This is a genomic window from Burkholderia sp. 22088 (assembly GCF_052045915.1).
Classification (GTDB): Bacteria; Pseudomonadota; Gammaproteobacteria; order Burkholderiales; family Burkholderiaceae; genus Burkholderia; species Burkholderia cepacia.
The window spans coordinates 1-112,234 of sequence record NZ_JBQEPY010000020.1; the positions used below are offsets into that span (position 1 = coordinate 1).

The following is a 112,234-nucleotide window of genomic DNA, read 5'->3' on the forward strand; positions in this document are numbered from 1 at the left end:
GCACTTCGCGGCTGATAGTAGATGGCGCACGTCCTAACCGCGCCGCTATCGATCGAATCGACTGGCCGGCGACGACTGCGCGCGAGATTTCCTCGCGTTCGGCAAGCGTCAAGGCCAGCGTTGAACGGTGTCGAGGCGCTGGCTGTATTCCGCCAGTCCTGGCGAGAATCCCCTGAATAGAGGAATGGTAGCGATCGAACAGTTGGGCAATCTGATGAAGCGTGTCACCCTTGCGCCACCGCTCCCACATCAGTGCCTTTTGAGTCTCGGTGTAGTAGATCCTGCGCCGCTGTTTCATTTGCAACACCTCCACTGCTTACGCAGCGTCTAGTGTGTTGCATCGACCGGTTGAATCCACCGTCGCCAACGGCCATCCCCCCGGCCCAAACCGATCCCCCCAACCCACCTACTTCACCGCAACAAGCGGCCCGACAAACGCCTCGAAATGCGGCAGCCAGATCGGGATCGCCTCCTTGACCGCGAACATCCCGTGGCCGTTCTTGCCGAACGGCGGCTCGACGATCATCTGCCCGTGCCCACCCGCCGCCTGAAACGCGGCAAACCACGTCGCCACGACTTCCGGCGCGAAATACTTGTCGTTCTGCACGTAATGCCAGAGCACCGGCACGCGCGTCGTGCTCGCGAAATGCCCGATCGTGTCGGCCATCTGCCGCGGATCGCACGGCATGCCGGGATGCGTCGCGGGATTCCCGCCGCGCCCGCCCGAGAAGTTCACCACCGCGACCACGCCCTGCGGCGCGTAGCTCGCCGCCGCCAGCGACGCGAAGCCGCCCGCCGATTGCCCGACCAGCACGACGCGGCTTCGGTCCACCTGCGGCAACGTCTGCGCATACCGCACGGCCGCGAGCACATCGCGCGCGGCCTGCTGGCCGGCAGCGAGGTAATCGGGATGCCGGCACGACCCCGCATCCTCTTCGTCGACACCGCCCGTCGCACCGTACCCGCGACGGATCGGCACGATGACCGCGAAACCGTGCTGCACGAACGTCCGGATCTGCGGCAACGCGCGGTAGCGTCCCACCTTCGGCCGTGCGCGCGGATCGGGCGGGCTGCCGTGGCTCAGCACGATCAGCGGAAAAGGCCCGGGGCCGTTCGGCATGTAGGTCGTGGCGACGATGTCGCGTGTGCTCCCCCCTTCGTCGACCGGCACCTTGACGACGGTTTCATGCAGATCGGGGGCAATGGCGGTGTCTTCGACCGCCGTCGCCGCGCAGCCGGCGACGGAAGCGATCAACACGCCCGGGATCAGCACCCGGCACAGGGGGATGGCGATCGAGTTTCGGCGAACGACGATGCTCATGGGCAATCTCTCCACGAATCCAGGGATGACGGGCGAGGCTGTGGCGATGCGTACCGCGAAGGCGACAGTGTATCCGTGCGGCGCCGCAACCGGGCCGGCCGCATGCTTACAGCCCGCACCGGCTGCACACCCGGCACCGGCATCCTGATCGTCACCCCGCCATCACCACCGGTAACTGACATCCCCCGTCACCGTCAGCCGCGTGCCGTAGAAGCATCCTCCCGCCGAAAAGCACGACGACACATAAGTCCGGTCGAACAGGTTGTTCACGTGCGCCGCGACGCGCCACCCCTTCCACGCCGGCCGCTCGACACCCAGGTCGTACGACAGCCCGAGATCGAAGAGCACGACGGCCGGCACGTCGAACGTATTGACGTTGTCGCCCGCGCTGCGCCCGACGTAGCGCATGCCGCCGCCCACCCTCAGCCCGCGCAGCCCCGGCCGGTCGACCGCGTAGTCGAGCCACAGCGACGCCAGATGGCGCGGCACCGCCGCCACGCGCTTGCCAACGACGGCCGCGTCCGTATCGGCCTGCACCGTCGTGTCGAGATACGTGTACGCGGCGATCACGTCCAGTTGCTTCCAGACGCGCGACCGCCCTTCCAGCTCGATCCCGCGCGAGCGCACCTCGCCCGTCTGCACGTTGAAGAACGGATGCTCGGGATCGGCGGTCAGCACATTGCGCTGGCGAATGTCGAACGCGGCGATCGACGCGTTTTGCAACCGGTCCGGCGACTGGTAGCGCAGCCCGACCTCGAACTGCTTCGCCTTCGTCGGCGTGAACGGCTGGCCGTCGAAGCGCGTGCCGAGCGCCGGCTCGAACGACGTCGAATAGCTCAGGTACGGCGCGAAACCGCTGTCGAACAGATAAACGGCACCCGCGCGCCCGGTGAACGCACGCGTGCTCTGCCGCACGCTCGCGGAGCGCAGCAGGTCGTCGGTCGTCGTGCGCGACCATTCCTCGCGCCCGCCGAGCGTGAAGACCCAGCGATCCCAGCGCACCTGGTCCTGCAGGTAGACGCCGATCCGGTCGGGTGTCTGGCGCGTCTGCTGCCCGATCGGCGGCGCCGTGAACGGCTGCCCGTAATCGGGCGCACGCGTATCGAGCGGCGGCGCCGCGCCGAACCCCGACCCGACGAGGTTCGCCACCGCATGCTCGTACGACAGCCCGGCCAGCACCGTATGCTCGACCGGCCCCGTCATCACGCGCATCTCCGCCTGGTTGTCGAGCGCGAGATGGTTCACGTGCTCGCGCGACCACGACAGCGAACGGTTCAGCACGCCCGGCGCCAGGTAAGGCGCGACGAAATTGACGGCCGCGCCCGCGAAGTCGACGTCGAGATGCGTATAGCGCACGTTCTGCCGGACTTTCCACGTCGAGTCGAAATGGTGCTCGAACGCGTAGCCGATCATCGCCTGCGTGCGGTCGTACGTGTCGAAGCCGGGCAGCCCAGGATAGAAGCGCGTCGGCATCCGCCGGCCCGCGTCCGGCCACAGCGTGCCGAGGGCCGGCAGCCAGCCCGCGAAGTTGTTGTGCGGATCGCGCTGGAACGAACCCAGCAGCGTGAAACTCGTATCGGCGTTCGGCTGCCACGTCAGCGACGGCGCGACGACGATCCGCTGCTGCCGCGAGTAATCGATCTGCTCGTCCGCGCGGCGCGCGAGGCCGTCGATCCGGTAGCGCCACGTGCCGTCCTGCGTCACGGGCCCGCTGAAATCGAACGCGAGCTGCCCGCGATCGCGGTTGCCGGTCTGCACGGCGAGCAGGTGCTGCGCGTCGCGCGTCGGACGCTTGCTGACCATGTCGACGATGCCGCCGGGGCTCGCCTGCCCGTACAGCACCGACGCCGGGCCGCGCAACACGTCGATGCGTTCGAGCGTCCACGGATCGACGACGCTCGCGGCCCAGTTCACGCCTTTCGGCAGCGGCAGGCCGTCGAGCATCTGCGGATTGATCGCCGCCGCCGCGAACCCGCCGAAGCCGCGCAGGAACACGCTCTCGAGCACGCCGCCGGGGCGCGAGTCCGCGTACGTGCCCGGCGTGTAGCGCAGGCTCTCGCCGACGCTGTGCACGTCCTGCCGGTCCATCTGTTCGCGCGTGACGACCGACAGGCCCTGCGGCACCTCGACGATCGCCGTGTCGGTCTTGGTGCCCGCGCGCGACACGTCGGCCGCGATGCCGTTCACGGGGCCGACGCCCGTCTCGCGCCGCCCGTCGACGACGATCGGCGCGAGCAGCGGCGCATCCGCGGGCTCGCCCGCGTCCGGCGCATCTTGCGCGGCAGCCGAAGCGGCGATCGGCATCGTAGCCGCGCAGGCCAGTACGGCCGCCCAGCCCGGCACGCGCCGCAACGCCGCGCACGGCAACGGAAATCCAGGCCGCGCATCGCGGCCGATGTGTGATCGATTCATGTCGGGTTATCCGGAAAGCGGAGACGGGCGTCGGCGGATACGTCGCGCCCTTGGGTACGGAGACGGGCCGCTCTTGCAACGGCGACCTCGACTGAACAGCGAATGCGAATCATTTACGCCGACGCGGCGCGGGTAAATGCCGGTGGACGCAATCGACGAATGTGCGGCATGCATCGATCGGCCGCAGGTTTATTCGTCTGACGTTAACAAAATGTCACGTTTGAATGTCGTTATCCTGAACGACCAAATGAATGATCGGATGATAGGATAGCGACACCCTCAAGTTTCAAGCGACACACTTAATGTCAAGCCTGCCCCCGGCCACCCGACACTCCCTCGTCGATTCTGCGATCGAGATCCTCAAGTCCAACATCACTTCCGGCATCTGGCGCGTCGGCCAGCGCATTCCGACCGAGCTCGATCTCGCGAAGCAGCTCGAAGTCGGGCGCAACACGGTGCGCGAGGCGGTCCGTACGCTCGCGTATTCCGGCGTGCTCGAAGTGCGCCAGGGCGACGGCACCTATGTGCGCCGCAACGTCGATCCGGCCGAAACGATGCGCAACGTTGATCGTGCCGCGCGCAGCGACCATCTCGAACTGCAATGCATGCTCGAAACGGAATGCGCGCGCTACGCGGCGCGCCGGCGCACCGACGAGGATCTCGTGACGCTGCGCAAGCTGCTGAAGGCGCGCGGCGAGCGCGAAGCGTCGCGCGACGTGAAGAAGTTCGTCGAGCGCGACCGCGCGTTTCACATCGCCGTGGCCGCCGCCTCGCACAATCACGCACTCGAAGCGCTGTATCGCTATTTCTCGGGCTCGATCCTCGCGAACGTGGAAGACATCCTCGTCGAACTCGATGAGGCCGAAATCCCCGAGCCGGACATGCGGGCGCACCAGGCGGTGCTCGACGCGATCGAACAGCGCGACGAGAACAAGGCGGTGCGCGCGACGCTCGCGATCCTCAAGCCGCAGATGACCTGGCTCGAGACGCGCGAGGCGCCCGCCGCCTGACGGGCACCGTACGCCCGGTATGGCCGGTGCGCGCTACGCGGCGACGGCCTCGATCACATCGATCTGCCCGTCCGGCGCGGAGCGGAGCCCCGCGGGCCGCCAGCCGGCGGCGACGAGCAGCGCGTCGTATTCGGCCCGCGTGCGCTCGCGGCCGCTGCCCCAGCACATCATGTGGATGTCGTAGAGCTTCGAGAAATGCGCGACGCCCGGCGCCGGCACGACCCGCTCGATCACGAACACGCGCGCGCCGTCGCGGGCGCTTTCGCGTGCCCGCCTGAGGATCGCCACGCATTCGTCGTCGTTCCAGTCGTGCAGGATCAGCTTCAGCAGGTAGACGTCGGCGGCCGGCACCGCGTCGAACATGTTGCCGCCCGCCTTGCTGCAGCGCGCGCTCACGCCCATCCGCTGCGCCCAGTCGTCCGCGTCGCCGTCGATCACCTCCGGCAGGTCGAACACGACACCGGTCAGCGCGCCGAACCGCCGCAGCAGGCTGCACAGCATGTGCCCCTGGCCGCCGCCGATATCGCACGCGTGCGTGCCCGGCGCGAACGTGACGTCGCGCAGCGCATCGACGACCTGTTCCGACTGCACGGTCGAGAAGCTCGACATCGCGCGCTTGAAATCGCATCGGTAGCGTTCGTGATCCTTCGCATAGTCGAACGCCATCGCGCCGAACTCGCGGACGAAGCCGTTCTGCTGCCCCTCGCGCACCATGTCGGGCAGGTGCGCCCAGATCGCGTAGTGCTCGGGGCCCTCCTGCAACAGCACGAAATCGCGCAACGTACTCGCGGCGTCCGCGTGCAGCAGCGCCCCCGCCGCGGTGGCCCGGAAGCCGCGCCGCGTGTCCTCGTCGAGCAGCCCGAGCGCGGCGAGCGCACGCAGCAGCCGGTACAGCAGCGGTTCGTCGACGTCGAGCGTCGCCGCGAGCGCGGCCGACGAAACCGGTGCATCCGTCGTGACCGCATCGAACACGCCGAGCCGCGTGCCCGCATACAGGATCCGGCTGCGCCACCGCCCGAACAGTGTATCCAGCACCTGTTTTGCCGCATTTTCCATAAAGCACTCCTGAACAGGGTTCGACCGCGCCGGTGCACGATGCACCGGGCGATCGCATCGTCAACGAAGCAGGCGGATCACTGCTCGTGCAGGAATTCCCGGATCGGGTAGCCGACATGGCGCTGCGCATCGAGCGTATAGCCGAGGATGCGGTCGCCGCGCTTGAGTTCCGTGATGTTGTGCACGCTGCCTTTCGGCCCGAGCACGCGCACGTGCCAGTCGTCCTGCGCAATGATGTTGATCGCGCGATTCGCGGCATTCTTCGCCTCGATCAGCAGCAGCGGCCGCGTCTCGACCTTCGCGCGCCCGACCACGACGCGGCGTGCCTTGCCCTGCACGTTGACGGCGAGGATCTCCGCGCCCGATTCAAGCTCGGCGAGGTAGCGGGTGCGGTTGTCCGGCGCGACGACATACGAATGGAGCGCGGCCGCGTTCACGCGGAACGGGCGCGTCGGCATGTACGGCAGCGGGTGCGTCTCGCTGCTGATCAGGATCATGCCGGTCGAATACGAGCCCACGAGGATTCCCTCGTCCTGCTCGAAGCGCGAGCAGGTGTCGACGCATACGCGCTCGCCCGGCCCCAGGTGCGTGAGCCCGACGATCTCGATTTCCTCGAGCTGCAGATCCTCGACCGTGTCGCTGCAGATCGACACGAGCTGCGTAGCCTGCCCGACCTGCGTCGGCGTAAGCAGCACGCCTTCGGGGCCGCGCTGCAGCACGTTCAGCGTCACTTCGGCATCCTCCAGGTCGGCGACGACGGTGATCAGCTCGCCCGCCGCGCGATCGGCGGCCGCCAGCAGGATCTCGAGCGGGATCTTGCTCGGGTCCTGCAGGAATTCGACGAGCAGCCACGGCGTGGACACCGACAGCTCGCACGCGCGCGTGAGCGTCGCCTCGCCCGTCACTTCGATGAACACGCCGAGCTCGACGCCGTCCGGCACCGCGAAATCGACCGGCAGTCCATCCTTCACGAGGACGATCTGCACCTGCTCGAGCAGCGCGGCATCGGCCGGCTGCCGATCGACGACCGCGACCTTGCACGCGCTCGGCGGCAGCCGCCCGGCCTGCTCCGCATCCTTCACGACGAATGCGGACACGCCGACATGCAGCGCTTCCTCGGTGATCTCGTCCGCGAGCTCGCCGATGTTGCGCAGGTCAATCCAGGAAAGCTTCTTCAAGGCCAATCTCCTTCGAAGGGGATAAAGCAGGTTGAATGACAGGGTGAAACTAGCGACTGACGGCAACGGCCGAACGCGACGCGGCGGCCCGCATCCGGCAATCCACCCAGCCGGCGCCCGGCTCGTAGCCGGCCAGCCGGACGCCGGGCGCGACATCGGCGAGCCCGACGGCCGTGCCGCCGTCGGTCCGGAACCGCACCGCGCGGTCGCCGCGCAGCACGACACGCGTGCTCGTGCCGGATGCGCTGCGCGTGTGCAACGCGACGAGCGGCGCGGATTCGATCCGCACGCGGCCGACCACGATCGCGCGCGTGTCGCCCGCCGCGCCGACCGTCAGGATCCGCTCGCCCGAACGCAGCAGCGAAAGCTGGCGCGCGCGGTCGCCGCCGCAGAACACGAACGATTCGGCCGAGCCGGCGTCGATGCCGAACACGAGCGGCCGGCCCGGCGGGTGCGCGGCGCCGGCCGCGACGACGAGCAGCATGCTGGTCGCGCTCGCGCCGGCCAGCACGCACTCTTCGCCGTCGAGCTGCGAACAGCCGTCGATCACCGCATGCAGCCCGACGCCGAGCGGCTCGACGCGCTGCACCTCGAATGCCTTCAGCTTCAGCGGCTCGCGCGAGCGCAGCTCGCCGCACGCGGCCAGCACGCCGCGCAACGCCGCCGCATCGCGCGGTGCGAACGCGATGTCGACCGGCGACTGCGCATGCTTGCGCGCGAGATAGGCCGCGCCGTGCGGATCGGCGAGCGACACGACGATGCGGCACGCGGCGTCGCGGACACCCTCGAGCAGGCGCTCGAGCGGCATCGTGGTCGCGAGCGCGTAGTCGAGCAGGACGAGCGCGTGCCGCGCGATCGCGGCGCGCGCGGCATCGAAATCGGCCGCGCCGTCGATCCTCACGCGAACGCCCGCGAGCGGCGCATGCGCATCGTCGACCAGCGTCGCGACGCCCGCCGTCGAAACGGTCAATAGCGCCGCCGCGCCGGCCGCGCACGTATCGCGACCGGCCTCGCCCACCACGACGCGGCGCGCGCCGGCCCTCGCCGCGTCGGCCGCGACGGCGCCTGCCTGCGCGCCGAGCGCGCGCAGGTCGATCCACGGATAGCGATGCATGGAAACCCTCGATGGTCGAAAAAGACCGGGTACGACGGCCCGGCGCAGCGGATCAGGCGGCCAGGTGCGCGGCGCGGCGCTCGACGCCGTGCACCGCGTCCGACAGGCGGCGGATCAGCGGGGCGGCCTTCGGCGCGGCGAACACGTTGCGGCCGGCCGCGATGCCGAGCGCGCCCGCGTTCATCACCCGCGACGTGAACGCGACGAACTCGTCTTCGGGCAGCTTCGCGCCGCCCGCGACCAGCACCGGCAGCGACGAACCGGCAATGATGTCGGCCATGCTCGCGGCGTCGCCGCTGTACGGCAGCTTGACGATGTCGGCGCCGAGATCCGCCGCGACGTTCGCCGCATGGGCGATCAGTTCGGCCTGCGGACGATCGCCGAGGCCGGGGCCGCGCGGATAGATCATCGCGAGCAGCGGCAGCGACCAGCGCGCGCATTCGGTCGCGATGCGGCTCAGGTCGAGCAGCTGCTGGGATTCCGTTTTCGAGCCGAGATTCACGTGCACGCTGACCGCGTCCGCGCCGCTCGCCAGCGCGTCCTCGACGCTCGCGAACAGCGTCTTCGCGTTCGCGTCCTCCGCGTAGCGCGTGCAACCGTTCAGGTGCACGACGAGCGCGAGATCGCTCAGCACGTCGGGCGCCAGGAAGCGCGCGCGGCCCCGATGCACGACGATCGCGTCGCCGCCGTGCGCGGCGATGTCGCCAACCAGTTGCCGCAACTGCTGCGGATGGGCGATCGGCCCGTCCGCGAGCGAATGATCGAGCGGCACCATCAGACACTTGCCCGACGCGGCACGCACCACCCGCCGCATCCTGAGCGCCTTGCCAGAAACCGATAGAAGAGCGTTCATCCGTGATTCCTCGCCAGAAATGGAAAGGCCGGCCCGTTCGACTTCAGCCTGCCCCCGGGGTGCCCGCTTGCGGGCGGAACTGGAGCGACAACTGAGCAACGCTTGCAGCAAATCTTGCGACGTGTAAGACTTGCATAGACCCAATCATCCTATGATTGGATCATCCTTGCAAGTGCCTTGCGAGCGATCCTGTTTCCCGACCGGGGGACGCATTCGTCGCGGCGTCGCTTCCCCTTTGCAGACAACGGCAGCACATCAACCTGTGAGGTGTCTATGAAGTTCGGCGTGTCCTTCCTGCCCGATACCGGCCCGGCCGACCGCCCGGCGGCCGATTATTACGCCCAGGCGCTGAAGCTCAGCGCGCTGTCCGAGCGGCTCGGCTACACGTACGTGAAGATGACCGAGCACTACCTGAAGCCGTACGGCGGCTACAGTCCGTCGCCGCTGATGTTCCTCGCGGCCGTGGCCGCGCAGACGAAGTCGATCCGCCTGATGACGGGCGGCATCCAGGCGTCGTTCCATCATCCGATCCAGCTCGCGGCCGAAGCCGCGCAGCTCGACGCGATCTCGAACGGGCGGCTCGAGCTGGGCTTCGCGCGCGCCTTCCTGCCGTACGAATTCGATGCGTTCGGCATCGATCTCGACTCGAGCAAGACGCGCTTCCAGCAGACGATCGACGCGACGGTGCGGCTTCTCGCCGAGGAATCGGCCAGCGAGGACACCCCGTTCTTCCGCTACCGCGACGCGCAATCGCTGCCGCGCCCGACGCAGCAGCCGCGCCCGCCGGTGTGGGTCGCGGCGCTGCTCACGCCGTCCAGCTTCGAGTGGATCGGCGAACGCGGCTTCAACCTGCTGATGGCCGCGCCGCCGCGCAAGGCCGCGCTCGCGAAGACACAGGAGATGGTGGCGCTCTATCGCGACACGTTCGAGCGCCATCACGGCCACACCGGCCGCAAGCCGCAGGTCGCGATCAGCATCCCGCTGATGATCGGCACGTCGGACGCGCATGCGCTGGCACTCGCGGAGCCGCGCCTGCGCCATCACTGGCGCAATTTCGCGGAAGCGGCGAAGTCGTGGGAGCAGGTGCAGTCGCCGGCCTACCAGGGCTACAACGAAGCGATGAAGAACAAGATGGGCGGCATGGACACGGCCGACCTCGACGCAACCGCCGTGCTCGGCACGCCCGACACCGTGCGCCAGCGCATTCGCGCGCTCGAGGCCGACCTCGGCCTCGACGCGATCCTGTGGCACATCGACTACGGCGCGCAGCCGTACGAACTGATGAGCAACAACCTGGAGGTGTTCGCCCGCGACGTACTGCCGGGACTATGACGCCATGCCGATTCCTTCCGGATCCACCACGGGCTCGCCCATGACACCGTCCCTGTCACTCGACACGATCGTCGTCGGCGCCGGCATCGGCGGCCTCGCCGCCGCGCTCGCGCTGCGGCGCGCCGGCCATCGGGTCACCGTCCTCGAGCAGAGCCGGGCGTTTCGGGAAGTCGGCGCCGGGCTGCAGGTCGTGCCGAACGCGACGCGCGCGCTGCGTGCGCTCGGCGTGCTCGACCGGCAGCGGCTGGCCGCCGTCGCCCCGATCGCGACGATCCGCCGCCGCTGGCAGGACGGCAGCCTGCTCGGTTCCTTCCCGCTCGGCGACGCTGTCGAAGCCGAGTTCAACGCACCGTACTGGAACGCGCATCGCGCCGACCTGCATGCCGCGCTGCTCGACGCCGTGCGCGACCCGTACACGGCCGGCCCGCCGGTCGCCGTCCTCGGCGGCATCGCGGTGCGCGGCCTCGACGCATACGGGCCGGACGGCGCGACGCTCGTCGATGCGGCGGGCACGCGCTGGCGCGCGGATCTCGTCGTCGCGGCCGACGGCATTCATTCGACGCTGCGCCACGCGCTGCTCGGCGACGACGCGCCGCACTACAGCGGCGACGACGCGTATCGCGCGCTGATCGACGCCGATGCGATCGACCCGCGCTCGCCCGTGTTCGAGATCGTCAGGGAACCGCAGGTGACGATCTGGCTCGGGCCCGGCCGGCACGCGATCCATTACTGGGTGCGCGACCGCCGGCTGCTGAACCTCGTCGTGATCGTGCCGGGCGACGGCAGCACGCGCGAATCGTGGAGCAGCAAGGGCGACCGCGCGACGCTCGAGGCCGAGCTCGCCGGCTGGGATCCGCGCCTCGTCGGGCTGATCCGCTGCGCGTCGGACCTGAGCCGCTGGTCGCTGCACGACCGCCAGCCGCTCGCGCGCTGGGTATGGGACAGCGTGTGCCTGCTCGGCGACGCGTGCCACCCGATGCTGCCGTACCAGTCGCAAGGCGCCGCGCAGGCGCTCGAGGACGCGGTCGTGCTCGGCCGGTGCGTGACCGGGCTCGCGTCGAAGGACGCGCTCGGCGCCGCGCTGGTCGAATACCAGCGCCTGCGGATCGACCGCAGCGCGCGGATCCAGCTTGCATCGGCCGGCAACGGCGGCGTATTCCACCTGCCCGACGGCCCCGAGCAGCAGGCGCGCGACGCCGAGCTCAAGTCGCGCCGCGCCGACTTCAAGTCCTATCACTGGACCTGGGCCGACGCGTACCAGCTTTGACGCCCGCCCCGGTGCCGCGCGGCGCGACCTGCGCGGTACCGGGGCTCCTCGCGACAGGACCGCATCATGACGAACACCGTGGACATTGCGCAGCAACTGAAACAGGCGATGCGCGGCGTGGCCGCCACCGTCACGATCGTGACGACCGGCGGCGACGGCGCCGCCGCCGCACCGTGCGCGCTGACCGCCAGCTCGTTCACGTCGGTCGCGCTCGATCCGCCGACCGTGCTGGTGTGCATCAACCGGCGCGCGAGCATTCACGCGTCGATCACCGGCCGCCGGCGCTTCTGCGTGAACGCGCTGCGAAGCTGCCACGTGCCGCTCGCGCTCGCGTGCAGCACGACGGGCTCCGACGCGCGTTTCGCGCACGACGCATGGCGTACCGACGTGGCGACGGGCCTGCCCTATCTCGAGAACGCGCAGACGTCGTTCTTCTGCGACACGCTCGAACAGGTCGAGATCGGCTCGCATTCGATTCTGGTCGGGCGGGTCACGCGCGTCGCGATGTCCGCCGACGTGAACCCGCTGATGTACGTGAACGGCGCGTTCGCCGCCGTCCGCTCGCTGCCGTCCGATGCCGGCGGCGGGTAACGGGCGCACGTGCCGTTGTTTCGAGCATTCGTTCGCGGGGTTCGCATTAGGCCCGTGTGCTCGAGGAAACACGCCCCCAGCGATGCGTGCGTCACGCGTGATGCGGCACGCAATCGTTGCGTGCGCTGCAGTCACGCTGCGCGCGCACATCACGCACTACCATTGCGCCGCATGCACGCGATGAAACGGAGAAGCCGATGGCACCCGACCTGAACCTGCTGATTTCGCTCGATGCGCTGCTCGAAGAGGGCAGCGTCGTCGGCGCCGCACGCCGCATGAACCTCAGCCCGCCCGCGATGAGCCGTACGCTCGCGCGCATCCGCGAAACGGTCGGCGACCCGATCTTCGTGCAGGCCGGCCGCAAGATGGTGCCGACGCCGCGTGCGCTCGAACTGCGCGGCGTCGTCCGCGAAACCGTGGAGCGCGCATCGCAGTTGCTCGCGCCGTCTGCGGAAATCGATCTCGGCACGCTCGACAAGCAGTTCAACGTGCGTGCGAACGACGTCTTCGTCGGCCTGCACAGCAGCCGGCTGCTGGAGGAGATGGCGCGCGGGATGCCGCGCGCGATGCTGCGCTTCATGCCCGAGGAAGACGACGTCGACGACGACGCATTGCGCAGCGGCCGCATCGACCTCTTCATCAGCGCGTCGCGCCGCCTGGGGCCGGAGATTCGCGTGCAGCCGCTGTTCACGACGACCTTCGTCGGCCTCGCGCGCCACGACCATCCGATCTTCGACGACGACATCACGCCCGAGCGCTTCGCGCGCTGGCCGCATATCGGCGTCTCGCGGCGCGGCAAGTCGGCGGGGCCGATCGACGACGCGCTCGCCGCGCGCGGGCTCGCGCGCCACGTGCTGCTCGTCGTGCCGACGCCGTATGCGGCGATCTTCGCGCTGCAGGCGTCGGACCTGATCCTGCCGCTGCCCGAGCATCTCGCGCGCGGCGCGGTGCGGGCCGGGCTCGGCGTGCGCACGTTCGAACTGCCGGTGCCGCTCGAAACCGTGCTGATCACGCAGGCGTGGCATCCGCGCTTCCAGAGCGACCCCGCGCACCAGTGGTTGCGGCGTGTCGTGCGCGGGCTGTGCACCGGCCAGCCGGCGCTGCGTGCGGCGCATGCATGACGGATGCGTTGCACGCACTCGTCGAGTGCAAAGACGTCACTGTTCGGCATGCATGGCGCGACCGTAGACTGGCTTCGTCCTTTCTCATGGAGCGAGTGCAGTGCATGACGCAGCAGATCAGACGCGCGCCGTCGCGGCGCCGCCCCGCCGCCTGACTCGCGCGGCCGCGGCGCTGATCGCGCGCATCGACATCTTCACGCCGCGCGGCGCGTATGTCGCGCGCTCGGTCATCGCCGCCGCGCTCGCGCTCGGCGTCGCGTACCTGCTCGAACTGGAAACGCCGTATTCGGCCGCGTCGACGGTGCTGCTCGTGATCAATCCCGTCCAGGGCGCGGTGATCGGCAAGGGCGTGTGGCGCGTGGTCGGCACGATCGCGGGGATGGTCGTCGCGTTCGTGCTGATGGGCTGCTTCGCGCAGCAGCCGCTGCTGTTCATCCTCGGCTTCGCGTTCTGGCTCGGCGTCTGCGTCGCGGGCATGACGCTGCTGCGGCACTTCCGCGCGTCGGGCACCGTCGTGGCCGGCTACACGATCGGCCTCGCGACCTACGGCGCGATGCAGCATCCCGAGCTGACCTTCGAACACGTGATCGGGCGCGGCTCGACGGTCGCGATCGGCGTGCTGTGCCTGAGCCTCGTGTCGATGCTGCTCGGCACGCGCGACGTGCACGCGAAACTCGACGCGCTGGTGACGCGCGTCACCGCCGACGTCGCGCGGGTCATCGCCGCGCAGCGCAACGGCCTCGCGGCGGCACCGGCCGACGACAAGCGGCACGCGCTGTTCGCCGGCATCTACGGCATCGACGATCTGCTCGCGCTCGGCAAGGCCGAATCGGAGGATCTCGCGCAACGCGCGGCCGCCGTGCGGCACGGGATGGCCTCGCTGTTCGGCGCGCTCGCGGGCGGCATGCCGCCGCTGCCGGCCGACAGCCCCGGCGCGCGCGCGGTCGCATCGCTTCAGCCGCGTCTCGCGGCCGCGTGGCAGGCCGCCGCCGACGCATTGGGCGACGGCCCCGGCGGCGCGACGCACGCGCGTGCACTGCTCGGCGATGCGCGCGAACGCCTGCGCGACGCACTCGACGGCATCGCGCTCGGCGATCCGCGCGACGATGCGGCGTTGCTGATCGCCGGCGAGCGGCTGATCGAACAGATCGACGACTACCGCGCGGCGCTCGACGGGCTCGTCGAATTGCAGCGCCCGCGCCCGGGCTACCGGCCCGCGCGGGTGCGCTTTCACCGCGACACGGGCGCGGCCCTGCGCAACGGCGTGCGCGCCGCGTGCGCGATCGTGATCTCGGGCGCATTCTGGCTCGCGACCGGCTGGAACCAGGGCGACATGATGCTGCTCGTCGTCGCGCCGTACTGCGCGCTGCTCGCGACCGCAGGCAACCCGGCCGCCGGCGCGCAGGCGTTCATCAAGGGCACGGTGCTCGCCGTGCCGGCCGCGTTCGTGTGCGCGTTCGGCATCCTGCCGCGCATCGAAGGCTTTCCGCTGCTCGTCGTCGCGCTCGCGCTGTTCTGGATGCCCGGCATCTACGCGACGAGCGTGCCGAAGACCGCGCTCGCGGGGCTCGCCTATCTCGTCGCGTTCAACACGCTGACCGGCGCGACCAATCCGTTCCGCCCCGACGTTGCGCTGTTCCTGAACCAGTCGGTCGCGTGGGTGCTCGCCACGTTCCTCACGCTGCTCACGTTCCGGTTGATCCTGCCAGGCAACCTGGCCACCGACGCCACGCGGCTGCGCCGCACGATCCGCGACGACACGCTCGCGCTCGTGGCCGGCCGGCGCGTCACGGCGGCGGGCTGGCAGCAGCGCCAGCAGCACCGCATCGCGCAGCTCGGCGCGCTGCTCGCGGGCCAGCCCGCCGCGATGACGCAGGCGAGCATCGAGGCGCTCGCGGCACTGCACGTCGGCAAGGAGCTGCTGCGGATCCGCCGCGGTGCCGCGCGCGACGGCCTGCCCGACCCCGCGCGGCGATGCGTGCGGGCGGGGCTCGCGGGCCTCGCGCGGCACGCGGCGGCCCCGCCGCGCGCGGCCCGGCATGCACGGCGCGCCGCGCACGCGCTGGCCGGCCTCGCCGCCGCGCAGCCGGGCAACACCGAACTGAAGTGGCTGATGGCCGCGTTCGCCGACGTCTACGTGCTGCTGCACACGTACGCCGCCTATTTCACCGCCGTTCCGGAGCGCGCCCGCGATGCTCAGTGAATTCCCGCTGGCCGGCATCTACCTGCCGCCCTTTTTCGTCTATGCGTGCGCGACCGTGCCGCTCTACCTGGCCGTGCGCGCGCTGCTCGCCCGGCTCGGCGTGCTGCGCCGCGTGTGGCATCCGGCGCTGTTCGAGTTCGCGATTTCGCTCGTGCTGGTCGCCGCGCTGATCCTCTATTTCTAGCCTTCCGTCGGAACGTATCGCGTCATGTCGCTCAAACCCCTCACCCGCTCCCTGCTGACGCTCGCCACCGTGGCCGTGGCGATCGTGCTGGTCGCCGCGCTCTGGCATGCATACGTCCTCGCGCCGTGGACGCGCGACGCGCGTGTCAGCGCGCACGTCGTGCGGATCGCGCCCGAAGTATCGGGCACCGTCGTCGAAGTCGCGGTGGTCGACAACCAGCGCGTCGCGAAAGGCGACGTGCTGTACCGGATCGATCCGCAGCGCTTCGCGCTGGCGGTGGAACAGGCCGAGGCGCAGGTCACCGCGACCGCCGAGTCGATGCGCCAGAAGCGCGACGAAGCGCAGCGGCGCACCGGCCTCGACGATCTCGTGCCGCGGGAGGACATCCAGCGCTCGAGCCGCGCGGTGGCGATCGCGCAGGCCGAGCACCGCAAGGCGCTGGCCGCGCTCGACGTCGCGAAGCTCGACCTCGAACGCACGACGCTGCGCTCGCCGGTCGACGGTTACGTGACGCAGCTGCGCCTGCGTCACGGCGACTACGCGGTCGAAGGCAAGCCCGGCATCTCGGTGCTCGACGCGCACAGCTTCTGGATCACCGGCTATTTCGAGGAAACCAAGCTGCGCCGCGTCGCGACGGGTGCACCCGCGACGATCCGGCTGATGGGCTTCGATCCGCTGCTGAGCGGGCACGTGACGAGCATCGGCCGCGGCATCGCCGACGAAAACGGCACGCTCGACGAACTCGGCCTACCGGCCGTCAACCCGACCTTCAGCTGGGTGCGGCTCGCGCAGCGCATTCCGGTGCGCATCGAGATCGACCGGGTGCCGGCCGGCGTGCTGCTGGCGGCCGGCATGACGTGCAGCGTCGAAGTCGGCGAACACGGGCGCGAGCGCACGCCGCGCGGCCGGCTCGCGTCGTGGCTGCACGCGTGGATGTGACGGAGGCGACGATGCGATGCCCGTTCCCTCCGGTGCGCGCGACGTGCCGCGTGCGCGCCTTCGTCGCGGCCTGCGCGTGCGCGCTCGCCGCATGCACGACGGTCGGCCCCGATTACGTGGCGCCGCAGCCCGCGCATCCGCCCGGCTGGAGCGCGCCGCGCGACACGGTGACGGCCGACCCCGCGCAGTTGCAGGACTGGTGGCGCGCGTTCGGCGATGCGCAGCTCGATGCGCTGGTCGAGCAGGCGATCGCGCACAACCAGGATCTCGCGATCGCGCGCCAGCGCTTGCTGCAGGCGCGCGCCGAACGCGACCAGATCGCGAGCCGCCTCGGCCCGACCGTCACCGCGGGCGGGAACGCCGATGCGCTGCGCTCGTCGCGCGCGCTCGAATGGCCGCCCGGGATCGGCCAGTCGCGCACCTACCGGCTCGGCTTCGATGCGTCGTGGGAACTCGACCTGTTCGGCGGCACGCGACGCGCGGTCGAATCGGCCGATGCGCAGATCGACGCGCTCGACGACGATCGCCACGCGATCCTCGTGAGCCTGCTGGCCGAGCTTGCATCCGATTACGCGGAACTGCGCGCGACCCAGGAGCGGCTGCGGATCGCAACGGACAACGTCGCGAGCCTCGACGCCACGCGGCAGCTGACCGAGCGCTCGAACCGGCGCGGCCTCGGCACGTCGTTCGCGGTCGCGCAGGCGCGTGCCGAACTGCAGCTCGCGCAGGCTGCGGTGCCGCCGCTGCAGCAGGACGTCGCACGGCTCGCCCACGCGATCGGCGTGCTCGTCGGCGGTTTTCCGGAAACGCTGCGCGACTCGCTGAGCGCGCCCGGCGCGACCCTGCCGGTCGCGCCCGCGCTGCCCGTCACGCTGCCGTCGGACGTGATCCGCGAGCGCCCCGACATTCGCGCCGCCGAACGGCGGCTCGCCGCCGCGACCGCGCAGATCGGCGTCGCGCGCGCCGAGCAGTTTCCGCATTTCGCGATTCCGCTGAGCCTCGGCACGACGGCGAGCCTCGTGCAGGACCTGTTCTCGGGCGCGAGCGTCGCATGGTCGGTCGCGCTCGACGGCACGCAGACGCTGTACGACGGCGGCCGCGCGAAAGCCGGCGTCGACGCCGCGCGTGCGGCCGCCGAGGCCGCCCGGCTCGCCTACGAGCAGCGCATCCGCGGCGCGTTTCGCGATGTCGAGGACGCGCTGGTGGCGATCGGCGCCGCGCGCGACCAGCAAGCCATGCTCGCCGCGGCGGTCGACAGCAGCCAGGATGCGCAGTCGCGCGCGACTCGGCTGTATCGCAACGGCCTCGGCGAATACCTGTCGGTGCTCACGGCGCAGCGCGCCACGTACCGCGCCCGCGACGCGCTCGCGCTCAGCCGGCTCGCCCAGGTGCAGGGCGCGATCGCGCTCTACAAGTCGCTCGGCGTCGGCTGGCGCGCCGCGCCGCCGGTCGCGCAGGCCCGCGCGGCGCAAGCGAGCGCGCATTGAATGCCCACGCACGGCCACCCGACGCTTCGGCGTCGCTCATCCAACGGAGAACCCTCGATGTCCGCTCTCAATCCGAATGATTTCGCGCTGCACGACATCCATCTCTTTCCGGTCTGCGTGTTTCGCCCCGAACACGCGACACCGGGCTACGCGCCGCGCTGGGAAGGCGAGATCGACACGCTGATGCGCCACGGCGAGCCGTTCGTGATCGTCTACGTCGAACTCGACACCGACGAGAGCCACGACGACCGCAAGCACCGCGCGGTCTGGCTCAAGCAGAACAAGGTCGCACTGGGCGCCGTCTGCAAGGCGCTCGTCAGCGTCGAACCCGATCCCGACCGGCGCGCGGAAGTGGCCGCGCAGGGCGAGGTCGCCGTCAAGGCATTCGGGATTCCGCATCACGCGGTGGCGTCGTTCGGGCAGGCCGTCTCGCTCGCCGCCCGGCTCACGCGGCAGCATCCGGGCAACGACGCGCTGCAAACCGGACAACAGGCATGACAGGGCCGGCACGCCGGGCCACGTCGCATCCGCCACCGACACGAGGGCCGGCATGCGCTATCCCGCCCTGACGATCACCGGCTCGCACACGCTGGCGTCATGTCCGACGCGGCTCCCCGATCCGGGCGAGATCCTGTTGTGGCGACTGCGCGGCGAATGGCAGCTCGTCACCAGCGAACAAGGCCATCTCTGCCTGTCGAAGACGGAACTGCGGCGTGCCAGGATGCATCCGAACCGCGCGCACGGCCGCCGCTTCGCGATCGGCCGGTCGGCGCTGCGCGCGATCCTGGGGACGCTGGCCGGCCGCGCCGCCGACGAGCTCACCCTGATCGAGCGCGAGGCCGACCATATCGCGATCGCGGGCTGCGACTCGCTGGACGGGCTCGACATCGTGGTCGGCCACGCCGGTATCTGGATCGTGATCGCGATCGCCCGTGGCCCGATCGGGCTGGGCATGGCGCAAGCCGGCACGTACGCCGGCCCGGCATCGCGCGACCAGCTTCGGCTGGACAGCCTCTCGAATGCATGCGGAAGCGGACACGGCGCGACGCTCGCGTCGCTGGCGCCGTTTGTGGGGCCCTTCCGCGAGGTTGATACGCCGCATGCGGGCCGCTGGCGCCTGCTCGACATCCCGCTCCCCGGCCTGGCCTGCGCGGCAACCGTTGCCGCGCGCCAGATGGACAAGATCCATGCGGTAGGCTGGCGCGGCGAACGCAAGGACTGGCTGGCCGACCGCGATCGCTACCTGCGGGCGGCGACGTTGGGCAGCACGGCGGCCTGTGTCGCGGTCGAGTAGACCGGCTTCGAGGCCCCGCCGAATTCACGCGGTGGCGATTCCTGCGTTCGGTATCGGACATGGGAGCCGTCCATGGGAACGCGAGAAGGGAGCCGGTTATGGGAGCCGGCTACCTTGACCCTTGAACCTTTGAAGCGATGCTTTACGCGCGCCGCCGGTAAGTACCCGGCGTGCTCCCCGTCCAGTGCCGGAACGCGCGATGGAACGCGCTCGGATCGTCGAAGCCGATGTCGGCGCCGATCGCCGCGATCGTGTCGGGCGTGTCGGTCAGCCGCTGGATAGCGATGTCGCGCCGCAGTTCGTCCTTGAGCACCTGGAACGTCGTCCCTTCGGCGGCCAGGTGGCGGCTCAACGTGCGCACCGAGCAATGCAGGTGCTCGGCCGCCTGGTCGATCACCGGCAGGTCGGGCAACGCGGCCGACAGGTACTGCCGCACGCGATGGCACACGAGCTGTTCGCTGAACGATTCGAAGATCCAGTCGCCGGGCGCGCGCGCGAGGAACTTGCGCAGGTTGCGCTTGCTCTGCCGGATCGGCGCATCGAGGTAGTCCGCGCTGAAGCGCATCAGCGTGCGCTCGCAGTCGAACGCCACGGAGCCGGTAAAGAAATACAGGTGGTCGACCGCATGGCGCGGCCGCGGGCACGCGAACTCGATCTGCAGCAGCGGGATCTTCTGCCCGATCAGCCAGGAGCACACGCCGTGCACGAGCTTGAGCATCAGCTCCTGGCCGAGCGCGCCGATCGGGCCGATCGCGTCGTTCGGGCGCAGCAGCACCTGCGCGACGAGGCCGTCGCGCTTCGATTCGACGAAAAAATCGTCGAGCAGGATATGGAAGAATTGCCCGAAACGATACTGCGCCGTTTCGAGGTTGCGCGCGTCGAGCAGGCTCAGGCACAGGTACTTCAGCGTGCCGCCGCGCAGCGGGCGCGAGAAGATGCCGGGCATCTCGTCGTCGAGGTCGATCGCGAGCGTGCGGTACAGCGTCGAGAACTGCTCCTCCGTCACGCGCGCATGCGGTTCGCCGAGCAGCTCGATCGGGATGCCGGCCCCGCGCAGGTAGCGCTCGACCACGTCGCGCTGCACGCCCGCGCTCGCGAGGAAGCCGTTGACGAGCGAGATCGGCACCGTCGCGCTCGGCGAAGGCAGCGCCCGCCCGGGCCCGGGCTGGGCGGAAAGTGCATCTGAACCGGTCATCGCGTCCCCGTCGGTCGAACCGCTCGCATTGTACTTGAGCGGCCCGCGCGGAGCCTTCCGGGCCCGGGGCGCGCCGGGCCTTGCGCGGCGCGCCGACGCCATCAGTCGGTGCGGCTGAGTTCCCGGCGCAGGATCTTGCCGACGGTCGACTTCGGCAGGCGGTCAACGAAGCGGATCAGCTTCGGCACCTTGTAGGCCGCGAGGCTCGCGCGGCAATGCGCGACGAGTTGTTCCTCCGAGACGTACGCATCCTGCGCCAGCACGACGAACAGCTTGACGGCCTCACCCGTGCGCGCGTCCGGCACGCCGATGCACGCGCATTCGGCAACGCCCGGCATGGCGGTCGCGACGGCTTCCACCTCGTTCGGGTACACGTTGAAGCCCGACACGATGATCATGTCCTTCTTGCGGTCGACGATCCGCAGGAAACCGGCTTCGTCGAACACGCCGACGTCACCCGTGCGGAAATAGCCGTCGGCCGTGAACGCGGCCGCATTCGCGTCCGGTTTCTGCCAGTAGCCGCTCATCACCTGCGGCCCCTTCACGCAGATTTCGCCGGCTTCGCCGATCGCGACTTCGCGATCCTGGTCGTCGAGCAGCTTCACGTCGGTCGACGGCAGCGGCAGGCCCGTGGTGCCCGTGAACGTGTCGATCGACTGCGGGTTGAACGACACGACCGGCGACGTTTCCGACAGCCCGTAACCCTCGCGGATGAAGTTGCCCGTCACCGCCTTCCAGCGCGACGAGATCACGTCGATCACGGCCGCGCCGCCGCCGGCCGACAGCTTCAGCCGCGACCAGTCGACTTCCGTCAGGCGCGGATGGCCGGCGAGCCCCGCATACAGCGTGTTCACGCCGACGAACACCGTCGGCCGCGCGGCCTTCAGCACGTCGATGAAACCGTCCATGTCGCGCGGGTTCGCGACCAGCCAGTTCTGCGCGCCGATCGCGAAGTAGGACAGGAAGTTCACCGTCAACGCGAAGATGTGATACATCGGGATCGCCGTGACGACGACCTCCTCGCCCGGCTCGCGCGCGGCCGGCACGATCGCGCCGAACTGCGCGATGTTCGCGACGAGGTTGCGGTGCGACAGCGCGGCCCCCTTCGACAGGCCGGTCGTGCCGCCCGTGTACTGCAGCAGCAGCAGGTCCGCGCCGCCGAGCGGCACCGGCTCGAACGCGAGCGATTCGCCGGCGGCGATGGCGTCGGCGAGCGGGATCGAACCGGGCGGCAGCGCGTCGCATGCACCGGCCGGCGCATCGACGACGCCGAGATCGCCGCGCCCGACGCTCAGCACGGTACGCACGCGCGTGCCGCCGACCACCTCGGCGAACGTGCCCATCGACCCGCCGCACACCAGGGCGACTTCGACGCCTGCGTCGTTGAGCTGATGCTCGAGCTCGCGCGCCGTGTAGAGCGGGTTCACGTTGACCTGGATCGCGCCGATCTTCGCGACCGCGACGAACGCGACCGGAAACGCGAGCACGTTGGGCAGCATCACGGCCACGCGATCGCCCTTGCGCACGCCCACGACCTGCTGCAGATAAGCGGCCAGCGCCGTCGACAGGCGGTCGACGTCGGCATAGGTGAGCGTGCGGCCGTACGAATGGAACGCCGGACGATCGGCGAAACGGTGCATCGCGTCGTCCAGCAGCGCGCTTACGGAAGGATGGCGATCGGGATCGATCTCGGCGGGGATCGAGCCATACGACCCGGTCCAGTGTCTCTTCGTCATGTCTCACTCCACGGGGGACGGCGCGCCGGCCGCGCGCCGTTCGCGCGACGGCCTGCACGCCGGAAAAGCGCGGGCCGTCGCCTGACCGGCGACTATCGCCCGCGCGGCGCGCTTTGAAAATGATCCGGGCGGCCGAAAAGATGATCGAAACGGACACGCGGGCGGGCGCGCTTGTCCAGACAACTTCGCCGACCGGCGCAGGAAACCGCTTATTCCCCGGCACGAATTGCAAAGCAGCAAGCGGCATGGCACGGCCGGGCGCCCTTCTTCATAATCGACGCCTGTCATTCCGCTGTCGAAATCATGCAGCCGCTTTCCCTGGCCCCCGCCGACACCTTCTCGTCCGTCCGCTTCCTGCTGACCGACATGGACGAGACCCTGACCCATCACGGCCGCCTGTCCGCCCGCACCTACACGGCGCTCGAACGCCTGCAGGCGGGCGGCATCCGCGTGATCCCGGTGACGGCCGCGCCGGCGGGCTGGTGCGACCAGATGGCGCGCATGTGGCCGGTCGACGGCGTGATTGCCGAGAACGGCGGCCTTTTCATCCGGCGCGGCCCGGACGGGCACGGCGTCGAACGCCGGTACTGGCATGCGGACGATGCGCTCGCCGGCGCGCGCGACGCACTCCGGCGCATCGCGCGGCAGGTCGAGGCCGCCGTTCCCGCCGCCCGCCCCGCCGACGACCAGGATTTCAGGCTGACGTCGCTCGCGTACGCCCGCACCGGCGGCGACCAGGACGACCGAATCCGCGACGCGCTGGTCGAGGCCGGCGCGGACGCGACCATCAACAACCTGTGGATCATCGGGTGGGTCGGCGGGTACGACAAGCTGTCGATGTCGCTGCGCGTGCTGTCGGACACGTTCGGCGTCGATGCGGGCGCCGGCGCGGCGCGCGATTGTGTCGCCTATTCCGGCGACTCCACCAACGATGCGCCGATGTTCGGCTACTTCACGCACACGGCCGGCATGAGCACCGTGGTCGAGTATCTGCGGCAGTTGCCCGCGTTGCCGCGCTGGATCACGCAGGGCCCGGGCGGCAGCGGGTTCGTGGAGTTCGCCGACGCGATCCTGCGCACGCGCGCGGACTAGGGCCTGTTCACGCTAATAACGGGCTTGCGCTGGCCCCCAGAAGGGCCGAGCGCAAGGATTGCGACGAAGCGAATACTCGACGTATTCGCGAGGAGCATGACGCGGCGATCGGCCCTTCTGGGGGCCAGCCCCACGAACGAATTTTTCTAAACAGGGGAACGTGCCTTTCCGCCCACATTGCGGCGTCGTGCGTCGCTTGTTTGGCACGGCCAAACGGCGCTCCTTACTCCTTGCACTGCGAGCGGAAAGGCACGTTCGCAAGCCCGTTATTAGCGTGAACAGGCCCTAGCGGGGCTGAGCGCGCTCGCGCATCGACTGTCGCGTGATCCTGTCGCGTGATCGTCAGGGTGAACCCTGTGGCGCATGGGACCGATCCCGAGCAGAATTGCGTGCCGTAAACGATATCGATTCGGACGCAGGATGTTCCCATGCCGCGCAGTGTGCCCTTGAACCCGACGACCGCCCGCGCAGCCCGCCTGCCGGACCTCGAGCCGGCCCACGCGTTGCGCCAGCAGCGCTTCACGCCGGCCAAGCTGGCCGTGCTGCTCGACGTGGCCGCGCAAGCCGGCATCGACCCGGTCGCGGTGCTCGACGGTACCGGCCTCACGCCGGCCGCCGTCGCGGACCCGTTCACGCTCACGTCGCCGCTGCAGTTCCTCACGGCCGCGCGCAATGCCATCGGCCGCTATGACAGCTCCGATCTCGGCGTGCGCGTCGGCCACCGGCTGCACGTGTCGAGCTACGGGATGTACGGCTACGCGATGCTGTGCTCGGAATCGCTCGCGCACGCGTTCGAATCGGCCGTCAAATATCACCGGCTCGCGAACGGCATGCTCGCGATCCGCTGGGTCGAACAGGGCGATACCGCGTCGTGGCTGTTTCCCGACCGGCACGAAGTCGCGCTGCCCGATCTCGACGAGCCGCTGTACCGTTTCCTGATCGACATGCAGTTCGCGCTGCACGTGACGATCATCAAGGACGTGATGGGTGCGTGGTGCGTGCCGGCGCGCGCGCAGTTCGCACAGCCGCAGCCGGCGCACGCGGCGCTGCTGGGCGATGCGCTCGAATGCCCGATCGCGTTCGACCAGCCGCATCACGTGCTCAGCTATCCGGCCGCGTGGCTCGCGCGCGCGCCGCAGCTCGCGAATCCGATTACCGCCGCGCAGGTGTCGTCGCACTGCGCGAGCCTGCTCGACGAATTGCGCAGCCAGGCCGGCGTCACGCGGCGCGTGTACCAGGAACTCACCCGCACGCCGGGACAATTCCCCGATATCGACGCGATCGCGGCGATCCTCTGCATCACGTCGCGCACGCTGCGCCGCAAGCTCGAAGCCGAAGGCACCTCGTACAGCGAACTGCTGGCGAGCGTGCGCAAGGCGCTCGCGATCGACTATCTCAGCACGACCACGCTCAGCACCGAGGACATCGCATCGACGCTCGGCTTCAGCGATGCGGTGGGTTTCCGCCACGCGTTCAAGCGCTGGACCGGCATGACGCCGAGCGACGTGCGGCGCAACAAGCGCGGCGGCTGAGCGCGAGCAGTGACCGCGCTCAGCGCCCGTCGCCGGTCGCGGGCGCGGCCACCGCCAGCGCGAACTCGAACACCGCCCCCCGCCCGGGCCGGTCGACCAGCCGGATACTGCTGCCGTTGAGCGCCAGCATCCGGTGCACGATCAGCAGCCCGAGCCCGCCGCTCGTCACCGCGCCGCCGCTCATCGGCCGCTGCGGCCGCTGGAACAACCCTTCGCGCCGCGCCGCCGGAATCCCTTCCCCGGTATCGGCCACGGTCACGAGCACGCGGTCGCCGCGCGGCTCCAGCGCGACCTCGACCTCGCCATGCGCAGGCGTATGCCGCAGCGCGTTGTCGAGCAGGTTGGTCAGCACGCGCTCGATCATCCCGAGATCGGCCGACACGACCGGTACCCGCGCCGGAATCCGCGCATGCAGCGCGACGCCGCGCGCCTGCGCGGTCAGCTCGAACTTCTGGAACACGTCCTGCACGAGATCGACGAGCGAGAACGGCTCGCGCTCGGCCTGCACACCGCCCGATTCGAGGCGTGCGAGCTCGAACAGCGCCTGCGCGAGCCGCCCGACCTTCGCGCTCTGTGCGAGTGCGATCGACAGGTAGCGCCGCCGTTCGGTGTCGGCGAGCGTGTCGGCCTTCAGCGACAGCGTTTCCAGGTAGCCGTGCAGCGACGTGAGCGGCGTGCGCAGGTCGTGCGAGATGTTCGTGATCAGCTCGCGCCGCTGCTGGTCCTGATGCGTCAGCGCGCGCCACTGGTCGCCGATCCGGTCGGCCATCTGCGCGAACGCGGATTCGAGCACGACGATGTCGTCGCCGCGCCGGCCCGGCCGCGAGCGCGGCACCGGCGGCTGCGTGTCGGGCGTGCCGTTCGCGTCGAAGCGGCGCATCGCGTCCGTCAGCCGGCGCAGCGGGCGCGTGATGAAGCTGAACGCTGTGAGGCCCGCGAGCAGGCCGAGCAGCGCGACGAGCGCCATCGACCACAGCGTCGTGCGCAGCACGTTGCCGGCGTCCACGCGCGCGGCCAGCCGGTCGTGCGCCTCGCCGAGCAGCACCACGTAGATGTAGCCCGACGGCGGCTGCCCCGCGCGCTGCAGCGGCGCGGCGCTGAAGACCTTGCGTGCGTCGGGGCTGCGCGGGTCGTCGCCGAGGATCGGCAGCGGCTCGCCCGCGATGAAACGCTGCACGGGGGCGAGATCGACGCGGTCGCGCTTCACGTGGCCGGGCGGCGCATCGTCGCCCTTGATGCGCCCCGCGTTGTCGAGCAGATAGACCTCGACGCTCGGGTTCACGCCCATCAGCTGGCCGAACAGCGTGCGCACGGCGTCCGGGCGCAGCCCGTTCGCGTCCATCAGCGGCGCGCTGTGGGTCACGCTGTTGACGATATTGGCGGCCAGGTCACGCGACAGCCCCTGCACGACTTCCTGTTCGCGCATGTCGTTCGCGCGGATCTGCAGCCACGCCGATGCGCCCGAGCACGCGAGCAGCAGCACCGAGAACACGAGCGACAGCCGCTGGGTGAGGGTGAGCTTCATCATCCGTCCCGCTGGCCCGGCGCGGCGAGCTTGTAGCCGCGGCCCCACACGGTGAGGATCCGCACGGGCTCCGCCGGATCGGCCTCGATCTTCGCGCGCAGCCGGTTGATGTGGGTGTTGACCGTGTGTTCGTAGCCTTCGTGCTGGTAGCCCCACACGGCATTGAGCAGGTCCATCCGCGAGAACACCTTGCCCGGGTGCCGCGCGAAGAAATACAGCAGGTCGAATTCGCGCGGCGTGAGGTCGATGCGCGCGCCGTCCACGCTCGCTTCGCGCGCGATCGGATCGATCGCCAGCCCCGCGACGTCGAGCGTACCCGCATCGATCCGCGAATCGCGCGCGAGCGCATCGACGCGGCGCAGCAGCGCCTTCACACGCGCGACGAGTTCGAGCACCGAGAACGGCTTGGCCAGATAGTCGTCGGCGCCGAGCTCGAGGCCGAGGATCCGGTGCACCTCGCTCGAACGCGCGCTCGTGATGATGATCGGCGTGTAGCGCGTCATCGCCCGCGCGCGCCGGCAGATCTCCAGGCCGTCGACGCCCGGCAGCATCAGGTCGAGGATCAGCGCATCCCAGCCGCCCTGCTCGAGCAGGCGCAACCCTTCGGCGCCGTCCGCGCTGTGCACGACCTCGTAGCGCTCGTCGCGCAGGTGCAGGCTGAGCACGTCGGCGATGTCGGCGTCGTCCTCGACGATCAGGATGCGTTTCGGTTGGTCCATGGCGGCGGATGGCGGCACGTCGGTGCCGAGGTCGGGTATCGGTTCGGGCCGGCCCCGGGCCCGGGCCGGCTGGCCGGGTTCCTCGGGGAGCGAATCGCGGCAATGCGCCGCGCTGCCGCCATTGTGCAAAATTTTGCGGGAGGGAGGGATCACATTTCGTTTATCTTTGCATCGTGTCCGCCCCGTGAGCCAATGCCGGCATGGCTTTCCAATCCGGCCCCATGAAACGGAACCTGCGCCGCCCCGTCCGGACGCAAGCTGGACACTCGGGCGCGGATCTGTCGAGCGATGGCGGCGCGCCCCGGATTGCCGATCCGAATCCGCGCTGCACGCCGTGCGAGTGGCGCCTCCGGCATTCAGTGCCGCCGACCGGCACGCGCGGCGCATGGAACGCGCAGCGGGAGGCCGACAGCAAACGCCTAACCCGGACGGCTACGCGTTTGACGCGTACTCCCGGTTGCGACCGTCGACTCATTCAGCAACACCTTCGCTGCCTCCCACGCCCGTGCGGCGGCACGTGGATCTCCGATCGCACGCGCATCCGCTGTCGCGCCGCTCAGCAACATCACATACACGCCGGCCAGCTGATGTGCGCGGCGACGCGGAATGATCTCGGACAGCAATCGCTCCATGATGGCCAACAGGTCATCCCGGTAGCGCACTGCAACGTCGGTCACCTTGGGACAGGTCGCGCCGAACTCGGCCAGCGCACGCTCGAACAGGCAGCCCGCAAACTCGGGGCTGCGAAACCAGACACCGTACCAGTCGAAGATCCCCTTCAGGCGCGCAGTGGCATCCGCCATGGGTTCGAGCTTGGCGGCAATGCTGTCCATGATGAAGGTGTAGCGCTGCTCCAGCACCGCCTTGATCAGATCGTCCTTGCTCGCGAAGTGATGGTAGAGCGTCATGCGAGCCACGTCCGCCTCGGCGATGATCCGGTCGATACCGACCGGATGAAAGCCATGGCGGGAAAACAACTCACCGGCCTTGTCCACCACCTGCTGGCGTTTGCTCGCGCGCATGCATGCTTCTCCTGACTACGGGGCGGCATCTTAGCACCACCGCCAGCACCGATTCTTCAGGTTGCAGGGCAAGCGTTGCAGGCTGCCGGTACGACCACGCCTTGCAGGGCGTCAAACACGTGGCCGCCATGCCCTCTGCTCTCGGCGATCTCAGCAAGGCACCCGGCCGCCGTTCATCATGCACCACCGCTGCGTCTCCTGTTGCGGGGCCGCATACGGTAGTCCGGTTCTCGGATCGATGTGATCGTACTGGCCCATCGGGTGTCGAGCCCGCCACGCGGCCTGCTCGGCATACTGCTGTTCGATCGCGGCATGCTCTCGTGCCAGATCTGCCTTCTGCGCATCGTCCAGTTTCTTCGTCATGGCCACGAGCCGTGCGAACTTCGGATCGCGAACATCCTGCAGGGGCGGAAACGGTGGCGTAGGCGGCATGATGAGCACCGGACCGGTGTATTTCGGTATCGGGAACCGGGACGGCCGGCCGAAGTTCGCCGCCATATCCATCTCCCACATCGCAGCGCCCATTCCAAGCACATGCTCGTAGTCGCGATTGACGACCGCCAGCGTGACCGGCCCCGACGGCGCCGGCAATGGCTGCAGGACAGGCGGAAGCGTCTGTCGAGCCTCGGGATAGATGGTACGGACATACGTGATTGCAGCGACGGAGTACTGCTGGAGGACTGCCTCGTACGCGTCCAGTATCTGCGCTCGACCATAGCCGCCAGGATTCTCGAACATCGGCTTGTAAGCCAGCACCTTCTGGCTATACAACGCATTCGCATTGCGCTGCTCTGCGGCAAGCTGTTGCTGAGGATCCGTCGGCGCAGACGCCGACAGGGGCGCACACCCCGAAAACACGCTGGCGGCCAGCAATAACCCGACTGTCGCGCCAAGAGCCGTCCGGCGTCGACGCGGGCTGCGGGCGATCGCCTGGTTGACCAGGGCGAACAAAACGGGGGGTTTCCTGAATGCGCTTGTCTGCATGGCACGGCGTCCGAAAGGCTTGGTCATCTTTGGCCCGGTGCCGATCGCAACTGCGAACGCGATGCGTCGCAGTACAGATTGAATCGGCACGAAGCCCTCATTGGGGTTGAACATCAATCCAGCGCACATCGCACGACGATGCCCCGATCGACGAGCGACTTCAGCAACCCCGTGTATGTCGGACATGCCCGGGAAGCATTGAGTGCGAGCACGTCGTCGATTTCCGCGCTGTCATTGCGCACGCTTTCGTACTGTCGCGCAGTGGACGGTTGCAGCGAAGCAAACGCGCCGCACACATGCACGAATGCAACAATCTCCTCGAACATTCTCGTATCGATCTCGATGGCGACCATCATGTCGGAGCCATATCCGCATTCCGAATCCACTTTCGCCGCATAGGCCCGCATGTCGTACGCGGGCAACCAGGGCGGATGCAATCCGTCGAGGCTCCGGGCGATTTCATCGATACCGGCTTTCAGCGTCATGGTGAAATCCTGCCTGTACCAGATTCGGCGTCGCCTCCTGCCGGGTAACAGGTGCCTGTCTTTACGGATCGGGAAGCAAGATATGACGAATGTATACTAGTCGATCTACTTTGACTAGAATCCCGAATGTCGAAGCGGAAACAGCCGATGCACGCGCAACGGCCCCCGCTTTATTGCCTTTGAATATATTTTCCGATCCTGATATTCGGGAAGCGGAAGCGCTTCATAAAAACGTTACCCGGCGACGCATTCCCTCTCGCGATGCCGGCAACAGGCAAACACAAACGCACCGTACCTCGTAGCCCGCTTCCACGACCTCTACGGATTTCTCCGCCATGCCGCGCGCCTCCTTTCCGCCTCGTTTCGCCGCATCGTTCGCATCGGGCTGCCTGTATGGCGCCGGCCTGATGCTCGGCCTTGCGCTCACCGTGCCGGCCGCCGCACAAACGACCGTATCCGCGCCACGCGTCGTGTCCGAGTTGAAGGACATCCGCATGAAGCCGCTCGCGAATCTACCCATGGCTGGTAGCGCCAACGATCGCGGAGACTGCTCGCAACTGGTCATCCAGCCGAAATCGGCGGCGGCCAGGCTGGTGGCAGCGCAAGGCTGGGCCGTCATGTCGGACATGCCGCTGGGACCCTACCGCGCAATCAGCTTCGCGGGCCAGATGGAGGCAGCGACCAGCGGCACCTGCAGCATCACGCAAGGCAACGTGGCCGTGTTCGAGAACGGCAGGCTGATCGCGCTGGCCTATGGCAAATCGGCGGAAGATACCGCCATCGGCAGACTGGCCCCGCTCGAGAGCGGCGCCGTGCGCATCTGGGATGGCGACATCGCGCCCTCGCCCGCCGGCGACCTGCACGTCGACCGCGACGGCACGCTGCGCCTGTCCAGGGTGGCCGACGAAGACGCCGTATGCCAAGGCCGCGCGAAGGTGCCCAACGTCTACAACATGCCGATCGACAAGGCCCGCAAGGCACTGATCGCCAACGGGTGGAATCCGGTGCGAGGCGGCGCCAGCGGAGAGCCGCGGCAGTCCGCCCTGGTCAGGCGCGGCATTGTCGAGACCGAGTCCTGCGCGGGCACCGGGCTCGCCTTTTGCGACTTCGGCTACACGGGCCCTGCCGGCAAGTTGACCTTGACCACCGTAGGCGAAGGCGCCCTCCCGTCCGTCACGGACTACGACATCAAGTGCCGCTGATCTCCCATCGCCCGCCGCGCTGCCCGGCCGCGCCCTCCATGAATGCGGAGCGCCTCATGCAACGTCTGCACATGCGAACCTCGGCCAACGTCTTGCGTGCGCTGTCCGCTTGCGCGCTGCTGGTCGGCCTGAACGCGTGCGAGCGCGCCACGCCGTCCGTCCGCCCGATGACAGCACCTGCGTCCGCCGCATCCCGGCCTGCCCCCCATGAGCCGGCGATGGCCGCGGATTTGCCGCTGCAGGCGCTGTTGGGCGTGTTCGGCGGAGTGAAGCCGGCGACCTGGCCAGCGTTCGACAGCGTCACCGGCGTGCACTGGGACGACGCCAGGCCGCTCGTCAATCCGGATTCGAACGCCCGCGAGGCCACGCGCTACCGTGGCGGCAGCCTGCTGCTCGCGGGTTTTGGCGAGGTGGACGTGCCGGACGGCAAGGTCGGCGAGAGCGCCGGCGTCAAAAAAGACAACGAAGGCCACGTCGGCGTCGTACTCAACGGCAATGCGACCGCCGTCCTGTCGATCGTGCTGCGGAAGTTCTACCCGAACGACGACACGCAGGACATTCTGCTGCGCCAGTTCGGCAGAGGTGCCGCGGTCAAGCGCATCGCCGGCAGCTGCGCGCGGGACTACGGCACCACTGCACCCAACACGCAAAAGAACGTGTTCTACCGGGTCAGTATCGCCAACGCTGCCGTACCGCTGTTTGCCGAAACCTACGTCGACGAAGATGGCGGCAATCACGGCCCCGGGGCAACCACCTTCGTGTTCTACCGCAACAGGCCGGACCAACGTATCACGAGCATGCGGTGCAAGCGCGCCGACGCCTGAGCGAGCGCGCCTCGACATCGCGCCGTGCATCACAACACGTGCCTGCGGGATGGAAGAACGTCACCCGGGAGAATATGGCGAACACGGCCGGTGGCGCTTCGATGCGTTCGAGCGTCAACGCATGCATGTTTCGGTCTACGCCATCGGCGCACGCTCCGATAAAGGCGAGCCACTGGCGCCGGCTTCCGTCAAGGCGGTACTGGTGCAATAGCGCAAGCCGCCTGACTTTGCGCCGGCGGCGAATTGATCGAGCACGCGCGGGACAGCGCGGCGGGCGGGGCCGGCAAACGCGAAACGTCGCCCGCCCGTCAACCGCCACTCACACGGCGAGCTCGAAAAACGATCGCGCAACAACCTGACCGTTGACGATCAGCTCCACCTCATGCCGGCCCGCATAGTGCCGGCGCGTCGTGAAATCGCGCATCGGACGACTATGCTGCAGCGTGACGCGCTGCCCGGGTTCGAGCGTCAGCCCCTTCAGCTTGAACACCTTCGGCGACGCGTCGCCATTCTGCTTCACATACGCGATACGGTAATCGACGACGAGCCGCTGCGCGGTCTCGGCCGTCGATTGCAGCTCGCACGCGAGCGTAATCGACTCGCCGAGCACCACCTGCGCGGGCGTCACGCCGAACGGGCCGATTTCCAGACGCGGCGCGCTCTCCGCACCCAGGATCGCGAGCGCTCGCGCACTGCCCTGCTTCACGAGGGTGCGGAGCGCATGACGGACGATCCATCGCGTATGCGGATGGTCGCCGCCCCATCGTTCGGCCCGATCGAGCACCCACGCCGGATGCGTCTTCGCCACGTCGTTCAGGTGATTCGCGACCGAGCGGCGCACATAGGCGCTCGGGTCGGAGCGAAGGTTGTCGAGAATCCGCACGGCCAGCGACGGGTCGGCCTCGATCTCGCGGAGCCGGAACGACCAGGGCAGACGCGGGCGACTTCCCTCGCTCGCCAGCCGGCGCACGGCATCGTCCGCATCGTGCGACCAGGCTTCCATCGTTGCGAGCGCACGCGCCAGGTCGATGCGCAGGAATTCGCGCACCGCGAATTCCGACGTGCCGAACGGCGTGAAGTATTTCAGCGCGTCCATCGAGCGGTCGAACGCGTGACGACCGTACTGCCCGACGTAATCGGGCGCGATGAGCGACACGAAACCCCGGCCCAATCGAGGCGCGGCCTCCTGCAACAACACCAGCACGGCATCGTATCCGCCCGGCAGCGGCCGCGCGCCCGTGTCGATCGCGAGACTGGCGCGCCTGACGCGCTCCATCAACGTCAAGCCGTCGAGGCCTTCGAGCGCCGTCGCCAGAAACGCCGATCGGTCGAAGGCAGGCTCGATCGAATGCAGCGCGTCGGACAGCGCATGGAATTGCCGCTTCCCCAGCGACTCCTTCAACGGGACGGGAACTTGAGTGGTTGTCATGACGTGGAGATCCGACGCGCGTCGCGGATCATCGGGTGCGAAAACGCACAGTATCGCCGAAGCCCCTGCCAGATTCTGTCAGCAGACTTTAGCTGTCCGGCTTGCGCCGATGCGCGTACAGCCGGCATGCGCGAATCGCGAGCGAGAGCACGGTATTCATTCATGCGTCGGTGCTCGCCGCGGCTCAGCGGATGGATCGTCACCGAAAAGCCGGTTTCGCAACTGACTGCCGGTGAAGGCGATCGCAATCAGCGACAGATAACCGGCGACGAGCAGATGCCGCCAGCTGTCGAGCGCGGCGCGATGCGCGACCAGCGCCGCATCGGGCGCCGGTACGGCAAGACTTTCCGGCACGATCGCGCGCGTCATCTGCACGAAGCCCGCAGCCGACAGCACAGGCAGCAGGACGAGCAAGGCCAGCAGCACGAACCTTGCGCGACGAAAAAACGCACGCCGGCGCAGATGAAACCACAACCCGAGACTGCCGTGCACCCACCCCGGTGCAAGCAGCGCGATCTGCAGCCCCTGCGTGCCGCTCGTGAGGAGCGACACGATGACCCGCTCGTAGTTCGGTTCGAAGCCGTAGAACGAAGTTGCTACACGGGTCCCGACAACATGGCGGATCAGCAGCATGGGCAGGCTGAGTCCCGCCCAGAGACGCAGCCATTCGGCGGGCGGCAGCGACCAGTGCCGGCGGCCGTAAATGGTGCGAATCGCCAGCGCGAAATGCAGGCCGGCCGCGCCGTACAGCACGATCGTTCCAGGCAGGCTTTGCCAGAGCCCGATCGCCAGGTGCAGCCCGCGCTCGGCGATATCGATCGACCAGATGCCGAGCGCGTGATTGATCATGTGAATCGAAATATAGAGCCACAGCAGGATGCCGGACCCGAGCTGCAGCCTCCGCGCGATCTTGCGCATCAGGTCATGCGCCGACACCGGTCGACCGTCGTCGGGGTCATGCGTATGCGGTGCGTGACGCAAGCCACGATTGCTCCGTGGCGGGCGCATGCCGCCCTCCCGCAACCACGACGACCGCTGCGCCCCGCCCACGTTCGGGGCGCCCTCGCGATCGCGCTGCGCCCGGCCCGGCGTGTCCCCGGTCTGCCTCTCCCTGTCGTGCATTGGCGCCTCCTCTCCATGCCTCCAGTGCGTGATCGACATACCGGGAAACCAGCCCGTTTATTCCCGCGATGGGCGACATGCCGCGGAATGCGTCGCGCGGCTTCGGGAATAGGTACCGTGCTCGCCGGGTATACCGTGTGTGAGCGCACGACGGAACGACGACAGCTGCACGTCGGCACCCGCCACGTCAGAGAGAGAAACGAGCCGGGTCAAGGAGACCATCATGTCCAACGTTCTGTCCCACTGGATTCTGATCGGCTGCGACGCATACGACGAGTACGTGTTTGTGCCGTGGCTCGATAAATCCGTGTATCTGCGCACGGTCATGCTGCGTCGTGTCTGTCTGCTGTGACGGCAGATGCGCATTTTCGAGCGGAATTCTTCCTGCGCCATGACGTCCGCTCCGAAGCCGCCAGGCACTCGCTGCCGTGCTGTGCAACTCTCCGTCGACACACTGCGTCACGCGATTGGCGGATGGCAAAACCGCTTGATTTCAGTGTAATATCCGCCGCAGAAGACCATTTGTATTACCAATCCAAATAATGAAAACAGTCCGCCGGATTCAACCTGGCGACTGAAACGGGGAAAGCTTGAACTCGCCATTCAATACCGGAACATCCGGATTCGTCGTGCCATACGTGCCGATCCACGTCGGCCGGATCTCTTCTTCTCTACGCCGCCACTTCCCGCGCGGCCGTCCCGAATTCGACTGATATCCCGCGCCGAGCGGCCCGTTCCGCGTCGCGTGCCTTCGTAGCACACGGCCGATACGCCGCCATCCCGCGATTCGGACATACGTGCGCTTGCTCGCACGGCGCCTTCACGTCGATCGTTCAAAAGAAGAGGATTACTGAATCATGACTGCGTGTACCCACTGCGGCACCGATCTGCCCGTCGGGCTCAAGTTCTGCAAGCAATGCGGAACACCGGTGGCGGCCACTCGTAACGAAGCGGCCGGCGCACCATGCCGGAGCTGCCATGCCGTTCTGACGCCAGGCCAGCGTTTCTGCAACAAGTGCGGGACGCCCGTCGCATCCGCGAATGACAATGGCGCAATCGAAATCGACGTGCCTGCTCCACCGGCCGAGTCTGCTCCGCAACATGCATACGCAGCCGCGGAATCGGCTCACGGGCCTGCGCACGACTTCGTCGTCGAATCACCGGCGGCGAACACCGCCTCGAAAGATATCCCCCACGTCGCGAACATCGCCGATGCGGAATCGGGTCGCGCGAGCGCACCGCTGCCATCGCATGGCGCCGCGGCAACCGTCACGCCCAACGCAGCGGCAGACCATCGCGGCGATACGGTCGCTGCGTCGCATGTCTCGCCCGTCGTGACCGACGGGCAGTCCGGGCCTGCGGGCGCATCGGCAAGCACCGAAGCGGCGCTCGCCGCCGACGACATGATCGCCGTCGAAACGGTTGCCGAACCTCGCGACGTACCGGACACCGATACCGCGCCGACGCCGGATACCGAACCCATGCGTCCGGTATCCGGCGTGGTGTCCCGGCCGATCGCACAGCCCGCGACTACGAACGACGATACGTCGGCAAAACTCAAGATCATTGCGGCCGGCGTCGCGGTCGCCGTCGCCTGCGCGGACGGCGCATTCTGGTGGCACGGCCGCCAGGCGAGCGCCCCCGCAACACCCGAGCCGGTCGCCGCATCCACGGTACCGGACGCCCCGGCCAACGCCGCGTCGGACATCACCGGAGCGAGTACCGTCATTGCCAGCGCGGTCGTTGCGACGACGCCGGCCGACACACCGGCATCCGCGCCGATCGATACGGCCACTGCCGCCGCAGCCACGACCTCGCCCGCGTCGGGCCCGGCCGTCGTCACGAATGTCGCGACGGTTTCGGTGCCCGCGACGCCGCCCGCGTCGAACGCGTCGAACACGCCGCCTGCATCTGCGAACGCGCAACAGACATCGCCCTTCGCGAAACTGCAGGACGACCCATCCGCACCACCCGCACCCGCCGCCGTTGCGGAAGCATCGCGCAACAAGCCGCGCCCAGCACCGCCCGTGCGCTCGTCCACGACGGCCAACCCCGCATCGCCCGCCGTCGACGGCCTGCTGAAACGCGCGCAGGGCGACCTGTCGCGCGGCCAGTACGACAAGGCCATCGCGACAGCGGAAAGCGTCCTTGCGATCGAGCCCGGCAACCGTCCGGCGAAGACGCTCATCGGCAAGGCGAAGGCGCGGCAGATGGATGCACTGCGCAACAACAGCACACTTGAATGAAGCGCCGGAGAACACCGACATGACAATCCAGAAAACCCTCGCCGCGGCCTGCGCGGTCACCTTGCTCGCCAGCGGCTGCGCCACCCAGAACGGCGCCGGCGGGATCTCGTCCGAATCCGTGCTGCGCTGTACGGCGCTCGGTGCCGGCGGCGCGCTGGTCGGCGCGCTGATCGGCGGCACCAAGGGCGCGATCGGCGGCGCGGTGGCCGGACTCGCCGCGTGCGCCGTGATCGAAGTGGCGACACGGCAGACGAAGACGGCAGCCGAAGTCGATCGCGATTACCGCGCGAGCAACCGCAACAACCTGCCGCCCTACGCGAAGATCGACGCATACAACACGGTCGTGACGCCGCGCTCCGCCGTCAAGGCCGGCGAGCCGATCAGGCTGGCCTCGCAGATTCGCGCGGTGTCCGGCACGAACGAGCCCGTCCAGGAGGTCAAGGAAGTCGTGACCGTCTATGCACCGTCGGGCGAACAGTTCAAGCGCGGCGAGAAGGTCGTCAACGCGACGCCGGGCAGCGGCGAATTCGACAACAGCTTCACGCTGAAACTGCCGTCGGGCGCACCGCAAGGCACGTATACGCTGAAAAGTCAGGTCTACCTGAACGGCAAGCCGGGCTCGGTCCGGCAGTCGAGCATCCAGCTCGCGCAGGTCGACGGCGTCACCGTCGTCGCGCTGCTCGACGCCCCCGCCGCATACTGACCCGCCCGCACCTGCAAGGAGATTCAACGATGTCAACGCTCGATCACGCCCCCGTGTCGGGGAAGTTCGGACTACTGCGCGCCGCCGAGGCCGTCACGAACTGGCGCGCACTCGCGATGTGCGCTTTCGCGCTCGTCGCCAGCATGCTGATGGGCATGCTCACGATCCAGGTACTCGGTCACAGCCCCGTGCTCGGCCTGCTGTTCGTCATCGCGACCTGCGCGATCTCGCTGATCGGTTATTCCGCGGTCGGCATCGTGCTGATGCGCGATGCCCAGGGCGAGCCGGTCGGATTCGTCGACGCGCTGCTGCAGGCGACGTTCACCGTCCACCGCCTGATCGGGGTCGGCGTGCTGCTCGCCGTCGGCTGGGTGCTGTTCCTGCTCGCGCTGCTGATCGTGTTCCTGGTCTGCAAGATCCCGGGCCTCGGCCCGCTGCTCTATGCGATCGCCTATCCGCTCGCGGCGATCGTCGCGGGCGCGATCTTCGCCGGCATGTGGTACGTCGGCTATCCGCTGGCCGCGCCCGCCATCTGGCAAGGCAACTCGACGCTGCAGACCGCCGCGCGCCTGTTACAGATCGGCCGCCGCCAGCTGTTCGGCGTGATCGTCAGGATGTTCGGGCTGCTGCTGCTCGTCGGCGTCCTGTCCGCGGTCGTACTCGGCATTCTCGGCACGGGCGCCGCAATCGCCTCGTCGATCTCGGCGGCCACCGGCACCAGCCCGCTGGGCGGCCTGATGAGCACGCTCGGCGGCCTGGGCGGCTTCGGCCGCCATGCCGGCGCGTACGGCCTCGGCGCGGATGCGGCGGAAGGCGGATTCGACTACCGCAGCATGGCCTATCTGGGCGCGTACGGCTTCGGCAACGGCCTGCTGGTCGCGATCGGCCTCGTGATCCCGTTCCTGACGTTCGTCAACGGCACGTGCCTTATCTATCTGCAGACGGTCAGCGGCGTCGATTTCTCCGCGACCGAAGAGAAACTGAGCCAGCACGTCGCGGACGCGAAACGCCACGCCGAACAGGCACGCGAGCGCGCCGCCGATCACCTCGCGAAAGCACGCGCGTCACACGCCGCCGGCGCGGCCGGCACGGCTTCGCTGCCGGCGTCGGATACGGCACCGCCCGCCACCGACGAAGCCACGGCGTGTGCGCAATGTCACAAGCCGATGGCCGCCGACGACCTGTTCTGCGGCGAATGCGGCGCACGCCGTCACGCGTGACGGCGGCATGATCGCGCCGGCGCCTGCTGTCGATCGGCAGGCGCCGGCCGGTTCAGCCGCGCGAGTCTCCCCGGCTCGTCCACGCCGTCACCACGCGGCAAACACGTCCTGCGCGATCCCGAAGCCCGTGCTCATCCCGGCGCCGCTCGTCACGACGACGACACGCGTGCCGTCGTCCGGCGCTTCGATCACGCAATCGGCATCGGGCGCCGACGGATAGCTGCCGGTCCAGCGCTCGAGCACATCCGGTTCCGTCACATCGAGCGTCTCGTGCAGCAGGCGCAGGATCTGCGCATCGATCTCCTGCGTTGCGAACGGCAGCGGTGCGGCGCCGTATTCATGCGAATCGCCCACCACGAGACTGCCGTCGGCGCTCTGCACCGCGATCAGGTGGATGCCGTACCCGACGCACACGGGCTCCTCCGCGTTCAGGCGCGCACGCAACGCGCCGGCGGCCGGCAGCGCCGCGAACCCCGCGTAACGCAGCAGGCTCAGGTCGCTCATCACCGCGGCGCGCAGCGCCAGCGGGCGGCGCGGCCGCACGCGCAGCATCTGCAACTGGCACAGGCGGACCTCGTGCCGCGCGAACCAGTCGCCGTACAGGTGACGGCTGTCCGCATTGCCGCAGACGATCACGCGCTCCGCGTGCAGCACGCCGCGCGACGTCCGGACCGTCGGCGTGCGCACCTCGTGCACCAGCTCGCCGTAGCGGAACCGCACGCCGAAGCGTTCGGCCAGCCATGACGCCAGCAACCCGATCGCGGTACGCGGCTCGATGCGCAGTTCATGCGGGCTGTGCAGGACGCCTTGTGCGCCGTCCAGCCGCAGCTCGGGCGCCACGGCCGCCGCTTCGCCGGGCGTCATGACCCGGCAGCCGTCGGCCATGCCGGTCTGCATGAACGCATCGATCAGGTGCATCGCCTCGGGGCGACGCGCAATCAGGTGCAGGCCCTTGTGAAGCACGTCGATGCCGGCTTGCGGCGCCACGTCCGCCCAGACCTCGCGGCTCGCCCGCGCCCGCCGCCAGCTGTGCCCGGCGTGCTGCCCGGTGACCGTGACGAAACCGAAATTGCGGATCGACGCGCCCACGCATGCGGCATCGCGTTCGATCACGCAGACGCGCAGCCCCTCGAGCGCCGCCGTATAGGCATGGGCGAGGCCGACGATGCCCGCGCCGACGACGATCACGTCGTAAGCATCCGCCGCTGCGATGGCGTTCACGATGGCACGCTCCTTCTGTCGAGATGTGATGCACCGCCCGTTCGGAGCGGGCGTGTCGGTTGCAGTGCGCCGCGTCCCGCGGGTAGATCCCCGGGACTGGCGCGCGATCCCGCACTATCGCGACGCGAGATGACATCCGCGTGAAAAGCCACAAAACGGCATGTTTTGGCAAAATTTGCCATTGCACGACGCCGTGGAGAATCGCATCGATCCGTTGGTGCGCGGCATTCGCACATGCCGTCGCCGGCGTGTGGCGCAACGTGACCGGCGCGACAGGACAGCGCGATGCCGAGGTCAGTACAGCAGAAATGCCGCACGTTCGCGCGCGAACGCAACGCTCCGCGTCTCGACCACCCGTTCGATATCGCCGAGCGGCCGCCCCGCATCCAGCATGTCTGCCACTTCGCGCGAGCCGATCGACGCGCGGATTGCATCGATCCGGAATTGCACCGGATATCGCCGATGCAACGCCAGCGCGAGCGCCAGCCCGATTTCACCCGGCCGCGTCGCGCCGGGCCGCCGCTGGATGCGCACGCCTTCGCACAACCTGCCGCGATACGGCCCCTCCGTCGGTACGAACCGGACCGGCGTGAACGTCGCGGCCAGCCCCGTCGCGCGAAGATCGCCGGCGAGCACGCGCCCGTCGATCCACGGCGCGCCGACCACGCCGAACGGCGTCGCGGTTCCGCGCCCCACGCTGAGTGCCGCCCCCTCGATGAGCCCCGTCTCCGGATAGAGCGACACGGCGGCGCCATCCCGCAAATTCGGCGACGGCGGCACCCAGCCGAGCCCGGTGTCGTCGAAACGCATCGCGCGCGCGTAGTTCGCCATCGGCACCACGGTGAGCGCCGCGCCGATATGCAGGCGCGCATTGAAGAGCCGCGCGAGCTCGCCGAGCGTCATGCCGGGCTGCAGCGGCAACGGGTAATAACCGGTGAACGTCGCCGGCTCGGCATCGGCCACGGGGCCGCCGACCACGTCGGCGCCCAGCGGGTCGGGGCGATCGAGCACGAGCACCGGGCGGTGCGCGGCGGCCGCTGCCTCCAGCGCGTAGCCGAGCGTGGCCAGATACGTGAAGAAGCGCACGCCTGCATCCTGCAGGTCGATCACCAGCACGTCGACGTCGGCGAGCCACTCGGGCGCGATCCTGCGCCGGTCCCCGTAGAGGCTGTGAACGGTCACGCCGGTCGCGGCGTCGGTCGTGTCGCCGAACGTTTCGTCGACATCCGTGCCGAGCCCGTGCTCGGGCGCGAACAGCGCGACGAGCCGCGCGCCCGGCACCCGCGCGAGCAGGTCGGCCGAACGCCGGCCGAACCGGTCGAATCCGCTCCTGTTGGTCAGGAATGCGATTCGCTTGCCGGCCACGGCGGCGAAGCCGCTTGCCGCGAGCACGTCGATGCCGGCCAGCACCGGCCCGCGCGAAACCGGCAACCGGCCGGCCTGCGCGACGGCCGCGGCCATCGTCGGCACGCGTGTCGCGATCTCCAATGACGTCACCGGCGCGGCCGCGCTCGATACGAGGCCGACCACGAGCGCGCGCAGCGGCATCGCGGTGCCGGTTTCGTCGGGATACAGCCGGCTCGTCAGCACGATCGCGAAACGGCGCGTCACGGGATCGATCCACAGCGCCGTGCCCGTATAGCCGAGATGCTCCAGCGCACCGGCCGGCGGCAACCGATAGCGGTTCGCCACGAGCGGCGCCCCGACCCGCCAGCCGGGCGTATGCCAGTCGCCTTCGGCGTCGAGCGTGGCCGGCGTCTCGAGCGCGGCGACACTGCTTTCGCCGAGCACGCGTGTCTCGCCGAGCGTGCCGCCGTTCAGGAGCATGCGCGCGAAGCGCGCCAGATCGCCGGCACTCGAGAACAACCCCGCATTGCCCGCGACACCGCCCATCGCCGCCGCGACGGGATCGTGCACGCGCCCCCTGAGCAACCGCCCGTCGCGAACGAGCGTCGGCGCGACGCGTGCCCGTATCGCCGTGCCCGGCCTGAAGGTGGTATCGGCCATGCCAAGCGGCGCGAAAACGTGACCCGCACACCATGCGTCGAGCGGCTGCCCCGACACGCGCGCGACGATCTCGCCGAGCGCCACGTAGTTGACGTCGCTGTAGCGCACACGGGTGCCGGGAGGCTCCGCGGGCGTCATCGCGACGATGTCGGCCAGCACGGCCGCACGGCTGCGCAATGCGCGCGACGACGACACGCCGGCCGGCAGGCCCGACACGTGCGCGAGCAGCTGACGGATCGTGATCGTGTCCTTGCCGTGCGCCGCGAATGCGGGCCAGTAGCGCGCGGCCGGTGCGTCGAGGCCCAGCAGGCCGCGCTCCGCGAGCTGGAAGATCGCGACTGCCGTCGCCACGGGCTTGGTCAGCGACGCGAGATCGAAGACGGTATCGGCCGTCATCGCCTCCGCGTGCTCACCCGTCACCCGCAAGCCGCGCGCCACGCGCACCTGCACGCCGTCCGCGTCGCCGGTCACGACGACCGCGCCGGCAAGATGGCCGTCGGCGATTTCAGCCGCGATCGCCGCATCGATCGCGGCCGCCTGGCGTTGCGCCGCCGTCGCCGGTGCCGCGTCGCGCACCGCGCGAGCGCCGGCCGGCGCCAGCGCGAACAGCAGCGCACCGGTCAGCGCGGCAGCGCAGCGGGATCGTAACGATTGCGCGGATTCCACAGCATCCATCCGTCCGTGCCGGCCGCGTCCGCGGCGTCGACCTGCGCGCGGATGTCCGCCGCGTCGAACGCGCGCCGGTCGAACGCATAGTCGCGAAATGCCTGCAGCCACGGCCGGAACCGCACGCCGTCGAGCCCCGTGCGGCGCATCGCTTCCGCGAGCGACCGCCCGACGATCTCGCCGGGGTGATCGGTCGGCTTGCGGCAGCCCGGCAGCCCCCACGTGAAGCCCGACGGATACAGCATCGGCGAAATGTAATCGACCAGCCCGCCCAGTGAGCCGAGCCGCTGCCCGATCTGCGTGTCGTCGGCATTCCAGCACACGTAGCCGAAGATATCGGCCGACAGGTAGCGGTTGTAAGGCCGCAACCGTGCGCGCGCGCCCTCCAGGAATCCGGTGATCGCGGCCACGCGGTTCGCCTCGGTGTTGGGTTCGTGGAACCGCAGGCCGCTCGCATCCGGAAAGCGCAGATAGTCGAACTGGATCTCGTCGAAACCCATCCGCGCGGCCTCCTCGGCCACATCGAAGTTGTGTTCCCACGCGGCGCGCACGGTCGGATCGATCCAGCGCAGATGCTCGCGATCACGCCAGATTCCGCCGGCCGCGTCGTGCACCGCCCAGTCGGGATGGGCGGCCGCGAGCGGATCGTCCTTGAATACGACGATGCGCGCGATCAGGTAGAGCCCGCGCAGGTGGAATGCGCGGATCAGCGCCGGCAGGTCCGCGACGCGCGGGCCCGGCTCGCCGCTCGCCGCGCCGATCGCTTCGCGTGCGTCGCTGCGATACGGCGTCATCCCGCGATCGCCCTTCACGTCGATCACGAACGCGTTGACGGCCGTGCGGCCCGGGAGCGCGAGCGCCGCGTCGCGCAGCGTGCGATCCGCGACACCGTAGACCGACAGGTAGACAGCCTTTGGACGGAACGGGACGAGCCGCACCGTGCGTGCCGTCTCGCCGGCGGCGAGCACGACCTCCGCGCGTGCATAGCCGGGCGCGGTCACGCTGAGCGTCACGCCGCCCGCCGGCGCGGCAAACATGCCGGCGGCCGATGCAACCAGGCTGCTGCCCGACGCATAACCGAGCGCACCCGACACCGGCCGGCCGCTGCCGGCATCGACGACCGTCACCGGGACGGTTCCGGCCCGGGCGGCGACACACGCGAGCGCCAGCAGCATGCCCGCCAGCACGCGGCCGAGCGTCGCTGCGCCCTGCCACCCGCCTCGAAACGGCTCATGCCGGTGCCGCCCGGCACGCGGCCAATGGACGATTGCACGATTCTTCAAAGCACACCTCGCGACGCGAATTCCTGCGGATATTGTTGCGAATCCGCCGCCACGCCGCGTGAGGCAGATCAACGGCACGCGCTGCGCCGCTGCCCGAAACGCGTCGATCGCAATGCGCGTCTAGGGCGTGCCTGCGCCCGGACAACCGCTGCAAAGCCGCATCACATCGCGCCGGTCCGGGTTCCGCCAGTAGAACCGCATATCGACGGCGCCGTGCGCCGGCACGACGACGTGACGGACTTCCTGAACGGCCCGATCGCGCGCCGATACCGTATATCGCCCCGGCGGCACGCGCGCGAACAGGAACGGGCCAGCCGTGTGCGCGTCGAGAATCGTCGACTTGCCGGACGCCAACGTGACGTCGATGTCGGACAGGTAATGACCGGCCTTCGTCGCGAACGTGATCCGCAGGTTGTAACGCGGCGCAGCGGCGCGAAACGCCGCGACTTCCTCCTCGCCGACGCCGCCCGTGATGTATACGGCACCGTTCCGCACGATCGGCTCGGGCAGCGCTTGAGCCGGCACGCTCGCGGCGGCGGCCATCAAACAGGTCGACAGCAGTAGCGACCCGACGATTCCAGTCCGCATTTCGTTCTCCCGATTCAGGCACGCGGGTGGCGATGCGGCTCGTTCGTCCGGGCGCGTCACGGCCGGCGTGCCGCGACGTGACGCATTCGCATCGATGACGAAGCCAGCGTCGCGCGGAACGTCGATTTCCGGTTGACACAGGTCAAGTGCTCCCGACCGGCCAGCGGCGCGGCGCGCCGGCCCGCGGCTCACGATCGGGCGGCGCGGCGGGCCCGCACGACGCGCCACGCGCGGCGGCGCGGCGCCATTGTCCGTTCCGGCTGTCAGCCAATATTGAGCGGCGTGTCGGAAAACGCCGACACGGCGACCCGACGTCGGACAGCAAGCTCAGACCGCGCTGATTGTCCGGCCATGTTCCGCCGCCAATACTGGAGACGTGACAGGATGCAACGCGTACCGCGGCTCGCGAGCAAGTGTTCCGCACGGCCGCCACCAGTTCCAGGAGCTGGCCATGACTCACCCGAACACAGCCCATGCCGACGATGCCGCGCCGCACCACGACCTTCCGGTCGGCGCCCACCTCGTGACCCGGCGCCCCGGTTACGTTCACCACGGGATCTACATCGGCAACGGCAACGTGATCCACTACGCGGGCCTGGCACGCAGTCCGGGCGGCGGCCCGGTCGAAGTCGTCTCCCTCGACGACTTCTGCGCCGGTTTCGGTCTCGCGATGGTCCGGCACGCGCGGGCTCCGTACGACGGCACGGAGGCGGCGCGGCGCGCAACCTCGCGCCTCGGCGAATGCCGCTACCGGCTGCTCACCAACAACTGCGAACACTTCTGCCTGTGGTGCCTGTTCGGCGTCGGCAGGAGCGAGCAGGTCGCGTCGTGCCTGCGCAACCCGCTTCACGGCATCGCCGTCGTCGCCATGCTGTTTGCGTGCGTGCTGGCCGGGCGGCTGCATGCGGCATCCGTCGAACGCACGCCGGCCCCGCGTGCCTGCCCGGCTCGATGCGGGGCCTAGCGCGACCTGAATCGACCTGACGCCCCCGCCCCTCACCCGCGTGGGCGAAAGGCAGCATGCACCCGCCCCCAGCGTTTCGCCTGCGCGATCGCGATACGGATCGCGCTGCCCTCGGCGCGCCCTAGCCGCAGCAGCGCGTTGGCGATCTCGATCGCCTTGCCGCGAACCGGCGGCGGCAGGTTCCGCATCGACGGCGGATAGCGTTCGTCATTCCACGGCATGGTCGATCCGGCTCGTACGGGCTGGCCGATTCCGCAGTGCCGGCCGGCGGGAATCGCGGCAGGAACGCAGCGATGGTGCAGCGGGCCCCACGGGATCCGGCCCGGCGTGACCCCCGACGGAGACGACATCGGCGAACGACCGCGGTAACCCCGCGATCCGGTGACCGGTCACGGCCTCTCCCCGGCGGTTTGCAGCAATCCGTTCATGCATCGCGTGCCGCACGCATCCGTCATCAGATAGCGCGGCAACGCCATCGGGGGATCCGTCGGCCGAACGGGGCGGGCATCGATCGTGAACGCCGCGACATAGCCTTCGCGAGCGGCCAGCCGGTCGGTCTGCGCATCATGGACGCCGAACGGCCAGGCCAGCAGCCGGATCGGCCGACCGGTTTCGGACTCGAGCCGCTCGCGCGACCGGTCCAACTGGAACGAGACGAATCGTTGGTAATCCGCTTCAGTGCGCCGCGCGCGCTCGGTGGCGAAATTCGGATGCCAGTAGGTATGCGACTCGATATCGTATCCGCCGGATCGGCCGAGCGCGCGCAACTGATCCCACGTCATCGCGTAGCGGGCGTTGGAAATCGCCGACGGATAGATGAACAGCGTGACCGGCACCGGATGCGCCGCCAGCAGCGGGCGCAACACGTCGTAGACGGAACGGTGACCGTCGTCCACCGTGATCGCGACCGCGCGCGCCGGTAGCGCATCCGTCTGGCCATCGTGCCAGCGCACGACGTCGGCGAGCGGCACGATACGGTAGCCGCTCGCCTCGATCGCGTGCAGTTGCTCGATGAATGTCCCGGTGCGCACCGTCATCGAATCCATGCGTTGCGTCGCAAACCGGTGATAGACGAGTATCAGCACGCGTTGCGACACGGGCGCGACCGTGCCGGCGCCGGCGGACGACATCCGCGGCAGGCAAGACAGCAGCAGCAGGCAGACGATCGCGCGCAAGCTCATGCCGCGCCTCGCGCCATGGCCGTGCCGCGTGCCTGCGCAACCAGTTCCGCATGAATCCGCTCGACGTCCTCGCGTGTACACAGTGCCGTACCGGGATGCTCGACCGACGCGGCCGATGCCGCCAGCGCATACCGGCACGCGTCGTCGAACGGCACGCCGCGCGCCAGCGCCCAGATCATCCCGCCGACGAAACTGTCGCCGGCACCCACCGTGCTGCACACGGCCGCTGGCCTGCCCGGCAGGCGCAGCGCGCGCTCGCGCGTGACGACCCATGCGCCGCGCGCGCCGAGTGTCAGCGCAACGATGTCGGCGCGCCCCTGCGCGACGAGCTCGCCCGCCTTCCGGCATGCCGATGCTTCGTCGAGCGGTTCACCGGCCAGCGCGCTCAGTTCGTCGAGGCTGGGCTTCACGAGATGGACACCGGCGTCGAGGGCGGCGCGCAGCGCCGGGCCCGCCGCGTCGACGACCACCCGGCTGCCGTTCGCGGCGGCCGTCCGTGCGAGCGTCGCATACAGGTCGTCCGGCGCGCCGGGCGGCAGGCTGCCGCTCAGCACGAGATAGCGCGGCGCGGGTTGCAAGGCCGCGATGCGGGCCGCGCAGTCGCGCCACTCGGCGGCCGTGACCGACGGCCCCGGCATCAGGAAACGGTATTCACGCCCCGTCGCGGTCTCGGTCACGCACACGTTCTCGCGCGTCTCGCCGGCAATCCGCAGGCGGACGGACGGCACGTGTTCGGCTTCGAGCAGCAGCGTCAGCACGTCGCCCGTCGGCCCGCCCGCCAGGTACAGCGCAACGCAGTCGCCGCCGAGCCGGTGAACGGTCCGGGCGACGTTGATCCCGCCGCCGCCCGGGTCCCGCCTGGGTCGCGCGCAGCGCAGCTTGTGCGTATCGACGATATGTTCGACCGACGTCGAGACATCGACGGCCGGATTCAACGTGACGGTAACGATCTCGGTCATGGCGCGTGGTCGGTGGAAGACACGATTCGCGGGCTTGCGCGGCGCCCGCCCGCGGCCGTGCCGCGTTCCGGCCATCGACGCAGGCCGGCCCTGCCACCACCTTACGCATGCCCCTTCGCACCGCGTTGACGACCGTCAAACGATGCCGCAACCGCGCCGGATTGCGCTCGATCAACGACGCGGGCGGGCAGGCCCTTACAGTGAATCATCCGTCGTCGCCGAGCCCCGCCATGGACGAGCAGCCGCTTTGCACCACCGTGCTCGCCGAGCGCTATGCGCAGCCCGGCGAAACGTCGCGCGCGGCCGTCTTCCAGCGTGTCGCCCGTGCACTGTCACTCGCCGAGCCGCCCGCGCTGCGCGCCCGGGCCGAGCGCACGTTCTTCCTGAACCTGCAGCGCGGCGCGATCGGCGCCGGCCGCATCATGGCGAATGCCGGCTCGAAGGCAGGCGGAACGATGATCAACTGCTTCGTCCACCCGCTCGCGGTTCCCGTGGAGACGCCGCTGCAAGGCACCGACGCGGCGCTCGCGCAGGCGCTCGACGACGCCCGGCTCACGCTGCTGATGGGCGGCGGAATCGGCTACGACTTCTCGCCGGTGCCACCCGCCGGCGCGTACGAACGCCGCCTGTCGTCCGAACGTGGCGCCTGCGCGGCGATCGACCGCTTCGATGCGATGTGCCGCACGCTGCCGTTCACCGGCCCGCGCCGCGGCGCGCAGATGGGCGTGCTGCGCTGCGATCATCCGGATCTGGCCGCGTTCGTCACGGCCAAGCGCGGGCGATCGCGCTGGCCGACCTTCAACCTGTCGGTCGGCATCACGGACGCGTTCATGGAAGCGGTCGCGCACGATCTGCCATGGGCGCTCGTCCATCACGCGCCGCGCCACGCAGCCGACGCTGCGTCGCTCCGGCGGCAGGACGGGCGCTACCTTCATGCGACGGTTCCTGCTCGCAAGCTGTGGCAAACGATCGTCAACGCCGCACGCGACAGCGCCGAACCCGGACTGCTGTTCCTCGACACGATCCGCGACGCGAACCCGCTGCGCGAGCACGAGCGGATCGACGCGACGAACCCGTGCGGCGAACAGCCGCTGCCGCCCTACGGCAGCTGCGTGCTCGGGCCGATCGACCTGTCGCGGTTCGTGCTTCATCCGTTCGGCATCGGCGGCGAGCCGCAATTCGATTTCGCGGCGCTTGCCGACGCGGTGCACGTCCAGGTGCGCCTGCTCGACGATGTGCTCGACCTCACCGCATGGCCGCTCGCCGCTCACGCACGTGAAGCGCATCGGACACGGCGCATCGGTGTCGGCGTGACGGGCCTGGGCGACGCGCTGACGATGCTGCGGCTACGCTACGACAGCGTCGAGGCGCGCGCATGTGCGCGCAGCATCGCATTGACGATGCGCGAGCACGCGTTTGCCGCATCGGCCGCGCTGGCCGCCGAGCGCGGCGCGTTTCCCGCCTACGATCCGGCCGCTTACCTGACCGGCCCCGCCTACCGCATGCGGCTGCCGCTGAAGGTGCATCACGCGATCGACCGGCACGGGCTGCGCAACAGCCATCTGCTGTCGTTCGCGCCGGCCGGCAGCGTCAGTCTCGCGTTCTGCGACAACTGCTCGAACGGCATCGAGCCGGCCGTCGGCTGGACGCAGCGCCGGATGGTCCGCACGGCAGACGGGCAGGTGCGCGCGTTCCGGGTGCAGAACCATGCTTACCGGCTGTTTCGCGCGCTGCATGGCGACCGCGTCGAGCTGCCGGACTATTTCGCTACCGCGGCCGAGATCGCACCGCTCGATCACGTCGCGATGCTCGCGGCGCTCCAGCCCTGCGTCGACGCCGGCATCTCGAAGACCGTGACGCTGGACAGCCAATGTTCGCTGGCGCAGGTCGACGCGCTGTTCTTCGCGGCGTGGCGCGACCGGCTCAAGGGCATCACGGTGTTCCGCCCCGACCCGCGGCTCGCGTCGGTCGTCACCGACGACACCGCGCAACTGCGCGACGGCGCGGTCTGCATCGGCTGTTGAGCGGCCCGATCGCCGGTCGCGGGTCAGGCCGACGTGTCCGTGGCCGCTACCGGCTCCGCATCGGCTCGCGCCGGCTCGGGCGCCGCGCCGCGATCGTCCGGCGGCGTAATGAGCGCCACCAGCGTGTCGTGATCGATCGACTCGTGCTGCAGCAGGCACCGCGCGATCCGTTCCAGCGCGTCGCGATGCTCGCCGAGCGTCGCCGCGACGCGGACGTGCGCGTCTTCGAGCAGCGCGCGCACCTCCTCGTCGATCAACTGGGCGGTGTGTTCGCTGCACCGGCCGTCGCCCGGCGTCCATACGCCGGGTGAACCGCCTTGCGGCGTCGCGTCGTCCAGCGTCGCCAGGCCGAGCTTCGCGCTCATCCCGTACTGCATGACCATGTGCCGCGCCAGCGCGGTCGCTCGCTCGAGGTCGTTCTGCGCGCCCGTCGACACGTCGCCGAACACGAGTTCCTCCGCAACGCGCCCGCCGAGCAGGACGTCGAGCCGCTCGAGCAGCTCGCTCTTGCGCAGCACATAGCGATCCTCGGTCGGCACCTGCTGCGTGTAGCCGAGCGCCGCGATGCCGCGCGGGATGATCGACACCTTCTTCACCGGATCGCAATGCACGCGGCTTTGCGCGATGAGCGCGTGCCCCGCCTCGTGGTACGCGATGGTCCGCTTTTCCTCGTCGTTCATCACGCGGCTCCTGCGCTCCATGCCCGTCATCGCGCGATCGATCGCCTCGTCGAAGTCGGCCATGCCGATCGCCGGCTTGCCGAGTTCGGCCGCATGCAGCGCGGCCTCGTTGACGACGTTCGCGAGATCCGCGCCGACGAAGCCCGGCGTGCGCTGCGCCAGCTCGGCAAGGTCGACCTCCGGGGCCAGCTTCACGCGCTTCGTGTGCACGGCAAGGATCTGCTTGCGGCCGGTCAGGTCGGGCCGGTCGATCGCGATGTGGCGGTCGAAGCGCCCGGGCCGCAGCAACGCCGGATCCAGGATCTCCGGCCGGTTGGTCGCGGCCATGATGATCACGCCCGAATTGGCCTGGAAACCGTCCATCTCGACGAGCAGCTGGTTGAGCGTCTGCTCGCGCTCGTCGTTGCCGGACATCAGGCCGACGCCGCGCGCCTTGCCGAGCGCGTCGAGCTCGTCGATGAACACGATGCACGGCGCCTTCTGCTGGGCCTGCTCGAACAGGTCGCGCACGCGTGCCGCGCCGACCCCGACGAACATCTCGACGAACGCCGAGCCGCTGATCGTGAAGAACGGCACGGCCGCCTCGCCGGCCACCGCGCGCGCGAGCAGCGTCTTGCCGGTGCCGGGCGCGCCGACGATCAGCACGCCCTTCGGGATCTTGCCGCCGAGCCGCTGGTAGCGTTCGGGGTTGCGCAGGAACGCGACGATCTGCTGCAGTTCGGCCTTCGCCTCGTCGATGCCGGCGATGTCGTCGAACGTGATGCCGGTTTCCTGCTGCACGTATACGCGTGCCTGGCTCTTGCCCATGCCGCTGAAGTCCCGGACCCCGCCCGGCCTGCGCATCATGAAGCTCCAGAACGTCATGAGGACGATCACCGGCAATATCCACCCGGCAAGCGTTTCCAGCCAGCCCGAATCCGACACGCCGCGATAGCGGATGCCGGCGGCCGTGAGTTCGGTGACGAGGCGATCGTCAGCGACCCGGTTGGTCGTGAAGCGCCACGGCGGCCCGGCCTTCTTCACGGCGGCCGCGTCGGAGGCCGGCAGGTTCGCAGCGGCCTCGGGCATGCGCAGCACGCCCGAAATCGACGACTGGCCGATGTCCAGATCGTCGACGAGCCGCGCGTCGACCAGGCGGTGAAAGTCGCTGTACGGGATCGACGTCGTTGCCGGCCGGGTCATCAGCAGCTGATACGCCACCAGCGCGGCAAACACGAACGGGATCAGCAGTCCGGAGTAATCGAATGATTTTTTCATCGCATCAGGCCCGCTCGCCGGACACCCCTCCGTTCATGCGTCGTTGCGCGTCCATTGCGCGCGCAGGATGTCCTCGCCGTCGCGATAGTGGATCGCGAGATCGCCGTGATGCGCATGCAGCAACGCTTCCCCCAGCCGTCGCACCATGTGCACGCCCGTCGTGCGGACGACGAGCGTATCGGCGGATTTCTCGATTTCCATGATGCGTTCGAGCGCGTGCTCGCTCGTCTCCAGAATGGCCTGGCGCTCGAGCAGGTCGAGAATCGTCGCCCGGTGCGCGCACAGGTACGCGCCGTGCAGCACCAGTTCGCCCGCCGGCAGGTTTTCCCGCATGCGCTTGCAGGCCGGGCATTCGAGCTGGCGCCGGTCGAGCGGCGTCGCGTACCACGTCCAGCGGCCCGCGTCGCAGACGGCGCCGCAGCCTTCGCAGATCCTGTCGCCCTTCGGCCGCTTCGGATCGCGGTAACTGTCCTTCGTATGCGGCTGCATGCGCCTGTCGTGGCGCAGAGGGTGTCGGCCGGGGCCGGAATTCGAACGGTTCATGACTGCGTCTCCTCGCAGTGGACGGCACTGGCGAGCCGTCAGCCGACGGTGAGCCGGTCGACGACCTCCCGGACGCCTCTCACCGACCCGGCCGCCCCGCACGCGGCGCGCCTTTCGGCGAGCGACGCGACCTTGCCCGTCAACGTGACGACGCCGTCGGCCGCGTCGATCGCAATTCCCGCGGATTCGCGCCGCGCGCGACGCGCAAGCGCTTCGGCGATCCGCGTGCCGACGTCCGGCACCGTGTGATCCGTGCGCACCCGGATCCGGTTCGCGACGCCGACGACGCCGATCATCCGGCTGACCATCTTTTCCGCCGCCCGGCTCTGGTATGCATGATCGACTTCACCGTCGAGCGTCACGCAACCGTGATCGACCTCGACGCGAATCTTGTGATCGCGCAGCGCCTCCTGCCAGCCGAGCGCGAACGTGATCGCGATCGCCAGTTCCTGGTCCGCGCACGCGTTCTCCTGCGGTGCAACGTTCAGTTCGAGCACGAGCGCGCGTGCATCCTCGACATGCAGCGCCGTTTTCTGCGCCTCGAGTTTCTGGGCCCAGCTGTCGACCGTGCCGCGCAACGTCACGATCCGGTCGCGTACGTCGACGTCGATCCGCCGTGCATCGACCGCCGGATTCCAGAACAGCGCCTGCTCGACATCCTGCTTGAGTGCTGCATCGGACTTCATTGCCGTCTCCTGTCGGCCCGTGCCGGTCGCGACATTCGCGATCGGCGATGGGGCCGCACCGGATTCAGCATCGCGCAAGGCGGCGCCGGCGGTTTGACGAGGATCAATCAACGCCGTGCTTGCGGCAGCCGCACTCGCGCACACTCGATCCCGATTTTTCCGTTGACGCAGATCAACTGCGCGACGGGGTGCGACGCGATCATGTCCCCGGCCGCCGCGGCATTCGTGGCGGCCCGCACGCTTCGTATCGTTGCGACAGCCGCTCCCCGGGAGACCGTCATGAACCGCAGGCAATACCGCATCTCGCTGGCGACGCTCAGCGTATTCATCGCGCTCGCATCGCTGGCCGGCATCATTCACGGCATGCTGTTCGACGAGCGGGTTTTCAGATACTCGATCGTCACGCTGATCCTGAGCATCCTCTCGTTCGCCGTCCTGCTGAACCTCGCCCCTGGCGACCGGCCGTGACGCGCGCGACCGCGTCGGGCCCGGCGCAACCCGCCGGCCCGGGGCCATGTTCCGGCGCGCCTGTCAACCGAAGCACCGCTCGAAACGCATTCCCGCCGAAGTGATGCAGATCAAGGGTAGGAGCGTCAATCGTCGGATATAAGTGAACCCGAAGCGGCGACGCCACGAGGCGGCGCCACCCCGCGTTTCCGTATTCGCCGAGGCTTTCCATGCGCGCCACCGCGCTTCCCGTCGTGTTCCGCACTGCAGCTTCCCGGTACGGGCGTTTCGTTGCGCTCGCAACGGGTATCGGCCTGCTCTCCGGATGCCTGTCGCTCGCCCCGCCGGACCAACGTCCCGCCGCGCCGATCCCCGCCGCCTTTCCGGATCCGTCGGCCGGCGCCACGCCCGCGGCCGCGCCGGTGCCCGCATGGCAGGACTACTTCGTCGATGCGCGCCTGCGGGCGCTGATCGCGCAGGCGCTGGCCAACAATCGCGACCTGCGCGCAGCCGTCGCGCGCGTCGAACAGGCCCGTGCCGTCTACGGCATCCGCAGCGCGGACCAGTGGCCGACGATCGGCGCCGGCGCGGCCTATGCGCGGTTTCGCGCACCCGGCGGGCTCCTCACGCCCACCCCGTTCATCGGCCAGGCCTACGAGGTGCGGCTGGCCGAGACGCAATGGGAGCTCGATTTCTGGGGCCGCGTGCGCAACCTGAAGGACGCGGCGCTGCAGCGCTATCTCGCGAGCGATGCGGCCCGGCGTGCCGCGACGCTGAGCGTGATCACGTCGGTCGCCAACGCGTACCTGACGCTGTGCGAGTACGACGAGCGTATCGCGCTGACCCGCGCGACGATCGACACGCGCCGCGAGTCGCTGCGGATTTTCCGGCTTCGCCATGCGGCCGGCGCGATCTCGCGCCTCGACCTGACGCAGGCCGAGATCCTGCTGCAGCAAGCGGAATCCCTCGGCGCCCAGTTGCAACAGGCGCGCGCATCGGCGGCCGATGCACTGGCCCTGCTGGTCGGTGCGCCGCCGGATCTGGCCGGCGCGCCGCTCGCGCTCGACGACGCTGCCGTCGCGCCGTCGCTCGCCCCCGGCCTGCCCTCGTCGCTGCTCGCGCAGCGGCCGGACGTGATCGCGGCCGAACACGAGTTGCAGGCGTCCCGCGCCAACATCGGCGCGGCGCGCGCCGCGTTCTTTCCGCGCATCGCGCTGACGAGCTCGATCGGCTCGGGCAGCAGCGCGCTGCATGAGTTGCTGACGTCCGGCACCGGCGTCTGGTCGGTGATCCCGAACGTGACGCTGCCGCTGATCGACGGCGGCCGCAACCGCTCGAATCTCGCGCTCGCGCACGCGCAGCACGACGAAGCGCTCGCGCGGTACGAGCGGACGATCCAGAGCGCGTTTCGCGACGTATCCGATGCGCTTGCGTCCCGCTACTGGCTGGCCGACGAGGTGCGTATCGAGCGCGCCACGCTGGATTCGCAGGCCGAACGGGCCCGCCTCGCGAAGCTGCGCTACGACAGCGGCGCAACCCGCTTCCTCGAGGTGCTCGACGCGCAGCGGGACCTGATGAACGCGGAGCAGCAATGGGTGATGACGCGTCGCGCGCTGTTGTCGAGCCGCGTCGCGCTGTACGGCGCGCTCGGCGGCGCCACGCAAGACGGCGACCCGGCCGCCGTGCGACCGACCAACGAATCGACGAATCCGGATTCCACACGATGAAAACCCTCAAGCGCCCTCTTCTGATCGGGGCAGGCGTCGCCGTGCTCGCGATCGGCATCACGTATTTCGGATGGACGCGCTGGCGTGACGGGCAGGCCGATGCCGGCCTCGTGAGCGGCAACGGCCGCATCGAGGCGACCGAGATCGACGTCGCGACCAAGCTGCCGGGGCGCGTCACCGCGATGCTCGTCGACGAAGGCGACTTCGTGAAGGCCGGGCAGCCGCTCGCGCGCATGGACGTGGTCGTCCTGCAGGCACAGCTCGACGAGGCGCGCGCCCGGGAGGCGCAGGCCGTGAACACGGCGGCGAGCATCGACGCGCAGGTCGCGCAGCGGCGCAGCGACAAGGCGGCGGCCGAGGCCGTCGTCGTCCAGCGGGAAAGCGAACTGGATGCGGCGACGCGGCGGCTCGCGCGCTCCGAAACGCTGTCGCGCGACGGCGCGTCGTCGATGCAGGAACTCGACGACGATCGCGCGCGCGCCGGCAGCCTGCGGGCGACCGTGAATGCCGCGCGCGCGCAGGTGCAGGCAGCCCAGGCCGCGATCGACGCGACCCGGGCCCAGCTGGTCGCCGCGCACTCGGCGGTGACGGCCGCGCAGGCGACCGTCGCGCGCGTGCAGGCCGACATCTCGGACAGCGACCTGAGCTCGCCGCGCGACGGGCGCGTGCAGTATCGCGTGGCCGAATCGGGCGAGGTGCTGCCGGCCGGCGGCAAGGTGCTCAACGTGGTCGACCTGTCGGACGTCTACATGACGTTCTTCCTGCCCGAGACGGTCGTCGGCCGGGTGCCGCTCGGCGCCGACGTGCGGATCGTGCTCGACGCCGCGCCGGAATACGTGATTCCGGCCCGCGTGTCGTACGTGTCGAGCACCGCTCAGTTCACGCCGAAGACGGTCGAGACGGCCACCGAGCGGCAGAAGCTGATGTTCCGGGTGAAGGCGCGCATCGACCGCGACCTGCTGCAGCGCCACCTGAAGCTCGTCAAGACCGGGCTGCCGGGTGTCGCATGGCTGAAGGTCGATCCGAACGCCGCGTGGCCCGCGCGCCTCGCGATCAAGGTGCCGCAATGAAATCGGCGCTCCCGGCCGATACGGGTGCCGGCGCGACCGAAACGCCGCCGGCACCCGCGCCGGTCGCGCGGCTGTCCGGCGTCTCGCTGCGCTACGGCGACAAGGCCGCGCTCGACGACGTGACGCTCGACATCCCGGCCGGCCGCATGGTCGGGCTGATCGGCCCGGACGGGGTCGGCAAGTCGAGCCTGCTCGCGCTCGTGTCCGGCGCACGCGCGATCCAGCAGGGGCGCGTCTGGGCCCTCGGCGGCGACCTGTCATCGCGCCGTCATCGCGCGCGCGTGTGCCGGCGCATCGCGTACATGCCGCAGGGCCTGGGCCGGAACCTCTACGCGACGCTGTCCGTCGAGGAAAACCTGCAGTTCTTCGCGCGGCTGTTCGGCCACGATGCGGCGGAGCGGCGCCGCCGGATCGACGCGCTCACGCGCAGCACCGGCCTTCACCCGTTCCTGGATCGCCCCGCCGGCAAACTGTCCGGCGGCATGAAGCAGAAGCTCGGCCTGTGCTGCGCGCTGATCCACGATCCTGACCTGCTGATCCTCGACGAACCGACGACCGGTGTCGATCCGCTGTCGCGCGCCCAGTTCTGGGAACTGATCGCGCGCATCCGGGCCGCCCGCCCGGCGATGAGCGTGCTGGTGGCGACCGCGTACATGGACGAAGCCCGGCGCTTCGACCGGCTGATCGCGATGGACGCCGGGCGGGTGCTGGCGACCGGCAGCCCGGACGAACTGCTGGCCCGCACCGGGTGCGACACGCTCGAAGGCGCATTCGTCGCGTTGCTCCCGGACGCGCAGCGACGCGGGCACGAGCCGATCCGGATCGCGCCGTTTCAGCCCGAACCCGCCGCCGGCTACGCGATCGAGGCCGACGGGCTGACGATGCGGTTCGGCGATTTCGTCGCGGTCGATCACGTGAGCCTGCAAATCCGCCGCGGCGAGATCTTCGGCTTCCTCGGCTCCAACGGCTGCGGCAAGTCGACGACGATGAAGATGCTCACGGGCCTGTTGCCGGCCTCCGAAGGCACGGCGACGCTGTTCGGCCAGCCGGTCGCGGCCGACGACATCGACACGCGCCGGCGGGTCGGCTACATGTCGCAGGGGTTTTCGCTGTATGGCGAGCTGACCGTCCGGCAGAACCTCGTGCTGCATGCGCGCCTGTTCGGCGTGCCGGAGGCGGACGTACCGGGGCGGATCGACGAAATGGCCGGGCGCTTCGGACTCACCGGCGTACTCGACGCGTTACCCGAAAGCCTGCCGCTCGGCATGCGGCAGCGGCTGTCGCTCGCGGTCGCGATGGTGCACAAGCCCGAACTGCTGATCCTCGACGAGCCGACGTCGGGTGTCGATCCCGTCGCGCGCGACGACTTCTGGCGGCTGATGATCGAGCTCGCCCGGCAGGATCGCGTGACGATCTTCATCTCGACGCACTTCATGAACGAAGCCGAGCGCTGCGATCGCATCTCGCTGATGCACGCGGGCCGGGTGCTCGCCAGCGCGTCGCCGGGGGAACTCGTGCGCATGCGCGGCGCCGGCACGCTCGAGGAGGCGTTCATCGCGTACCTGACCGACGCGCAGCGTGCGGACAGCGTCCCGATGGACGCCGCGTCCGACGCGGGCTGGCTGAGCGCGCCGCCCGAGGCCCCCGCCGCCCGGGCCGGCGCCGCCCGCGCGGCCGCGTGGTTCAGCCCGGCGCGTGCCGGCAGCTACCTGTGGCGGGAAGTGCTGGAGCTGCGGCGCGACCCGCTGCGCGCGACGCTGGCCCTGTTCGGGTCGCTCGTCCTGATGTGCGTCATCAGCATCGGCATCAGCCTCGACGTCGACAACCTGACGTTCGCGGTGCTCGACCGCGACCAGTCGATCCTGAGCCAGGACTATGCGCAGAACCTCGGCGGCTCGCGCTACTTCGTGCCGCGCGCGCCGCTCGCGGACGAGCGCGAGATCGACCGCCGCATGCGCAACGGCCAGCTGTCGCTCGCGATCGAGATTCCGCCCGGGTTCGCGCGGGACGTCGCGCACGGCCGCCGGGTCGAAATCGGCGCGTGGATCGACGGCGCGATGCCGATGCGCGCCGAGACGATCCGCGGCTATGTCGCCGGCATGCACGAGAACTGGCTGCGCGACCAGGCGAAGCGCCGGCTCGGCGCGTCGCTCGCGCCGGCCGTCGAGATCGCCGTGCGCTATCGCTACAACCCGGACGTCAAGAGCCTGCCGGCGATGATTCCGGCCATCATGCCGATGCTGCTGCTGATGCTGCCCGCGATGCTGACGGCGCTCGCCGTCGTCCGGGAACGGGAGCTCGGGTCGATCGTCAACCTGTACGTCACGCCCGTCACACGCGCGGAATTCCTGCTCGGCAAGCAGGCGCCCTACGTGATGCTCGCCATGCTGAACTTCCTGCTGATGGTCGTGCTGGCCGACGTCGCGTTCGGCGTGCGGATCAAGGGCAGTTTCTTCACGCTCGCGGCCGCGGTGCTGGTCTTCAACGTGGTGGCCACGGGCATCGGCCTGTTCGCGTCGACGTTCACGCGCAGCCAGATCGCCGCGATCTTCATGACGATCGTCGGCACGCTGATTCCCGTCGTGCAGTTCTCGGGGCTGCTCACGCCGCTGTCGTCGCTGGAAGGCGCCGGCAAGTGGATCGGGGCGGTCTACCCGGCCACCTACATGCTCGCGATCAGCCGCGGCGTCTACAACAAGGCGCTCGGCCTGGGCGACCTGTCGTCGCAGTTCTGGCCGCTGCTCGCGGCGGCGCCGGCCATCCTGGCCATGACCGCCGTCCTGCTGCGCAAACAGGAGCGCTGACCATGTCGCGCCTGCTCGTCATCTTCCGGCTCGGGGTCAAGGAGCTCTGGAGCCTCGCCCGCGACCCGATCCTGCTCGTGCTGATCGTCTACACGTTCAGCGCGTCGATCTACGTCGCGGCCACCGCGCGCCCGGAAACGCTGCACAAGGTGCCGATCGCGATCGTCGACGAAGACGCATCGCCGCTGTCGGCGCGCATCGCGTCGGCGTTCTTCCCGCCGCAGTTCGCACCGCCGCCGATCGTCGACGCGGCCGCGGCCGATCACGGCCTCGACAACGGCGACTACACGTTCTCGCTCGACATTCCGCCGGATTTCCAGCGCGACGTGCTCGCCGGCCGTCATGCGACGATCCAGCTCAACGTCGACGCGACCCGCATGACGCAGGCCTTTACCGGCGGCGGATACGTGCAGCAGATCGTGTCGGGCGAGATCGACGCATTCGTGCGGCGCTATCGCGGCACCTCGTCGCCGCCCGTCGATCTCGCGATGCGGATGCGCTTCAACCCGAATCTCGACGAAGTGTGGTTCGGCGCGCTGATGGAGCTGATCAACAACGTGACGATGCTGTCGATGATCCTCACCGGGGCCGCGCTGATCCGCGAACGCGAGCACGGCACGATCGAGCACCTGCTCGTGATGCCGGTCACCGCCGCGGAAATCATGCTCGCGAAGGTCTGGTCGATGGGGCTCGTCGTCACGGTGGCGGCCGTCGCGTCGCTGACGCTGGTCGTGGGCGGAGCGCTGCACGTGCCGATTCCGGGTTCCATCCCGCTGTTCGTGGCCGGGATGGCGCTGCACCTGTTCGCGACGACGTCGATGGGGATCTTTCTCGCGACGCTCGTGCGCAGCATGCCGCAGTTCGGGATGTTGCTGGTGCTCGTGCTGCTGCCGCTGCAACTGCTGTCAGGCGGACTGACACCGCGCGAGAGCATGCCGATCGCCGTGCAGGACATCATGCTGGCCGCGCCGACCACGCATTTCGTCGAACTCGCGCAACGCATCCTGTACCGCGGCGCGGGCCTCGATGCGGTCTGGATCCAGTTCGCCGTGCTGTTCGCGATCGGCTGCGCGCTGTTCCTGCTGTCGCTGACCCGCTTTCGCAAGACGATCGCCCAAATGGCGTAACCGGCCCGGCGGGCGGCCGGACGCCCGCGCGGCGGCCCCATTCGTCCGTTGATACAGATCAACCGTGCCGGCACCCTTCACGCGATCATGACGACACGTCTTGTGATAGCCGCGGCGGCCGCGATGGCGGCAGGGCGGCATCGCACTCACGGCGGCCGGCGGCCGCCTCGCCGGAGAACGTCATGATGCGCCTGCCAAACCGGATCGTTCTTGCCACGCTCGGCGTGTTCACCGCACTCGCGTCGCTGCTGGGCGTCGTACATGCGATGCTGGTCGGCGTGCATGTCCTCCCGTACGCGGTCGTCGCGCTGGTGTCGGGCGTCGCTGCTTTCGTCGCACAGTTGAATTCGGCCGTCGGCGAGGATTCGTGATGCGCCCGCGTCCCTTGCATTCACCATCGTGAACGGCATCCTCCGCCTCGCGTTCAAGCTGCTCGTGAACGACAGCGCGAAGTTCACCGCGCTGACCGTCGGCATTACGTTCTCCGTGCTGCTGATGATCGAGATGACATCGCTGTTCGCCGGGATCCTGAACAAGTCGTCGGCGTCCGTCATCAACATCGGCGCGAAAGTGTGGGTGATGGACCCGGCCGTGAAGACGATCGCGAACAGCATCGGCATGCCCGACTACGTGCTCGACGTGGTGCGCAGCATCGACGGCGTCAAGTATGCGGTGCCGCTCTACTCCGGCGCCGCGCTCGTGAAGCTGCGCTCCGGCACCTACCAGGCCGTGACGGTCGTCGGCCTCGACGACGCGAGCCTGCTCGGCCGTCCGACGATGCTGCAGGGCCACATCGAGGACATCTACGCGGAGAACGGCTTCATCGCGATCCAGGACCCCGAGTTTCCGAAACTCGAGAATCCGTCGATCGGCACCGATTTCGAACTGAACGACCATCGCGGCGTGATCGTCGGCATCGCGAAGGTGGCGGCCAGCGGGCTGTTCGGCACGCCGACGCTCTACACCACGTACGCTCGCGCGATCCGGTACATTCCGTCGCCGCGCTTCACGACGTCGAACATTCTCGTCGAGCCGAAATCGGCCGCGGACATCGCGCACATCAAGGCCGTCGTGCAATCGCTCGGCTATCGCGCGTACACGCGCGACGAATTCATCGCGCAGATCGCACGCTTCTACAAGTACGAGACCGGGCTGGGCACCAACATCATGCTGATGACGATCATCAGCTTCATCATCGGCCTGTCGATCTCGGGCCAGACGTTCTATGCGTTCATCCTCGAGAACCTCGACAAGTTCGGCGCGCTGAAGGCGATCGGCGCGAAAAGCCGCGAACTCGTCGTGATGATCCTGTTCCAGGCGACGTTCACCGCGCTGACCGGCTACGGCATCGGCGTCGGCCTGTGCGTGCTGATGATCAGCCTGGCGAAGCTGCAGATTCCGGATTACGCGGCGCTCGTCACGTTCGGCAACCTGGCGCTCGCGTTCGGGATGGTGGTCGTGATCGCGACGATCTCGAGCTATCTCGGCGTGCGGCGCGTCCTGCGCATCGAGCCGTTCGACATCTTCCGGGGCTGACCATGGCGAACGTCGCGATCGACGCACAAGGCGTCAGCAAGTGGTTCGGCGAAGGCGACGCGCGCACGCAGGCGTTGCGCGACGTGTCGATGCAGGCGAACTTCGGCGAGATGCTGCTGATCGTCGGGCCGTCCGGCAGCGGCAAGACGACGCTGCTCAGCGTGATCTCGGGCATCCTGCGGCCGGAATCCGGCTCGGTGTCGATCGACGGCGTCGACCTGTGGGCGCAGCCGAACGACGCGATCGCCGATTTCCGGCTGAACCGGATCGGCTTCGTATTCCAGGACTACCACCTGTTCCCGCGGCTCACGACCGTGGAGAACGTCGCGATTCCGCTGATCCTGAAACGCCGGCCGTGGGACGAGGCGATGCACGAAGCGCTCGGCTACCTCGACGTCGTCGGGCTCGGCAATCGCGCGCAACTGCCGCCCGTCAAGCTGTCGGGCGGCGAGCAGCAACGCGTCGCGATCGCGCGCGCGATCGTCAGCCAGCCCGACCTGCTGATCCTCGACGAGCCGACCGCGTCGCTCGACGGCGACACGGGCCGCATGATCATCGACTTCGTCAAGCACCAGGTGCTGAACGACACGCGCTGCATCGTGATCGTCACGCACGACGCACGGATCTTCGAATACGCGGATCGCATCCTGCGGATGGAGGACGGCAAGCTGAACGGGATCGACCGCGGAGGTGCGCGATGAAGCACCGGCTCGTGTTCGTGGCCGCCCTGCTCGGCTTCCTGGCAAGCGTCGTTGCCGCGTGGGTGTACAGCCGTCAGGAACCGCCGCAGCCACCGGTATTCAAGCCGGCCGCCAATCCGTACGCGCGCGGCGTCTATGCGAACGGCATCGTCGAAAGCGAACAGCCGGCCGGCGCGAACGTGAACGTCTACCCGGACGTGTCGGGCGCGGTGACACGCATCCTCGTGCACGACGGCGATCCGGTGAAGGCCGGCGATGTGCTGCTGACGATCGACGACTCGGTGCAGCGCGCCACCGCCGCGCAGCTCGCGGCACAGGCCGACGCGGCCGCCGCCCTGCTCGACGAACTGAAAGCGCAGCCGCGCCGCGAGGTGCTCGACGTGGCCACCGCGCAGACCACGGCCGCGCAGGCCAGCCTGAAGCTCGCGCAGGATCAGTACGACAAGCAGCGGCGCGCGTACGACATCGACCCGAAGGCCGTCAGCCGCGATGCGCTCGACACGGCCGCGAACGCGGTACGCGTCGCTGCGGCCAACCTGGACGTCGTGACGCGGCAGTATCGCCTGACGAAAGCCGGCGCGTGGAGTTACGACGTGCGCAACCAGGAAGCGCAGGCCGTCGCGCTGCGGCGCGCGGCCGACGCGGCTGCCGCGCTGCTTGCCCGCTACACGCTGCGCGCGCCGGCGGACGGCACCGTGCTCGCGATGAACGCGGCCGTCGGCTCGTACCTGACCTCGCAGGGGCTCTACGATACCTACACGCGGGGCAACGGGCCCGTCGCGGTGCTCGGCACGCCGGTCGACCGCCTGCAGGTGCGCTGCTACATCGACGAAATCCTGATCCACCAGTTGCCCGACCTGCACGCGCTGAAGGCCCACATGTTCGTGCGCGGTACGTCGGGCGAGGCCGACCTCCAGTTCGTCCGCGTGCAGCCGTACGTCACGCCGAAGATCGAATTGTCCGACCAGCGCACCGAGCGCGTCGACGTGCGGGTGCTGCCGGTCATTTTCCGTATCGTCCCGAACAAGGCTGTCCGGTTGTTTCCCGGGCAGATCGTCGATGTATACGTGGCCGGCAAATGATCGCCCCGTCCGCGGCCTGCTGCGCGCGGCGGCCCTGCTCGCGGCCGTCGCGCCGCTGGCCGGATGCATGGTCGGGCCCGACTTCACCCGTCCGCCCGTTCCGCATGTATCGCGTTTTGTCGCCGCGGACGCCGCGACCGGCGCATGGACAGCCGGGGGGCAGACACAGGCGCTGTCGGCGAGCGAGCCGCTCACACGCGACTGGTGGACGCGCTTCGGCAGCCGTGCGATCGACTCGACCGTCGGCGAGGCGCTGACCGGCAGCCCGACGCTCGATCTCGCCGAGGCGACGCTGCGGCGCAGCGAACATGCGCTGCGAGCCGGCGAAGGCGTGTTCTTTCCGCAGGCGGATGCTCAGGCCGGCGCGTCGCGCCAGCGCTATGCGCCGCTGCGCACCGGGCAGGTAGTGCCGGCCTCGATCTTCAACCTGTACACGCTGTCGGCGACGGTCAGCTACACGCTCGACCTGTGGGGCGGCGAGCGGCGGCAGGTCGAGGCGCTCACGGCCGGCGTCGACGCACAGCGCCAGGCGCTGGCGGGCGCATACCTGATGCTGACCGCCAACGTCGTCAACACGATGGTCGCACGCGCCGCCTATCGGGACGAAACCGCGGCCACGCGCGAGATGATCGGCCTGCTCGACGAGCAGATCCGCCTGACGCGCGCACAGGTGACGGCCGGCGCGGCGGCCTACGTTGCGGTGCTGACACTGGAATCGCAACGGGGGTCGCTCGAGGCGACGCTGCCCGCGCTCGACCAGAAACGCGCCCAGGCCGACGACCTGCTCGCGCTGCTCGCCGGCCGCTACCCCGCCGACTGGCAGACACCCGACCTGTCGCTCGAGCGCATCGCGCTGCCGGCCAGCCTGCCGGATACGGCGCCGTCGTCGCTGGTGCGCCGTCGGCCGGACATCCTGCAGGCGGAAGCGCAACTGCACGTGGCCAGTGCACAGGTCGGCGTCGCGACGGCCGCGCTCTACCCGAATGTCACGCTGTCCGCGTCGGGCGGCTTCGACAGCATCGTCGCCGGCCGGCTGTTCGCGCCGGCCGGCCGCGCATGGAGCGTCGGCGCCGGGCTCACCGCACCGCTCTTTCACGGCGGCACGCTGCTGAACCAGCGGCGTGCAGCGCAGGATGCGTACGACGAAGCCGACGCGACCTACCGGCAAGTAGTGCTGTCGGCGTTCTCGCAGGTCGCCGACACGCTGCGCGCACTCGCGAACGACGCAACGGCGCTCGATGCGCAGGCCCGCGCGATGGCCGCGGCCCGCGATGCGCTGACGCTTACGCAGGCCGGCTACGACGCGGGGATCTCGGGCTACGTGCAGTTGCTGGTCGCCGACGTGCAATACCATCAGGCGCGCCTTGCGTGGCTGCAGGCAGTCGCGCAGCGGTTGCAGGACACGGTCGCGTTCTACGTCGCGCTCGGCGGCGGCTGGGGTGACCCGGGCTGAAACGCGGCAGTGCGGTCGTCCGGAGTCAGCCCGTCTACGTATGCGCCACGATGTCCGGCCGCTGCCAGGGCGGCAACTCGGCCCAGCCGAGCGGGCCGTAGACGGTACCGCCGGCAGCCTCGATCGTCTCGACGAATTCGGCGAGTGTCGCTCCCGCCGGCACGGCCAGCTTCATCGCGTCGACGAATTCCTCGCTGCGCAGCCACGGCACCGCGCCGCCGTTGATCTGCTCGACGCTCCAGTCCTGCCCGTGCCGGCCGGCTTCGGGCGGCAGCAGGCGCGGCGCGTCGAACGCCACGCGCAGCAGCTGAGTGCGCGAATCGCTGTAAGGCGGTTGCGCGACGTCCTGATACGGCACGTCGGCCCAGCTTTGGCCGCATTGCAGGTCGAGCGGCAGGCACGTAAACCACGCCCAGGGCGCGCGGACGAAGCACAGCCGGTAGCCGGTCCGCGCGCCGTCCAGGTTGGCGATCAGCGTCATGATGGATTCGTCCCTATCGCGTCGAAATCTCGCTGCCTATGGTGTACGGCATGTACGCGGCCCGCGCGGAGGGCGGAATCACGACATCGCCCTCGCGCATGCGACCACTATCGCGCCACCGTCCGGCCCGCGCGTTGATTGACGTCAAACCGTAGCCGCAACGGCTGGAGGACGATCCTCGCCCGACCCGGGCACGGATACGGCAAACCCTGATTTCCATCAATCGCTTCACGCGCATCCGCGCTGTAATCGGTTCACTGCTCCCTCGACTCCCGGTGAGGCATCCATGAAACTGACTTTTCTCGGCGCGACCGAAACCGTGACCGGCTCGAAGTACCTGCTCGAGCACGGCAACCGGCGCGTGCTGGTCGATTGCGGCCTGTTCCAGGGCACGAAGAACCTGCGGCTGCGCAACTGGAGCCCGTTGCCGCTCGCGCCGGACACGCTCGACGCGGTCGTGCTCACGCACGCGCATATCGACCATACCGGCTACCTTCCGGTACTGGTGCGCGAAGGATATCGCGGGCCCGTGTACTGCACGGCCGCGACGGCCGAACTCTGCGACATCATGCTGCGCGACAGCGCGCGGCTGCAGGAAGAGGAAGCCGACTTCGCGAACCGCCACGGCTACTCGAAGCATCACCCCGCACAGCCGCTCTACACGCTGGACGACGCGCAGCGCGCGCTGCAACTGCTGAAGCCCGTCGCGTTCGACGAATGCACCGCACTGGGCGGCGGCCTGGCGTTCCGCCTGCTGCCGGCCGGGCACATCCTCGGCGCGGCGAGCGTCGTGATGCACTGGAATCACAAGGTGCTCGCGTTCTCGGGCGACCTCGGCCGCTATCACGACCCGATCATGCAGCCGCCGCTGGCGCCCGCGCATGCGGACTTCCTGGTCGTCGAATCGACGTACGGCGACCGTCTGCATCCGGAATCGGACCCCGAGAACGAACTGGCCGCGCTGTTCGACAAGACTTTCGCGCGCGGCGGCGTCGTGGTGATGCCCTGCTTCACCGTCGGGCGCGCGCAGGAAATCCTGCACTACATCGCGCGGCTGAAGGCGTCCGGCCGCATGGCGCGTGTCCCGGTATATCTCGACAGCCCGATGGCGACGGACGTGACCGAGATCTATCGTCACCATATTCTCGAGCACCGGCTGACGCCGTCCGAAGCGAATGCGCTCGGTCACGCGGCCACGATGATCCGGTCGGTCGAGCAGTCGAAAGCGATCGCCGACCATCACGGCCCGATGGTCATCATCGCCGGCAGCGGAATGGCGACGGGCGGCCGCGTGCTGCACCACCTGAGCCGCTACGCGCCCGATGCGCGCAACACGATCGCGCTGGTCGGCTACCAGGCGGCCGGCACACGCGGCGCGGCGCTGGCCGCGCACGAGCCGACGCTGAAGATTCACGGCGAATACGTGCGCGTGCGCGCGCAGGTCGAGTCGATCACGACGCTCTCCGCGCATGCCGACTACGAGGAGATTCTCCGCTGGCTCGGCACGATGCAGCGCGCGCCGGTGCGGACCTTCGTCACGCACGGCGAACCCGCGGCGGCCGATGCGATGCGGCGGCGTATCGCGGAGCGACTGCACTGGCCGTGCGAGGTGCCGACTTACGCGCAGTGCGTCGATCTCGACGCGGTCGAATCGGGCGACACGCACGAGCCGGCCGCGCTTTCATCCTGACGGCGACGCCTGCGACGCGCGGGCCGGCGCGTGCACGGGAACCGGACATCGCGCGCCGGGTCCCGTACTCGCGCCGCGCCGCGCGGCTATCGGCTATCGGCTATCGGCTATCGGCTATCGGCTATCGGCTATCAACCGACTTCGATGATGACCTTCAGCGCATGGGTTTGCGCCGCGCGGCCGAAGGTGTCGTATGCGCGCTCGACGTCGTCGAGCGAGAACCGGTGCGTGATCAGGCGCGTCGGATCGAGGCGCCCGGCGCGTACGGTCTTCAGCAGCATCGGCGTGCTGACCGTGTCGACGAGCCGCGTCGTGATCGAGATATTGCGATCCCACAGCTTCTCGAGGTGCAGGTCGGCCTTGACCCCGTGCACGCCGACGTTCGCGACCACGCCGCCCGGCGCCACCAGCGAGGTGCACATCTCGAACGTCGCCGGAATGCCGACCGCCTCGATCGCGCAATCCACGCCGACGCCGTCGGTCAGCTTCATGACCTCCACCACCGGGTCGCCGCTGCGGCCGTCGATGCAATCGGTCGCGCCGAAACGCCGCGCCACCTCGAGCCGGTTGCTGTCCGGGTCGATCATGATGATCCGCGCGGGCGAGTAGAACTGCGCGGTCAGCAACGCCGCCAGCCCGATCGGGCCCGCGCCGACGATCGCGACCGAGCAGCCGGGCTGCACCTTGCCGTTCAGCACGCCGCATTCGAACCCGGTCGGCAGGATGTCGGACAGCATCACGAGCGCGTCCTCGTCCGCGCCCGGCGGAATCCGGTAGAGACTCGTCTGCGCATGCGGGATGCGCACGTACTCGGCCTGCGTGCCGTCGATCCGGTTGCCGAGGATCCAGCCGCCCGTCGTGCAGTGAGAATACAGGCCGCGCCGGCAGTACTCGCAGCGGCCGCACGACGAGATGCACGAAATGAGCACGGGATCGCCCGGCTTCAGTGAATCGACCGCGGCGCCGACCTGCTCGACGATGCCGACACCCTCATGGCCGAGAATGCGGCCGGGTTCGCAGGTCGGTACGTCGCCCTTGAGAATATGCAGATCGGTACCGCAGATCGTCGTGCGCGTCACGCGGACGATCGCGTCGGTGGGCGACTGCAGTTCCGGCCTCGGCCGCTCCTCGAGCGCCTTGCGCCCGGGTCCGTGGTAGACGAGTGCTTTCATCGCGGTTCCTCCATCGAAAGAATGGGTTGCGGGTTCATTCATCAGGACTGCAGGTGATGCCGACCCTGCGCCAGCACCGTCGCAAGTGCACACGACGCGATCCGGACGGCGATGCCGTCGGCACGGCTCGTCAGCACGATCGGCACGCGTGCGCCGACGACGATGCCTGCGCTGACGGCTCCCCCCAGGTATTCGAGCTGCTTCGCGAGCAGGTTGCCGGCTTCGATATCGGGAACGACCAGGATGTCGGCGCGGCCGGCTACGGGCGAATCGATCCCCTTGTCGTGCGCCGCCCGCAGCGAAATCGCGTTGTCGAACGCGAGCGGGCCGTCGACGATCGCACCCGTGAGCTGGCCGCGCTCGGCCATCTTCGCGAGCGCGGCCGCATCGAGCGTCGAGCGCATCGCCGGATTGACGGTTTCGACCGCGCACAGCACCGCCACGCGCGGGCAGGCAACGCCCAGCGCATGTGCGACGTCGATCGCGTTCTGCGTGATGGCCGCTTTCTGCGCGAGATCCGGCGCGATGTTCACCGCCGCGTCGGTCAGGATGAACGGGCGCGGATACGCCGGCGCCTCGATCAGGAAACAGTGGGACATGCGCTTGTCGGTGCGCAGGCCCGAACCGGCCGCGACGACCGCGCCCATCAGCTCGTCCGTGTGCAGGCTGCCCTTCATCAGCGCGCCGGCGCGGCCGGCCGCCGCCAGTTCGACCGCGCGGGCCGCCGCCGCATGGCTGTGCGGCACGTCCTCGATCGTCCACGTCGAAAGATCGACGCCCGCCTCGTTTGCCACGCGTTGCACCTTGGCGCGCGGCGCGACGATCAGCGGTTCGATCGCTGCCCCCAGGGGTGACGTGCGCAGCGCCGCGAGCGCAACGAGACTGGTCGCGTCACACGGATGCACGACGGCGACGACGAGCGGCGCCGCGTTGCGCGCCCGCGCGATCAGCTCGGGTAATGCGCCGTCCGGGCGTGGCAGCAAGCCGGGCAGGCATGCGTCGTCGAGCCCCTCCGGCGGCGGGTTTTCGCTCATGTTTCGAGTACGTAGGTACCGGGCGCCGCCGCCAACCCCGCGGCCGGCGTACGGGCCGGCACGTCGCCCGACGAGCGCGCGTGCAGCCAGTCGCGCCAGCAGGTCCACCACGATCCGTCGACCGCCGGCGTGTCGCGTACGAAATCGTGCCGGCTGCGGTAGGCCGCGCCGGGTTCGCGGGTCGCGCATCGATAATGGCGCCCCGCATGGCCGGGTTCGGACACGATGCCCGCGTTGTGCCCGCCCGATGTCAGCACGAAGGTCAGCGCGTGGTGCGTGAGCAGGTGGAGCTTGTAGACGGAACCCCACGGCGACACGTGATCGCGCTCGGTGCCGACCACGAACGTCGGCACGTCGAGATCCGACAACGCAACCGGCCGCCCGTCGACGCAGTAGCGGCCGGCCGCGAGATCGTTGTCGAGAAAGAGCCGCGTCAGGTATTCCGAATGCATCCGATACGGCATGCGCGTGGTGTCCGCATTCCACGACATCAGGTCGTTGGGCTTCGTGCGCGTGCCGAGCAGGTATTCGCTCATCATCCGCGACCAGATCAGGTCGCGCGCGTTCAGCAGTTCGAACGCGGCGGACATCTGCGCGCCGTCCAGGTAGCCCTGCCGCCACATCAGCGCGTCGAGTGCGGACAGTTCGCTCGCGTCGATGAACAGGCCGAGCTCGCCGGGTTCGCTGAAATCGGTCTGGGCCGCCAGCAACGTGACGGAGCGCAGTGCGTCGTGTTGCCGCCCGTCGCGCGCGAGCGCCGCCGCGCCGATCGCCAGCAGCGTGCCGCCCAGGCAATAGCCGACCGCGTGGACCGCTTCGCCGCAGATCGACCGGGCGGCGTCGAGCGTCGCCATGCACCCGTCACGCAGATAATCGTCGAGCCCGACGTCGCGGGCCTCCGCGCCCGGGTTGCGCCACGACACGGCAAACACGGTGTAGCCCGCATCGACCAGGAAGCGGATCAGCGAGTTGTGCGGCTGCAGATCGAGGATGTAGTACTTCATGATCCACGACGGCACGATCAGGATCGGTTCGCGTGCCACGGCGGGCGTCGTCGGGTCGTATTGCAGCAGCTCGCACAGCGCGTTGCGCCAGACGACGCGGCCCGGCGTGACCGCCACGTCGCGTCCCGGCAGATACGTGCGCGTGTCGCGGGCCCGCGTGCCGCTCGTGCGATCGAGCAACGCGCTCGCGTCGTCCAGCCAGTTCCGGAAGCCGGCCGCGAGATTCGCGCCGCCGCTGCGCATCGTCGCGTCGAGCGCGACCGGATTGGTCGCCAGGAAGTTGCCGGGCGAGCACGCGTCGAGCCACTGTCGCGCGACGAACCCGACCAGTTCCTCGTGATGCCGTTCGACGCCCGGCACGCCGCGCGTTGCGTCGCGCCACCAGCGCTGGATCGACAGGAAACTGTCGCGATACGCGCTGAACGGCCAGCCGGCCCACGCCGGCGCGGCGAAGCGCGGATCGGCCTCGCCGGCATGCACGGCAAGGCCGCTCATGTCCGCAGCGTCGGCGTCGCCCTCACGCCGGTTTGCCGCCGGTGCAACGGCGGCCGTGCACGCCTGCGTCGCGAGCTCGAAGCACTTCCCCGGCGACACCGCCAGATGCGCGCCCCAATCGAGCATGGCCAGCGCCAGCGATACGGGCGACAGCCCGAAGGTCATCGCGGCGACGGTCGCATGCGCTGCGCGGTTCCATTGTTCGGCAGGCGAAGTCGTTCCCGCCGGGCATTCGGCGGAACGCGACACCTGCCCGCCCCGATCCGGCGGCGGATTCGATTCGTGCGTGAACGGTGCACGGATGACGGAGGCTGTCATTGCATGTGCATGCCGCCGTTGACATCGAATTCGGCACCCGTCGCAAATGCGCCCGCATCGGAACACAGGAAGCCGACGAGCGCGGCGATCTCGTCGGGGCGGCCGAGACGCCCCACCGGGATCTGCGGCAGGATCTTCGTGTCGAGCACTTCCTTCGGCACCGATTCGAGCATCGCCGTATCCAGGTAGCCTGGCGCGACCGTGTTGACCGTCACGCCGTGACGCGCGAGCTCGAGCGCGAGCGCCTTCGTGAAGCCGTGGATGCCGGCCTTCGCGGCCGCGTAGTTCGTTTGCCCGTACGCACCTCTCGAACCGTTGACTGACCCGATGTTCACGATCCGCCCGAAGCCCGCGTCGATCATGCCGGGCACGAACGGCTTCGTCATGTTGAACATGCTGTCGAGGTTGGTGCGCAGCACCGCATCCCACATGCCCTTGGTCATCTTCACGAAGGTGGCGTCGTGCGTGATGCCGGCGTTGTTGACGAGCACGTCGACGCGCCCGAATTCGGCCAGCACGCGTGCCGCGCAGTGCTGGCACGCATCGTAATCGGCAACGTCGACCTCGTACGCATGAAACGCGCGGCCGGCGTCGCGTTCCTGCGTGAGCCACGTCGCGACGTGGTCGTTGTGTTCGGTGTGCGACACCGCCACCGTCATGCCCGCGTCGTGCAGGCAACGGCTGATCGCGGCGCCAAGGCCGCCCATTCCACCCGTGACGAACGCGACGCGCCTAGCGGACATGATCGTGCTCCCGCGCGGCAAGGTGGTCGTCCGGCAGTCGCATGGCCACCGGCCCGCCGTCGCTCGCGCCGACGGCCTCCGTGATGCCGAGCTCGAACGCCGCCATCCAGTCGCGCCACGGCATGCTGGCCTCGTTGATCACGGCCAGCCGCCCGAGGTCGGGCAGCCAGTCGGTCTGGTAGCGCGCCAGCCCGCCGGGGCCGTATTCGCGCAGCCACGTGCGCCACGCGCCGGCACTCTCGAACTGCCCGCGCATGCAGAGCTCGGTGGCGTCCTGCCAGATCGCGACGGTGGCGACCGTGTAGTCGCGCATCGCCAGCCGGGCCGCTTCACCGAAGGCCGTCCACTCGTTCGTAGCCGTGAGCGCCTGCTGCAGGCCGCGCACGGCGTCGCGGTCCCGTTCGATGCAGCGCCCCGCGAGCGCATGCCATTCCTGCTGCCAGTCTCGGTTCAGCGCGGCCATGCGCAATGCAAGATCGCATCCCGCGCGGCAAGCGTCGTTCGGTGTCGTCAAAGCATGGGCGCTCATCGTGTTCCCTCCTTCGATCCGGTCAACGGGTTCGCATCCGCCTCGTGCCGCCTGCCGGGCATCGGCATGGCGACCGCCTCACTGTGCGGCCGCGGCGCTCGGCTGCCGTTGATCTGAGTCAAGCGCGCGGAAACCCTGCTTCGTAGACTGGATTGCACTGGCGGATCACCCGTCGATGGAGCGATTCCGATGAGCTACAAAAGCATGGTCGTGCACCTCGATACGAGCGCCCGCGCGCATTCGCGCCTCGAGTTCGCGTTGCGTCTCGCCCGGCGCTTCGGTGCGCATCTCACCGGGCTGTTCGCGGTCTACACGCCCGAGCCGTATTCGTTCTACGTGATGGCCGGTTCCGCCGACTATTTCCGCGAGCACCGCGAGCGGCGCGACGAACGGCTCGCCGCGCTGGAACGCCTGTTCCATGCGGAGACCGCCCGCGCCAAGGTGCCGGCGACCTGGGTTCGCGCGGACGAACGCGCGAATCTGGCCGTGCTGCGCGCCGCGCGGCTCGCCGATCTCGTGATTGCGGGCCAGAGCGACCCGAACGATCCCGAGACCTTTATCGACGACCAGTTTCCGGAGAACCTGGTGCTGTCCGCCGGCCGCCCGGTGCTGTTCGTGCCGTACACCGGGGAATTTCCGTCGATCGGCGAACGGGTATTCGTCGCATGGGACGGCAGCCGCGAAGCGGCCCGCGCCGCGCACGACGCGCTCCCGTTTCTCGAGCATGCGAAGCGCACGACGGTCGCCGCCGTGGTCGACGCCGATTCGGAGGCGGCGACCACGCGCATTCCGGCCGCCGATGCCGCGCTGATGCTGGCACGCCACGCGCACGACGTGAACGTGCTCGACATCGGTACCGGCGCCGGCGCGTCGATCGGCGACACGCTGCTGTCACGCGCTTACGAAACGGGTTCCGACCTGCTCGTGATGGGGGCCTACGGCCATCCGCGCTGGCGCGAACTGGTGATGGGCGGCGCCACGCGCACGGTGCTGGGTTCGATGACGCTGCCGGTGCTGATGTCGCACTGAGCCGGCCGATGCGCACACTCGCGCTTCTCGTCGTCAATGCCGGTTCGTCGAGCGTGAAGTTCGCGCTCTTTGCGTATCCGCCGCACGACGATCCCGCGCGACGGCCGCTGCACGAGGGCGAAGCCGTCGAGACCGACAACGGCGTGTCGATCCGCTTCGACGCCGAACCGGCCGTTGCATTGCCGCTCGGTGCGAGCGCCCCCTGTCGCGACGCGCTCGCGCGGATCGCGACGTGGGTCCGCGGGCAGTTGCCGCACATCACGGTGGGCGCCATTGCCCATCGCGTCGTGCACGGCGGCACACGCTTCATGGAGCCGGTGATCGTCGACGACGCGGTGCTCGGCGCGCTACGCACGCTGACGCCGCTCGCCCCGTTGCATCAGCCGCACGGCCTCGATGCGATCGACGTGCTGCGCGGCGCGTTTCCGGGCGTCCCGCACATCGCCGTGTTCGACACGGCATTTCATCGCACGCTGCCGCGCACCGAGCAGTTGCTCCCGCTGCCGCACGCGTGGTTCGACGAGGGCGTACGGCGCTACGGGTTCCACGGCCTGTCGTACGAATACCTGGCCGTCGCGCTCGACGAGCGGTTCGGCGCACGTGCGCACGGCCGCGTGATCGCCGCCCATCTCGGCAGCGGTGCCAGCCTGTGCGCGATGCGCGACTGCCGCAGCGTCGCGACGACGATGGGCTTCTCGGCACTCGACGGGCTGATGATGAGCACGCGCTGCGGGGCGCTCGATCCCGGTGTCGTCCTGCACCTGCTCGAAGTCGGCAAGCTGTCGGGCGACGCGCTGGGCCACCTGCTGTATCACGAGTCGGGGCTCAAGGGCGTCTCGGGCGCGTCGGGCGACCCGCGCGTGCTGCTGGCACGCGAAGCCGCCGGCGATGCGCCGGCCGCCGATGCGCTGGCGCTGTACGTCCATCGCATCGTGCGCGAGGCCGGTGCGCTGACCGCGCTGCTCGGCGGCCTCGACATGCTGGTCTTCACGGCCGGCATCGGCGAGCACTCGGCCGTGTTGCGCGAGCGGATCTGCGCATCGCTCGGCTGGCTCGGCATCGACCTCGACGTGTGCGCGAATGCCGGCCATGCGCAGGTCGTGTCGTCCGCGTCGAGCGCGGTCACGGTGGTCGTCGAGCCGACCAACGAAGCGTGGATCGCGGCACGCGCCGCGGTGCGCGTGCTGCGCGGCAACCGCGCCGCTTGATCCAGATCAGCGCCGTCGGCGCGCGCGCGCCGATGATGACTTCATCCACATCCGTTCAAGGGAAATGCCATGTACTCGAACATTCTGGTTGCGCTCGACGGCAGCGACACGTCGTCCCGCGCACTCGACGCCGCGCTGACGCTCGCGGCGGAGACGGGTGCGCGGCTGACCCCCGTCTACGTCGTCGATTTCCTGGTGCCCGCCTACGACACGTACGGATACGATCCGTCGATCCTCGTCGATGCCTTCCGCGAGGAGGGGCTGCGCGTCACCGACGACGCGGCGCGACGCCTGAAAGCGCGCGACGTGGCCGGCACGCCGCAGATCTCCAACGTCGAGCCCGCGGGCGAGGACATTCCGCGCCGGATCGTCCGTCTTGCCGACGAAACCGGGGCCGACCTGATCGTGATGGGCACGCACGGCCGGCGCGGCTTTCAGCGCCTCTTCCTCGGCAGCGTGGCCGAGCGCGTGCTGCGCCTGGCCACCTGCCCCGTCCTGATGATTCCGGCGAACTGCCCGTCGGAGAAACCCGCCGAAACCGCCGCGGCATCAACCGAAAAGGAGCCGTCATGAGCTACAAGACCCTGCTCGTCCACCTCGACGACAGCGAGCGCTGCGCGACGCGCGTTGGCCTCGCACTCGAACTCGCGGCGCGCTGGAACGCGCATCTGATCGGCCTCTACGTGGTCTGCCAGGACCTGTTCGAGCCGCTGCGGCGGCCCGACGAACCGCTGAAGCTTGCCGTGTACGAGCGGCTGTGCGAGCAGCGCCGCAAGGAAGCCGAGGAAAAATTCCTGACGGCCGCCGAGCGCGCGGGACGCAGCGTCGAATGGCAGGCCCCCACCGGCGACGCGACCGCCGCCGCCATTCTGCACGCGCGTCACGCCGATCTGCTGGTGCTCGGCCAGGAAGACCCCGACGATCGCATGACCTACGTCGCGCGTCATTTCGTCGAGGATGTCGTGATGGGCAGCGGCCGCCCGGCGATCGTCGTGCCCTACGCCGGCGACGTGCGAACGATCGGCGAGAACGTGCTGATCGGCTGGGACGGCGGGCGCGAAGCCGCCCGCGTGATGGCCGATGCGCTGCCGCTGCTCGCCCGCGCGCGCTTCGTCAACGTCGAGACGGTCGTGCGCGGGCAGCCCGACCCGGACAAGACGCCCGCGGGCGTCGACGTCGCCGCGTATCTCGAACGGCACGGTGTTCGCGCGTCGTTCTCCACGACGCCGCGCGACCGGTCGGTCGGCGTGGGCGCGACGCTGCTGAACCGGGTGACCGACCTGCACGCGGACCTGCTCGTGATGGGTTTGTACAGCCATGCGCGCATGCACGAACGCGTGCTGGGCGGCGCCACGCGCACGATCCTCGAGACGATGACGGTGCCGGTGCTGCTGTCTCACTGAGCCGTCGAAAAGGGGGCAGCCGCTTGCGGCCGCCCCCCTTTTCGTCACAACACGGCGGCACACGCGCCCTGCCCCTCCCGCACGACCAGCACCGGCCGGTCGGCGGTGCGCACCAGCGATTCGGCGACGCTGCCGAGCAACGCACGGCGCACGCCGCGCCGCCCGTGCGTGCCCATCACGATCAGCTCCGCGTCGCATTCGGCGGCGGCCCGCGCCAGAACGGACGACACGTCCTCGCCGCACGCGTCGAGCGTGTGTGCCGTGCCGCGGACGCCGCACAGGCGAAACGCGGTCTCCGCGTCCGCCACCGCGATCGCGGCCCTGTCCGCATCCAGCCCCGCCGGGTCGCGCTGGCCGATATAGCCGCTGTCGACGTCGGCCACCCTCGGCGCGTCCGATACCACGCACACGGCGACGATCAGGCCGCCTGAATCGCGGGCGAGCGCGATCGCCTCGTCGAGCGCGAGTCGCGAAGCGCGGCTGCCGTCGAGTGCCGCAAAGATCCGTGCATACATGGAGCCTCCCCGTTGCCGTTCGGATTTGACCGGCATGCCAGACCAGTCTGGGCCCGACGCGCATCGTCCGGTTGACGCCGGTCAAGCCCGCACGGAAACAGGCGTACGCATCGGTCCCGATTGGCGAATCCGGACAAAACGCGCACAATTTCGGGCGACATCGCAGTTTCGGCCTGCCCCGCTTCCCGTGCCCCGCGTCCGGCCCGCCGCCCGCCGGCCGCCGGCGAAATCCGTCAGGATGAACGGCAATGACAGTCCATGTGCCCGCCTTCAAGGCCGGGCCGGCTCCGCGCAGGGTCCGGCCCGCGCGATCCGCGACCCTCGCCGCGCTGCTGACGCTGGCGCTCGGCCTGGCCACGTCGTTTGCCGCCGCCCGGCTCGTGCAGAACCGGGCGCAGGAAGCCGCCCAGGCACGCTTCGCGCAATCGGCGACGCTCGCGACGGCCGACCTCCGGCGCAGCTTCCTCGGCGCCGCCGCCGTCTTGCGCGGCGCGCGCGGCTTCGCGTCGACGCTGGTCGTGCCTCAATCCGGCGACGCGTGGCGTCGTTACATTGCCGGTCTCGATCTGGACGGCTTGCAGTCGCCCGTCCGCAGCGTCGGGAGAATCGAGCCGAGCCCCGCCAATGACGATCAGGCGACCCGGCGGGCACTGCAGCGAGCGGCGGAAACCGGCAGGGTCGCGCTGGCCGCGAACGCGACCCGGGACAGCGCCGACGCGACGAGTGCCCGCACGGCGCTGATGTTGTATCTGCCGATTTATGCGGACGCTGAAGACGGGGCTCCGCCGGGGCCGCAACATGCGCGCGCGACCGGATACGTCTATGCCGCGCTCGATCCGGCACGTCTCGTCGATCCGTCGATACTGGATCGGCTACGCATGGAAATCGCGGCCGACATCCCGGCGGCGCTCGTCCATGCCGGCGGCTTCGGCGGCAACGACGCCACGGCCGCCGGCAACATGCTCACGCGAACGGATTCGCTGTCGTTCGGTGGTACGCCGCTCACGCTGCGCTACAGTGCGCCGGGCCCGGACACGTCCGGCCCCGCGCTGGCCGTGCTGGCGGCCGGCACCGCGCTGTCGCTGATACTGGCCGTGCTCGTGCAGCAGGTTGTCTCCACGCGAATCTCCGCCGCCGTGCCCGCCGGCGACGGCCAGCCGACCGGGGAGCGGATGATGGGCATCATCCGGTCATCGATGGAAGCGATCATTACCGTCGACGAAAGCCAGACGATCGTGATCTTCAATCCGGCCGCGGAACGCGTGTTCGGCGTCTCCGCGATGGAGGCGATCGGCGCGCCGCTCACCCGCTTCATCCCCGAGCGCTTTCGCGCCGCGCATGCGCGGCACGTCGAGCAATTCGGCGTGACGGGCGTGTCGGACCGCCAGATGGGGCAGCAACGCGTGCTGTTCGGCCTGCGCGGCGACGGCACGGAGTTCCCGATCGAGGCGTCGATATCGCAGATTCGCGACGGCACGGGCAAGCTGTACACGGTCATGCTGCGCGACGTCACCGAGCGCGTCCGCGCGGAAAATGCGCTCAGGCAGTCGCGCGAGGAACTCCGCGAGCTGTCCGCCAACCTGCAGAACGTGCGGGAGGAAGAAAAAACGCGGATCGCACGCGAGTTGCACGACGACCTCGGCCAGCAACTCACCGCGCTCAAGATGGACCTCTCCGCCGTCGAGCTGGGGCTCGCGGGCATTGTCGCCCCCCATACCGGCGTGCGCGAGCAGTTGAGCGGCATGCATCGCCTGATCGATTCGACCGTTGCGTCGGTTCGGCGCATCGCGGCCGATCTGCGGCCGGTGATGCTCGACGACCTGGGTCTCGTCCCGGCGATCGAGTGGCTTGCAAACGATTTCACGCATCGCTACCGGATCACGGTCGACCGGGACATCGCCCCCGTCGATACCGCGTTCACCAGCGCCGGCGCCACCACACTGTTCCGCATCGTGCAGGAAGCGCTCACCAATGTCGCCCGGCATGCCGATGCGACGCACGTGAAGCTCGCCCTGAAAGTGGAAGACGGCTACTGCATGCTGCGCATCGCGGACAACGGCCACGGTGCGCCGGAGGTCGCCCGCGACGAGCGCGATCGTCCGTCGTTCGGGCTGATCGGCATCCGTGAGCGCGCGCACATGCTCGACGGCACGGTGACGATCGAGAACCGGCCGGGAACGGGATTCACGATTACCGTGGCGTTGCCGCTTCACGCCATCCAGCAAGGAGATGTGCTGTCATGATCAGGGTACTCATCGCCGACGACCACGCCCTCGTCAGGGACGGCCTGCGGCACATCCTGCAGAACGCAAGCGGCTTCGAGGTCGCGGGCGAGGCGTGCGACAGCGCATCCACGATCGCACTCGTGCGCGGCACGGCCGCGAACGTGCTGGTGCTCGACCTGTCGATGCCCGGCCGGAACGGCGTCGAACTCATCAGGCAGATCAAGGACGAGAAACCGGCCTTGCATGTCCTCGTGCTGACGATGCACGCCGAGCAGCAATACGCGGTGCGCGCGTTCCGCGCGGGCGCATCCGGCTACATGACCAAGGAGAGCGCGAGCGCCGAGCTGGTCGCGGCGCTGACCAAGATCGCGGCCGGCGGCGTGTATGTCAGCCTGACGATGGCCGAACAGTTTGCGCAGAGCCTGAACGAACCGACCGATCTCCTGCCGCACCAGCGTCTGTCCGACCGTGAATTCGACGTCTTCCGGCGCGTCACCACCGGCGAGTCGATTTCCGAAATCGCGAAGGCGCTCTGCGTCAGCGTCAAGACCGTCAGCACGTACAAGACGCGCATTCTCGAGAAGATGCAAATGCCGAACGACACGGCGCTCGTGCGTTATGCGATGCGCCACAAGCTGTTCGACGACCCGGACGAACTCTGACGGCCGCCAGGCAGCCGGCTGCTTGCGCCCCGTCGATCCCGCTGCCAGTGGCCGCATGGGCGGCTCGCGATCGCGCGACCGGCGCACGCTTCGTCCGCACCCGGCCCCTCGACGCTGCGTCGCGTGGTATCGAACATAACGTCCGCCACCGCCGCCGGCATTGAGTCAGGTCAACGGAATTGCCGCCCGTTGCCGCCCGCCTCTCGACAACGTCGACCGGGCAACGCGCGCCCGCCTCGGCGGCAAGATCGCGGCAAGATGCCGCCCCCTTTGTAGGAAACGCCCTACAACGCTTCCACGTGTCCTACCGCATCTTCAATTCCGGCTGATTTCCGTCGAGCGCCGCGCCATCCATACTGCGTATCAAGAAAAACAAGCCAGCGTGCCACCCGGAGCAAAGGCCCCCTCAACCCCGAGACCGGTTTCGGTCTCCTGGCCCGTCCGGTGTGGTTCCCCATCAGGAAGGCGGCAGACACCAAGGCCGCCGGTACGACGGCCAGCGCGATCCTGCCCGACAGCGATTCGCCGCTGGCCCAGGAATTGGAGCCGATCATGCAAAGCCATGCCGATGTTTCGCAGACCATGCCGTTACACCCGTCACGTCCGTTCATCCCGCTGCATCCCGTCGAACGGGCGGACCAGCCGAAGCGCGCCGCGTCCCGTTGCTCGACGTGCGCGCTGCGTACCGTGTGCATGCCGCCCGATCTTTCGCCTGACGACTTCGCGCGCGTCGACGCGATGATCTGCACGACGCGGCACGTCAGGCGCGGCGAAACGCTGTTTCGCGCGGGTGACGCATTCAACAGCATCTATGCGGTCAGAACCGGTTCGTTCAAGACCATCGTGATGCATCGCGACGGAGACGAGCAGATCACCGGCTTCCAGATCGTCGGCGAATCGCTCGGGCTCGACGGCGTGCACACCGGGCGGCACAACGGCGACGCAATCGCGCTCGAGGACAGCACCGTCTGCATCATTCCGTTCGGCCAGCTCGAACAGATGTGCCGCGACGTTCGGCCGATGCAGCATCACGTGTATCAGATGATGAGCGGCGAGATCGTGCGCGAATCCGCGCAGATGCTGTTGCTCGGCACGATGACCGCCGAGCAGCGCGTGGCCGCCTTCCTGCTGAACCTGTCCACGCGCTTCAAGGCGCGCGGCTACTCGGCCGCCGAATTCGTGCTGCGGATGACGCGCGACGAGATCGGCGAGTATCTCGGGATGAAGCTCGAAACGGTCAGCCGCATGATGTCGAAGTTCCAGCGCAAGGGGCTCGTCGCCGCGCAAGGCAAGCAGATCCGCATCGTCGATTCGGACGGCCTCGGGCGCATCTGAGCGCATTGCGGTGCGGGCATGTCGAGCGGGATCAGCCGCGCATGCCGAGCACGGCGGCGCCGGATACGCGCCCCGCGCGCAGATCGTCCAGTGCGCGGTTTGCATCGGTCAGCGCGTAACGCACCGCTTCGACCCGCAGCGGCATCGCATCGGCGATCCGCATGAACGCGGCCGCGTCCGCGCGCGTCAGGTTGGCGACCGACGCGATGCGGCGCTCGCCCCACAACCACGCGTACGGAAAGCCCGGGATGTCGCTCATGTGAATGCCGCCGCATACGACGATCCCGCCTTTGTCGACCGCGCGAAGCGCGGCCGGCACCAGTGCGCCCACCGGCGCGAAGACGAGTGCGGCGTCGAGGGGTTCCGGCGGCGTTTCGTCGCTGCCGCCGGCCCATGCGGCACCGAGTGACAGCGCGAGCTGCTGGGCGACGGTGTCGCCGGGTTTCGTCAACGCAAACACCTTCCGCCCCTCGAAATGCGCGACCTGCGCGACAAGATGGGCGGCCGCGCCGAAGCCGTAGATGCCGACGCGACGCGCATCGCCGGCCATGCGCAAGGTTCGGTAACCGATCAGGCCGGCGCACAGCAGCGGCGCGGCCTCGAGATCGGAATAGCGCCGCGGCAGGTGCACGCAATAGCGATGGTCGGCAACGGCGCACTCGGCATAACCGCCGTCGATCGTGTAACCGGTGAATCCCGGGCTGTCGCACAGGTTTTCGCGGCCGGACGCGCAGTACGCGCAATGCCCGCAGGTCGAGCCCAGCCATGGCACGCCCACCCGGTCGCCGACGGAGAATCCCGTCACACCCTCGCCGGTCACGCGCACCGTTCCGACAATCTCGTGCCCCGGCACCAGCGGCAGCTTCGGGTGCGCGAGTTCGCCGTCGACGACATGGAGATCGGTCCGGCATACACCGCACGCGTGCACGTCGATCAGCAGCTGGCCCGGCGCCGGCAGCGGATCCGGCACGCGCGCCTCGCGCAAATGCGGCGTCGTGCCGTCAAACATCATCGCAAGCATGCTCGCCTCCCCGCGCCATCGAGTTCGCGCGCGTCACGATGCAAGGCTAGTCGCCACGCGCCGCGCGCGCATGGCGCAGTGACGGGCGCTTGACGTGGGTCAACGGCGGCCGGCCGGTTGCTGACACGATGAAGTGGCATGACGCCGCCCGCCCGGCCGACCAGGAGATGATCGAATGATATCCGTTCCCCCACTTGCCGCAAGCGCGCATCCCGAAGCGCATCTGAGGTCGCTGCTGGCCTATGCGGTGCTGGCCCCGTCCAGCCACAACTCGCAGCCGTGGCGGTTCATCGTCGACGGGCCCACGATCGCGGTCTGCGCGGACCGCGTCCGTGCGCTGCCGGTGGTCGATCCGTTCGATCGCGAGCTGATCATCAGTTGCGGCGCCGCCTTGCTCAACCTGCGTGTCGCGCTCGACCACGCAGGGCTCGCCCATACGATCAGCACGTTTCCGTCCGAAGTCGACCCCGATCTGCTCGCACTGGTGCGGGTCTGCGACGACGGCTATTCCGACGCGTCGCTCGGCGCGCTGTTCGATGCGATTCCGGAGCGCGTGACGACGCGCGCGCCGTTCGAATCGACGGCCGTTCCGGACACGCTCCAGCGCGAGCTGATCGCGGCCGGCGCGGCGGAAGGCGTCGAGGTCGCCTGTATCGACGCGATCGCGCACCGCGCACGGGTGGCCGAGCTCGTCGCCGAGGCCGACCGGCAGCAGTTCGCCGATCCGCGCTTCCGGCGCGAGCTGGCGAGCTGGATCGATCCGCGCCGGCACGTCGACGGCATGCCGGCATTCGCGGCCGGCGTGCCGACGCTGCTGGACTTCGCGGCGCCCGTCGTGACGATGGCGGTCCGGACGTTCGATCTCGGCAACGGGCTCGCCGCGCTGCATCACCAGCTCGTCGGCGCGTCGCCGCTGATCGTCTGCCTGTCGACCGTCCGCGACGATCGCGAGGCGTGGCTCGCCGCCGGACAGGCGCTGGAGCGCGTCCTGCTCGTCGCGACGCGCGCGGGCCATACGGCGTCCTACCTGAACCAGCCGATCGAGACGGCCGGGCTGCGCGCCCACCTGCGCCACATGCTCGGGCTGCGCGGCGAGCCGCAGTTGCTGCTGCGCGTCGGGCGCGGCCCGCATACGCCGCATTCGCCGCGCCGCCCGCTCGACGAAGTCGTCTCCTGATCGCGCCGCGAGGCAAGGTGCGCCCCCTCCGACCCGGACGAGGATAAAAACATGAACCTCCTGCGTTTCGCCGCCCTCTGCGCGATCGCTGCGGCGGCCGGCCCGGCCGCCGCGCAGACGGCCGTGCCCGAGCCGACCGATCTCGTCAACGCGCAGCACTGCATGTTCTGCCACACGCCCGACATGAGGTTCCTCGGGCCGTCGTTCCACGAGATCGCGCAGCGCTATCGCGGCGATCCGGCCGCCGCCGCGGAACTGGAACGCAAGCTGCGCGTCGGCGGCCGCGTGCACTGGGGCGACACGCCGATGCCGTCCGCCGAGGATCGCGGCGGCCCGCTGTCCGCCGACGATGCGCATCAGCTCGTGCAATGGGTGCTGAGCCAGTAGCCGGCCCGCCGGCCCGCACCGCATGCCGACCGCCATCAAACGCCTACCCGCCCGTACGGTACGAGGCAACGCGCGCCGCCGTGCCGCACCCGGCGCGACGCCGGCGGACACGCGCGGCACACGCGCACGTACGCGGCCCGATGCGCTCGCCAGTAACGACGACAGCGCCCGGCCCGGCCCGCGCCGCGCGCGGCGTCCCGCCCGACGCCCGAAGCGCACGCCTGCCGACGACGACGCCACCATCCTGCAGCGCGCGAGCATGCGCGGCATCCGGCTGCAGCTCGACTACTGGAAAGCCGAGGCGCGCCTGCAGAGCGAAGGCATCGGCCATGCCGTCGTGATCTACGGCAGCACGCGCATCGTCGCCCCTGCCGTCGCGAATGCCCGGCTGGACGAAGCCAATCGCCTGCTCGCGCAGCGTCCGCACGATGCGGGCCGGCGCCGCGCCGTCGCGGCGGCGAGCCGGCTCGTCGAGCACAGCGTGTATTACCGCGTCGCACGCGAATTCGGGCGCATCGTCGGCCACGCCGACCGCTGCACGCGTGCCGCGCGGCTCGCCGTGGTCACCGGCGGCGGCCCCGGCATCATGGAGGCCGCGAACCGCGGCGCATACGAACTCGGCGCGCCGAGCATCGGCCTGAACATCGAGTTGCCGCGCGAACAGGCGCCGAATCCGTATATCACGCCCGATCTCGGTTTCCGGTTTCACTATTTCGCGATCCGCAAGCTGCACCTGCTCGAACGCGCGAAAGCCGCCGTGTTTTTCCCGGGCGGCTACGGCACATTCGACGAGCTGTTCGAGGTCCTGACGCTGCTGCAGACGCGCAAGATCCCGCCGCTGCCCGTCATCCTCGTCGGCGAGGCGTACTGGCGCCGCGCGGTGGACCTGGCCTTCCTCGCCGACGAGGGGATGATCGATCGCAGCGATCTCGACCTGTTCACGTACTGCGAATCCGCCCCCGACATCTGGCGCGCGATCGGAAGCTGGTATGCACGGCGGCGTGCGGCGCGGCCGGTGCGCCGCCGCCCGCCGCCGAAACCGCGTGCCGTGTAGGAATCTGCCGACGCGCTCCGCGCGATTCCTACCGCAGCTTCGGGGCATGCCGATTGAATCGCGCGGGCGCGACAACGATACTGAAATCACGGATCGCGGCTGCGCGCCAGCCGGATTCCGGGCCATCAGGAGAGCCGTCATGACACACGCTACCCCGCTTCCCGATTCGGGCGACCAGGCCCGCCGGCCTGACGCTGCCGCGCTCGACACGCAGGCGCTCGTCGCCCTGGCGCGCGACGCCGGCATGCTCGTGATCCTCGACGGACAGATCGGGCGCGAGCGGTACGAGAGCGTGACGGGCTCGATCGCCACGCTGGCCCGCTTTGCGCAGGCACTGCAACTGTCGGCACTCAAGGCCGCCTGAAGCCGCTCGCAGCCGTGCCGCGCCGCCGGCATCCGGCGCGACGGCGGCGGCCCGGTCTTCCGACGCGATGATCACGCTCGCCCTGCCGTCCCGTCCGTCTGCCCGGGCCGGCCGCACCCCGGTCACCACGCGCCTGCCGAAGCCGTCCATCCCGTTCGCCCGGACGTCTCCGGGATGAAGCCGCGATGAACCGGCACCTTTCCGAACACGTCGCCCACCTGTTTCCGGGCATCGCACTGCTCACGCACTACCGGCGCGCATGGCTGTCGCGCGACCTGTATGCGGGCATCGCGCTGTCGGCCGTGCTGGTGCCCGTCGGCATGAGCTATGCACAGGCGGCCGGCCTGCCCGCCGTCACGGGCCTCCATGCGTCGATCGCCGCGTTGCTCGCGTATGCGCTGCTCGGCCCGAGCCGGATCCTCGTCCTCGGCCCCGATTCGGCGCTGGCCGCGCTGATCGCCGGCGCGATCGCCCCGCTCGCCGACCATGACCCGCAGCGCGCCATCGCGCTGGCCGGCGCGCTGGCGCTGTCGGCCGGCACGATCTGCATCCTGCTCGGCACGCTCCGCCTCGGCTTCGTCACCGACCTGCTGTCACGTCCGATCCAGTACGGCTACCTGAACGGTATCGCGATCGCGCTCGCGATCGGCCGGTTGCCGGAACTGCTCGGCATGCCCGCGGCGGGCGGCGACGTGTTCTCCAGCGTGCCGCCCATCGTGCACGCCCTCGCCGAAGGCCGGTTCTCCACCGATGCCGCGCTGCTGGGCATCGGTGCGCTCGCCACCATTTTCCTGATGAAACGGGTGATGCCGCGTGCACCCGGCGTATTGATCGCGGTGCTGGCGGCGACCGTGGTCGCGCACGTGTCGCCGCTGCACGGCATCGCGACGGTCGGCACGTTGCCGGCCGGCGCACCCGTGGCGCACCTGCCGGTCGTCTCCGTCGCCGACCTGGGCGCGCTCGCGTCCGGCGCCGTCGCCGTCGCGCTGGTGTCGTTCGCCGACATCAGCATGCTGTCGCGCGCCCTGTCGGCACGTTCGGGCGAAACGCCGGATCGCAACCAGGAACTGGTCGCACTGGGCGCCGCCAATCTGCTGGCCGGCATGATGCAGGGCTGCGCGGTCAGCAGCAGCGCATCGCGCACGCCCGTCGCGATTGCCGCGGGCGCGCAGAGCCAGGTCACGAACCTCGTCGCGGCGGCGTGCATCGCGATCCTGCTCGTTGCCGCGCCGACGCTGCTGACCGGCGTCCCGCGCGCGGCGCTGGCCGCCGTCGTGATGTACGCGGCGTTCGGCATCGCGGACGTCCGCAGCGTCGTCCGGCTGTACCGGATGCGTCGCGGCGAATGCCTGATTGCGGTGCTGTGCTTTGCCGGCGTGATCGGCATCGGCGTCGTGCCCGGCATCCTGCTCGCCAGCGCGCTGTCGCTGCTGTCGTTCGTGTGGCGGGCCTGGCATCCGTACGATGCGGTGCTGGGCCGGCTGGCCGGCGTGCGCGGCTATCACGACATCGCGCGCCATCCGGACGCCGTGCAGACGCCGGGGCTCCTGCTGTTCCGCTGGGATGCGCCGCTCTTCTACGCGAACGTCGAGATTTTCTGCGAGCATCTGCACGCGGCCATCGTATCGTCGGCGTCTCCGGTCACGCGCATCGTCATCGCGGCCGAGCCCGTCACGGATATCGACGTCAGCGCCGCCGACCGGCTCGTGGCGCTTTGCGAGGAACTCCGCGCGCAGACAATCGCACTGGACTTCGCCGAAATGAAGGGGCCGGTGAAGGATCGCCTGCGCGCCTACGGGCTGTTCGACGCGTTCGGTCCCGCCAGCTTCTTTCCGACCGTGACCGACGCCGTCGCGCATCATGTCCGGCGGCAACGCGAACATGCGCGCGACGACGAACCGGTTGCGCCCCCCGCGCCGCCGCCTGCCGACCGTGACCGCGACCGCGCGGACGGGTAGGCACACCGATACCCGTGCGACGCGGCGCTCGTTGCATCGGATGACGAACGAAACGTCGACGCACGGGAGGCACGTTCACGTGTGCCGTGGCGTCAGACCGTGAACGTGTTCGATTTCCTCATCTCGACCCAGGTCATTCCGGCGCGCAGCCCGTCGATCGCGGCTTCGCGCTCGGTATCGTGGGTCCGGCTGTGCGCGAACGTGCGCTCGCATGCGCCATCCGGCGACGTGAACGTCACGTGGATCCTGCAACGGTAGCCGCCAGCTTCGGCGGCAATCGTCTCGATCGTCACCGACCAGTCCGCGTCGTGTACCTCGCCTGACAGTGTCATCCGGCTTCCCTCCTTCAACTGCGCGGACTGCCCATCCGGTTACCGGGGGTTCCGCGCTTACTCGACGACCAGGTCGTCGACCACCGCACGCACGCCGCGCGCCGACCACGCGGCACCGCGCACGGCCTTGCGCTCGGAGAACGAACCGACCTTGCCGGACAGCCGCACGGTGCCGTCGTGCACCTCGATCGCGATGTGCTTCGCCTCGCGCTCCGCGTGGCGCATGATCGCGCGCTTGATGCTGCCGCCGATGTCGGCCGACCCGACCGCCCCCTGCACCGTGATGTGGTCGGTCACGCCGGTCACGCTGCGCATCTGCGAGATCGCCCGCACGGCCATATGGCTCTGGTACGCCCAGTCGACCCTGCCGGACAGCGTGATCCAGCCGTGTTCGACCTGCACCTTGACCGCGTCGTCGTGCAGACCGACCGTCCAGTGCAGAACCGAGCGCACGGCATTCGCGATGTCCTCGTCGGTGCGGACGTCGTCGTCCGGCAAATGCACGGTCATGTCGACGACGAGCGCCTTGACGCCGGCCACGCGGTTCGCCGCACGCTCGATCGCCAGTTTCTCCGCATAGCTCGGCGGGTGACCCGAGAGCGTCACGATCCGGTTGACGACCTCGACACCGATACGTGTCGCGTCGATCGCCGGGTCGGACTCCAGTTCGTCCTGGACGTCCTGCTTCAGTTGCTTGTCGGTTTTCATCGCCTGCACTCCTGTGAGCCGCGGCGTGCCTGTCCGCCGCATATACCCAGATTTGCACATGCACGGCCGGGGATCGCTGATGCAGGTCAACGGACGCCGCTCGACGCGCATCGCGGCCTGCCGGTGCACCGCTTGACGGAGGTCAAGCCGGCGTGGCCCGGCCGACTTATCGTGAGATCGCCGATGCGCGACGCCCCGGCAAGCACGGCGATGCTCCAAGGAGACTCACATGACGGAACAGCAACTGTTGGCCTATTCGCCGACACCACCGGCAGGGCCGGTATCGCCACAGGGCGAATCCCCGCCCCTCATCGACCTGCCGTACCCGGACCTCGACGGCGGCCCGCCATTGATGACCGCACTCGCGGCAAGAATGAGTTCCCGCGAATTCGCCGCCACGCCCCTGCCGCCCGCGACGCTCGGCGCGATGCTGTGGGCCGCGGACGGCGTCAACCGGCCGGTCGGCGGCGGCCGCACGGCGCCGTCCGCGCATGCGTTCAACGAAATCGACGTGTACGTCGCGCTGCCGTACGGCGTCTATCGCTACGACGCGCCCGCGCATCGGCTCGTGCTGAAACACGCCGTGGATGCCCGCAACCTGACGGGTTACCAGGACTTCGTCGGGCGCGCGCCGCTGGATCTCGTCTACGTCGTGCGGACCGCCGCGATCCTCGACATGCCGCCGCAGCAGCGCGACGTGTTCTCGGCGATCGCGGCCGGCGCCATCGCGCAGAACGTGTCGCTTTACTGCGCGGCCGCCGGCCTCGGCACGGTCGTGCGCGGTTGGATCAACCATCGCGTGCTGGCCGACGCGCTGCGGCTGAACGAGGACGAGCTGCCGATCCTCGCGCAGACGGTCGGCTACCGCGCAGGCGGCGCGGCATCGAATGCGTGAGCGCCCCGGCGCCCGCTACAACGAAACGGCGCGCGGATCGCTCCGCGCGCCGTTTCCTCCTGTCGGGCAGCGCATGCCGGCGTCACCCGCGGCCTGCCGCCCGATCAGCCGATCGTCAGCTTCTTCTGCGCGACCGGCGCCTTCTTCGGCAGCGTCAGCGACAGCACGCCGTCCTGATACGTCGCCGTTGCCTTCGCGTCGTCGATTTCACCCGACAGCGAGAACGAGCGGCTGACCGCGCCGCTATAGCGCTCGCGCCGGATCACGCGCTCGCCTTCCTTCTGCTCGCTGTTGCGCTGGATTTTCGCGTTGATCGATACGGTGCTGCCCGTCACCTGGACGTCGATGTCGTCCTTGGCGACGCCCGGCAGTTCCGCGTTGACCTTGTACGCATCGTCGCTTTCCGTCACGTCGATCTTCATCGATGCAAGATCGGGCTCGTCCGCCAGCGTCATCCCGCGCAGCGGCCTGAACAGGCCCTGAAACAGGTCGGCGACGGGTTCGATCGAAAACGGATCGTACCGTGTGACATTGCTCATGGTTCGTACTCCTCGAACGATTGACATGCGGCCCGCGCTTTCGTCCCGCCCGCGCGAAGCCATGACGAAGATCGGATTGGCGCGGCACCGTGTGCCGGGCAACGGACGAACGATCATCAGGATTCCAGCGTAACTGCCCGCATCGGCATGGGCTTGACGCGCGTCAACGGGAGCGGACGCTCAGGTGCAGAACCGGAAATAGCCGCTGTGGAGCAGGATCGGCCGGCCGCCCATCTCCTCGAGCAGGCAGCGCGCGGCGCGCTCGATCGCGGGTCGATGACGGGCGAATGCCTCCACGAGATCCTGTTCACGCGGCGATGCCGCGCGGAAGTGATCCTCCAGCGCTTCCGCGGTGATCGCGCAGTGCACACGGCGGCCTTCGACCAGCGCGGGAAACGCCAGCGCGGGATCCTGGCTGCAATACGTCGGATGTTCGCAAGGAAAGGAGATCTGCATGATGGTCACCTGTGCAGGTTGCGCATGGGTGGGCGCGGGCTCGCGGTGCGCCGCGTGCTGCCCGCGTCCTCGCCGCGAGGCGCCGCGCGCGAAAACGCTAGGCTGCCGCCGCCGCGGCCGGGGCGGCATCGCCGGCGCGTACGAGCAGGACCGGGCAACTCGATCCGCGCAGGAAACGCTCCGCGACGCTGCCAAGAAACAACCGCCGGACACCGCGGCGGCCGTGCGTGCCGATCACGGCCAGATCGATCGAACGCTCGACGACGTACCGTTGCAGCCGTTCGGCGACATTCTGGCCAGGCTCGGTCTCGACGATTTCCGTGTCGCCGTTGACCGCCGCGTGCGAGATCGCCCGTTCCGCGCTGCGCAGCACCGCCGCGCCATCGCGCCGAACCTCGTCGAGCAGCGCGTCCGGATCCATTCGTCCGGCGTACGTCACCAGAAGCGAGCGGTCGACGACGAAAACGGCGAACAGGCGCGCGCCGTACGATCGCGCCACCTTCAGACCTTCGTCGAGCGCCAGTTTCGATGAAGGACTGCCGTCCACGGCGACCATGATGTTCGTGTACATACCGACCTCGCTGGATGAACCGACGCGCCGGCGGCGTGCGGATGGGTGTCATCATCGGCGTTCGCCGGACGCGGGCGTTGACGGAGGTCAACGGTTCGAAATCACGTGGAGGCGCGCGGGCGCACGGGCACGAGACGCCGGATCAGCGCGGCGCGACCGGCTGCGGCGCGTCGGGGGAACGCGCCTGGCTCACGTCGGCCCGGAAACCCCGCTCGATGTCGAGGATCTTCGTCGCGCACGCGTCGTACCGCCACCCCGGGCCGCCATCGCTGCCGTACATGCCCTTGCACATCGCCTTGAGCCGGATCACCGCCGCGCCGCCGCCCGATGCGGTGCGCGAGGCCCACAAATAGACTTCGCCGGCCAGGAACGGCGGCGCCGTCTCGATCGTGTCTGCATCGGCCCGGGTGATCCGGGTCGACGAATGCCCTTCGACGTAGCGGCGCGCAAGGCGCCACGCGCGGTCGCATTCGGCCGGTGTCGAACACTGCAGCGCCGCGGCCTGGCGCGTCGCGAACAATTGCGTTTCCGTCGACCGGAAGGCCGCGTTCCGCTCCGCATCGGCGCACGCCCCCAACGCAAGCAACACGACGACCGCACACACCCGTTGTTTCATCTTCACTGCCTCGCAACGCATCGCGTTCCGCTCGCCATCCGGCGGCATGAATCCGCTCGACGCCAACCCGGCCGCGTGACGCACCGACATCCTGCATTCGGTGCGCGGTCACGTGCCGCATCGCCCGAACGCCCGAATCGACTGTAGGGCCGCCATGGGGAATGCGGTTGACCTGCGTCAAGCGCGCGCCGGCGCGGTGCGCACCGCACGCGCCGCAACGGTGCCGACGACGTGCATGCGGGCGGCGTTGCGCCGCTACCGCGCCGGCGCCGGGCCACGGCAAGCCGTCCGGGTGCGCACAGTCGACGCGCTTGACACGCATCAAGCCGGGATGGGCGACAGTCGGCTGCAATAGGGTTCGTCGCACGCGTGCCTCCGAGCCTGCCGGCCCGATTCCGCGACATCGAGCAGACGGAGCGTGCCGCTTCCGTTCGACTACAACCCGCGGGCACGGCGCCATGCAAGCGCCCTGCCCATCGATCCGTTCATCATGTCCCGAGCGCCACGCCTGCCGTTCACGTCGAGCCGCGGAGCCGCACGACGCAAGACCCTGCAATTCGATCGCGCGTTGCGTCGGCCTGCCACCTATCCGCATCCCGCCGGCCGGATCGAACGGATCGAAACCCACCTGTCCGTCGTGTATCTGGCGGGACGCTACGCGTACAAGCGCATCAAGCCCGTTCGATTCGCGTTCGTCGACCTCGTGCGCCCCGCGCAGCGCCGCCGCTGCGCGCTGGCGGAATGGTCGCTCAACCGGCCGTTCGCCGGCCCGCTGTACCTGGGTGTCTGGCCGATCGTCGCGCGCGGCCGCCGCAGCACCTTCGGCCCGCCCGTGCGAACCGGCACCCACCGCCACCGGCAGCCGGCGGTGCCCGGCGAGTATGTGGTGCGCATGCGCCGGTTCGACGCGCAAGCGATGTTGTCGGTCCGCAGCGCATCGCACGACACGGGGCTGGCGGACGCGGACGCATTCGCGCAGACGCTGGCCCGCCATCATCTGCACGCGCCGCGCCGTGCGCCGCGCGGCTACCCGGGCAGCGCGGCGAGCGTCGCGGCCCAATGCCAGGCGTTGTGCGACACGCTCGACGTCACGGTGCCCGCTCAAGCCGCGCTGCGACGCTGGTACGAAGCCGAGCTGGCTCGTCTCGCGCCGCAGTTCGCCGAGCGGGACGCGAACGGCTTCGTGCGCGCCTGCCACGGGGATCTGCATCTCGACAACGTCGTCCGCTGGCGCAACCGGATCCTGATGTTCGACTGCATCGAGTTCAACGACGCGCTGCGCTGGATCGACGTGGCGAGCGATCTCGCGTTTGCATGGATGGATTATGCCGCCCGCGGGCGGGCAGATTGCGCCCACCGCCTCCTGTCAGGGTGGCTCGCACGTACGGGCGACCATGCGGCGCTGGCCGTACTGCCGTGCTACTTCGTCTATCGTGCGCTGGTGCGTGCGCTGACCGCGCGGCTGCGCGGCGACGAGGCGACGCGCGGCCGCTATCTGCGCGTTGCGTCGGACATGGCGCAGGCACGCCGCGATGCGCGGCCGTTGCTGCTGCTCTGCCATGGCATGTCCGGTTCCGGCAAATCGGTGGCGAGCCGCGCGCTGGCGGAACGGCTCGGCGCGATCCGGCTGTCCAGCGACGCCGAACGCAAGCGCTTCGCCAGCGCACCGGAGGACACCCGTCTGCCGCCCGCCGCTTACTCGGAGACGGCGATCGACGCGGTCTACGACAGACTGCGTGCGCAGGCCGGCGAGGTCCTCGCCAGCGGCTATACGGCGATCGTCGACGCGACGTTCCTGCTCCGGCGCAACCGGGCGCCCTTCATTTCGCTCGCCGAGCAGCGCGGCGTGCGCGTCGCGATTCTCGACTTCACCGCGAGCCCGGCGACGCTCGCCGCCCGTGTCGCGGCCCGAGCCGCACACGGGCGCGACGCATCCGATGCCGACACGGCCGTACTGGCCCGGCAGGTCGAGCGCGCCGAGCCGCTGGCCGGAGCCGAGGCCGCGATCACGATCCGCTTCGAAACCGAGTGCGACGTCGCGGCGTACGGGAGCCGCGCGTTCTGGGCGCCGTTGTTCGCCGCGCTACGCGTGTAAACACGCGCGCTGCGCGCCGCCCGGAGCGCGGCCTCGACGGGCACGACGGGCGCCACGCAGGGTCGGCACGTCAACGGGCCGCACGTCGTCGCGGCCGATCGCGCACGTGCCGCCACGCGGGCCGTGGCGGGCCCCGGGCGACGGCTGCCCATGATCCGCCTCAACGGCCGTGCGCGGCGCACGGCTGACTTGACGCCATGTCACGCCGCTCCGTTTCGGCCGGCCGCGACACAAACGGCGTCGCGCACTTCGTTCACCTGCGCGGCATGCTCGGCGCGCTCGTTTCCCTCTTCGTGCGGAGAAAGCACGGGGAGGTGCGCGCGTAGCGCCGGTTCCCGCCGCCTCGACGCCGACGCCGCCTAGATGCTGAGATACCCCTGGAACAACCACGGGGGGCCGCTTCGATCCCGCACCGCATGGCCGCTCGCGGCCGGCGCGCAGGTGCCCGAGAAGCCCGGCGATCCATCCGCCCAGAACGACGGCACGAAGGAAAACTCGCCGTTGACCGTCACGACGAAGTCGCGATTGAATGGCGACGGCGCGAAGATCGTCACCTCGCGGAAAAACGGCGCGGCATCGTCGTGCAAGATACCGCCCGCACGTGTCCACCTCGCGTCGTAGCGAGCCGGCAACGTATAGATCCTGCCGCCGCACTCCACCGTTCCGGCCGGCGTGTACACCATCTCCACTCCCGGATACGGCAGGCGGTAAGGCTCGCGGCAAACCGGGCCGTCGGGTCCGACCACGAGCGGCGGATGCGCCCAGATCGATAGCGACAGCGGGCTCGTGTGCTGTGCGAAATATTCGGAAAGCCAGTTCATGGCCCATTCTCCCGTCTACGGTCATTGGCGTGCGCAGGTACCGGCAGGTTCGCTGAAGCGGCGCGATCGCGCCGGCGGCCCGTCGAGCGTCGCACGACACGCTCGCTGCCGATCGCAACCGAAAGCCTGAACGACTCCGCCGGCAAACGCCCGGCCTGTTTCGGCGCCCGTGAAGTCATTCTCGAACGCACCGCGCGCCGGGCGTTGACGGAAGTCAACGGACGCGGCGGCACACCACCCGCCTTTGCCGCGGGCCGGGGCCCGCATGATCAACGGCCGAAGGTGCGCGTATGGTCGTCGTAGTCGAACAGCCCCGCGTAGCGGCCCCAGTCCGTCACGACGCGCAGCGCCTGTTCCGCGCTGCGCGGATCGAGATGATCCTCGAGCTCCAGTTCGAAACGCTCACGCGGCGCGCGATGCCCTGCACGCTCGTCCAGCACTTCGTCGATATGCGCGGCAAGCGGCACGAACTTGACGACATGCTCTCGAAACAGGCGCCGCCGGGCCTCGTCGTCGCTGTGCGCGAACACGTGGCCCGCCGCGCTCAACCGGAGGGTTCGGTCGTGCCACTCGGCAAAGGCGAGCAGATGGAGCGCCGCGGCCGTCGCATGGAGCACGTCGACCCGGAGCGCGAGCGCCGCGGCAATCGCGCCGAGTTCCGCATGGCCGTCGTACGGCGCGGCCGCCAGGGTCTCGACGAACCCGGCGAGATGGTGGCTCGTCACGTCGGGTAGCGTCATGGCCAGCGTGCCGCCGGCCGCCGCGCGGGCCGCCGCCGCGTCGGCGATGCGCGCGGTCAGCGTCGCGTAGATCTTGCCGACGATCGCCTGGAAAGCCGGGTCGTGCCGGCTGCGCGGACGCGGCAACGGCACGTTCAGCGCGGCGTCGATGCGCGCCGGGCCGGCACCGAGCACCAGGATGCGATCGCACATGAGCACGGCTTCCTCGATGTTGTGGGTCACCATCATCACCGACCGGGTCGACAGCTGGCGCGCGTCCCACAGGTCGAGAAAATCGGTGCGCAGCGTTTCCGCGGTCAGCACGTCGAGTGCCGAGAACGGTTCGTCCATCAACAGCAGGACGGGTTCGCTGACGAGCGCGCGGGCAAACCCCACCCGCTGACGCATGCCGCCCGACAGTTCGCGCGGATAAGCCGATTCGAAACCGTCGAGCCCGATCAACTCGATCGCGACGGCCGCCCGTTCGCGCGCGTCGCGTGGCGGAAGGCTCAGCGCATCGAGCCCGAGCTCGACGTTTTCGACGACGGTCAGCCACGGGTACAGCGCGAAGGTCTGGAACACCACCGCAATGCCGGCGGTCGGGCCGGCAAGCGGTGCCCCGCGATATGCAACCGCGCCGGACGAGGGCTTGACGAGCCCGCCCGCGATCCGCAGCAGCGTGGACTTGCCCGAGCCGGAGCGGCCGAGCAGCCCCAGTATCTCCCCCTCGCGGAGCGTGAGGTCGATATCGGCCAGCACGTGCAGCGGCTCGCCGGACGGCTTCGTGAACGATTTGCATACGCCGCGCATCTCGAGCACGACGGGTGCCTGCTCCGATGACGGCGCGGCCGCGCCCGCCTCGTACGCTTCCTTGCATTCACCGGGATTCGACACATCGGTCTCCTGCGGATGGAGGATCGGGTCCGGACTCAATCGAACCGCGTCCTGCGCTCGGCGAACGCATACATCGGGCGCCACACGAGCCGGTTGGTCGCGATCACGAGCAGCGACATGACGGCGACACCGAGCGCGATACGCGGAAAGTCACCGGCGCCGGTCATCTGCGCGATGTAGGCCCCCAGTCCGCCGGCATTCAGGCGCGTGCTGCCCCAGCTCACCGCCTCCGCGACGATGCTCGCATTCCATGCGCCGCCGGACGCGGTGATCGCGCCCGTCACGAAGTACGGCAGCACACCCGGCAACATGACGCGACGCCACCAGGTCGCCGGCCGGACCCGAAAGCATGCCGCCGCTTCGCTCAGGTCGGCCGGAAACGCGCTCGCTCCGGCGATCACGTTGAACAGCACATACCATTGCGCGCCCAGGATCATCAACAGCGGCAGCCAGACTTCGGGGGCGAGCCGGTAGCGCACGATGACGAACACCGCGACCGGAAACAGGAGGTTGGCCGGAAACGCGGCGAGAAACTGCGTGATCGGCTGGATGCGGGCGGCCACGCGCGGTCGAAGACCAATCGCAATGCCGATCGGCACCCAGATCGCCGACGCGATCACGACCAGCACCGTCACGCGAACGAAGGTGAGCGCCCCTTCGCCCGCCACGACGCGCAGGTCCGCCCAGGTCAGCGCCGCGCGTCCGAGCCGGAACAGTACAACCGCCGCATACCCGCATCCCGCCGCGCACAGCGCGAACCAGAGCGCGTCACCCGCGTGCCGCGGCAGCGCCATCCGGCCGCGCCACGGCCATGCGACCCCGGGCAGCCGCGCACGCGCCGCGCGGCGCAACAGCATGCCGACCGGGCCGCCGGCGCGGGCCATCCATCGCGACCGGTGGAACAGGTCGAGCATCCAGCTGCGCGGCACGACCGCGGGCACGGCATCGCCATAGCGGAACCGTTCCGACCACGCGACCAGCGGCCTGAACAGCAACTGGTCGTACAGGACGATCGCGACGCTCATCGCGACGATCGCCCAGCCCACCGCGGCCAGGTCCCGGTTCGCGATCGCCCGTGCGACATAGGCGCCCACGCCCGGCAGGTCGACGTGCAGGTCGCCGACCGCGATCGCCTCCGATGCGACCACGAAGAACCAGCCGCCCGACATCGACATCATCGCGTTCCAGACGAGACCGGGCATCGCGAACGGCACCTCGAGGCGCCAGAAGCGCTGCCATGCGGACAGCCGGAAGCTGCGGCTTGTCTCGTCGAGATCGCGCGGCACCGTGCGCAGCGACTGGTAGAAGCTGAACGTCATGTTCCACGCCTGGCTCGTGAAGATCGCGAAGATCGCCGCACACTCGGCGCCCAGCATCCGCCCCGGAAACAACGACAGGAAGAACAGCACCGTAAACGACAGGTAGCCGAGGATCGGCACCGACTGCAGCACGTCGAGCAACGGAATCAGCACCCGCTCGGCCGACCGGCTCCTGGCCGCCGCGGTCGCGTAGACGAGCGCGAAGGCAATCGATGCGAGCAATGCCGCGAACATGCGCGAGACCGTACGCAGCGTATAGCCGGGCAGCGCCGCGGGGGACAACGAGATGGCCGGGGGATGCGCGACCGCGAGCGGGCCTGCCATCTGGTGCGCCGAAATGCCGGTCAGCATCAGGAACCCGATGACGATCAGCACCGCGGCGAGATCCCGCCAGCCCGGCGCGGGCAGTGTCCAGCGCCCGCCGCGCAATACCTCCGCATGGTGCTCCAAGGTGCCCCCCCCCCGGCCGATGATGGCAGTTCATCTTCCGGGGCGGGCGGGACAGCCGCGTTGACCTGCGTCAACCGTCCCGCAACAGCCGGCCCGGGTCGGGCCGACGGATGCGGGCGCGTCGGCACATGCGTCGATTCATGCGGCGGGATACGCGCTCGCGAGCGCCTCGACGAACGCATCCAGGCACGCGGGCGCGAGCCGGTTGATGCCGGCCGCCGCTTCCCGGCCGCCGCCGTCCGGAAATGCGCGGCAAAGCCGATCGGCACCGTACGGTGCGGCGACCGGCGCGCGCACGCTGACCGTGTATCGGCCTCCCGCCGCAACGGTCAGCACCGCATGCGCGCGCGCCGGCTCCCGCCGCGCGAGCAGGTTGGCGAAGACGCCACGGACGCGCCGCGCCCAGCGGGCGTCGGGCAGGATGTAGACGTCCGCGCCCGGCAGCACGAAGGTCGCGCGCTGCCGTTGCGCACGCGCGATATCGCGCCGCCGGTTCTCGGCCAGACGTCGCGCGAACGGCGACCCCGCGAAATCCAGCGGATTCGCGAATTGCCGGATCACCGCATACACGGCAAGCGGCGCCATGAAGAGATCGTCGGGAAGATCGCCGTAGCCGTTGTAGTTGATGGATTCGCCGAGCACCTGCAGCCGGCGTGCATCGGCATCCGTCAGGTTGCCGGCGGCGGCGAGCGCGCCGGCCACGCCGTCGAGATTGTCGCCATACGCGCCCACCGCCGCCCAGAGCCGCTGCCGGCCGGCCAGACAGCGGTCGACGATGACGCTCGTGCAGGTGTCCGGCGCCGTATCGATATGCGCATGCAGGTGGGGATGAGCGGGCACGTCGCCCGTCACGTGGTGATCGAAATAGTCGACGTCGACGCCTCGCGCGAGCAGCGCAACCAGGGCCTCGCGGTTCGCGTCGAGCGAAACGTCCAGGACGGTGACGGCGTCGCCGCGGATCGCAGGCACGCGCGCCAGCAGTGCAATGTCGCGCTTGGGGCCCGTCACGAGCACCGACTCGGCCGGCGTCACGAGCCGGAGCTGGTGCAGCGCGCAGATGCCGTCCGCATCGCCGTTGAATACGTCGAAGCGCGTCATGGTGCGTCGCGCCCGATGCCGCCGGGGTGTTGCGTGCCGCCCGGATGCGCGCAATGCGTGCGCGGGGCCGCCACCATGCGGCCCACCGCGATCGAGTGACCGGTCGGGCTGCGAGCCTCGTTCATGCCGCCTGCCGCCTCGCATGCACGTCCGGGCCGCCGCCCCACTGCGCGACGCATGCCGCCAGCGCCGGAGAAATCGACGCCTGCAGCGGCATCACGGGCGTCAGTGCCTGCATGGCGTCCGGCAGCGTGGCCAGTTCGCGCAGCGCGTGCACGCGACTCTCGTCGAGCGTGGGCGCCGCAAGCCGCGCGCCCGCGACCATGACCGGCTGCAACAGCGGCGTTCCGTCGAGGCGCTCGCCGTCCAGACCAATGCAGTCGCCGGCGATCCGCCCGTCCGGGCCGTATCGCCGGAACACCTGCTTGCGGCCCGGCAGTGTCGCCTTGCCCTCCGAGCGCTTGCAGCGCGTCCGGCCCGCGTACTCGACCAGCTTGTACGCGCAATCGAGATACGGCGCATCCGCCGACGTGCCCATCTGCGTGCCGATCCCGAAACCGTCGATCGGCGCGTGCTCACGGACCAGCGCCTGCAACCGGTGTTCGTCGAGATTGCCGCTCGCGAAGATCGTGGCATCGGTAAGGCCGCCGCGGTCGAGGATCGCTCGAACGTTGCGCGCATGCGCCGCGAGATCGCCGCTGTCGATCCGCACGCCCTTGATGCGGACGCCGTCGCGCGCGAGCCGTGGCGCGAGTTCGACCACCTTGTACGCCGCGCGCTCCGTGTCGTACGTGTCGATCAGCAGCAACGCGTTATCCGGCTGCGATCGCGCGAAGTGTTCGAACGCGAGTGCTTCGTCGTCGTGTGCCTGCACGTATGAATGCGCCATCGTGCCGTAAACGGGAATGCCGTAGCGCAAGCCGGCAAGCAGCGTCGCCGTCCCGGAAAATCCCGCCAGATAGCTGGCACGCGCCGACAGCATCGCCGCCTCCGCACCATGCGTGCGCCGCAGGCCGAAGTCGACCAGCAACCTGCCGTGCGCGACGCGCGTCGAGCGTGCGGCCTTGCTTGCGGTCAGCGTCGCATAGTGGAGCAGGTTCATCACCCGGCTCTCGACGAACTGCGCCTCGCGAAGCGGCGCCGTGATCCGCAGGACCGGTTCGTCGGCAAAGAACACCGTGCCTTCCGGCATCGCATCGACCGTGCCCGTGAAGCGGAATCCGGCGAGCGATGCAAGAAAGTCCGCGCGAAGGCGCCCGGTTCCGGCCAGTTGCTCCAGTGCGGCGGGCGGGAAGCACAGGCGCTCCAGATAATCGAGCACGGGCGCGAGCCCCGCCGCCAGCAGGTATGCGCGGTGCCCGGGCAACGCCCGCACGAAGAATTCGAAGCTCGCCGCGTCGTTCATGCCGGCATCGAAGCCGGCCTGCATCATCGTCAGCTCATACCAATCCGTGAGCAACACGTCGTCGACGTTCGCCTCCTGCAAGGATCCGTTCATCATGCCCCTCCCGCGCGGCAGGTCGCGTCGATGCCGGCCACCATGTCGGCACACCCAGCATAGGGTGCCGTCCGGCGCCCGAATTGCGCGAGATCAAGGAGCGGCGTTCGAACACGCCGCCATCGAACAGGCACGCGCCGGGTGCCGGAAACATCGCACCGGGTCGTGAAATCAGGATCGTGTTCGCGCGGCGCGAACGGTTGGACGGACTGCCTCCCGGATACCCGCCGACGATGCGCGGAACGCCGCCTTGCGGGGTTCGCGTCGACAGCGCTGGCGATCACAAGCACGCGATGAGCGCGGTCGGCGTTCGGAAGGTGAACGTGTCCGATTTCTTCAGATCGACACGGGCCATGCCGCCACCTGAAACCTCCAGCGCCGCTTCGCGCGCGGCCGCCACGGGCACGCCGCGACGGAACGCGGCGCACGCCGGATCAGTCGCGTTGCTTCTCCTCGAAATACGGCTGACGCGCCGCCACGAGGCGCAATTCGTCGAGCAGCGCCGCGGCCACGCGAAGCAGATCGTCGAGCGAGACGATACCGACCAGTTCGCCGTCGTCGCCGACGACCGGCAGCCGGCGCACGCCGTGCTGACGCATCCGCTTCGCGAGCAGCCAGACATCGTCGTCGACATCCGCGACGGCGACGGGCGCGGACATGATGTCGCCGACGAACAGCGCGTCGGCCTCCGCGTCGGGGCCGACCACGGCGAGCACGATGTCCCGGTCGGTCACCATGCCGATCGGCTTGCATCGTCCTTCCTGTTCATGGACGACGACCAGGTCGCCGGCATGCGCGTCACGCATCCTGGCGGCTGCCTCGACGACGGTCGTCCGTGCGGGACACGTCGCGACATCGCGGGTACAGAGCATCGCAGCATTCATGTTCGTTCTCCCGGTCGGGGCGAAGCGGATCATCGGCGCGTGACGCGATCGGTTCCCGTCGCCATGAGCGCCCGTTCGCATCCGGTGAAAACAACGGTAAATCCGGCCGCGCAACCGGCAATTGATGCAGGTCAGCGCGGTGCGCCGTGCGGTGTTCCGCGCAATGCCGTGGCCGTAGCTGTGGCCGTCCGGCGCGCGGCCGTGAAGCCGGCGTTGCCATCGCGGCCGGGGCGATCGCACTCGGCGAAGCGCGACACGATCCGGCAGCCGTCGTCCGACAAGCGCGCGGGAGCCTCCACAAGCGACGCGGTATCGAGTCGCACGAGGCCGCGATCGACCAGACAGCGAAGGTCGGCGGGGTCGCCCTGCTGGCATCGCGGCTCGCTGGCGAGCACCATCAGGATCGCGATCTCGTGGGGACTCAGCAGCCGGTCGCCGTCGGCGTCGACCGGACGATTCCGGTGTGGCGCGACGGGCGGCGTGATGATCCGGGGATTCGACGTGTGCGCAAACAGGGAAGGCATGATGGAGGCCCGTATCATGAACGTGAAGACGCAGACGGCACGGCGCATGCCGGTCCCCGATCGTGAGCGACACGCGCAAACGTTTATCTTCGCTCCTGCAGCGCAAGCGGTCTTGACGCAGGTCAGAAAGCGCACGCACGCGCCCCCCACTGTCTGCGATTCATCTGACGCGATGCCATCCGGAGATCCGCTTTGCTTGCCTGTCAGGAACACGTCAATCTGATCGTTTAGCCTTTGGTCGCAGGATCGGAACGCCACGGTAGCGTACGTATCTTCACGTCGGCCGGTCGGACTCCCGCTCACGGTCGCACGTCGTCCCTATCGCGCTCCGCATCATCCCGTTTTCTTCCGGGAGACCGAACGTCGTATCCGGCTTGCATGAAATCAATGCGTCACGGACAGCCGGAATCCACCATGAATCACCGTCCTGAAGAGATCCATTCATGAACTGGTACTACGAAGTCGAACGCGAGCTCGCCCACATCGAAGGATCCATTCGACTGCTCGAACAGACGCGGGGCTACTTCCACAAGAAGACGTCGATCAGCGATCCCGCATACTGGCGTGCAAGACTGCACGCCGTCAGGGCGACGGCCGAGCAGGACAAGACGCTGTTGCGCCGCGCCGACGAAATCCTCGCACGGCTCGATCGGTTCTGATCCGCTCGCGCCGCCCGCTTGCATTCCCGATACGTAACGAGTCGGACGATTCGGGCAAGATCAGCGCGGCACACGGGACGTGCCTCGATCAATCCGGCGAAGCCCCCGCGCGGCGCGCACCATCGAGTGCGGATCGGCCCGAACCATCGTGCCTGATCGCCATCAACGCGCCGCCGCGGCATCGCTCTTGGATTGCAAGGAAGCGCGCGGGACGATTCGCATCGAGAAACAGGTAGCCGACCAAGCCGAACGAAACCGAAGCACGCCACGCCTTGCTCATGCATCATGGCGGCAACCCGGGAGGCCGGGCGCGTTACGTCGCGTCGCTCGACTCCGGGCCCCCTTGGTTCGGCCAGGGCCTCGCGCCGTCGTCAGGCCGGCGTCCGGCGCGGGCCGCACCGGTCGAGTGATCGCCGTTCACGCACGGCAAGCCGTCGAACGATCGACCGGACAAAACGCGCGAGTTTGCGGGACGCCAGACCGTGACCGATATCGCGCGCGGAAATCGCGCAGGTCGCGATCGGTCGTTGCCGTGCCAGCGCCTGCATCTGTCCGAATGCCGTCAGGTCGCCACGCAGGCCCATCGTGCAGAAGAATGCGGTCGCGTGCAGTTCGTGCCCGTGACGGGCGAGCCAGGTCGATACCGGCGTCGATGCGCGCCCGGCCCAGATCGGCGTGCCGAGCACGACCACGTCGTAGGCCGACGGGGACGAGACCGTCGGCCGCAGGTCCGCCACGCGCTGGCGGATCACGTCGGCAAGCGAACGCAGATAACCGATGGCCCCCGCCCGCCGTCGATCGTCGAGCTCCCGCAACCGTTCGCAATCCGCGCCGAGTGCCGCTGCAAGCCGGCGCGCCAGCCCCGCCGTCGTTTCGCTGCGCGAGTAGAAAACGACGAGCATGCGTCGAGAAGCATCCATGGTCCGCTCCGTGCTCCCGCCCAGGATCCGACGGTCAGTTTAGGCACCGGCGGTCGAGCCGACGCTGATGCAGGTCAACCCGCCGCCGTGCAATCCGGCGACAGTAGACTTGTCCGAATCCCCGGCGGCTTCTCGTCCATGCGCGATGTGGTATGACCTGATTGAACAGCAACGGCAATGGTGGCGCACGTGGGACGCGGCCGCGCGGTTCGCGCGCGGTCTCTGGCCCGGTGTGGCGACGGCGTGTTACGCCGATCTGGTCGAGCCCCTGCTCGACCTGCATGCCGGTCCGCCGCGGTTCGCGATCGATTCGATCGCCCTGGACGGCCGACGTGTCGACGTCGACGAAACGATCGTCGCGCACACGCCATTCTGCTCGCTGCGCCGCTTTGCTCGCGCCGGCGCACCGCGCATGATTCTTCTGTGCGTGCCGCTGGCCGGCCATGCGGCCGTGATGATGCGGGAAACGGTCGAGACGCTGCTGGCCGATGGTGACGTCTGCATCACCGACTGGATCGATGCGCGCGACGTGCCGCCGGACGCGGGTCGATTCGGCCTCGACGAATACGTGGCGATGCTCGACGGCTTCATCGATACGCTGCTGGCCGACGCACGGCCCCTTCACGTCGTCGCCGTCTGCCAGGCGACGGTTCCGTCGCTCGGCGCGCTTGCGCTGCGCGCGCAACGCGGGGCCGTCCCGCCGGGAAGCCTGACACTGATCGGCGGCCCGCTCGATGCGCGGATCAACCCGGGCGCGCTCGGGATGGCGGCTCGCTCGCATTCCCTCGCATGGTGCCGCGCCACGTTGATCGACACGGTTCCGCCCGGCTTCGCCGGACACGGGCGACAGGTTTTTCCGGCCTATCTGCAACGCGCCGAGATCTCGCTCGCGTATCCGCAGCACTACATGACGCTGGTCGATCGCTATCGGCGTGCGGTGACGGAGGGCGATGCCGACGCACTCGCGCAGGCGCGCCATGCACTACGCGAATACCTGACGCTCCTCGACATGCCCGCCGAGTACTTCCTCGACACCGTCGACATCGTGTTCCAGCGTACCTGCCTCGCAAACGGCACCTGGTTCGTCCGAGGTCAGCGTGTCGACCCCGCCGCGCTGCGCGCCATCCTGCTGCTGACCGTCGAAGGCACGCACGATGCCGTCACCGGCGCGGGACAGACCCATGCCGCGCAGGCCATGTGCAGCGGCCTTGCACCGGACGCGCGGCAGATCGTCGACGTCGAGGATTGCGACCACTACGGGCTGTTCACGGGTGAGCGCTGGCGCACCGTCGTTCATCCCGCGCTGCAGGCCGCGTTTGCCCGCGCCGAACGCGGCCGGCGGTGCGCGTGCGCGGCGCAGCGTGACGTGACGTCGTCCAGCTGAACCGGCATGATCGCGCGCCCGGGCGCCGCGCCGTTCAGGCCGGCGGCGTTTGCGCGTCGCGCGCTGCCTGTTCCGCGGCCGCCACGCGACGCTTGACCCCGATGAAGCTGTCAGGGCTCACGGAAACCGAGTCGATGCCGCAGGCGACGAGGAAATCGACGAATTCCGGATGATCGCTCGGCGCCTGGCCGCACAATCCGACCTTCGCCCCGGCATCGTGCGCGGAGGCGATCACGCGGGCAATCATCCACTTCACCGCTTCGTTGCGCTCGTCGAACAGGCCGGCCAGCTCCGCCGAGTCGCGGTCGACCCCGAGCGTGAGTTGGGTCAGGTCGTTGCTACCGATCGAAAATCCGTCAAAGCGCTGCGCGAACGCGCTCGCCAGAATGACGTTCGACGGGATCTCGCACATCACGTAGATCTGCAGGCCGTCTTCGCCGCGCTTCAGGCCGTTCCCGGCCAGCACCTCGAGCACGCGGTCCGCCTCGTCGGGCGTACGGCAGAACGGGATCATCACGATCACGTTCCTGAACCCCATGTCGTTGCGCAGCCGCGCGATCGCCCGGCATTCGAGCGCAAACCCGTCGAGGTAGCGCGGCGAGTAGTAGCGCGACGCACCACGAAATCCGAGCATCGGATTCTCTTCGTGCGGTTCGAACTGCGCGCCGCCGACGAGGTGCGCGTATTCGTTCGTCTTGAAGTCGCTCATGCGGACGATGACCGGTGCGGGATGGCAGACCGCCGCGATGCGCGCGAGGCCGCGCGCCAGCCGGTCAACGAAATAGTCCGCCGGATCGTCGTAGCCCGCCGTCAGCGCCGCGATGGCGCGCTTCGCCCGCTCGTCCTGCAAGGCGTCGTAGCGGGCCAGCGCCATCGGATGCACCTTGATGTGGTTGCTGATCACGAACTCCATGCGCGCGAGCCCGATGCCGTCGGCCGGCAGGCGCCACCACCTGAAAGCCGCGGCCGGGTTCGCGAGGTTCAGCATGACCCGCGTGCGGGTGGTCGCCAGGTCGGCCAGGTCGATCGCTTCCACGTCGTATTGCGCGATGCCTTCGTAAACGAAGCCGGCCTCGCCCTCCGCGCACGACACCGTCACTTCCTGCTGGTCGTGCAGCACGTTCGTCGCATTGCCGGTGCCGACGATCGCCGGCAACCCCAGCTCGCGGCTCACGATCGCGGCATGCGACGTGCGGCCCCCGTGGTCGGTGATGATCGCGGCGGCGCGACGCATGACCGGCAGCCAGTCCGGATCCGTCGTGCGCGTCACGAGCACCGCACCGTCGACGAAACGCGCCATGTCGCGCGGGCTGTCGATCACGCACACGCTGCCTGCCGCGACGGCCTCCCCGACACTGACGCCGGTGAGCAGCTTCCGGCCGGTCTGGCCGAGCCGGTAGGTCTTCACGGCGCTGGCTTCACGCCGGGACTGCACCGTTTCCGGACGTGCCTGAACAACGAACAGTTCACCGCTGACGCCGTCCTTCGCCCACTCGATATCCATCGGCTGGCCATAGTGCGTTTCGATCGCGCAGGCCCAGTGCGCAAGCGCCAGGATGTCGCGATCCGCCAGGACGAACGCAGCACGCTCGGCTTTCGACGTCGGTACGTTGCGGGTCGGCGCATCCTCGTCGCGCGCATAGATCAGCTTCCGCGCCTTGCCGCCGAGCGTCTTGCCGATGACGGGGCTGCATGCGGGATCGCCGAGCAGGGGCTTGAACACTTCATATTCGTCGGGATCGACGATGCCCTGCACCACGTTCTCGCCCAGCCCCCATGCGGCACTGATCAGCACCACCTTGTCAAAGCCCGTTTCCGTGTCGAGCGAGAACATCACGCCGGCCGCGCCGACATCCGAACGTACCATCCGCTGCACGCCGATCGACAGCGCGACACGCAGATGATCGAAGCCCTTTTCTTCCCGGTACGCAATCGCGCGGTCGGTGAACAGCGATGCGTAGCACCGGCGGCAGGCAGCGAGCAACGCGCGCTCGCCGCGCACGTTCAGGTAGGTTTCCTGCTGCCCAGCGAAGCTCGCGTCGGGAAGATCCTCGGCAGTCGCACTCGAGCGCACGGCGACATCGACGTCGGGTCGCCCCGACCGGCGGCACAGTTGCCGATACGCGTCCCGAATCGCATCGGCGATGTCGTCGGGCCAGTCGCCGTGAAGGATCGCCTGCCGGATCGCCGCGCCGGCATCGGCGAGCGGCATCTTCCTGGCGACGAACGCGTCGAGCGTGCTGCCGATGGTCTGCCTCAATCCGTTCGCATCGATGAACCGCCAGTAGGCATCCGCGGTCGATGCGAAGCCGGGCGGCACGCTCACGCCCTGTGCGGACAGGTTGCCGATCAGTTCGCCCAGTGATGCATTCTTTCCGCCGACGCTCGGCACATCGCCGCGCCGCAGGTCGTCAAACCAGACGATCAATGCCTTCCCGTGATCCATGATGCGCCCTCCGGTCGTCGCAGCCAGGCCACGCGCGAGTCACGCACGTCGCCGGCAATCGCCGGCACGGGCTGCCGGACACGTCCATCCTGGCTCCATGCCGCGCCGCCGGCGTGACCTGCGTCAAGAACGGGCGCCGACACGGGCAATGCGCTGTCCGGCGCGCGATTCGTCTGCGCTTGACGTCCGTCAACGGATCACGTCGCTCGTCCCGTACGCTCTCGATCAGGGGCATATCGATCGCGCCTGGCCAACGACAGGATTCCGGACATGGATTGCATGCATCTCGCCAGATCGTCCGCCTTGGCAGCCGCCGCTGCCTGGGCCGGTTTCGTGGTACCGCTTCATGCGCAGGAACCGGGTTCGCCGGCCGCTGTCACGCCGTCATCGGCTGCCGCGGCGCCGTCGGAAACAACGGAGAGTGAATCACCCGCTTCCGCGTCGAACCCCCGCAACGTCGCCTTCGGCAAGACACGCGCGCAGGTCAGGCGAGAGCTGGAGCAGGCCGAGCGGGTGGGCGAGATCAAGCGCATCGACCGATTCTTCGGCCGCGGCAGTTGATCGCCATCGCGCCGGCACCTGCAACGCGCGGCGCGTATCGAAAAGGACGATCGCCGATGCGGGTCGGCAGGTATCGCGCGAGTCGTCGCGATCGCGGTGATGTGGGCTTGCACCGTCGCGTCGTAACGATTTGCAGTGCGTCTCTATCATGCACTGGTCCTGCTGCATTCCGCCCATGAAGCCGGTGTGCCGCAAACCGGCAACGTGCGCGCATGAACGACGCTCGGCTACGTGGCCACGACGTGCCACGTGCCGGAAGCGGTCCTGACACGCCGCCTCGGCTTGCCGGCCGCCACCGCCCCGGACACGCGTGTCAGCGCCCTCGCCGAACGGCAGCGCGTGTCGCGGTCGGCGTACGTCGAAGAGGTTCAGCGCGCGAGCGGCAGGCCCGTATGCTTCGCGTTGGCAAAGCCCGTCATCCGCCCCCGCCGCCGCTCACTCGAACCGGCAGGCCGCGCGCGGCAGCGCCGAAAGCGTGTCGCTCGACAGTTTCAGAATGCCGTCGAAACCGGCCTGGTTGTCCGCCGGGCAGAAGGCCGCGAGCGTCATGCCGTCCGGGCGTGTGTACTCGACATTGAACACGGCCTTGTTCAGCGCGATGAAGCTCGCGTAATCGCCGCACTCGTGGAACCTGTTGCATTGCTCGTTGAGCGCCCAGTCGGCCACTTTCGCCATCGCGGCCGCGATACCTGAGCCGTTCTTCAGGCCCATCGACATCCCGCGATCGTGCGCGGCGGCGATCAGCGCCGTGTTGTACCGCAGTTGGTCGTCGCGCGTCAGCGGAAAACCCGTTTCCTGGCGATAGCTGTCGTCGAGGTCCGGCTCGATGCCGTCGCAGCCTTTTTTCTTCGCCATGTCGAGACGCGCCAGCATCAAGGGCATCAGGATCGCGGTCTGGCGAATGTCCAGCCAGCGTTCGTGATCCTCGTATCCTTCGACGGGATAACCGAGCACGCTGTCGGGAAACCTGCCGGCATCGCCACGGGTGTCTTCCCGCCCGCCCACCTCCATGTAGCACACGACGGTGATGCCCTTCGCCTTCAGGCGCTGGATCGTGCCGGCATCGGTCAGCTCCATGTCGACGTCATACATCTTGCGGACGTTGTTCACGCCGTCCAGCACCTTCTCGTTGATCGTGTTGCCGTCGATCTGCCATTGCCAGCTCGTGCCGGGCACCAGTGGCTTCCACGCGGCGGCTTGCGACGCGCGCGCCGAAGCCGCCGCGACCGGGCCGCCCGGCACCGACGAATCCGAGTCGCCGCCGCATGCCGCAAGCAGCAGCATCAGCACGAATGAGGCGAATAATCTTGCGGACATGGCGAATCCTTTGCCTGTTGGCGGCTCGTCAGGATACGAGAGTGCGAGAGTGCGAGGGAGTCACGTGCAGCGGAATGCAGGCGATGCATCTGCCGATCGCGCAGTGGTGCGGGAACGCGCGAAGCACGTCCGGATGGTAGGCGGGAACACCGCGCCCATCTGTTCCGATTTGTCGATTTTTGTTTGCGTGGCGGGCCGGCGCTGTCCGGAAACGCACCGTCATCGCCGATGAGCGATTGCGAAAAATGACAGTTTCTCCGTCCCGGGGTTTTGGATAGATTGGCCGTACCGCATCCGCATCGCCTCAGGGACACCATGAACTTCGAAGCCACCCCCGATCAACGCGCTGCCGCCGCCACCTATCGCGCCGTCGCGCTGCGTCACTTCGCGTCGTCGCCGCGCCGCGGCTTCGACTGGGCAACCTGGCGCGCGCTGTCCGAAGCAGGTCTGTGGCGCACGCTCGTCGCCGGCCGCGACGCAGGCGCGGACGCGTCGTTGAACGTGTTCATCGCCGCGTTCGAGGCGATCGTGACCGCGACGAGATCCGTCGGCTTCGCGATGGCGCTGGCGAATCAGGCAACCGTGATTCGCGCGCTGCTGCTCCACGGCACACCGGCGCAGCGCGACCGCCTCCTGCCGGCCCTGACGTCCGGCGCGGTGGCCGCGACCGCCATTTCCGAAAGAGGCACCGGCACAGAAATCCGTGCACTGCAGAGCCGCGTCACGCTGGACGGCCAGGATTGCCGCCTCGACGGTCACAAGTACAACATCAGCCACGCCCCGGACGCGGCACTGATCCTCGTCGCCGCGAGCGCCACGCACGACGGTCGCCCCGGTACGGCGCTGGTTCTTCTCGATCCGCAACGCGCCGGCGTGACGCGCACCGCGCCCCAGGAAACCCTGGGCGTCGCCGATCTGCCAATCGGCGACATGACGTTCGACGGTGTTCCCGTCGGCACGGACGATTTGCTTTGCACTCCCAAGGACGGATTGCGCGTGCTGATGGACATCGCGTCGATGAACCGCGCGTTGTTCGGCCTGCTGTGCGCGGACGTGGTCGGGCCGTTCCTCGACGACGCACTCGCGTACGTCGGCGAACGCGGCGCGCTCGGCGTGACGCTCGACAAGCATCAGCATGTCCAGCGGCGGCTCGTCGACATTCATGTCGGTGCGGAGCGCTCGCGCTGGATGGCACTCGCCGCACTCGACCAGTTGAGGGCGGGTGACCCGTCCGCGCTCGCCAGTTGCTCGATTGCGAAACTGGGCGGCGCCCGCGACCTGACCCAGGCCGCGCTGCACCTGCTCGCGATCTACGGCAGCGACGGCTATCGCCGCGGCCCGCTCGCGACCTTCGTTGCCGACGCACTCGCCATGGGAACCGCGGGCGGCACCGAAGAGATGCACGCGCGCAACATCTTCAGCCAGATGCAGCGACGCGCGACCGCCTCGCACATGCACGCGGCCTGAGTGCTCATTTTTCGTTTCTCATCCCGAAGGAGTTTGCCTTGACCATCCAGCCCGGCCTCCGTGCCCGTGCCACGCACCGCGTCGATACGATTTCGCTTGCAGATCAATGGGGCGGCGAAGCGCACGCCCTTGCCAGCCCGATCATGATCATCTTCATCGAGCAGACCTGCATGCAGGCAACCGATCACCTGCTCGGCGCCGACCTGATGACGGTCGGCTACAACTTCGAGATCAAGCATCTCGCTCCGACGCCGCCCGACTGGGAAGTCACGGTGGACGCCGAGCTGATCTCCGTGGAAGGCCGGATGATGACCTACAAGGTGTCGGTTCGCGATGCGGCCGGCGTCGTCGGCGAAGGCATCCATACACGCTGCGCGGTCGGTCGCGACAGTTTTCACGAGCGGCTTGCCGAGCGCCGCGACCGCGCACCGGTCGCGCAATGAGCACCCCTGGAGGAGACACCCCGATGCGCTCGACGCCGCTGCACGACCTGCGCCTGCCGCTGATCGCATCGCCGATGCTGATCGCCAGCTACCCCGAGATGGTGCTGGCGCAGTGCAAGAGCGGGATCGTCGGCGCCTTTCCCGCGCTCAATGCGCGACCGAGCGCGCAGCTCGGCGACTGGATCGATCGCATCGACGAGGAACTGGCCACGCACCGTGCTGCCCGTCCGGATGCGTGCGTGGGGCCGTACGCGGTCAATCACATCTGCCATCAGACCAACACGCGGCTCGAAGCGGACTTGCGAATCTGCATCGACCGGCGCACGCCGATCCTGATCACGAGCCTGCGCGCGCCGCCGCGCGAGATCGTCGAAGCCGTGCATGCCTACGGCGGTGTCGTGCTGCACGACGTCACGACCGTGCGACACGCGGAAAAAGCGCTCGAGGCCGGTGTCGACGGCCTGATCCTGGTCGCGGCCGGAGCGGGCGGCCATGCCGGCACGCTGTCCCCGTTCGCGCTGGTGTCGGAGGTGCGCCGCATTCATGACGGCTTCATCGCGTTGTCCGGCGCGATCGCCACCGGCGCGGCCATCGCGGCGGCGCTTGCACTGGGTGCCGACTGCGCGTACATGGGCACCCGCTTCCTCGCGTCTCACGAAGCCAACGTGGCGCAGCGCTACAAGGACACGATCGTCGAGGCCACGGCCGCCGACATCGTCTATACCGACGCGTTCAGCGGCGTGCACGGCAACTATCTGCGCCAGAGCATCGAGGCCGCGGGCATGGACGTCCGCAACCTGCCCCGCAGCGAGCACGCGCGCCTCGATTTCTCGCCCGAATCCGGCGCGCGGCAGTGGCGCGACATCTGGGGCGCCGGCCAGGGCGTGGGTTCGATGGACACGGTGCTGAGCGTCGAGCAGATCGTCGCCCAGCTCGAGATCGAGTACGGCGTCGCACTCGAACGCGTGCGTCACGAGTCCGCCCGCATCGGCCGGCACGCACCCGCGCACTGACCGGGCACCCGCTTTCTTTCGCTACCTCCACGGTACCGTCATGACCCTCACCGCCACCGACTTGCCCGCTCTCGATCCGGTCGCGCTGCAACGCGCGCAGATCGATGCAATCGACCAGGAACTGCTCGCGCTGATCGCGCGCAGGATGCAGCACGCCGCCGCGATCGGCCAGTTCAAGGCGCTCGACGGCCGGACGATCCGCCAGCCGGCCCGGGAAACGGAAATCGTCGCGGGGCTGTGCGCCCGGCCGCACGGGCTGCTGCAGGCGCGTCACGTCGCGGCGATCTGGCACACGCTGTTCCGCGTCAGCCGCGAGTTGCAGCGGGTGCCGTCGGTCGCGTTCCTCGGCCCGCCCGGCACCTTTACCGAGACCGCGATGCAACGCTACTTCGGCGCCCCGATCCGTCCACATGCGTGCGACACGCTCGAAGCGACATTCGCCGCACTGGCGGCCGCGAACGTCGACCATGCGGTGGTGCCGATCGAGAATTCGACCGAAGGCACCGTCACGCGCGCGATCGACCTGCTGGCCGACGCGACCGCTCCAGTGGTCGGCGAGATCGTGCTGCCGGTCGCGCACTGCCTGCTGAGCGCATCCGGCACGCTTGAAGGCGTCGACTGCGTGCTCGGCCATCAGCAGGCGCTGGCGCAGTGCCGCGCGTGGCTCGATGCGCATGCGCCGCAATTGCGCCGCGTGCCTGTCGCGAGCAACGCCGCGGCCGCCCGCGAAGCAGCGAGCATGACGGATTGCGCGGCGATCGCCGGCGAACGGGCGGCCGACCAGTACGGACTGCGTATCGTGGCGAACGCGATCCAGGACGAACCCGGCAATCGCACGCGCTTTCTCGTCCTCGGCGGGCCGCCGGCAGAGCCGACAGGCCACGACCGCACCAGTCTTCTGCTGCAGCTCGACGATACGATCGGCGCGCTCGCAGGCGTGTTCGATGCATTGGCGCGGCACCGGATCTCGGTGCTGTGGCTCGACGCGCGTCCCGGCCGCGCCGCCGGATGGGCGTACCGCTTCTTCGTCGACATCGACGGCCACCAGGACGACGCGCATGTCCGTGCCGCCCTCGGCGACATCAGGACGATCGCCGCCGACCTGCGAATCCTCGGTTCCTACCCGCGCGCGCCGTTCGTCGATGCCGGCGCCGTTGCCGAGCCGAGCGCGACATGAGTGCCGCGTCCGCCGATACCGCCGTCGCGCGCCGGGTGCGGGCCATCTGCGACGGCCACGACGATCGCCTGCTGGTCCTGCTCGGGGTCGTGCCGCCGTCGCTGCGTCGCGACACCGGCGCATGGTTGCGTGCATTGCGCGCGGACTACGAGGACGAACTGGAATTGCTGACGCATGTGCAGCGCGTGGCCACGCCGGACGTCGACGACGACGCGCGGGC

Annotated in this window: 106 protein-coding genes and 1 pseudogene (1 of these 107 cut by a window edge); 56 read left to right on the forward strand and 51 right to left on the reverse strand. The window is 69.2% G+C overall.

The window, feature by feature from the left end; translation table 11 throughout:
* From ACTJLD_RS31985 to ACTJLD_RS31995, 3 genes are all read right to left on the reverse strand, one after another.
* A partial coding sequence (locus ACTJLD_RS31985; protein WP_440660759.1) for a helix-turn-helix domain-containing protein occupies positions 1–298 on the reverse strand: 298 nt, incomplete at its 3' end.
* 108 nt (positions 299–406) lie between these two features.
* The gene (locus ACTJLD_RS31990) at positions 407–1,321 is read right to left on the reverse strand and encodes an alpha/beta hydrolase family protein (protein WP_200061129.1); all 915 of its coding nucleotides are present in this window, start codon (positions 1,319–1,321) and stop codon (positions 407–409) included.
* A 162-nt stretch (positions 1,322–1,483) separates the two neighbouring features.
* Positions 1,484–3,733 (reverse strand): TonB-dependent siderophore receptor, encoded by a 2,250-nt coding sequence (locus ACTJLD_RS31995; RefSeq protein WP_440660650.1) that lies wholly within the window; start codon positions 3,731–3,733, stop codon positions 1,484–1,486.
* Between the two features lie 302 nt (positions 3,734–4,035).
* On the opposite strand from ACTJLD_RS31995, the gene ACTJLD_RS32000 reads away from it, so the two are divergent.
* Positions 4,036–4,743 (forward strand): FadR/GntR family transcriptional regulator, encoded by a 708-nt coding sequence (locus ACTJLD_RS32000; protein WP_021164174.1) that lies wholly within the window; start codon positions 4,036–4,038, stop codon positions 4,741–4,743.
* A 33-nt stretch (positions 4,744–4,776) separates the two neighbouring features.
* On the opposite strand, the gene ACTJLD_RS32005 is transcribed toward ACTJLD_RS32000, so the two are convergent.
* The 4 genes from ACTJLD_RS32005 to ACTJLD_RS32020 all read right to left on the reverse strand — a co-directional run bounded on the left by ACTJLD_RS32005 (position 4,777) and on the right by ACTJLD_RS32020 (position 8,944).
* Positions 4,777–5,799 carry a methyltransferase gene (locus ACTJLD_RS32005; protein ID WP_440660652.1) on the reverse strand — a complete coding sequence of 341 codons (1,023 nt, stop codon included), beginning with the start codon at positions 5,797–5,799 and terminating at the stop codon, positions 4,777–4,779.
* A gap of 77 nt (positions 5,800–5,876) precedes the next feature.
* Positions 5,877–6,977, reverse strand: a complete 1,101-nt coding sequence (locus tag ACTJLD_RS32010) for a 3-dehydroquinate synthase II family protein (RefSeq protein ID WP_021164176.1) — start codon at positions 6,975–6,977, stop codon at positions 5,877–5,879.
* A 49-nt stretch (positions 6,978–7,026) separates the two neighbouring features.
* Complete coding sequence (locus ACTJLD_RS32015; RefSeq protein ID WP_059696729.1) at positions 7,027–8,091, reverse strand: 3-dehydroquinate synthase II family protein; 1,065 nt, start codon at positions 8,089–8,091, stop codon at positions 7,027–7,029.
* 52 nt (positions 8,092–8,143) lie between these two features.
* On the reverse strand, positions 8,144–8,944 hold the full coding sequence (locus tag ACTJLD_RS32020) for a 2-amino-3,7-dideoxy-D-threo-hept-6-ulosonate synthase (protein ID WP_021164281.1): 801 nt from the start codon (positions 8,942–8,944) through the stop codon (positions 8,144–8,146).
* Positions 8,945–9,229: 285 nt separating this feature from the next.
* Between ACTJLD_RS32020 and ACTJLD_RS32025 the strand changes: the two genes are divergently transcribed.
* The 10 genes from ACTJLD_RS32025 to ACTJLD_RS32070 all read left to right on the forward strand — a co-directional run bounded on the left by ACTJLD_RS32025 (position 9,230) and on the right by ACTJLD_RS32070 (position 19,362).
* Positions 9,230–10,276: an LLM class flavin-dependent oxidoreductase gene (locus ACTJLD_RS32025; protein WP_230942759.1), complete on the forward strand. Its 1,047-nt coding sequence runs from the start codon at positions 9,230–9,232 to the stop codon at positions 10,274–10,276.
* A 40-nt stretch (positions 10,277–10,316) separates the two neighbouring features.
* A complete protein-coding gene (locus ACTJLD_RS32030) occupies positions 10,317–11,543 on the forward strand; it encodes an FAD-dependent monooxygenase (protein ID WP_124533447.1) in 1,227 nt (408 codons plus the stop codon).
* 66 nt (positions 11,544–11,609) lie between these two features.
* Entirely contained in the window at positions 11,610–12,134 is a 525-nt protein-coding gene (locus ACTJLD_RS32035; RefSeq protein ID WP_440660655.1) for a flavin reductase family protein, read from the forward strand.
* A gap of 197 nt (positions 12,135–12,331) precedes the next feature.
* Positions 12,332–13,255: a LysR family transcriptional regulator gene (locus tag ACTJLD_RS32040; RefSeq protein ID WP_059685911.1), complete on the forward strand. Its 924-nt coding sequence runs from the start codon at positions 12,332–12,334 to the stop codon at positions 13,253–13,255.
* A 100-nt stretch (positions 13,256–13,355) separates the two neighbouring features.
* The gene (locus tag ACTJLD_RS32045) at positions 13,356–15,458 is read left to right on the forward strand and encodes an FUSC family protein (RefSeq protein ID WP_124839634.1); all 2,103 of its coding nucleotides are present in this window, start codon (positions 13,356–13,358) and stop codon (positions 15,456–15,458) included.
* A complete protein-coding gene (locus ACTJLD_RS32050; protein WP_060172851.1) occupies positions 15,448–15,642 on the forward strand; it encodes a DUF1656 domain-containing protein in 195 nt (64 codons plus the stop codon). The genes ACTJLD_RS32045 and ACTJLD_RS32050 overlap by 11 nt, the downstream gene beginning before the upstream one ends.
* Before the next feature lie 24 nt (positions 15,643–15,666).
* Positions 15,667–16,581, forward strand: coding sequence for a biotin/lipoyl-binding protein (locus ACTJLD_RS32055; protein WP_440660657.1), 915 nt, complete (start codon positions 15,667–15,669; stop codon positions 16,579–16,581).
* Between the two features lie 11 nt (positions 16,582–16,592).
* A complete protein-coding gene (locus ACTJLD_RS32060; protein WP_440660658.1) occupies positions 16,593–18,068 on the forward strand; it encodes an efflux transporter outer membrane subunit in 1,476 nt (491 codons plus the stop codon).
* Between the two features lie 57 nt (positions 18,069–18,125).
* Positions 18,126–18,566, forward strand: coding sequence for a hypothetical protein (locus ACTJLD_RS32065; RefSeq protein WP_124672502.1), 441 nt, complete (start codon positions 18,126–18,128; stop codon positions 18,564–18,566).
* 52 nt (positions 18,567–18,618) lie between these two features.
* Positions 18,619–19,362, forward strand: coding sequence for a hypothetical protein (locus ACTJLD_RS32070; protein ID WP_440660659.1), 744 nt, complete (start codon positions 18,619–18,621; stop codon positions 19,360–19,362).
* 142 nt (positions 19,363–19,504) lie between these two features.
* Here the strand turns inward: ACTJLD_RS32070 and ACTJLD_RS32075 are convergent, their stop codons facing one another.
* Both ACTJLD_RS32075 and ACTJLD_RS32080 read right to left on the reverse strand, forming a co-directional pair.
* Positions 19,505–20,659: an AraC family transcriptional regulator gene (locus tag ACTJLD_RS32075; protein ID WP_081066175.1), complete on the reverse strand. Its 1,155-nt coding sequence runs from the start codon at positions 20,657–20,659 to the stop codon at positions 19,505–19,507.
* A complete protein-coding gene (locus ACTJLD_RS32080) occupies positions 20,659–22,293 on the reverse strand; it encodes an AMP-binding protein (protein WP_060082631.1) in 1,635 nt (544 codons plus the stop codon). The genes ACTJLD_RS32075 and ACTJLD_RS32080 overlap by 1 nt, the downstream gene beginning before the upstream one ends.
* Positions 22,294–22,596: 303 nt before the next feature.
* Here ACTJLD_RS32080 and ACTJLD_RS32085 point away from each other — a divergent pair, with 303 nt between their 5' ends.
* Positions 22,597–23,385, forward strand: coding sequence for an HAD-IIB family hydrolase (locus ACTJLD_RS32085; RefSeq protein ID WP_124545333.1), 789 nt, complete (start codon positions 22,597–22,599; stop codon positions 23,383–23,385).
* 428 nt (positions 23,386–23,813) lie between these two features.
* Entirely contained in the window at positions 23,814–24,917 is a 1,104-nt protein-coding gene (locus tag ACTJLD_RS32090; RefSeq protein ID WP_060318947.1) for an AraC family transcriptional regulator, read from the forward strand.
* A 19-nt stretch (positions 24,918–24,936) separates the two neighbouring features.
* On the opposite strand, the gene ACTJLD_RS32095 is transcribed toward ACTJLD_RS32090, so the two are convergent.
* The 5 genes from ACTJLD_RS32095 to ACTJLD_RS32115 all read right to left on the reverse strand — a co-directional run bounded on the left by ACTJLD_RS32095 (position 24,937) and on the right by ACTJLD_RS32115 (position 29,652).
* A complete protein-coding gene (locus ACTJLD_RS32095; RefSeq protein WP_027792332.1) occupies positions 24,937–26,442 on the reverse strand; it encodes a sensor histidine kinase in 1,506 nt (501 codons plus the stop codon).
* Positions 26,442–27,161: a response regulator transcription factor gene (locus tag ACTJLD_RS32100; RefSeq protein ID WP_021162521.1), complete on the reverse strand. Its 720-nt coding sequence runs from the start codon at positions 27,159–27,161 to the stop codon at positions 26,442–26,444. Before ACTJLD_RS32100 ends, ACTJLD_RS32095 begins: the two co-directional genes overlap by 1 nt.
* A 419-nt stretch (positions 27,162–27,580) precedes the next feature.
* Complete coding sequence (locus ACTJLD_RS32105; RefSeq protein ID WP_059696745.1) at positions 27,581–28,183, reverse strand: TetR/AcrR family transcriptional regulator; 603 nt, start codon at positions 28,181–28,183, stop codon at positions 27,581–27,583.
* 150 nt (positions 28,184–28,333) lie between these two features.
* Positions 28,334–29,281, reverse strand: a complete 948-nt coding sequence (locus ACTJLD_RS32110; RefSeq protein ID WP_440660662.1) for a hypothetical protein — start codon at positions 29,279–29,281, stop codon at positions 28,334–28,336.
* A complete protein-coding gene (locus ACTJLD_RS32115; RefSeq protein WP_226190335.1) occupies positions 29,281–29,652 on the reverse strand; it encodes a hypothetical protein in 372 nt (123 codons plus the stop codon). The genes ACTJLD_RS32110 and ACTJLD_RS32115 overlap by 1 nt, the downstream gene beginning before the upstream one ends.
* A 335-nt stretch (positions 29,653–29,987) precedes the next feature.
* Between ACTJLD_RS32115 and ACTJLD_RS32120 the strand changes: the two genes are divergently transcribed.
* From ACTJLD_RS32120 to ACTJLD_RS32130, 3 genes are read left to right on the forward strand one after another with little or no spacing between them, the layout of a single operon-like run.
* Positions 29,988–30,854 (forward strand): hypothetical protein, encoded by an 867-nt coding sequence (locus tag ACTJLD_RS32120; protein WP_440660663.1) that lies wholly within the window; start codon positions 29,988–29,990, stop codon positions 30,852–30,854.
* Positions 30,855–30,910: 56 nt separating this feature from the next.
* Positions 30,911–31,678, forward strand: a complete 768-nt coding sequence (locus ACTJLD_RS32125; RefSeq protein ID WP_440660665.1) for a hypothetical protein — start codon at positions 30,911–30,913, stop codon at positions 31,676–31,678.
* A gap of 49 nt (positions 31,679–31,727) precedes the next feature.
* Complete coding sequence (locus ACTJLD_RS32130) at positions 31,728–31,889, forward strand: hypothetical protein (RefSeq protein WP_155639153.1); 162 nt, start codon at positions 31,728–31,730, stop codon at positions 31,887–31,889.
* Positions 31,890–31,997: 108 nt separating this feature from the next.
* On the opposite strand, the gene ACTJLD_RS32135 is transcribed toward ACTJLD_RS32130, so the two are convergent.
* Complete coding sequence (locus ACTJLD_RS32135; protein ID WP_334052331.1) at positions 31,998–33,107, reverse strand: DNA alkylation repair protein; 1,110 nt, start codon at positions 33,105–33,107, stop codon at positions 31,998–32,000.
* Positions 33,108–33,263: 156 nt separating this feature from the next.
* The gene (locus ACTJLD_RS32140) at positions 33,264–34,025 is read right to left on the reverse strand and encodes a hypothetical protein (RefSeq protein WP_440660761.1); all 762 of its coding nucleotides are present in this window, start codon (positions 34,023–34,025) and stop codon (positions 33,264–33,266) included.
* 427 nt (positions 34,026–34,452) lie between these two features.
* On the opposite strand from ACTJLD_RS32140, the gene ACTJLD_RS32145 reads away from it, so the two are divergent.
* Both ACTJLD_RS32145 and ACTJLD_RS32150 read left to right on the forward strand, forming a co-directional pair.
* Complete coding sequence (locus tag ACTJLD_RS32145) at positions 34,453–34,581, forward strand: hypothetical protein (RefSeq protein ID WP_440660666.1); 129 nt, start codon at positions 34,453–34,455, stop codon at positions 34,579–34,581.
* 505 nt (positions 34,582–35,086) lie between these two features.
* Positions 35,087–35,239: pseudogene (locus tag ACTJLD_RS32150) on the forward strand (double zinc ribbon domain-containing protein); the annotation flags it as partial.
* 116 nt (positions 35,240–35,355) lie between these two features.
* On the opposite strand, the gene ACTJLD_RS32155 reads toward ACTJLD_RS32150, so the two are convergent.
* Positions 35,356–36,129, reverse strand: a complete 774-nt coding sequence (locus ACTJLD_RS32155) for a hypothetical protein (RefSeq protein WP_440660776.1) — start codon at positions 36,127–36,129, stop codon at positions 35,356–35,358.
* A gap of 127 nt (positions 36,130–36,256) precedes the next feature.
* Here ACTJLD_RS32155 and ACTJLD_RS32160 point away from each other — a divergent pair, with 127 nt between their 5' ends.
* From ACTJLD_RS32160 to ACTJLD_RS32170, 3 genes are read left to right on the forward strand one after another with little or no spacing between them, the layout of a single operon-like run.
* Entirely contained in the window at positions 36,257–36,475 is a 219-nt protein-coding gene (locus ACTJLD_RS32160) for a hypothetical protein (protein ID WP_440660778.1), read from the forward strand.
* Between the two features lie 19 nt (positions 36,476–36,494).
* Positions 36,495–37,178, forward strand: a complete 684-nt coding sequence (locus tag ACTJLD_RS32165) for a hypothetical protein (protein WP_226182509.1) — start codon at positions 36,495–36,497, stop codon at positions 37,176–37,178.
* A gap of 29 nt (positions 37,179–37,207) precedes the next feature.
* The gene (locus tag ACTJLD_RS32170) at positions 37,208–38,398 is read left to right on the forward strand and encodes a hypothetical protein (RefSeq protein ID WP_440660668.1); all 1,191 of its coding nucleotides are present in this window, start codon (positions 37,208–37,210) and stop codon (positions 38,396–38,398) included.
* 87 nt (positions 38,399–38,485) lie between these two features.
* Here ACTJLD_RS32170 and ACTJLD_RS32175 read toward each other — a convergent pair whose 3' ends face one another.
* The 4 genes from ACTJLD_RS32175 to ACTJLD_RS32190 form a co-directional block, all read right to left on the reverse strand.
* Positions 38,486–39,619, reverse strand: coding sequence for a TIGR03364 family FAD-dependent oxidoreductase (locus ACTJLD_RS32175; RefSeq protein ID WP_440660669.1), 1,134 nt, complete (start codon positions 39,617–39,619; stop codon positions 38,486–38,488).
* A gap of 294 nt (positions 39,620–39,913) precedes the next feature.
* Positions 39,914–42,301: an exo-beta-N-acetylmuramidase NamZ domain-containing protein gene (locus tag ACTJLD_RS32180; RefSeq protein WP_440660670.1), complete on the reverse strand. Its 2,388-nt coding sequence runs from the start codon at positions 42,299–42,301 to the stop codon at positions 39,914–39,916.
* Positions 42,247–43,467 (reverse strand): putative glycoside hydrolase, encoded by a 1,221-nt coding sequence (locus tag ACTJLD_RS32185; RefSeq protein ID WP_440660763.1) that lies wholly within the window; start codon positions 43,465–43,467, stop codon positions 42,247–42,249. The genes ACTJLD_RS32180 and ACTJLD_RS32185 overlap by 55 nt, the downstream gene beginning before the upstream one ends.
* A gap of 228 nt (positions 43,468–43,695) precedes the next feature.
* Positions 43,696–44,163: a hypothetical protein gene (locus tag ACTJLD_RS32190; protein ID WP_060082641.1), complete on the reverse strand. Its 468-nt coding sequence runs from the start codon at positions 44,161–44,163 to the stop codon at positions 43,696–43,698.
* A 451-nt stretch (positions 44,164–44,614) separates the two neighbouring features.
* Here ACTJLD_RS32190 and ACTJLD_RS32195 point away from each other — a divergent pair, with 451 nt between their 5' ends.
* Positions 44,615–45,127: a lecithin retinol acyltransferase family protein gene (locus tag ACTJLD_RS32195; protein ID WP_440660671.1), complete on the forward strand. Its 513-nt coding sequence runs from the start codon at positions 44,615–44,617 to the stop codon at positions 45,125–45,127.
* A gap of 32 nt (positions 45,128–45,159) precedes the next feature.
* Here ACTJLD_RS32195 and ACTJLD_RS32200 read toward each other — a convergent pair whose 3' ends face one another.
* From ACTJLD_RS32200 to ACTJLD_RS32210, 3 genes are all read right to left on the reverse strand, one after another.
* Positions 45,160–45,348 carry a hypothetical protein gene (locus ACTJLD_RS32200; RefSeq protein WP_440660672.1) on the reverse strand — a complete coding sequence of 63 codons (189 nt, stop codon included), beginning with the start codon at positions 45,346–45,348 and terminating at the stop codon, positions 45,160–45,162.
* A gap of 168 nt (positions 45,349–45,516) precedes the next feature.
* Positions 45,517–46,308 (reverse strand): polysaccharide deacetylase family protein, encoded by a 792-nt coding sequence (locus ACTJLD_RS32205; protein WP_440660673.1) that lies wholly within the window; start codon positions 46,306–46,308, stop codon positions 45,517–45,519.
* The gene (locus ACTJLD_RS32210; RefSeq protein WP_059491913.1) at positions 46,305–47,267 is read right to left on the reverse strand and encodes a 1-phosphofructokinase family hexose kinase; all 963 of its coding nucleotides are present in this window, start codon (positions 47,265–47,267) and stop codon (positions 46,305–46,307) included. The genes ACTJLD_RS32205 and ACTJLD_RS32210 overlap by 4 nt, the downstream gene beginning before the upstream one ends.
* Positions 47,268–47,497: 230 nt before the next feature.
* Here ACTJLD_RS32210 and ACTJLD_RS32215 point away from each other — a divergent pair, with 230 nt between their 5' ends.
* Positions 47,498–49,291 (forward strand): adenosylcobalamin-dependent ribonucleoside-diphosphate reductase, encoded by a 1,794-nt coding sequence (locus ACTJLD_RS32215; RefSeq protein WP_440660765.1) that lies wholly within the window; start codon positions 47,498–47,500, stop codon positions 49,289–49,291.
* 23 nt (positions 49,292–49,314) lie between these two features.
* Here the strand turns inward: ACTJLD_RS32215 and ftsH are convergent, their stop codons facing one another.
* From ftsH to ACTJLD_RS32230, 3 genes are read right to left on the reverse strand one after another with little or no spacing between them, the layout of a single operon-like run.
* Complete coding sequence (gene ftsH, locus ACTJLD_RS32220) at positions 49,315–51,228, reverse strand: ATP-dependent zinc metalloprotease FtsH (protein ID WP_059696770.1); 1,914 nt, start codon at positions 51,226–51,228, stop codon at positions 49,315–49,317.
* Positions 51,229–51,261: 33 nt separating this feature from the next.
* On the reverse strand, positions 51,262–51,771 hold the full coding sequence (locus ACTJLD_RS32225; protein WP_060082646.1) for a BCAM0308 family protein: 510 nt from the start codon (positions 51,769–51,771) through the stop codon (positions 51,262–51,264).
* Between the two features lie 38 nt (positions 51,772–51,809).
* A complete protein-coding gene (locus tag ACTJLD_RS32230) occupies positions 51,810–52,457 on the reverse strand; it encodes a BON domain-containing protein (RefSeq protein ID WP_060082730.1) in 648 nt (215 codons plus the stop codon).
* Positions 52,458–52,736: 279 nt separating this feature from the next.
* Here ACTJLD_RS32230 and ACTJLD_RS32235 point away from each other — a divergent pair, with 279 nt between their 5' ends.
* The 10 genes from ACTJLD_RS32235 (at position 52,737) to ACTJLD_RS32280 (ending at position 64,404) form a co-directional block, all read left to right on the forward strand.
* Positions 52,737–52,925 (forward strand): DUF2964 family protein, encoded by a 189-nt coding sequence (locus tag ACTJLD_RS32235; protein ID WP_027792317.1) that lies wholly within the window; start codon positions 52,737–52,739, stop codon positions 52,923–52,925.
* A 209-nt stretch (positions 52,926–53,134) separates the two neighbouring features.
* Positions 53,135–54,631, forward strand: a complete 1,497-nt coding sequence (locus ACTJLD_RS32240; protein ID WP_440660675.1) for an efflux transporter outer membrane subunit — start codon at positions 53,135–53,137, stop codon at positions 54,629–54,631.
* Positions 54,628–55,701 (forward strand): HlyD family secretion protein, encoded by a 1,074-nt coding sequence (locus ACTJLD_RS32245; protein ID WP_060358592.1) that lies wholly within the window; start codon positions 54,628–54,630, stop codon positions 55,699–55,701. The genes ACTJLD_RS32240 and ACTJLD_RS32245 overlap by 4 nt, the downstream gene beginning before the upstream one ends.
* Positions 55,698–58,505, forward strand: coding sequence for a ribosome-associated ATPase/putative transporter RbbA (gene rbbA, locus ACTJLD_RS32250; protein WP_440660676.1), 2,808 nt, complete (start codon positions 55,698–55,700; stop codon positions 58,503–58,505). Before ACTJLD_RS32245 ends, rbbA begins: the two co-directional genes overlap by 4 nt.
* A 2-nt stretch (positions 58,506–58,507) precedes the next feature.
* Positions 58,508–59,632 (forward strand): ABC transporter permease, encoded by a 1,125-nt coding sequence (locus ACTJLD_RS32255; protein ID WP_226190352.1) that lies wholly within the window; start codon positions 58,508–58,510, stop codon positions 59,630–59,632.
* Between the two features lie 182 nt (positions 59,633–59,814).
* Positions 59,815–60,003, forward strand: coding sequence for a DUF2964 family protein (locus ACTJLD_RS32260; RefSeq protein ID WP_226152211.1), 189 nt, complete (start codon positions 59,815–59,817; stop codon positions 60,001–60,003).
* Positions 60,004–60,031: 28 nt separating this feature from the next.
* Complete coding sequence (locus ACTJLD_RS32265) at positions 60,032–61,168, forward strand: ABC transporter permease (RefSeq protein ID WP_440660677.1); 1,137 nt, start codon at positions 60,032–60,034, stop codon at positions 61,166–61,168.
* Entirely contained in the window at positions 61,165–61,869 is a 705-nt protein-coding gene (locus tag ACTJLD_RS32270; RefSeq protein ID WP_174392701.1) for an ABC transporter ATP-binding protein, read from the forward strand. The genes ACTJLD_RS32265 and ACTJLD_RS32270 overlap by 4 nt, the downstream gene beginning before the upstream one ends.
* Positions 61,866–62,951 carry an HlyD family secretion protein gene (locus ACTJLD_RS32275; RefSeq protein ID WP_059696786.1) on the forward strand — a complete coding sequence of 362 codons (1,086 nt, stop codon included), beginning with the start codon at positions 61,866–61,868 and terminating at the stop codon, positions 62,949–62,951. The genes ACTJLD_RS32270 and ACTJLD_RS32275 overlap by 4 nt, the downstream gene beginning before the upstream one ends.
* A complete protein-coding gene (locus ACTJLD_RS32280) occupies positions 62,929–64,404 on the forward strand; it encodes an efflux transporter outer membrane subunit (RefSeq protein ID WP_440660678.1) in 1,476 nt (491 codons plus the stop codon). The genes ACTJLD_RS32275 and ACTJLD_RS32280 overlap by 23 nt, the downstream gene beginning before the upstream one ends.
* A 34-nt stretch (positions 64,405–64,438) precedes the next feature.
* Here the strand turns inward: ACTJLD_RS32280 and ACTJLD_RS32285 are convergent, their stop codons facing one another.
* The gene (locus ACTJLD_RS32285; RefSeq protein ID WP_021163484.1) at positions 64,439–64,885 is read right to left on the reverse strand and encodes a hypothetical protein; all 447 of its coding nucleotides are present in this window, start codon (positions 64,883–64,885) and stop codon (positions 64,439–64,441) included.
* A gap of 286 nt (positions 64,886–65,171) precedes the next feature.
* Here ACTJLD_RS32285 and ACTJLD_RS32290 point away from each other — a divergent pair, with 286 nt between their 5' ends.
* Positions 65,172–66,575 carry an MBL fold metallo-hydrolase RNA specificity domain-containing protein gene (locus ACTJLD_RS32290; RefSeq protein ID WP_027792310.1) on the forward strand — a complete coding sequence of 468 codons (1,404 nt, stop codon included), beginning with the start codon at positions 65,172–65,174 and terminating at the stop codon, positions 66,573–66,575.
* Positions 66,576–66,706: 131 nt separating this feature from the next.
* Here ACTJLD_RS32290 and ACTJLD_RS32295 read toward each other — a convergent pair whose 3' ends face one another.
* Genes ACTJLD_RS32295 through ACTJLD_RS32315 form a run of 5 tightly spaced genes read right to left on the reverse strand, consistent with a single transcriptional unit; the run spans position 66,707 to position 71,870 of the window.
* Positions 66,707–67,747, reverse strand: a complete 1,041-nt coding sequence (locus tag ACTJLD_RS32295; protein WP_440660681.1) for a zinc-dependent alcohol dehydrogenase family protein — start codon at positions 67,745–67,747, stop codon at positions 66,707–66,709.
* Positions 67,748–67,788: 41 nt separating this feature from the next.
* On the reverse strand, positions 67,789–68,781 hold the full coding sequence (locus ACTJLD_RS32300; RefSeq protein WP_060318989.1) for a bifunctional enoyl-CoA hydratase/phosphate acetyltransferase: 993 nt from the start codon (positions 68,779–68,781) through the stop codon (positions 67,789–67,791).
* A complete protein-coding gene (locus ACTJLD_RS32305) occupies positions 68,778–70,598 on the reverse strand; it encodes a PHA/PHB synthase family protein (protein ID WP_060358585.1) in 1,821 nt (606 codons plus the stop codon). Before ACTJLD_RS32305 ends, ACTJLD_RS32300 begins: the two co-directional genes overlap by 4 nt.
* Positions 70,595–71,341: a beta-ketoacyl-ACP reductase gene (locus ACTJLD_RS32310; protein ID WP_027792306.1), complete on the reverse strand. Its 747-nt coding sequence runs from the start codon at positions 71,339–71,341 to the stop codon at positions 70,595–70,597. The genes ACTJLD_RS32305 and ACTJLD_RS32310 overlap by 4 nt, the downstream gene beginning before the upstream one ends.
* On the reverse strand, positions 71,331–71,870 hold the full coding sequence (locus tag ACTJLD_RS32315; protein ID WP_226161051.1) for a hypothetical protein: 540 nt from the start codon (positions 71,868–71,870) through the stop codon (positions 71,331–71,333). The genes ACTJLD_RS32310 and ACTJLD_RS32315 overlap by 11 nt, the downstream gene beginning before the upstream one ends.
* A 189-nt stretch (positions 71,871–72,059) precedes the next feature.
* Between ACTJLD_RS32315 and ACTJLD_RS32320 the strand changes: the two genes are divergently transcribed.
* From ACTJLD_RS32320 to ACTJLD_RS32335, 4 genes are all read left to right on the forward strand, one after another.
* Positions 72,060–72,899, forward strand: coding sequence for a universal stress protein (locus tag ACTJLD_RS32320; RefSeq protein WP_060172798.1), 840 nt, complete (start codon positions 72,060–72,062; stop codon positions 72,897–72,899).
* Positions 72,900–72,907: 8 nt separating this feature from the next.
* Complete coding sequence (locus ACTJLD_RS32325) at positions 72,908–74,107, forward strand: acetate/propionate family kinase (RefSeq protein WP_440660684.1); 1,200 nt, start codon at positions 72,908–72,910, stop codon at positions 74,105–74,107.
* Between the two features lie 69 nt (positions 74,108–74,176).
* Entirely contained in the window at positions 74,177–74,680 is a 504-nt protein-coding gene (locus ACTJLD_RS32330; protein WP_059696801.1) for a universal stress protein, read from the forward strand.
* Positions 74,677–75,510: a universal stress protein gene (locus ACTJLD_RS32335; RefSeq protein ID WP_060082655.1), complete on the forward strand. Its 834-nt coding sequence runs from the start codon at positions 74,677–74,679 to the stop codon at positions 75,508–75,510. Before ACTJLD_RS32330 ends, ACTJLD_RS32335 begins: the two co-directional genes overlap by 4 nt.
* A 44-nt stretch (positions 75,511–75,554) precedes the next feature.
* Here ACTJLD_RS32335 and ACTJLD_RS32340 read toward each other — a convergent pair whose 3' ends face one another.
* On the reverse strand, positions 75,555–76,025 hold the full coding sequence (locus tag ACTJLD_RS32340; protein ID WP_027792301.1) for a universal stress protein: 471 nt from the start codon (positions 76,023–76,025) through the stop codon (positions 75,555–75,557).
* Between the two features lie 248 nt (positions 76,026–76,273).
* Between ACTJLD_RS32340 and ACTJLD_RS32345 the strand changes: the two genes are divergently transcribed.
* The 3 genes from ACTJLD_RS32345 (at position 76,274) to fnr (ending at position 80,247) form a co-directional block, all read left to right on the forward strand.
* Entirely contained in the window at positions 76,274–78,268 is a 1,995-nt protein-coding gene (locus ACTJLD_RS32345) for a sensor histidine kinase (RefSeq protein ID WP_440660686.1), read from the forward strand.
* A complete protein-coding gene (locus tag ACTJLD_RS32350; RefSeq protein ID WP_174392695.1) occupies positions 78,265–78,912 on the forward strand; it encodes a response regulator in 648 nt (215 codons plus the stop codon). The genes ACTJLD_RS32345 and ACTJLD_RS32350 overlap by 4 nt, the downstream gene beginning before the upstream one ends.
* 552 nt (positions 78,913–79,464) lie before the next feature.
* Positions 79,465–80,247, forward strand: a complete 783-nt coding sequence (gene fnr / locus ACTJLD_RS32355; protein ID WP_322072923.1) for a fumarate/nitrate reduction transcriptional regulator Fnr — start codon at positions 79,465–79,467, stop codon at positions 80,245–80,247.
* Positions 80,248–80,278: 31 nt separating this feature from the next.
* On the opposite strand, the gene ACTJLD_RS32360 is transcribed toward fnr, so the two are convergent.
* Positions 80,279–81,268 carry a zinc-dependent alcohol dehydrogenase family protein gene (locus tag ACTJLD_RS32360; protein ID WP_124533535.1) on the reverse strand — a complete coding sequence of 330 codons (990 nt, stop codon included), beginning with the start codon at positions 81,266–81,268 and terminating at the stop codon, positions 80,279–80,281.
* A 175-nt stretch (positions 81,269–81,443) separates the two neighbouring features.
* On the opposite strand from ACTJLD_RS32360, the gene ACTJLD_RS32365 reads away from it, so the two are divergent.
* The 5 genes from ACTJLD_RS32365 (at position 81,444) to ACTJLD_RS32385 (ending at position 86,208) form a co-directional block, all read left to right on the forward strand.
* Positions 81,444–82,445 (forward strand): Acg family FMN-binding oxidoreductase, encoded by a 1,002-nt coding sequence (locus ACTJLD_RS32365; protein ID WP_060082658.1) that lies wholly within the window; start codon positions 81,444–81,446, stop codon positions 82,443–82,445.
* A 51-nt stretch (positions 82,446–82,496) separates the two neighbouring features.
* A complete protein-coding gene (locus ACTJLD_RS32370; RefSeq protein WP_021159373.1) occupies positions 82,497–82,832 on the forward strand; it encodes a c-type cytochrome in 336 nt (111 codons plus the stop codon).
* A gap of 22 nt (positions 82,833–82,854) precedes the next feature.
* Entirely contained in the window at positions 82,855–83,886 is a 1,032-nt protein-coding gene (locus ACTJLD_RS32375; RefSeq protein ID WP_440660688.1) for a TIGR00730 family Rossman fold protein, read from the forward strand.
* A 139-nt stretch (positions 83,887–84,025) separates the two neighbouring features.
* Positions 84,026–84,250, forward strand: a complete 225-nt coding sequence (locus tag ACTJLD_RS32380; protein ID WP_021159371.1) for a hypothetical protein — start codon at positions 84,026–84,028, stop codon at positions 84,248–84,250.
* A gap of 185 nt (positions 84,251–84,435) precedes the next feature.
* The gene (locus tag ACTJLD_RS32385) at positions 84,436–86,208 is read left to right on the forward strand and encodes a SulP family inorganic anion transporter (protein WP_440660691.1); all 1,773 of its coding nucleotides are present in this window, start codon (positions 84,436–84,438) and stop codon (positions 86,206–86,208) included.
* Between the two features lie 92 nt (positions 86,209–86,300).
* Here ACTJLD_RS32385 and ACTJLD_RS32390 read toward each other — a convergent pair whose 3' ends face one another.
* Both ACTJLD_RS32390 and ACTJLD_RS32395 read right to left on the reverse strand, forming a co-directional pair.
* Positions 86,301–86,540 (reverse strand): hypothetical protein, encoded by a 240-nt coding sequence (locus ACTJLD_RS32390; protein WP_059685823.1) that lies wholly within the window; start codon positions 86,538–86,540, stop codon positions 86,301–86,303.
* Between the two features lie 57 nt (positions 86,541–86,597).
* Entirely contained in the window at positions 86,598–87,248 is a 651-nt protein-coding gene (locus ACTJLD_RS32395) for a BON domain-containing protein (RefSeq protein WP_060082731.1), read from the reverse strand.
* 229 nt (positions 87,249–87,477) lie between these two features.
* On the opposite strand from ACTJLD_RS32395, the gene ACTJLD_RS32400 reads away from it, so the two are divergent.
* Entirely contained in the window at positions 87,478–88,143 is a 666-nt protein-coding gene (locus tag ACTJLD_RS32400; RefSeq protein WP_059696817.1) for a nitroreductase family protein, read from the forward strand.
* A 104-nt stretch (positions 88,144–88,247) separates the two neighbouring features.
* Here ACTJLD_RS32400 and ACTJLD_RS32405 read toward each other — a convergent pair whose 3' ends face one another.
* From ACTJLD_RS32405 to ACTJLD_RS32420, 4 genes are all read right to left on the reverse strand, one after another.
* Positions 88,248–88,682 (reverse strand): Hsp20/alpha crystallin family protein, encoded by a 435-nt coding sequence (locus ACTJLD_RS32405; RefSeq protein WP_042974953.1) that lies wholly within the window; start codon positions 88,680–88,682, stop codon positions 88,248–88,250.
* A gap of 180 nt (positions 88,683–88,862) precedes the next feature.
* Entirely contained in the window at positions 88,863–89,138 is a 276-nt protein-coding gene (locus tag ACTJLD_RS32410; RefSeq protein WP_027792289.1) for a DUF1488 domain-containing protein, read from the reverse strand.
* A 97-nt stretch (positions 89,139–89,235) separates the two neighbouring features.
* Complete coding sequence (locus ACTJLD_RS32415; protein WP_027792288.1) at positions 89,236–89,709, reverse strand: universal stress protein; 474 nt, start codon at positions 89,707–89,709, stop codon at positions 89,236–89,238.
* Positions 89,710–89,851: 142 nt separating this feature from the next.
* Positions 89,852–90,325 (reverse strand): hypothetical protein, encoded by a 474-nt coding sequence (locus ACTJLD_RS32420; protein WP_059696988.1) that lies wholly within the window; start codon positions 90,323–90,325, stop codon positions 89,852–89,854.
* Between the two features lie 490 nt (positions 90,326–90,815).
* On the opposite strand from ACTJLD_RS32420, the gene ACTJLD_RS32425 reads away from it, so the two are divergent.
* Entirely contained in the window at positions 90,816–92,420 is a 1,605-nt protein-coding gene (locus tag ACTJLD_RS32425) for an AAA family ATPase (protein ID WP_440660695.1), read from the forward strand.
* 359 nt (positions 92,421–92,779) lie between these two features.
* Here ACTJLD_RS32425 and ACTJLD_RS32430 read toward each other — a convergent pair whose 3' ends face one another.
* From ACTJLD_RS32430 to ACTJLD_RS32460, 7 genes are all read right to left on the reverse strand, one after another.
* A complete protein-coding gene (locus tag ACTJLD_RS32430; RefSeq protein ID WP_059696819.1) occupies positions 92,780–93,241 on the reverse strand; it encodes a hypothetical protein in 462 nt (153 codons plus the stop codon).
* 269 nt (positions 93,242–93,510) lie between these two features.
* Positions 93,511–94,854, reverse strand: a complete 1,344-nt coding sequence (locus tag ACTJLD_RS32435; protein WP_081072775.1) for an ABC transporter ATP-binding protein — start codon at positions 94,852–94,854, stop codon at positions 93,511–93,513.
* A 35-nt stretch (positions 94,855–94,889) separates the two neighbouring features.
* Complete coding sequence (locus ACTJLD_RS32440) at positions 94,890–96,623, reverse strand: ABC transporter permease (protein WP_060349147.1); 1,734 nt, start codon at positions 96,621–96,623, stop codon at positions 94,890–94,892.
* Between the two features lie 138 nt (positions 96,624–96,761).
* Positions 96,762–97,721 (reverse strand): acetyltransferase, encoded by a 960-nt coding sequence (locus ACTJLD_RS32445; protein ID WP_222214459.1) that lies wholly within the window; start codon positions 97,719–97,721, stop codon positions 96,762–96,764.
* A gap of 121 nt (positions 97,722–97,842) precedes the next feature.
* A complete protein-coding gene (locus ACTJLD_RS32450; protein ID WP_176096970.1) occupies positions 97,843–99,219 on the reverse strand; it encodes a nicotinate phosphoribosyltransferase in 1,377 nt (458 codons plus the stop codon).
* Between the two features lie 434 nt (positions 99,220–99,653).
* On the reverse strand, positions 99,654–100,103 hold the full coding sequence (locus tag ACTJLD_RS32455; protein ID WP_174393400.1) for a CBS domain-containing protein: 450 nt from the start codon (positions 100,101–100,103) through the stop codon (positions 99,654–99,656).
* A 131-nt stretch (positions 100,104–100,234) separates the two neighbouring features.
* Positions 100,235–100,675: a hypothetical protein gene (locus ACTJLD_RS32460; RefSeq protein ID WP_230961084.1), complete on the reverse strand. Its 441-nt coding sequence runs from the start codon at positions 100,673–100,675 to the stop codon at positions 100,235–100,237.
* Between the two features lie 395 nt (positions 100,676–101,070).
* On the opposite strand from ACTJLD_RS32460, the gene ACTJLD_RS32465 reads away from it, so the two are divergent.
* Positions 101,071–101,286, forward strand: a complete 216-nt coding sequence (locus ACTJLD_RS32465; RefSeq protein ID WP_059696828.1) for a hypothetical protein — start codon at positions 101,071–101,073, stop codon at positions 101,284–101,286.
* Between the two features lie 371 nt (positions 101,287–101,657).
* Here the strand turns inward: ACTJLD_RS32465 and ACTJLD_RS32470 are convergent, their stop codons facing one another.
* A complete protein-coding gene (locus tag ACTJLD_RS32470) occupies positions 101,658–102,206 on the reverse strand; it encodes a flavodoxin family protein (protein ID WP_124816166.1) in 549 nt (182 codons plus the stop codon).
* Positions 102,207–102,351: 145 nt separating this feature from the next.
* Between ACTJLD_RS32470 and phaZ the strand changes: the two genes are divergently transcribed.
* Positions 102,352–103,590, forward strand: coding sequence for a polyhydroxyalkanoate depolymerase (gene phaZ / locus ACTJLD_RS32475; RefSeq protein ID WP_119338395.1), 1,239 nt, complete (start codon positions 102,352–102,354; stop codon positions 103,588–103,590).
* Positions 103,591–103,624: 34 nt separating this feature from the next.
* Here phaZ and ppsA read toward each other — a convergent pair whose 3' ends face one another.
* Entirely contained in the window at positions 103,625–106,036 is a 2,412-nt protein-coding gene (gene ppsA, locus ACTJLD_RS32480; protein WP_440660700.1) for a phosphoenolpyruvate synthase, read from the reverse strand.
* Positions 106,037–106,306: 270 nt separating this feature from the next.
* Between ppsA and ACTJLD_RS32485 the strand changes: the two genes are divergently transcribed.
* Positions 106,307–106,597 carry a DUF4148 domain-containing protein gene (locus tag ACTJLD_RS32485; protein WP_334005715.1) on the forward strand — a complete coding sequence of 97 codons (291 nt, stop codon included), beginning with the start codon at positions 106,307–106,309 and terminating at the stop codon, positions 106,595–106,597.
* Positions 106,598–107,032: 435 nt separating this feature from the next.
* On the opposite strand, the gene ACTJLD_RS32490 is transcribed toward ACTJLD_RS32485, so the two are convergent.
* A complete protein-coding gene (locus tag ACTJLD_RS32490; RefSeq protein WP_440660702.1) occupies positions 107,033–107,914 on the reverse strand; it encodes an endo alpha-1,4 polygalactosaminidase in 882 nt (293 codons plus the stop codon).
* 315 nt (positions 107,915–108,229) lie between these two features.
* On the opposite strand from ACTJLD_RS32490, the gene ACTJLD_RS32495 reads away from it, so the two are divergent.
* The 5 genes in view from ACTJLD_RS32495 to ACTJLD_RS32515 are tightly spaced (at most 40 nt apart) and all read left to right on the forward strand, a layout consistent with a single transcriptional unit that may run on beyond the window.
* Positions 108,230–109,381 (forward strand): acyl-CoA dehydrogenase family protein, encoded by a 1,152-nt coding sequence (locus ACTJLD_RS32495; RefSeq protein WP_440660703.1) that lies wholly within the window; start codon positions 108,230–108,232, stop codon positions 109,379–109,381.
* A 38-nt stretch (positions 109,382–109,419) separates the two neighbouring features.
* Complete coding sequence (locus ACTJLD_RS32500; protein ID WP_042974961.1) at positions 109,420–109,824, forward strand: thioesterase family protein; 405 nt, start codon at positions 109,420–109,422, stop codon at positions 109,822–109,824.
* A gap of 23 nt (positions 109,825–109,847) precedes the next feature.
* Entirely contained in the window at positions 109,848–110,837 is a 990-nt protein-coding gene (locus ACTJLD_RS32505; protein ID WP_440660704.1) for an NAD(P)H-dependent flavin oxidoreductase, read from the forward strand.
* Between the two features lie 40 nt (positions 110,838–110,877).
* Entirely contained in the window at positions 110,878–112,014 is a 1,137-nt protein-coding gene (pheA, locus tag ACTJLD_RS32510) for a prephenate dehydratase (RefSeq protein ID WP_124533557.1), read from the forward strand.
* Positions 112,011–112,234 carry the beginning of a hypothetical protein gene (locus ACTJLD_RS32515; RefSeq protein WP_027792284.1) on the forward strand. The gene runs 457 nt beyond the window's last position, so the window shows 224 of its 681 coding nt (coding positions 1–224); its start codon is at positions 112,011–112,013; its stop codon lies beyond the right edge, outside the window. Before pheA ends, ACTJLD_RS32515 begins: the two co-directional genes overlap by 4 nt.

What these genes read in the sequence shown, in the direction of transcription:
- ACTJLD_RS32125 (WP_440660665.1), top strand. Translation starts at nt 30,911, where the DNA reads ATGCAACGTCTGCACATGCGAACCTCGGCCAACGTCTTGCGTGCGCTG.
- ACTJLD_RS32260 (WP_226152211.1), top strand. Translation starts at nt 59,815, where the DNA reads ATGATGCGCCTGCCAAACCGGATCGTTCTTGCCACGCTCGGCGTGTTC.
- ACTJLD_RS32140 (WP_440660761.1), bottom strand. Translation starts at nt 34,025, where the DNA reads ATGCGCAAGATCGCGCGGAGGCTGCAGCTCGGGTCCGGCATCCTGCTG.
- ACTJLD_RS32060 (WP_440660658.1), top strand. Translation starts at nt 16,593, where the DNA reads ATGCGATGCCCGTTCCCTCCGGTGCGCGCGACGTGCCGCGTGCGCGCC.
- ACTJLD_RS32495 (WP_440660703.1), top strand. Translation starts at nt 108,230, where the DNA reads ATGAACTTCGAAGCCACCCCCGATCAACGCGCTGCCGCCGCCACCTAT.
- ACTJLD_RS32190 (WP_060082641.1), bottom strand. Translation starts at nt 44,163, where the DNA reads ATGCGGACTGGAATCGTCGGGTCGCTACTGCTGTCGACCTGTTTGATG.
- ACTJLD_RS32035 (WP_440660655.1), top strand. Translation starts at nt 11,610, where the DNA reads ATGACGAACACCGTGGACATTGCGCAGCAACTGAAACAGGCGATGCGC.
- ACTJLD_RS32090 (WP_060318947.1), top strand. Translation starts at nt 23,814, where the DNA reads ATGCCGCGCAGTGTGCCCTTGAACCCGACGACCGCCCGCGCAGCCCGC.
- ACTJLD_RS32185 (WP_440660763.1), bottom strand. Translation starts at nt 43,467, where the DNA reads ATGCTGCTGGCGCTCGCGTGTGTCGCCGCCCGGGCCGGAACCGTCCCG.
- ACTJLD_RS32030 (WP_124533447.1), top strand. Translation starts at nt 10,317, where the DNA reads ATGACACCGTCCCTGTCACTCGACACGATCGTCGTCGGCGCCGGCATC.
- ACTJLD_RS32315 (WP_226161051.1), bottom strand. Translation starts at nt 71,870, where the DNA reads ATGAGCGCCCATGCTTTGACGACACCGAACGACGCTTGCCGCGCGGGA.
- ACTJLD_RS32280 (WP_440660678.1), top strand. Translation starts at nt 62,929, where the DNA reads ATGTATACGTGGCCGGCAAATGATCGCCCCGTCCGCGGCCTGCTGCGC.
- ACTJLD_RS32245 (WP_060358592.1), top strand. Translation starts at nt 54,628, where the DNA reads ATGAAAACCCTCAAGCGCCCTCTTCTGATCGGGGCAGGCGTCGCCGTG.
- ACTJLD_RS32000 (WP_021164174.1), top strand. Translation starts at nt 4,036, where the DNA reads ATGTCAAGCCTGCCCCCGGCCACCCGACACTCCCTCGTCGATTCTGCG.
- ACTJLD_RS32335 (WP_060082655.1), top strand. Translation starts at nt 74,677, where the DNA reads ATGAGCTACAAGACCCTGCTCGTCCACCTCGACGACAGCGAGCGCTGC.
- ACTJLD_RS32210 (WP_059491913.1), bottom strand. Translation starts at nt 47,267, where the DNA reads ATGACCGAGATCGTTACCGTCACGTTGAATCCGGCCGTCGATGTCTCG.
- ACTJLD_RS32405 (WP_042974953.1), bottom strand. Translation starts at nt 88,682, where the DNA reads ATGAGCAATGTCACACGGTACGATCCGTTTTCGATCGAACCCGTCGCC.
- ACTJLD_RS32275 (WP_059696786.1), top strand. Translation starts at nt 61,866, where the DNA reads ATGAAGCACCGGCTCGTGTTCGTGGCCGCCCTGCTCGGCTTCCTGGCA.
- ACTJLD_RS32050 (WP_060172851.1), top strand. Translation starts at nt 15,448, where the DNA reads ATGCTCAGTGAATTCCCGCTGGCCGGCATCTACCTGCCGCCCTTTTTC.
- ACTJLD_RS32080 (WP_060082631.1), bottom strand. Translation starts at nt 22,293, where the DNA reads ATGACGAAGAGACACTGGACCGGGTCGTATGGCTCGATCCCCGCCGAG.
- ACTJLD_RS32340 (WP_027792301.1), bottom strand. Translation starts at nt 76,025, where the DNA reads ATGTATGCACGGATCTTTGCGGCACTCGACGGCAGCCGCGCTTCGCGA.
- ACTJLD_RS32350 (WP_174392695.1), top strand. Translation starts at nt 78,265, where the DNA reads ATGATCAGGGTACTCATCGCCGACGACCACGCCCTCGTCAGGGACGGC.
- ACTJLD_RS32285 (WP_021163484.1), bottom strand. Translation starts at nt 64,885, where the DNA reads ATGACGCTGATCGCCAACCTGGACGGCGCGCGGACCGGCTACCGGCTG.
- ACTJLD_RS32165 (WP_226182509.1), top strand. Translation starts at nt 36,495, where the DNA reads ATGACAATCCAGAAAACCCTCGCCGCGGCCTGCGCGGTCACCTTGCTC.
- ACTJLD_RS32100 (WP_021162521.1), bottom strand. Translation starts at nt 27,161, where the DNA reads ATGGACCAACCGAAACGCATCCTGATCGTCGAGGACGACGCCGACATC.
- ACTJLD_RS32055 (WP_440660657.1), top strand. Translation starts at nt 15,667, where the DNA reads ATGTCGCTCAAACCCCTCACCCGCTCCCTGCTGACGCTCGCCACCGTG.
- ACTJLD_RS32040 (WP_059685911.1), top strand. Translation starts at nt 12,332, where the DNA reads ATGGCACCCGACCTGAACCTGCTGATTTCGCTCGATGCGCTGCTCGAA.
- ACTJLD_RS32420 (WP_059696988.1), bottom strand. Translation starts at nt 90,325, where the DNA reads ATGAAACAACGGGTGTGTGCGGTCGTCGTGTTGCTTGCGTTGGGGGCG.
- ACTJLD_RS32460 (WP_230961084.1), bottom strand. Translation starts at nt 100,675, where the DNA reads ATGCGCCGTGCCGTCTGCGTCTTCACGTTCATGATACGGGCCTCCATC.
- ACTJLD_RS32305 (WP_060358585.1), bottom strand. Translation starts at nt 70,598, where the DNA reads ATGACAGCCTCCGTCATCCGTGCACCGTTCACGCACGAATCGAATCCG.
- ACTJLD_RS32180 (WP_440660670.1), bottom strand. Translation starts at nt 42,301, where the DNA reads ATGGATGCTGTGGAATCCGCGCAATCGTTACGATCCCGCTGCGCTGCC.
- ACTJLD_RS32075 (WP_081066175.1), bottom strand. Translation starts at nt 20,659, where the DNA reads ATGGCGTCGGCGCGCCGCGCAAGGCCCGGCGCGCCCCGGGCCCGGAAG.
- ACTJLD_RS32205 (WP_440660673.1), bottom strand. Translation starts at nt 46,308, where the DNA reads ATGAGCTTGCGCGCGATCGTCTGCCTGCTGCTGCTGTCTTGCCTGCCG.
- ACTJLD_RS32375 (WP_440660688.1), top strand. Translation starts at nt 82,855, where the DNA reads ATGCCGACCGCCATCAAACGCCTACCCGCCCGTACGGTACGAGGCAAC.
- ACTJLD_RS32380 (WP_021159371.1), top strand. Translation starts at nt 84,026, where the DNA reads ATGACACACGCTACCCCGCTTCCCGATTCGGGCGACCAGGCCCGCCGG.
- pheA (WP_124533557.1), top strand. Translation starts at nt 110,878, where the DNA reads ATGACCCTCACCGCCACCGACTTGCCCGCTCTCGATCCGGTCGCGCTG.
- ACTJLD_RS32410 (WP_027792289.1), bottom strand. Translation starts at nt 89,138, where the DNA reads ATGCAGATCTCCTTTCCTTGCGAACATCCGACGTATTGCAGCCAGGAT.
- ACTJLD_RS32295 (WP_440660681.1), bottom strand. Translation starts at nt 67,747, where the DNA reads ATGAAAGCACTCGTCTACCACGGACCCGGGCGCAAGGCGCTCGAGGAG.
- ACTJLD_RS32445 (WP_222214459.1), bottom strand. Translation starts at nt 97,721, where the DNA reads ATGACGCGCTTCGACGTATTCAACGGCGATGCGGACGGCATCTGCGCG.
- ACTJLD_RS32360 (WP_124533535.1), bottom strand. Translation starts at nt 81,268, where the DNA reads ATGCTTGCGATGATGTTTGACGGCACGACGCCGCATTTGCGCGAGGCG.
- ACTJLD_RS32020 (WP_021164281.1), bottom strand. Translation starts at nt 8,944, where the DNA reads ATGAACGCTCTTCTATCGGTTTCTGGCAAGGCGCTCAGGATGCGGCGG.
- ACTJLD_RS32070 (WP_440660659.1), top strand. Translation starts at nt 18,619, where the DNA reads ATGCGCTATCCCGCCCTGACGATCACCGGCTCGCACACGCTGGCGTCA.
- ppsA (WP_440660700.1), bottom strand. Translation starts at nt 106,036, where the DNA reads ATGGATCACGGGAAGGCATTGATCGTCTGGTTTGACGACCTGCGGCGC.
- ACTJLD_RS32400 (WP_059696817.1), top strand. Translation starts at nt 87,478, where the DNA reads ATGACGGAACAGCAACTGTTGGCCTATTCGCCGACACCACCGGCAGGG.
- ACTJLD_RS32005 (WP_440660652.1), bottom strand. Translation starts at nt 5,799, where the DNA reads ATGGAAAATGCGGCAAAACAGGTGCTGGATACACTGTTCGGGCGGTGG.
- ACTJLD_RS32310 (WP_027792306.1), bottom strand. Translation starts at nt 71,341, where the DNA reads ATGTCCGCTAGGCGCGTCGCGTTCGTCACGGGTGGAATGGGCGGCCTT.
- ACTJLD_RS32290 (WP_027792310.1), top strand. Translation starts at nt 65,172, where the DNA reads ATGAAACTGACTTTTCTCGGCGCGACCGAAACCGTGACCGGCTCGAAG.
- ACTJLD_RS32235 (WP_027792317.1), top strand. Translation starts at nt 52,737, where the DNA reads ATGAACCGCAGGCAATACCGCATCTCGCTGGCGACGCTCAGCGTATTC.
- ACTJLD_RS32465 (WP_059696828.1), top strand. Translation starts at nt 101,071, where the DNA reads ATGAACTGGTACTACGAAGTCGAACGCGAGCTCGCCCACATCGAAGGA.
- fnr (WP_322072923.1), top strand. Translation starts at nt 79,465, where the DNA reads ATGCAAAGCCATGCCGATGTTTCGCAGACCATGCCGTTACACCCGTCA.
- ACTJLD_RS32505 (WP_440660704.1), top strand. Translation starts at nt 109,848, where the DNA reads ATGCGCTCGACGCCGCTGCACGACCTGCGCCTGCCGCTGATCGCATCG.
- ACTJLD_RS32225 (WP_060082646.1), bottom strand. Translation starts at nt 51,771, where the DNA reads ATGAACCGTTCGAATTCCGGCCCCGGCCGACACCCTCTGCGCCACGAC.
- ACTJLD_RS32470 (WP_124816166.1), bottom strand. Translation starts at nt 102,206, where the DNA reads ATGGATGCTTCTCGACGCATGCTCGTCGTTTTCTACTCGCGCAGCGAA.
- ACTJLD_RS32450 (WP_176096970.1), bottom strand. Translation starts at nt 99,219, where the DNA reads ATGAACGGATCCTTGCAGGAGGCGAACGTCGACGACGTGTTGCTCACG.
- ACTJLD_RS32485 (WP_334005715.1), top strand. Translation starts at nt 106,307, where the DNA reads ATGGATTGCATGCATCTCGCCAGATCGTCCGCCTTGGCAGCCGCCGCT.
- ACTJLD_RS32105 (WP_059696745.1), bottom strand. Translation starts at nt 28,183, where the DNA reads ATGCGCGCGAGCAAACGCCAGCAGGTGGTGGACAAGGCCGGTGAGTTG.
- ACTJLD_RS32320 (WP_060172798.1), top strand. Translation starts at nt 72,060, where the DNA reads ATGAGCTACAAAAGCATGGTCGTGCACCTCGATACGAGCGCCCGCGCG.
- ACTJLD_RS32115 (WP_226190335.1), bottom strand. Translation starts at nt 29,652, where the DNA reads ATGACGCTGAAAGCCGGTATCGATGAAATCGCCCGGAGCCTCGACGGA.
- ACTJLD_RS32195 (WP_440660671.1), top strand. Translation starts at nt 44,615, where the DNA reads ATGACTCACCCGAACACAGCCCATGCCGACGATGCCGCGCCGCACCAC.
- ACTJLD_RS32135 (WP_334052331.1), bottom strand. Translation starts at nt 33,107, where the DNA reads ATGACAACCACTCAAGTTCCCGTCCCGTTGAAGGAGTCGCTGGGGAAG.
- ACTJLD_RS32240 (WP_440660675.1), top strand. Translation starts at nt 53,135, where the DNA reads ATGCGCGCCACCGCGCTTCCCGTCGTGTTCCGCACTGCAGCTTCCCGG.
- ACTJLD_RS32170 (WP_440660668.1), top strand. Translation starts at nt 37,208, where the DNA reads ATGTCAACGCTCGATCACGCCCCCGTGTCGGGGAAGTTCGGACTACTG.
- ACTJLD_RS32095 (WP_027792332.1), bottom strand. Translation starts at nt 26,442, where the DNA reads ATGAAGCTCACCCTCACCCAGCGGCTGTCGCTCGTGTTCTCGGTGCTG.
- ACTJLD_RS32120 (WP_440660663.1), top strand. Translation starts at nt 29,988, where the DNA reads ATGCCGCGCGCCTCCTTTCCGCCTCGTTTCGCCGCATCGTTCGCATCG.
- ACTJLD_RS32325 (WP_440660684.1), top strand. Translation starts at nt 72,908, where the DNA reads ATGCGCACACTCGCGCTTCTCGTCGTCAATGCCGGTTCGTCGAGCGTG.
- ACTJLD_RS31995 (WP_440660650.1), bottom strand. Translation starts at nt 3,733, where the DNA reads ATGAATCGATCACACATCGGCCGCGATGCGCGGCCTGGATTTCCGTTG.
- ACTJLD_RS32255 (WP_226190352.1), top strand. Translation starts at nt 58,508, where the DNA reads ATGTCGCGCCTGCTCGTCATCTTCCGGCTCGGGGTCAAGGAGCTCTGG.
- ACTJLD_RS32015 (WP_059696729.1), bottom strand. Translation starts at nt 8,091, where the DNA reads ATGCATCGCTATCCGTGGATCGACCTGCGCGCGCTCGGCGCGCAGGCA.
- ACTJLD_RS32145 (WP_440660666.1), top strand. Translation starts at nt 34,453, where the DNA reads ATGTCCAACGTTCTGTCCCACTGGATTCTGATCGGCTGCGACGCATAC.
- ACTJLD_RS32430 (WP_059696819.1), bottom strand. Translation starts at nt 93,241, where the DNA reads ATGAACTGGCTTTCCGAATATTTCGCACAGCACACGAGCCCGCTGTCG.
- phaZ (WP_119338395.1), top strand. Translation starts at nt 102,352, where the DNA reads ATGTGGTATGACCTGATTGAACAGCAACGGCAATGGTGGCGCACGTGG.
- ACTJLD_RS32065 (WP_124672502.1), top strand. Translation starts at nt 18,126, where the DNA reads ATGTCCGCTCTCAATCCGAATGATTTCGCGCTGCACGACATCCATCTC.
- ACTJLD_RS31990 (WP_200061129.1), bottom strand. Translation starts at nt 1,321, where the DNA reads ATGAGCATCGTCGTTCGCCGAAACTCGATCGCCATCCCCCTGTGCCGG.
- ACTJLD_RS32390 (WP_059685823.1), bottom strand. Translation starts at nt 86,540, where the DNA reads ATGACACTGTCAGGCGAGGTACACGACGCGGACTGGTCGGTGACGATC.
- ftsH (WP_059696770.1), bottom strand. Translation starts at nt 51,228, where the DNA reads ATGAAAAAATCATTCGATTACTCCGGACTGCTGATCCCGTTCGTGTTT.
- ACTJLD_RS32200 (WP_440660672.1), bottom strand. Translation starts at nt 45,348, where the DNA reads ATGCCGTGGAATGACGAACGCTATCCGCCGTCGATGCGGAACCTGCCG.
- ACTJLD_RS32425 (WP_440660695.1), top strand. Translation starts at nt 90,816, where the DNA reads ATGTCCCGAGCGCCACGCCTGCCGTTCACGTCGAGCCGCGGAGCCGCA.
- ACTJLD_RS32415 (WP_027792288.1), bottom strand. Translation starts at nt 89,709, where the DNA reads ATGTACACGAACATCATGGTCGCCGTGGACGGCAGTCCTTCATCGAAA.
- ACTJLD_RS32385 (WP_440660691.1), top strand. Translation starts at nt 84,436, where the DNA reads ATGAACCGGCACCTTTCCGAACACGTCGCCCACCTGTTTCCGGGCATC.
- ACTJLD_RS32085 (WP_124545333.1), top strand. Translation starts at nt 22,597, where the DNA reads ATGCAGCCGCTTTCCCTGGCCCCCGCCGACACCTTCTCGTCCGTCCGC.
- ACTJLD_RS32230 (WP_060082730.1), bottom strand. Translation starts at nt 52,457, where the DNA reads ATGAAGTCCGATGCAGCACTCAAGCAGGATGTCGAGCAGGCGCTGTTC.
- ACTJLD_RS32215 (WP_440660765.1), top strand. Translation starts at nt 47,498, where the DNA reads ATGGACGAGCAGCCGCTTTGCACCACCGTGCTCGCCGAGCGCTATGCG.
- ACTJLD_RS32130 (WP_155639153.1), top strand. Translation starts at nt 31,728, where the DNA reads ATGGAAGAACGTCACCCGGGAGAATATGGCGAACACGGCCGGTGGCGC.
- ACTJLD_RS32110 (WP_440660662.1), bottom strand. Translation starts at nt 29,281, where the DNA reads ATGTTCAACCCCAATGAGGGCTTCGTGCCGATTCAATCTGTACTGCGA.
- ACTJLD_RS32395 (WP_060082731.1), bottom strand. Translation starts at nt 87,248, where the DNA reads ATGAAAACCGACAAGCAACTGAAGCAGGACGTCCAGGACGAACTGGAG.
- ACTJLD_RS32455 (WP_174393400.1), bottom strand. Translation starts at nt 100,103, where the DNA reads ATGAATGCTGCGATGCTCTGTACCCGCGATGTCGCGACGTGTCCCGCA.
- ACTJLD_RS32300 (WP_060318989.1), bottom strand. Translation starts at nt 68,781, where the DNA reads ATGAGCGAAAACCCGCCGCCGGAGGGGCTCGACGACGCATGCCTGCCC.
- ACTJLD_RS32345 (WP_440660686.1), top strand. Translation starts at nt 76,274, where the DNA reads ATGACAGTCCATGTGCCCGCCTTCAAGGCCGGGCCGGCTCCGCGCAGG.
- ACTJLD_RS32370 (WP_021159373.1), top strand. Translation starts at nt 82,497, where the DNA reads ATGAACCTCCTGCGTTTCGCCGCCCTCTGCGCGATCGCTGCGGCGGCC.
- ACTJLD_RS32330 (WP_059696801.1), top strand. Translation starts at nt 74,177, where the DNA reads ATGTACTCGAACATTCTGGTTGCGCTCGACGGCAGCGACACGTCGTCC.
- ACTJLD_RS32365 (WP_060082658.1), top strand. Translation starts at nt 81,444, where the DNA reads ATGATATCCGTTCCCCCACTTGCCGCAAGCGCGCATCCCGAAGCGCAT.
- ACTJLD_RS32490 (WP_440660702.1), bottom strand. Translation starts at nt 107,914, where the DNA reads ATGTCCGCAAGATTATTCGCCTCATTCGTGCTGATGCTGCTGCTTGCG.
- rbbA (WP_440660676.1), top strand. Translation starts at nt 55,698, where the DNA reads ATGAAATCGGCGCTCCCGGCCGATACGGGTGCCGGCGCGACCGAAACG.